Source organism: Streptomyces sp. NPDC001728, from assembly GCF_040297565.1.
Classification (GTDB): domain Bacteria; phylum Actinomycetota; class Actinomycetes; order Streptomycetales; family Streptomycetaceae; genus Streptomyces.
Genome location: NZ_JBEOZK010000022.1, coordinates 1 through 112,672 on the forward strand (window position 1 = coordinate 1; position 112,672 = coordinate 112,672).

Below are 112,672 nucleotides of genomic sequence, written 5' to 3' on the forward strand. Positions count from 1 at the left end.
AGACCACCCTCGACGCCTACGCCCACCAGGACCTCCCCTTCGAACGCCTCGTCGAAGACCTCACCCCCGACCGCGACCTCAGCCGCAACCCGCTGATCCAGTCGATGTTCGCCCTGCAGAACCTGCCGGTGCAGGACTGGAGCCTGCCGGGGACGACGGTCGAACTGCTCCAGACCTCGGGGCGGACCTCGAAGTTCGACGTCTCCGTCTTCCTGACGGAGGAGTCGGACGGAACCCTGTCCGGTGAGGCGACCTTCGCGACGGAGCTCTTCGACACGGAGACGATCGAGCGGCTGACCGGTCACTTCCTCACCGCCCTCGCCGACGTCTGCCGCGACCCCGAGCGCCGCGTCGGCGACGTCCAGCTGCTCACCCCGGCCGAACAGCACCAGATCCTCGACGACTTCAACGACACCACCGTCGACTACGCCGACGACACCACCGTCCACCGCCTCTTCGAGCAGCGGGCCGCGCTCACCCCGGACGCCCTCGCCGTCGTCCACCACGACGCGACCCTCACCTACCGGCAGCTCAACGAGCGGGCCAACCGGCTCGCCCACCACCTCATCGACCGGGGCGTCACCACCGACACCCTCGTCGCGCTCTGCCTGGACCGCGGGGTCGACATGATCACCGCGCTGCTCGCGGTGATCAAGGCCGGTGGCGCGTACGTCCCGCTGGACCCCGACACCCCGGCCTCCCGGCTGGCCTTCATGCTGGAGGAGAGCGAGACCCCGCTCGTCCTCACCCACTCGGGGCTCACCGGCCGCCTCGACCACACCCCCACGCCGCTGCTCGCCCTCGACCGGTTCGACTTCGACGCGTTCCCCGCACACGACCCGGTCACCCCGACCGGGCCCCGGGACCTCGCGTACGTCATCTACACCTCCGGCTCCACGGGCACCCCGAAGGGCGTGCAGATCGAGCACCGCTCCGTCTGCCGGCTGCTGATCAACAACTGGTTCAACACGATCGGCGCCGAGGACGTCGTCTCGCAGACGTGCAACTACTGCTTCGACGTGTTCACGTACGAGTGCTGGGGCGCCCTCATCACGGGCGCGGCGCTCGCCGTCGTGGACAAGGAGGAGCTGTCCGACTCCGACGCGCTCGCCGCGGCGTTCCGCCGGGACCGGGTGACGGTCGCCTGGCTGACGGCCCCGCTGTTCAACCAGCACGTGTCCGAGCGGCCGGACCTGGTGGCCGGGATGAAGACGGTGATGTACGGCGGTGAGGCCGTGGACCGCGCGGTCGCCGACGCCCTGGTGTCGGGGCCGTACGCCCCCGGCACCCTGATCAACGGATACGGGCCCACCGAGGCGACCGTCTTCGCGACCTGCTTCGTGGTGGACGAGAACCGGCCGGACATGACGACCATGCCGATCGGCCGGCCGATCTCCAACACCGGCAACCTTGTCGTGGACCGGCACGGCGGCCTGGCCCCCATCGGCGTCCCCGGCGAGCTGTGGATCACCGGCCCCGGCCTCGCCCGCGGCTACCTCAACCGCCCCGAGCTCACCACCGACCGCTTCACCACCACCCACCACACGGCCGAGCCCACCCGCGCCTACCGCACCGGCGACCTCGTCCGCTGGCTCCCCGACGGGACCATCGAGTACCTGGGGCGGATCGACAACCAGGTCAAGATCCGTGGCCTGCGCATCGAGCTCGGAGAGATCGAGGCCACCCTGACCAACCACCCCCACATCAACCTCACCACCGTCACCGTCCGAGAGGACACCCCCGGCGACAAGCGGCTCACCGCCTACTACACGACCCCCACCAACACCCCCCACACCTCCAGCGACCTCCGCGCCCACTGCCGCACCCACCTCCCCGACTACATGGTCCCCAACCACTTCGTCCACCTCGCCAAACTCCCCACCACCCCCAACGGCAAGGTCGACCGCCGCGCCCTCCCCGCCCCCACCCCCACCACCGGCAACACCACCAGCCACACCCCGCCCCGCACCCCCACCGAGACCACCATCACCACGATCTGGGCCGAAACCCTCAACACCCCCCTCGGCATCCACGACAACTTCTTCGACCTCGGCGGCCACTCCCTCCTCGCCACCAAGGCCGCGAAGCGCCTGCGGAACGCCGGCCTGGACGTGACCGTGCGGCAGATCATGCAGTGGCAGACCGCCGCCGAACTGGCCGCCGCCCTCGGGGCCGGGACCGACCTCACCGGGCTCCACAGCTCCGGGCAGGACGGCTCCGACCCCCTCGTCTACAAGCTGTCGGCCGGCCCGGCCGACCCCGCGCTCCCGACCGTGTTCTGCGTCCACGCCAGCGGCGGCACCCCGAACGCCTACGGGCAGCTCGCCCGTCTGCTGCGCGCCGACTGCACCACGTACGGCATCCAGGCCGTCGGCATGGACCGCTCCGAACTGCCGCTGCGGGACATCCGGGCCATCGCCGAGCGGTACTGGCAGGCCGTCAAGTCCGTACAGCCCGAAGGGCCCTACCACATCCTCGGCTGGTCGCTCGGCGGTGTCGTCGCCCATGAGATCGCCCGCCAGGGAGCGGCCGAGACCGCCACGGTCTTCCTGGTGGAACCGCCCGTCCACGGCCCGCGCCTGGAGCAGCGGCTGCGGCCCGGCGTCGAGCTGTACCGCCGGGCGGCGGAACTGTGGGCGCGCGGCCAGGACGCAGATCCGGAGAGCAGAGCTGCCCTGGAGGCCGAACTCCGCTCGCTCACCGGCCCCCTGGAGGTGCCGGCGGACTCGGTCGGACTCGACGAGTGGCTGCCGTACGAGACCCTCGGTCTGCTCCTCGACGCCCTGCTCGGCCACCGGCCCGAGGTGTCGGCCGCCCCCGCCGTGCTGTTCGTGAGCGACGAGGTCGCCTTCAGCCAGGAGGGTTCCGTCGCGAACGAGCGCGACCTCGCCGAGTACCTCGGCCACTGGCAGGCGCTCCACACCACCGCGCCCGTGGTGGAGCGGACGCCCGGCGACCACGGGGCGATGATGACGGAGCTGCCCGCCATCGAGAAGGTCGCGAAGGTGCTCCGTGCCTTCCTCACCCCGTCCCGGACCCCTGAGAACGAGAACGAGCAGGTGGGTTGAGCATGCTGAACGTCATCGCGGAAGCACTGGAGAGCGCCCACGGACGCAGCGCCGTCGGGTTGAACGCCCGCCTCGAATCGCTCCTCGACAACGAGTGGGTGCTGCTCGCCGAGCGCAGGACGGACGAGGAGGGCCGGATCGAAGAATGGGGCCACGCGGGCGGGCACCGGGGGGTCTACCGGATCGTCTTCGACGTCGACCGGTACTTCGCCGGCCTGGGTATGACCCCCGGGTATCCCGAGGTGACGGCCACCTTCCGCGCCTCGGAGGAGGGGGCGGGACACCGGGTGACGCTCACCTTCTCGCCCCACCGGTACGCGGCGGTCCTGAGCCCGTCGTGACCGCCACGACCGTCGCGCCGGCCCCCACGGGCCGGCCCGTCACCGGCTCAGCCCGCCGCGGCCACCGCGTCCCGGTCCGCCGTCTCCGTGAGGCGGGCGAGGACGCGGCCCGCCGCCTCGGGGGCCATCGTGGCCGTCAGCTCCCGTACGTCGGCCAGGGCCCGTCCCGCTGCCTCGGGGTCGCCGGCCACCACGTGGGCGGCGTGCAGCAGGACCAGCGCGCCGGCCTCCTGGGCGGGGGTCTCCATCTGCCGGAACATCGGCAGCACCCGCGTCAGATGGGCCACGGCCAGGCCCGGCTCCCCGGTGGCGAGCGCCAGTTCGCCGAGCGTCACCAGGGTCCGGCCCATGACGAGGCGTTCGTCGGAGGCCTCGGCGAGGACGAGGGCGCGGTGCAGCGCGTCGGCGGCCTCGGCGGTCTCGCCCCGGCGGAACCGGGCGGAGCCGATGCCGTGCAGGGCGTACGCCTCGCCGGTGTGGTCGCCGATGAGCCGGACCACCTCGTGGACCTGGGTGAAGGCCTCCAGGGCCTCGTCGTACTCGCCGCGCTCCAGGCGGGTCTGGCCCATCCGGTGCAGCACCTGCGCCTCGACGCGGCGGCCACGGCCCTCCCGGCTGAGCCGGAGGGCCTCGTCGAGGAGCGGCCCGGCGGCGTCCTCGTCGCCGCTGCCCAGCCTGAGCTGGGCGAGGTTGTGCAGGACGTAGGCGACGGCGACGGTGCCGTCACTCTCGCGGAAGACCTTGAGGGCCGCCTCGTAGTGGGCGGTCGCCTCCTCGGCACGGCCGTGCAGCCGGGCGAGGTAGCCCAGGCCGCGGGCGGCGAGGGCGGAGCCGAGCGCGTCACCGATGCCGTCGAAGATCTCGGCGGAGCGCCGGAAGTGGGTCTCGGCTGCGGCGAAGTTCTGCTTCGTCACGGCGAGCGAACCGAGGGACTGGAGCGTGGCGGCCTGGCCGAGCAGGTCACCGCCCTTGCGGGCGGCGGCGAGGGCGACCTCGTGGGTGTCGCGCCAGTCGTCGAGCCGTACATGGGTCTCCAGGAACGTCACCGCGGTGACGGCGAGACCCCAGCAGTGCGCGGTGAGCCCCATCATGGCGGCCTGCCGGACGCTCGGGAGCAGCATCTGGCGCTCCCGGGAGAACCACTGGAGGGGCTCGGCCAGGATGCGGTCCACGGTTCTGTCGGGCAGCGGATGAAGGGGCACGTCATGGCTGCGGATCAGCACGTCCTGCCCGTACTCGCGGTGCCGTGCCTCGGTCATCAGGAAGAGGAAGCAGCCGAGCACCCGGGTCAGGGCGGCCTCGCGCGCCTCCACGGTCTCCTCGTCGGCGAGCCGTTCGCGGGCGAAGACCCGGATGAGGTTGTGCAGTTGGTACTGGGAGTGGCGGCCGGTCGCGGTTCCCGCGGTGTCCACGAGCTGTGCGTCGGAGAGTTCGTCGATCAGGTCCCGTACCGGCGCCTCGGAGAGGTCGAGCAGCGCCATGCCGGTCCACGCGGAGAACGGGCCCTCCTCGACGACGGCCAGCCGGCGGAAGAGCCGCCGGGCGTCCTCGCTCACGCTGTCGTACGTGAGGGAGAGGCTGGCCCGGATGCCGACGTCCGCGTAGTTCAGCTCGTCGAGCCTGCGGGTCTCGTCCTCCAGGCGCTCGACCAGCTCCGCGACCTCCCAGTGGGGGCGGGCGGCGAGCCGGGCGCCCGCGATGCGCAGAGCGAGCGGGAGGTGGCCGCAGAGTTCGGCGAGGTCGGCGGTGGCCTCGGGTTCGGCCTCGACACGTTCGGCACCGGTGATGCGGCCGAGGAGTTCGGCGGACTGCGCGGGCCCGAAGGTGGTGACGTCGACGCGGACGGCTCCGGCGAGGCTCCCGATGTGGCGGCGGCTGGTGACGATGACCGCCGAGGTGGGCTTGCCCGGCAGGAGCGGTTTGATCTGGCTCTCGCCGGCGACGTTGTCGAGGACGATCAGCATGCGGCGCTCGGCGAGCAGCGCGCGGTACATCTCGGCCCGTTCCTCCAGGCCGTCGGGGATGGCGGTGCCGCTGACGCCGAGGGCGCGGAGGAAGCGTTCGAGGATCTGGGCGGGGCCGACCATGTCGGGGGCGCCGCCGTGCAGGTCGGCGAAGAGCTGCCCGCCGGGGAACTCGGCGGCGACCTCGTGGGCCACGTGGACGGCCATCGCGGTCTTGCCGACACCGGCCTTGCCGACGATGGAGACGATCGGCACGGCCAGCCGGGACTGGTCGTGGGAGCAGAGCAGCAGCCGTTCCCTGATGCCGGCGACCAGGTCGTCACGGCCGGTGAAGTCGGCGATGTCGGCGGGGAGCATCTCCGGTACGGGCGCGGCGGGAGCGGCTGCCGCGGTGGCGGTCTCCGGGGCCTCGGGGGCGGCGGCCTTGCGGGTGCCGGGGAGGTCGAGCCGGGGGTCCGTGGCGAGGATGGAGTGTTCGAGGCGTTTGAGGCGCGGGTCGGGTTCGACACCGAGTTCGTCGATCATCCACTGGCGGGTGTCCCGGTAGACCTGGAGGGCCTCGGCCTGTCGCCCGGAGCGGTAGAGCGCCAGCATGAGCTGTCCGCGCAGCCGCTCACGGAGCGGGAACTCGTCCACGAGGCCGAGGAGTTCGCCGACGAGCGCGCTGTGTTTGCCGAGTGCCAGCTCCAGCTGGATGCACTCCTCGGCGGCGGCGGTCCGCTGCTCGGTGAGCTTGCCCGCGCCGGAGCGGACGACCTCGCTGTACATCCCTTCGAGGGCGACCCCGCGCCAGAGCCCGAGCGCCTGGCGGTACGTGGCGGCGGCCTCCTCCCGCTGCCCGGCGTCGCGGAGCCTGCGCGCCCTGCCGACGAGTCCGCGGAAGTGGAGGGCGTCGAGGTTCTCGTCGGCGGCGCGGACCATGTAGCCCTGCGGGTGGGTGGTGATGACGTCGGAGACCCCGTGGTTGCCGAAGAGGCGACGGAGGGCGGAGACGCTGATCTGGAGCTGGGCGCGGGCGGTGGCCGGCGGGGCCTCCTCGTAGACGGCTCGGACGAGCCGGTCGACGCCGACGACGCGGTTGGCGTCGAGGAGGAGGGTGGCCAGCACGGTCTGCTGGCGGATGCCGCCGAGATTGAGCGGGGTGGAGTCGACGGTGGCTTCGAGTGGGCTGAGAACGCGGTACTCGACTCTTGGTCCTGGTCCGGATTGCACCACGGTTCTCGACTCCCCCCCAGGAATTCGCGCAGGCCACGGGGAACTCTAGAGATGTTCACGTCAATGGGTCAACAGATATCGGCCCAGATGGGCAGGTGTGGCCGGATACCGACGCACCCCGCTGTCCGGATGCCCCGAGAGCTGCCCCGCCCTATTGACAGACTTCTATCGAGAGAACACTCTCATTACATGCAGCAGCCGAACGAAACCCCCGAGCGATCACCTCGCCGCCTCACCGATCCGGCCTCCATGCGGGCGCTCTCCCACCCCGTACGGCTCGCCCTCATCGAGGTCCTCACGCTCCGGGGGGCACTGACGGCGACCCAGGCCGGCGAACTGATCGACGAGACCCCCACCACCTGCTCCTTCCACCTCCGCCAGCTCGCCAAGTACGGCTTCGTGGAGGAGGCGGGCCCCATGCCCGGCCGCTCGCGCCCCTGGCGCATCACCCGGCTCGGCTGGTCCCTGGAGAACGACGCGCCCGACGGCACCACCGAGGCCAGGGAGCACGCGGTGGCGGCCCGGCACCTCGGCGACATGACCCTGGAACGCCAGCTGGACCGGCACCGCGCGCACGACCACGGAGCCGAGCGGGCCCACACGGTCTGGTGGGTCACCCCGGACGAGGCGGCCGAACTCCGCGCGGACATCGACGCGCTGGTGATGCGCTACCGGGACCGCCTGCGGGACCCGGACACACGACCGCCGGAGGCGGAGGCGGTCGAAGTGGTCGTCCTCACCCACCCGTTCGCCTGAGCCTGAGGCTGAGCCGGACCGGGCGGACCGAACCCAGCCTGAGGCTGAGCCGGACCGGGCGGACCGAACCGAACCGGACCGGACCGCAGAACCACGACCACCGCACCCGCCCGACACCAGGCACCACACACCGACGCACCACACACCGACGCACGAGGGGGACCCATGACCGCGGAGGCGGCAACCGCAGCGGAGCCGACGGAGCTCGACGACACGAAGCCCCTGCGCAAGAACAGGGACTTCACGCTGCTCTGGGGCGGCCAGACCGTCTCCCAGCTCGGCACCGCCGTCTCCGTCCTCGCGTTCCCCCTGCTCGTCCTGGCCCTGAACGGCTCCGCCGTGCAGGCCGGTGCCCTCGGCACCCTCCAGGCGGTCATCCGGGTCACCTTCCAGCTCCCGGCCGGCGCGTTCGCCGACCGCTGGAACAGGAAGCGCGTCATGCAGGTCTGCGACGCGGGCCGGGCGGTCCTCTTCGCGGCCCTCGCCACGGCGATCCTGCTCGACAGCGCTCCCCTCTCGGTGATCTTCGCGGTCGCCGGGGCCGCCGCCGTCCTCGACGTCCTCTTCGGCGCGGCCGAGACGTCGATCGTCAGCCAGCTCGTCCCCCGCTCGCAGCTCCCCGAGGCCTTCGCGAGCAACGAGGCCCGCTCGTACGGAGCCTCCCTGGCCGGCCCGCCGCTGGGCGGCTTCCTGTACGCGTTCGGCCGCTCGGTCCCGTTCCTCTTCGACGCCCTCAGCTACCTGCTGTCGTTCCTGGCGGTCTCCTTCATCCGCAGGCCCGCCGACCCCAAGCGGGAGCAGGAGCAGGGGGAGGGCGCCGCGAAGAAGGCCTCGCTGCGGCACGACATGCTGGAAGGCCTCCGGCACGTCGTCGCGAGCCCCTTCCTGCGCGCGGTGATCCTGATGGCCGCGCCGGTCAACTTCGCCCTCACGGGCGCCCAGTTCGCCTCCGTCCTGACCCTCACCGAGAGCGGCCACAGCCCCCGGGCCCTCGGCATCGCGCAGGGCTGCATCGCGATCGGCGGCCTCCTCGGCGCCCTCTTCGCGGCCCGCATCCAGCGGCTCCTGCCCTTCCACCGCCTGCTGCTCACCGCCCTGACGGCCCTGGTGGTCCTGCTGGCGGCGAGCACCGTCCTCAACGGCAGCCTGGCGATGGTGGCCCCGCTGGCCACGGGCCTGTTCCTGGCCCCCGCGGTCAACTCGATCCTCTTCGGCCGGATCGCCGCGACCACCCCGGCCCACATCCAGGGCCGGGTCATCAGCGTCGTCGCCCTCTCCGCGACGGCGGCGGCCTCCATGGCCCCGATCGTCGTCGGCGCGGTGGTCGAGCACCGGGGCGGCACGGCGGCCATGACGGCGGTCCTGGCCGCCGCGATCCTCTCCCTCGTGGCAGCCACCCTGACCCGCAGGACCCTCCGGGAGTCCGCCCCCGCCCGGACCAGGCCCGCCTAGGCCCTAAGGCAGTTGACCGGCCAGGGCTCCGGCGAGGTCGCCGGCCTGCTTCGTACGGTCCGGGGAGCCGGCCCCCGCCTCCCCGAGGCCGACCAGGAGGGAGGCATCGCCGTCGCCGTCGAGCTTCAGCCGCACGGCGGCGACGTTGCCGCTGCCGGTGACGACCGCCTTCCCGGCCTCCGCCCCACCGGCCTGCTTCAGATAGGCGACCAGCTCGTCGACGGACGCCCCGGACAGCCGCTGGATCACGGGGGCGAGCGGGGCCAGCGCCTGCGGCTTGCCGGTGGCGACGGTGTGCACCTCCACGTCGTCCTTCCCGATGTGGAAGGTGCAGCTCACCAGGACACCCGGGTTCTCGGCCAGCGGCTCCCCGGGCTTCGCCCGCTTGCCGCCCTCGGCCGTGGCGACGGGATCGCCGTCCGCCTTCACCGGCCCCGGGCCGACGGCCCCCTCCAGGCCCGCCGCCTTCGCCGCCGCGGCCATGTCGTACGGCAGCGGGCAGGTGCTCGCGCCGCCGTCGGGCATCTTGTCGGCGGTGCCGGTCAGCCCGCCGAGGCTCAGCGGCGCCGCCGCACCGCTGCCGGTGTCGCTCTGGCAGCCGGTCACCAGGGCCGCCGTGGTCAGGGCGGCGGCGATCAGCAGGCCCTGGCGAAGGTGCCGTCGGGGCAGGCGGGGTCGTACGTACGTCACGTGTCGTGTCCTCAGGAGGTCGGGGCGGAACAGCCGAGCCGCTTGCCTGCGGATCGGACGAAGTCATCGAAGAGATCCTGCGTGCGGGGGGTGCCGGGCGAGCCGACGGCGTCCAGGTAGCTCCGGCCGAACCCCAGGGAGAAGTACGTCGGAACGCCCGCGCAGTCGGCGACCACGTGCCGGAGGTCGAAGCCCGAGACCGGGCGCCCCGCCACCTCGGGCTGTTCCTCGAACCCGGTCGAGGCGCGGATGCCCTCGACGATCCGGGGCTCCCGGGTCACGGCGTAGGTGGCGTACCCCTCCACCTCACAGGCCCAGGTGGGACGACCGCCCTCCCCCGGGACGCCGGTCACGGTCTCCTCCACCGCACCCTTCCCCTCCGGGGTCCGGCCGCCCGGTCCCGGGAACCCGAGCCCCTCGATCCCGCACACCGCCCCGTCCTCGACCGGCCGGGGTTCCGGGGACGCCGTCAGGGCGGCGGGAGCCACGAGGGGCCCGCCGGTCAGGCACCCGGCCCGTTCGGCCGCCCTGGTGGCCACGTCGGTCAGGAGCCGGGCGAGCTCGACGGGGTCGGAGCCCTCGGGGGCGTACCCCTCGACGACGGCCGGCCCGGCCTGCGTCGTACAGTCCGCGGGCAGCAGGACCCAGCCGTGGTCCGCGCCGACCCCGCCGACCGCGCCCGTGGCGCCGCCGGAGAAGAACGACACGGTGGCCGGGTTCGGCCAGCGGCCGTCGTCGGTGAAGGGGAAGTCGCCGCGCTCACGGCCGGCCGAGACGCGGATGTGCGCGGTGTCCGAGCCCGGCAGGAACGACGAGCTCTCGACGGTGCAGCTGAACGCGAGCCGGTCGCCCGGCCGTTCGTCCAGCCCGTCGCGGTCGGAGACCCGGCCGGACGACGGGAAGACGGCGTCGGCCGCGTCGGTGGACACCAGGCCCCCGCACACCTCGTCGCCCGAGAGGAGGTCGGTGTTCAGCCAGAGGTGCGCGCCCACCGCGCCCACCGCCAGGACGCCGAGCGCCACGACGGGTGCGAGGACCCTCCGTCCGGGCGCCGCCCGGCCGCTTCCTTCCGCCATCTCACTTCCTCGTCCGCAGGGCCGAGTAGGCGTCCTCGCGGCCGGTGATGAAGCTCTGCTCCGCCTCGCCCCTGGCGTGGGCGTGCGCCTCGGTGCCCTGGACGCCGCGGGTGCCGCCCCAGGCGTCGATGAGCGCGTTCGTGCCGCCGACTCCGGCGGAGGTCGCGGTGCTGTCCTTGGACCTGGCCACGTCCTCCGCCGCGGACGCGACGTCCTTGGAGTACTCGTAGGTGGCCGCGTCGATCATGCGCTGGATCGGGTCGCCCACCACCGGGATCTGGGTGAAGAGGCCACCGACACCGTGGTACGTGTAGCGCATGGCGTCGTTGAGGTTGCCGATCTTGGTGTCGCGGTCGTCGAGGATCATGTCCGACCCGATCGCGGTCATCGCCCCGTACACCTCGCCGACGTCCCGGGCCTTGTTGTCCCAGTCGCCGACGACGTTGTTCTGCTGGCCGTCCACGGCGGGCCGTGCGGTGGCCAGGTACTCGGCCGAGTAGCGCTTCTCGTTCTCGTACAGCAGGTCGTAGACGAGGACGGGCTCGCCGCCGGGAGTCGTCCCGTACGCGGCGTCGGACACCCCGCGCATCACCCGGAGCAGGCTGTGCTTGCTGTTGGTGATGCTGGAGTCCTCGCCGTTCGCGTTGATCCCGGAGCCGCCCTCGGGGCTGCTCTTCTCGGTGCCGCTGAGGATGGCGTGGGTGTCCATGGTGTAGTCGGCGAGGGCGCGGCCCAGCGGGACCTTGAGGTTCTGCTCGATCGCGTCGCCCTTGCCGCCCTTGTCGAGGACGGTGATGGTCTCCTGCATCACCCGGGCCTGGGACTCCGAGTGCTGGTCGAAGGCGGCGCCGGGCGCGCCGGGCTCCCGGCCGGTGGTCGCCGCTTCGAGGGCCGCGCCGAGGCCGATGCGGCTGGTGTAGTCGTCGTAGGTGGTGACGCCGTAGCCGGTGATGACGTTGTCGGGCCAGTCGCGGGAGCCGTCGCCGCTGCCGAGGAGGTACGTCAGGTGGTTGTTGCCGACGTGGTCGCCGGCCGGCCCGTTGCCCTGCGGGTCGAAGAACGCGGTCGCGGCGTCCGGGTTCTTGCTCATCACACCGAGGAGGCCGTCGATCGGGTCGCTCTCGATGCCCCTCTTCTCCCAGCCGCCGCCCCACTTGGTGAAGATGCCCTCGTGCTCCTTCTCGGCGGCGATCAGGTCGTCGCCGAGCTGGTAGAGGAACTGGTCGTCGAAGTCGGTGTCGGCGTGCTGCATCATGCTGACGAACGACTGGTAGCCGTGCAGCGGCTGGGTGTTGGAGCCGTAGTTCTTGACGCCGGTCTTGTCGAGGCTCTCGGTCCAGTCCTTGTAGAACTTCCCGTCGGGGCTGTTCAGCCACTCGTTGAACTTCTTCGACCCCGGGGGCATGTCGGAGACACTGCCCGGCACCTGGGTCGCGCCGGCCACCGTGTTGGCCAGGCCCCGCTCCAGGTCCTGGTGGTCCTTGTTGTTCAGCTTGTCGGAGAGCTTGATGGTCCCGTCGGTGCCGAGCCCGGCCAGGAAGGTCTGGCTGAACTCCTTGTTGCCGGCGTTGTCGCGGAAGGAACGGTTCAGCTCGGCGTAGTCGGCGGCGGACACCTTCTCGCCGCTGTTGATGCGGGTGGCGATGTCCTGGGCCTTCTGGGCCTCGTAGAGCTCGATGTCACCGACGGCGGTGGCGTTGAAGCCGTACTGCTGGTTGGCCAGGCCAGGGATGACGCCCTTGTTCCCGCCGGCCGCCTGGACCAGGGCCAGCTTGGCACCCTGGTCGGCGTCGTCGACGGCCTTCACGGCGGCGTCGATCCGCCGCGTCCAGTCCTCGGAGGCCTGGTTCCGCTTGCGCTGGAACTCCGGGTAGTCCGGATCGTTGCGGGAGGTCTTGTACTTGCTGGAGTCCCAGGCCGCCTTCCCCTGGCCGTCGACGATCATCTCGTCCGCCTGGGCCTGGACGACGACGTCCTTGACGGCCTTGACCAGCGTCACGAACTGGGTGTGCGCGTCCCGGAGCAGCGAGGCGATGGCCTTGGCCTCGACCTGCGCGGCGGCGTACTGCTGACGGGTCCCGGAGAACTGCCCGGAAGCGGAGTTCGCGCTGAACCCGAGCCAGACACCGTCCTCGGCGACGGACTGCACGGAATCCTTGTAGTCGGTCTCCAGCGTGTGGAGACTCGTCGCCATCTCGTCCCACTTGCCGGCGGCGGTGGTGAGCGGGGCGAGATCGATCGTGACGACGTCCTGGTAGGTCAGCATGGGGTCCCCCGGGGGTTACCTGTCTGTACGGGATCGGGCTTACGGGGCTGCTTCCGGACCGCGCGGGCTACGGGGCGAACGGGCCCTGCGGTCCGCCGGCGGCCGGTGGCTGGAGGAGCAGCCACTGCTGCTGCAGCCCGTTGTCGAACCCGGTGAATCCGCTGCGGGTGCCCTGCAGGGCGGACTTGTCGGCGTCCAGCCGGGCCTGGAGCGACTTGACCTGCATCGCCCACTGCTCGTGCGCGCTCTTGAGACCGGCGCTGGTCGCCCAGGAGGCGAAGGTGGTCCGGGCCGCACCAGTGGACTCGTCCGCCACGACGCCCGCCTTCTGGGTGTCGGGCTGGATGCGCGTCTCCAGGGCCTTCACCGCGGCGGCCTTGCCCGGATCGTTCGTCCGCAGATCCGGCTGCCCGGAACCGCCCCCGGGGGATGCCGCCGCGGAGTTCAGTCTCATCGCGGAGTCCTGCTGGACGGCCGAGCCCTCCCGGACCTGGGTCCATTCCTCGTCGAACGACATCATTCCCCCTTCGTCACTGTTGCCCCACCGGCCACCATACCCAAGGGGCTTCGAACGCCAAGGCGAGCGCACACACGCCTCGGCGCGACCGGCCCGGGTGCGCGGGCGGGGGGACCACGGCACGGGGGCGGGCGTCCTGCCCGGCGGCGGACAGTACGGCCCCGAGGCTCTTGAGCGGCTCCGGGCGCCAGGCTGCTGCCCCTCCTCTCCGACGAGGACCTGACCACGCCCGAACCCACATCCCGGTAACGGATGCGACCTCCCCAACCCCGATCCGCTAGGCTGTCCGCGGTCACGCCTTCGTAGCTCAGGGGATAGAGCACCGCTCTCCTAAAGCGGGTGTCGCAGGTTCGAATCCTGCCGGGGGCACATGGCCGAAGGGCACCTACCGATCTCGGTAGGTGCCCTTCGGCATCCACGGCCGACATCAACGGCAGTGGTCAGGGACGACCGGGCCGCTTCCTGAGCAGCCGGTCCATGTGACTGATGGCCTCACGCTGGGTGTCCTGGACGACGTGGGTATTCACATCCATGGTGATGCTGATCTGCCTGTGCCCGAGGATCTCCATCACGACGCGGGGCGCCACCCCGGCCGCGGTGAGCAGTGCCGCCGTACCGTGCCGGGCGTCGTGGAGCCGGATCACACGGAGGCTGGCTGAGGCTGCCACGCGGGTGAAGGGCCGGTACACGCTCCGCGCGGAAGACGAGACTAGTCAGCGACCCCGTCCCCTGTCAGGGCCGTGTAGGCGACTTCGGCCCGGCGGGCCTCCGGTACGTGTGCGGGGGCGTGTGCGAGGAAGGCGCCGGTGGTGCCGGAGAAGGTGATCGTGCCCCGGGTGAGGGCGGTGACGTGGTCCGCCTCCTCGGCCAGGTCGGCCACGTCGTGCGTCGAGAGAAGGACCCGCACCTCCCGGGAGGCGAGCCCGATGACGAGGTCGCGGAAGACACGGCGCTGGGTCGGGTCCATACCGGCCGTCGGCTCGTCGAGGAGCAGGACCTCGGCTCCGTGGACCAAGGCGGAGGCGACACCGACACGGCGCAGCTGACCGCCGGAGAGCCGCTTGGTCTTCATGTCGGCGTGCTCGGTCATCCGGACCTGTTCCAGCGCACCTGTGGAGGCGTCCCAGGCGGCCCGGCGGCTCATCCCCTTCAGCCATCCCGTGTACGCGACCTGCTCGCGGGCGGTGAGGCCGGTCATGGCGGTGACGGTCTGCGGCATCCAGGCCACCTTCGTGCGGTACGCCCTGGAGTCGGAGGACAGACGCCCGAGCCGTACCGACCCCCGGCTCGGCTGGTTCACCCCGGCGGCCAGCTTCAACGTGGTCGTCTTTCCGGCTCCGTTGGGGCCGAGAAGGATCGTGAAGCCGTCGGGGACCGTGTAGCTGAGCCCGGAGAGGATGCTGCGCGAGCGGCGCCCGTACGCGTAGGAGACGGCGTCGAGTTCGATGGACACGGGGCTGGCGGGCCTTTCAGGAGGTGGGTCGGCGGCGGGTGCGGTGGAGCGCGATCAGGCCGCAGAGGAAGACCGCCAGGCAGAAGAGGAACGTGGGTGCGTAGCCGGCGGGATGCAGGGTGACGGCCCAGGGCCAGGGGCGGTGGAAGTCGCGGTAGCCGACGAAGGCGGCGATGAAGACCCACGCGACGGGGGCGACGGTCGCGGCCTGCGGGTGTACGGCTCCCGCGAACAGCATGAGCCCGGTCAGGAACAGTGTGTTCCGGCCGGCTTCGTACGCCGTCGGGGAGTCCGCGAGCGCGCCGATGGTCCCGGCGGCCGACACCGCCGCGGCGACCGTGAAGAGGGCGAGGGTCACGTCGTACCGCCGGATGGGGCGCACGCTCAGGTCCTCGGCCTCGGGCAGTCGTTGGGCGAGGCTGTGCGCGAGGGTGCCTGTCACGATCAGCGGCGTCAGGTGCATGAGGAAGAGGAGGTTTCCGCCCGAACTGATCAGTCCGGGCAGGGCCACCGACTCTCCGTGGGCGACGACGGCGAGCAGCGTGAACGCGAGAAGGCCGGGCAGGACGACCGTGGTGAGGCGGCGTCCCTTGTACCACCAGATCACGAGTCCTCCCCCTGGGGGCCGGTCGCGGCAGGGACGCCGGCCGGCCGCTTCGGCATGCCACGGCACGCCTTCGCCTGCTCCTGCTCGAACCAGGCCGTGCGCTGTGCGGCGGTGGGCAGTGCTCGGCCCTTCGCGGCGCGTTCCTTCACCTTCGCCAGGACCTCGGCTCCGTTCGCGAACTGCGCGTACTCGCCGGAACGCCAGCGGAGGTAGGGGTCCTGGGCGTCGACGGTGTACGCGGCCCAGAGCATCGCGGCGTCGCGGTTGACGATCCAGGCGGTGGGCGTGCCGGGAGTGATCGTGGCGGGGAAGGAGCAGGGGAAGGTGACGGAGCTGAGCAGGACGGCGTAGCGGATGCCCGCGATGCGGCCGTCGGGCCCCGCCGTCTCCGCCTGGGTGGTCAGCGGCAGCCACCAGGTGGAGGTGGTCGAGCGGGGGCGGGTGCGGGAACGCTCGTACAGCAGACCGTCGGTGACAGTGGACGGCACGGTGACGTCGACACCCGCAGCTCGGAGCTTCTCCAGGGAGCCGGTGACCTCGGCCCGTACGTCGTCGAGCCGCTCGACCGCGCCGCCCGTCTCGGCCATGCAGACCCGGGGCGCGGTCCCGACGCAGCGGGCGGGCGCGTGCCCCGCGCTGACCGGACCGTCGACGACGCCCCAGCCGGAGGCCGTCCGCGCGCTCAGGACAAGGGTCGCGAGAGCCACGGCGGTCGCGAGGATCCGTAGCGGCAGACGACGGGGGCCGCGGCTCCACCAGGCGGCGACGGCGGCGGCCACGGCGGCGGCGACGAGGAAGGGGATCAGGACGGTGGGAGCGGAGAAGTACTCACCGAAGGCGACGCTCGTGCTGAGCTGCCCCGAGACATGCCGGGGCCAGATCGGATCGCTGTACGCGGACGTCTTGCTGATCATGTAGAACGTGGCGACGGCGCCGAAAGGTGCGGCGATCACGCGCGGGGCGAGGTGCCCGAGGACGAAGCCGACCACGGCGTACGCGCACACGATGCCCATCCCCATGAGGAGAGGGAGCACGGCGGTCGGCGTGGGCAGGAGCCGGGTCTCGATCAGGCGCATGGTGAAGGGCAGCAGCAGGATCGCCCAGCCGGCCCCGACGGCAGGTCCGAGTGCCTGTCCGGCCACGCGCCATCGGGCCCGGCTGGGAGCGAGGTCCCACACCCGATCCTGCTTGAGCCGCCCGCCCTCCCAGGTCGCGAGGCCGAGGGTGATGGCGTACGCGAAGGCGTAGAAGTACTCCAGGGCGATGGCCACCTGCTGGGCGACCCAGAGCGGCCCGGTGATGACCTCCTCGTACGAGTCATGGAGATGCAGAGCGTAGAAGAAGTAGAAGGCGACGATGCCTCCCCAGACCGGCGCGGTCCAGAGGGCGGAGGAGGAGCGCAGGAGGGCTCGGAACTTCACAGGGGTACCGATCTCGCATGGGGGACGGGCCGGGAGGCCGAACAGCCCTCCCGGCCCATGTGTGCGGTTCGGCCGGAGTCGTCGGTCGACACCGGCCGCTCGTCAGTCGGCCAGCGCCGTGTCGACGTAGACCCTCTTCACGGAGATCGTCGCTCTGGTGTACTCGGAACCGTTGAGCTGCGGGATCGTGAAGTACCGGTCGTCTCCGTTGGCGTAGTAGACGTTCCACCAGGCTCGCGTGCTGGCATCCGGACCGGTGAAGCAGTTGTAGTAGGTCTGCATCCCCATGTCCTTGTCGAAGCTGAGGGGAATTGACTGCCAGAGCTTCACGCCGGCGGACTTGCCGGTTGCCCCGAACATCGTGCACCCGATGAACTGGATCTCCGTGTAGTCGTTGTCGGCCCAGTGGCGGGACTCGAAGTTTCCCGGCCCCCAGCCGCCGATCGCTCCGTCCCAGTTCAGGGGCCCTATCTGCCCGGGCTCCGGAGTGGAGTACAGCTCGATGAGCCCCGGATCGTTCGGATTCGTGGCGTAGGCGTCTCTGCTCTTGGGTTGAGTGCCCTTGGCGTTGGCCGAGGTGATGGTGCCGACGAGTGTGGTCACTGCCAGCGCCGCGATCAGCACGGCACGTACCTGCGAGGTGCGCGTCATGAGTTCTGCCCCCCCTGGGCTTGGAGTGTTTGCCGGGGCCATTCGATGGGCATTCCTGGAAACCGTCTGTGACGGAAGCCATGCTTCCGGTGAAAGCGGGGAATCTTGACCGGAAGCAACTTCGTAATGGCGGGAAGGTGTCCCTCTCATGACGAGCCAGGTGGCGGAGTCGAAGTGTGACGTGCCCAACCGGCGACCGTCAGTCAGACCGGTGGCACCGCAGCTCGTTGGCGCTTGGCGGGTGGTCCGCAGCCGCCAGGGAACCAGTCGGCTGGTCGACGGATGGCTGTACTGGCGAAAGGCTTGCCGGCGAGGTGAGCTGAATGCGTGCGCGATGCGTGAGCGGACGGGTCAGCACGAGGCATCACATACAGGATCAGGTCCCGCGTCACGCGGCGCTGATCATGCAGAACAGCACCGCGCGGCACGGTCTGGAACCGTCCGGCACGGATTCGATCCCACTCCTAAAGCGGGTGTCGCAGGTTCGAATCCTGCCGGGGGCACGTGGCCGAAGGGCACCTACCGATCTCGGTAGGTGCCCTTCGGCATCCACGGCCGACATCAACGGCAGCGGTCAGGGACGACCGGGCCGCTTCCTGAGCGGCCGGGACGGGAGCGTGACCCGGTCATGGGGGCACAGAACCGCCGGGCTTGAGCGCGGGGGAATCATCCGGCCGACCACGCTCCGCCTGAGGCGAGGGAGCGGGGTGACACCCTTCAGCGCAGTTCCTCCGGGCACGCCGTGCCCCGCGAGAGCTTGTAAGGGGCCGCCAAGCGGTAGACGCCCGCCTTCGGGGCGATCAGTTCCGTCCATTCGTCGCCCTCCGCGTCCGCCTCCGTCTTGAACAGGCAGCCCTGTTCGTTCGCGAAGACCTTCGGGAGGTCCGTCTCCGACTCCTCGCGGGCCAGTTTCGAGGCCTCCGTCTCCTGCGGGGCCTCGATCTTGCCGCCGTTCTCGTCCACCAGCGCCAGCCACGGCGAGTACGGGACGCGGATGAGGACCCGGCCAGGCCTGTCGACCCGGATCACGACCTCGCTCTCCTCCGCGCTCTGCACCTCGGCCGGCGGGTCCGCGAGGGGCGTAGGGTTCTCGACCTCGTACAGCCGCCAGTTCTCGTCCGACCAGACCTGCTTCAGGTACGGCAGGCCCTCGTCGACGAGTTCCGCCTCCTGCTGGGCGCCCGAGTCCGGGGCCCCGGTCGGCAGGACCACGTAGTGGACGGCCCAGCGGTCGAGCCATTCCTCGTAGTTCACCGCGTTCAGGGTGTCGTCGTAGAAGAGCGGGTTCCGCTCCATGTCGGCCTGCCGGTTCCAGCCGCGCGCCAGGTTGATGTACGGGCTGAGAGCCGAGGACTCGCGGTGGCTGGAGGCCGGGACGACCTCGACCCTGGCCTTGCCCGCGCCCCGCACCTGGAGCTGGTTGATGAGCGGTGCGACCTCCCGCGCCCAGGAGGCGTCCGGGGCGGTGCGGATCACGTCGTCGACGCCCTTGAAGCCGATCCAGAAGTTCAGCCCCACGAAGGCCAGCAGCAGCGCGTACCAGCGGCGCGAGCGCGGCTTCGTGTACGGCAGCGCCGCGAGCAGCACGACGCCCGCGAAGAGCATCGGGAGCCGCGAGATGTTCGAGCCGATCTGCGAGTCGATCAGCCAGGTCAGCAGCGTGCCGACCGTGTACACCGCCGCGCCCGTGCGGACCGTCCGCCAGTCCCTCGGGACCAGCAGGAACACCAGCACCCCGAACAGCAGCGGCAGCGCCGTCGACCCGAAGGACATGGGCTGCGTGCCCGAGAAGGGGAACAGCCAGGAGGAGAGCGCGACGACCGCCACCGGGGCCAGCCCGAGCGCGTACGCCCCCGGGCGCCGGCCGTTCAGGAACAGCGCCGCCGCCGCGACCCCCAGGAAGAGGCCCGCGACCGGGCTGCACGCCGTCGCCAGTCCCGCCAGCGGCGCCGCGACCACCGCCTTCGCCCAGCGCTTGCGCCGCCAGCGGTGCGGCCAGCAGAAGACCGCCGCGACCGCGCCCAGCGCGAACATCATGCCGAGGCCGAACGTCACCCGCCCCGACAGGGCGTTGCAGAGGAAGGCGAAGACCGCCGCGACCGAGCAGGCCAGCGGATTGCGGACGGCCCGTACCCGTACCAGGATCAGCGCGGTCAGCGCCGCCGACAGGGTCCCCGCGACCATCATCGTGCTGCGCACGCCGAGCACCGACATCAGGTACGGCGACACGACGCTGTACGAGACCGGATGCATCCCGCCGTACCAGGCCAGGTTGTACGCCGAGTCCGGGTGCCGGCCGACGAACTCGGCCCACGCGTCCTGCGCCGCCAGATCCCCGCCGCTGTTCGCGAAGAAGAAGAACCACAGGATGTGGGTGACGGCGGCGAGGCCGGTGGCGGCCATGACCGTGTAGCGGCGTTTCCGGCGCGGAGCCGTCGGGGTCGCCGTAGGGGCCGTGACCGGGGTCGTGCTCGCCCGGGTTTCCGCCTTCGGGGCGGGTCGCTGTGCCGGGAGCACTATTCGCGGGAGCGAATCGGGAGACGCGTCGGCGTCGGAGACGGAGTCATCGGTGTCCGAGGTGGAGGCCGGGGCGGAGCCCGGGACGGAGGCCGGAGTGCCGGTCTGGGTGAGGGCCGCGGTACGTGCCTGGGTGGGGTCCGGGGTACGGGCCCCGGTCGGGGCCGGAGAAGACGTCGGGGTGGAGCCCGGGGTGGACCCCGCGGCGGGGTCCGGAACGAAGTCCGCGCGGTCGGCGCGTGTCGGCTCGGCGGTGGTCACTGCGGCCCTTTCCCGTGCTGCCCGTCTCGCTTCTCGCGCGTGTGTCACGCGTCTCCCGTTCCCCTGGAGACGCTAACAGCTGGGCGCCCCGGACTACCCGGGGCGCCCGGCCGAGCGGGTGGTGCCTCAGCCCACGCGGGTCAGCTTCTTGTCGAAGCCGGGCTCCACCAGGTCCGCCTGGAGGGCGACCGGGGAGCTGACCTTGCCCGTGCCCGTACCGATGGACACCTGGCCGACGATGTCGCCCGCCTTGCCCGCGTGCGGGAGGGCCTTGCCGCCGTCGGTGAGCTCCAGGTCCACCTTGAGGCCCGGCCAGCCGATCGCCTTGAGCTCCTTCGTCGCCACGACCGGGGTCCGGCCGCCGAGGCCGTCGTCGACGTAGCCGAGGACCTGGCCCTTGCGGACCACGGCCGCCGAGGTGACGTCCTTCTGGGCCTGCTGGATCAGCTTGAGGCTGTTGTCGATGGCGAGCTGCAGCTTGTCGTTCAGCAGCTTGGCGTCCTTCGCCCCCATCACGATGCCGAGGATCCGGCGGTTCTTGCCGTCGATGACCGTGTTCGCCGCCCACAGCAGGTTGCCGCCGGCCGGGGTGGAGGAGCCGGTCTTGATGCCGTTGACCCCGGGTTCGAGCAGGATGTTGTTGTTGTTCTCGATGCGGCCGGGGATGCCGTCCACCGTCAGGTTCGGCATGTTCACGATCTCGCGGAACACGTCGTACTGCATGACCGCCTTCGCCAGCTTCAGCTGGTCCTGCGGCGTCGACACCGTGCTGTCCAGCAGACCCGACGGGTCCGTGTACGTCGACCCGGTCATCCCCAGGTCCTTCGCGGCGGCGTTCATCTTCGCCACGAACGCGGCCTCGGAACCGGCGTCCCAGCGCGCGAGCAGCCGGGCCACGTTGTTCGCGGAGGGGATCATGAGGAGCTCCAGGAGCTCCTTCTGGGTGTACGTCTGGCCCTCCTGGACCGCCGCCGTCGACTCGTGCGTCGCCTTCGCCTGGTCCGCGGCCTTCTTGTCGACCGTGATCTCGGGGCCCTGCTGCTTCCCCTTGATCGGGTGGTCGCGCAGGATCACGTACGCCGTCATCGTCTTCGTGACGCTCGCGATCGGGGCGGGCTTCTGCGGTCCGTACGTACCCACCGAACCGACGCCCTCGACCTCGACGGCGCCCTGTCCCTCACCCGGCCACGGCATCTTCAGCTCGCCGCCCTCGAAGGTGAAGGTCGGCGCGGTGGTGAGCGTCAACGCGGGCGCGGGCAGCGGGCGGACCATCTGCGCGATCGCAAAGGCGATCAGCAGGAGGATGACGAGCGGGGTCCAGATCCGCACCCGGCGCAGCGTCGTCCGCATCGGGGTCGGCGCGGGGGGCGGCGTGTTCGTCAGCTCGGCGAGCAGGTCGAGCGGGGGCAGCGGGGGCAGGGGCTGCTGCCGCGTCCGCTCCGCCTCGACGAAGGCGGCCGGGGCCGGGGCCGGGGCCGGGGTCGTCTTCGGTACGGGGGTGGGGGCCGGGGCCTTCCCCGGCGCCTTCTCCGCCTCCCGGGCCCCCTGGGCCTTCTCGGCCTTCTGCTCGGCCGGGATGTCCGCGCGCAGCGGCAGGAAGGTGCTCGTGCGCTCGCTGTCGGGGTTCCCGGTCAGCGAGGGCGGGAGCTTCAACGCGGTCGTCGGCTGATCCACGGGCAGCTTGACGGCCTTGAACATGGTCGTCGGCTGGTCGACAGGGTTCTCATCGCCGGCATCGCCGGCATCGCCGTTCGTGGCACCGGAGGGGGCCGTAGCGGGGGCGGTGGGGGCCTTCGCCTCGGGCGCGGGCTTCGTGCCCGCCGCCGGCTTCCGCGCGGCGAACCAGGACTCCCCGGGCGCCTTCGCCTCGACGGGCTCCTCGGCAGGCTCCTCGTCGGAGTCGTCGGAGTCATCGGCGGAGTCATCGGCGTCGGCGCCCTCGTCGGGCTCCGGCTCGTCCTCGGACTCCGCCTCGGAGTCGTCGGACTCGGACTCGTCCTCCGACTCCGGCTCGTCGTCCGTCGCGGTCGCGTCCTCCGGCTCGCCCTCGGCCCCGTCGTCCGGCTCCCCGGGCTCCGGCTCGTCCGTCGCGACCCACGCCGCCACGGCCGCCTTCAGACGGTCGCCCTCCGGCTCGCCTGCCGACTCCGGCTCGGACGCGCTCTCAGGCTCCGGCTCGGACGCGCTCTCGGACGCGCTCTCAGGCTCCGTAACGCCCGCCTCCGCCGCCTCCGTCACCTCCGGCGTCTTCGTCGGCGCGTCGTCCTCCGGCGTCCGCGGCGCGAGCGTCTTGAAGACGGCCGTCGGCTGGTCCACCTGAACCTTCGACGCCGTCGACGCTGTCGACTCCGAGGACGCCGCCGCAACCGGAGCCGACGACGAGGCGTCTGACTCACGGAGCACGGAAAGCCGCGGATCCCGGCCGCCGCCGCCCGAGGCCGTCGTCTCCTGAGACGACCCCTGCTGCTCCGCCTTGTCGGGGGACTCGCCCGCCACCGTGCCTCCTCCTGCGTCATGCGTACGTTCGAACCGTGTACCGGTCCGTGTACCAGTGTCCTGTGTGAACCCCTTGGCTCCCGTGCTAGACGAGAACGACATACGTACTGGTTCCCGGATGAACCACCCAGGCACTCTCGACAGATGAATGTGAGAGGGGTCACCCTGTCATTCATCCACGCGGGGAGGCATGGATGGGCAGGAGCCGCAGAACCATTCCGGAGGAGCTTCTGCTGCTCGCTCTGGACCCGACCACGGGTACCACAGCGCAGCCGCAGTCGCTCGACCTCGGCCTGGCCGGCGCACAGCTAGTGGAGCTGGCGTTGGCAGGCCGGATAGCCCCTGACGGGGATCGTATCGCCGTGGTGATGCCACGGCCGACCGGAGATCCGACCTTGGACTCCGCACTGGAGCTGCTGCGCAGGCGTGGCAGTCCGGTTCGGGCCGTCCATTGGATCGGCGGGCCCCGACTGGGGCTCCGCCAGACGTATCTCTCGCATCTGGAGCGATGCGGCATGGTGCATGCCGTGGAGGGCCAGATGTGCGGGGTGTTGCCGACGACTCGCTACCAGGCGACGGACACGGCGATCAGTCGGGAGATCCGTTCCCGGCTGGACAGTGCGATCCGCACCGGCGTACCGCCGGACCCGCGGACCGCGGCGCTTGCCGCGCTGGCCCACGCGGTCGGACTCGGGAAGCACCTCTACCCCGGAAACGAAGGACGGTCGTCGCGGTCGAGGCTGCGCGATCTGATCCGGCACGACCCGATGGGCGGACTCGTGGCGCACGCCGTGATGGACGTCCAGAACGGCGCGGCGGCACAGCCGCGCCGGAGCGCCGCGGGTGTCCCGGCGCAGCCACACGGCAGCAGCATGGCCCGCGTGGCGGCGCACTAGGCACCGGCAGGCACTTCACGCTCCACCCCGAGGTACCAACCGGGAGCCGCACAGGTGTGCGGGGCGGCCAGGACGGCCGCCCCGCACATGTGCGTTCCCGGACGCACACGTTGTGGTCGTTTTCCAGCGCACACCCGGCCATTGGTGGCAGTCTGCCAAGCGGTAGATACTCACAGCTACGCAGCAGACAGCCGGAGGTGCAGTTTCCGTGGCGTCCAACGTCAACCCCACAGTCAGGCGACGCCGATTGGGCCAGGAGCTGCGACGGCTCCGGGAAGCGAAGAACATGACGGCGGAGCAGGTCGCCGAGCGTCTCCTCGTCTCCCAGTCCAAGATCAGCCGGCTGGAGAACGGCCGTCGCTCGATCAGTCAGCGCGATGTCCGCGACCTCTGCGGCGTGTACGAGGTCGAGGACGAGCGCATGGTCGACTCCCTCATGCAGATGGCCAAGGACTCCCGCCAGCAGGGCTGGTGGCACGCCTTCGGCGACATCCCGTACAGCGTCTACATCGGCCTGGAGACCGACGCCGCGTCGCTGCGCGTGTACGAATCACTGATCGTTCCCGGTCTGCTGCAGACCCGGGAGTACGCGCAGGCGGTGATCGAGGGCATGTGGCCGGAGGCCACGCCCAGCGAGATCGACAAGCGCATCCAGATCCGGCTGAAGCGTCAGGACCGTCTCTCCGATCCGGTCAACCCGCTGCGATTCTGGGCCGTCATCGACGAGGCCCTGCTGCGCCGCGTCGTCGGCAATCCGCGCATCATGGCCGATCAGCTCAGGCATCTCGCAGAGTTGAGCGAGAAGCCGCACGTGACGCTCCAGGTGCTGCCGTACGGCGTCGGCGCCCACCCCGGGATGTACGGGAAGTTCGCGATCCTGGAGTTCCAGGAGGCCACGGACGCGAGCGTCGTCTACCTGGAGGGCGTCACCAGCGATCTCTATCTGGAGAAGGCCATCGACGTCCAGAGCTACGCGGTGATGTACGAGCACCTCAGGGCGAAGGCGCTCAGCGCCGAGCAGTCCCGTGATTTCATCCTCGGCGTGGCAGACGAACTAGAGGCGGAGTAGCCGATTCCGGAAGGGGGAGCGGGCACCCTACACCTCCGGTACATCGGTGCACAGATATCGATGGAATATGCCATCCGGATGGGTGAACGCGGCCTGTCGGTCGCGATGTTGCGGCGTAGCGTCGAGCACGGAGCCGCTGCCGAAGCGGCTGCAACGCACGTCACCCACCCCACTGGCACAACCATCGGAGTCACGATGCTGTTTCGGCACGACGCACTGGCGGCATGGACCAAGTCCTCGTACTCGGCCGTCAATGGCGACTGCGTAGAGGTCAAGGCGCAGGAAGGCCTTCTGGTCCGCGTCCGGGACTCGAAGGACATCGACCGCTCGGGGCTCGGCTTCTCCGCCGAGACCTGGTCGGCGTTCGTCCTCGACGTCTGCGACCGCCCCGGCGCCTGACGCCCGCGCCACCCCCTCAGGAATGCCCTCTCGACTGGATCGCCGTCCCGGCCGAGGGGGCCTGCTTGCCTTCCGGGGCGCCCCGCCACCCTCCCCTTCTATCCGACCCCCGTCGGTCCGACGAGGCCGCGCGTGGTGACCGTGACCGGGTCGTCCGGCCCCAGCACCCGCTCGCACAGCGGCAGGTTCTCCTGGGCCAGCGCCCGCGCCTCGTCCGCCTCGCCCGCCGCCGCGAGGGCCTCGGCAAGGCCAGCACGGTTCGTGAGCAAATACGGGTGTTCCCGCCCGAGTGCCTGCTCCTGCCCCCGGACGACCCGGCGTCCGAGCGCGAGGGACTCCTCGACCTGTCCGAGCTTTCCGAGGATCCAGCTCAGCAGGACGGCCGCGGAGAGGGCGAGGGCGTGGTCGGGGCCGTGCACCAGCTCGCGTCCCCGCAGCGCCTGCCGGGCCTCCGCCTCCGCTTGGGCCGGCCGCTCGAAGCGGTAGAGGCCGAAGGCGTAGTTGTGCCGGGCCGTCACGGTGGTGAAGGAGTCGCCGCCCAGGTGCTCCTCGCATGCGGCGATGATCTCCGGCCCCACCCTGTCGAACTCGTCGACGGCGTCTGCGACGGCCAGGTACTCGATGAGCAGCGCCCTCGCGTGAAGCGTGTCCTGGTGCCGCTCCCCGAGGACGCGCGCGCGGATCTCCGCGGTCTCACGGAGCGTGGCCAGGCATTCCTCGATCCGCTGGAGCTGGCTGAGCGGTTCGTGAATGTCCTGGCGGCTCTCCAGCGTCTCCTTGTGCTCCAGCCCGAGCGTCCTGTCCCGGGCGTCGAGGACACGCCTGTGCAGCGCCTCCGATTCCTCGAAGCGCCCGAGCCGGAAGAGAGCCGTGGCCGCCCGGTGCTCCGCGCGCAGCGTCGCGGGGTCTTCCGGTCCCAGCCGTCGCGCGGCGGCCTCCGCCACGGTCCGCGCCAACGACAGCGCGGCCTGGAAGTCGCCACCGTCGAAGAGGCACCCGGCAAGGCGCGTACCGAGGGCCACCACGGGGCCGGCGCCGTCCGTCTCCTCCGCACGCCGGAGCAGGTTCGTCGCGTGGGGCACCAGGTGCCCCACGCGCTGGGTGCCCTGTGCGCGGGCACCGCTCTCCGGGACGGCGTCCTGGAGGAGCTTCGTGGCGGCCGTCACGAGCAGGGCCCGCTGGTCCGCGGGGACCGCGGCGGCGACGCTGTCCAGGACCACGCCGTGCGTCTTCACACAGCGCAAAGCCCTGCCGTCGACATCGAGGCTCACGAGCGAGACGAGGGAATGGTCCAGCAGACCGCGGAGGGCCGCCTCGACGCGCGCCCCGGTCAGCGGGGGATCGAGGGCGGTCAGCAGCGCCGCGTCCACAGCATCGGGGCGGATCAGGGACAACGGCACCGGGTCGGAGCCCCAGCACGACAACAGCCTCAGGAGCGAGAGGCATTCGGGAAGGCCGTCGCCCGCGAGGGTGGCCAACGAGATGCCCCATGTCCGGCCCACGAGCTGCCGGGCGTTCCTCTCGGCGTTGCCGGGGACCGCCCCCTGGTCGATCAACTCCGTCGGATTGTCGTCCAGGTGGCGTCGGTAGTCACTCATGGACCAGTTCTCCAGTAGTTGGCGTGACAGGAAGGACCCGGCCAGCGTGAGCGCGAGGGGAAGACAGTCGAGTCTTCGCGCCACCGTCTCGGCCTCCTCGACCGATCCCGCCTCGGGAGCGAGGTCACGCAGTACAAGCGCGGCGTCCTCGACCGGCAGCACTCCCAGGTGATGGAGGTGCGCCCCCTGCCACACCCGGGAACCGGCTTGCCGCGTGGTGACGATGACCGTTCCCCGCGGACTCTGCCGCAGCCACCCGCCTTCCCCCAGCGCCTCGGGATCATCCGCGTTGTCGAGGACGAGGAGCCACGGCTCCGACGAGGAGTGGAGGCTGTGCCAGACGAGGTCGGCGGAAGCGCGCTGCCCCTTGTGGGCGGCGACCAGCTCCCCGGCCCCGGCTCCCCGGTCCGCGGCGACGGCCAGCATTCCCGCCCGAAGTGTCGAGCGTTCGGAGGCGTTGACCCACAGGCCTGTGCGTCCCCCTCCGCGGGTCACCTCGTTGAAGACGGCCTGGGCCACGGCTGTCTTGCCGCAACCGCCGAGCCCGTGCAGGACGTGCACTCCCCCGGTCTCGTCCCGGGCTGCCGCGAGGAGGCCGGCCATGAGGTCCCGGCGGTCCCGCAGCACCATCGGGGTCCGCCCCACCAGCGGTGTGCGCACCGAGTCCGGTGCGGGCGGGGTCGGCCCGGTGGCGCTTCGCGGCATCGGGACGATCACCCGTTCCACACCCGGGCCGAAGAGGGACGAGGCGTCGCAGGACGGGTAGTGGTGGTGGTGCTCCGTCACGTACTGGTCGCGCTGAGCCTGATAGACCCGGCCCTGGCCGGACGCCGAGCCCCGCACCCCCGGCTCCGCGTTCCCCTCCGGCCCGTTCACCGCTCGGTGATGTGCTGGTCGCGGCCCGCCTGGTAGACGCGGCCGCTGCCGGAGGCCTCGGCCTGGAGGTGTACGGTCCCGGCGCCTGCCTCCTGGGGTTCGGGGACGGTTTCGGCGAGGATCCGGCGGAGCTCCGCGGCGACCTCGGGCTGATCGCGGAGGAGGCGTCGGAGGCGGCCCGCCCATTCCTCCCGCAGCTCCTGTTCGACCAGGTCGTCCCCGTTCTCCCTGGCCGCCAGCAGGTCTTCCCTGGTCGCCTCGAGTTCTCCCGCGACACCGTCGGCCCGGGAGGGACTGACCCGACGCCACAGCGCCACGACCCCGTCGCGCGTCCGCTCCCAGGCGTCCGTGGCCATGACCGTGATCACGGCGGCGCCTGCGGCCCGCGCGAGTTCCACCATCTGTGCTTCCATCAACGCCCCCATGCTCCGGTCGGCATAGCGTCGATCGCTCCGGCCGGACATCCACCATAGGGGCGGCACGTGGTGCTGTCAGGCGAAACCCTCCCGGCCAGCCCGGGCGCGGGCCCCGTCTCAGCGCAGTTCGTCCACGTACCGGTCCGTCCCCGGGATCGTCGGGATGAACGGGGCCACCAGTTCCACCCGGCCGGCCGGGCCCTCGTCGTCCGGGGTGGTCAGGGACTCCAGGTCCGTGAAGTGGTCCGGCCAGCAGTCCCTGGGGTCGCGTTCCAGGAACCACAGCAGGGTCAGTCGGGTGTCGACGCCCTCGACCTGTTTCACGTACGTCATGCGGTCGCCGGGCAGTGGGGTCGGGCGGAAGACGGTGACCATCGCCGCCGGTGAGCCGGCCAGTCCGCGGGGCAGTTCGCGGTGGCGCAGCCGGTCGAGCAGTGCGTCCCGTTCCGCGGGGCCCTCGGTGTCGATCACCTGGAGGATCAGGCCGGCGTAGGGGTGGTCGAGGGCGTGGAAGTCGCGCGGGCCCGCCGCCCCGTCCCGGTAGACGGTCGCCGCGTGGTCCTGGAACGCGGTGAAGACATGGGTCCGTTCCTGGTGGACGCGGGCGTCGCGGTTGAGCCGCTTGTTGATGCCGACGGTCCACTTCATGTGGTCGTCGTAGCGGCCCTCGGTGATCCAGTACGTGGAGAGGTAGCAGCCCGCGGTGACCGGCCGGGCGACCGCCGACTTCTCGGGGCCGCGTAGTTCCTGGAGCTCCCGGGTGGCGACCCAGCGGCGGCCTGCGTACATCCAGGGCATGGCCATGGCGCCGGCGTAGTAGTGGTCGTCCTCGTACCAGCGGTTGTACGCGTACTCGTGGCCCGGGTGCGGCTCGACCATGGTGATCAGCGCGTGGCCGGGCCGGACGCCGTACGGGCCGACGGAGGCCAGTTCCGCGTACGTCTCGCTGCGGGTCTCCTCGCTCACTCTCGTACCCCTCTCCCAAGTCTTCCCATGTCGGTGACAGGGACCTACTCTGACGGGCCGTCAGATGAATGACCAGGGTCCGGAAGGGGTCGGATGATGCTGCTCCAGGGGAAGACGGTCGTCGTCTCGGGGGTCGGGGCCGGGCTCGGCCACCGCATCGCGGAGACGGTCGTACGCGACGGGGGCAACGCCGTTCTCGGCGCGCGCACCGAGGCCAACCTCGCCAAGTCCGCGGCGGAGATCGACCCGGAGGGGCGCCGTACCGCCCACCGGGTCACCGACATCACCGACGAGGCGCAGTGCGAGGCCCTCGCCGGGCTCGCCGTCGAACGTTTCGGCGGGATCGACGCCGTCGTCCACGTCGCCGCCTGGGACTCCTACTTCGGGGGCCTGGAGGACGCCGACTTCGCGACCTGGCAGGGCGTGCTCGACGTCAATCTGCTCGGCACGCTGCGGATGACCCGGGCCTGCCTCCCGGCGCTGAAGGAGCGCGGCGGCTCGGTCGTCCTGATCGGCACGCAGTCGGCGGTGGCCGCGCCCACGCAGGTGCGGCAGGCGGCGTACGCGGCTTCCAAGGGGGCGCTGACCTCCGCGATGTACTCCCTGGCGCACGAGCTGGGGCCGCACCGCATCCGGGTCAACACCGTGCTGCCGGGCTGGATGTGGGGGCCGCCGGTGCAGGCCTTCGTCCAGTTCACCGCGCACACCGAGCAGGTTCCGGAGGCCGAGGTGCTCGGACGGCTCACCGAGCGGATGGCGCTGCCGGAGCTCGCGACGGACGGGGACGTGGCGGAGGCGGCGGTGTTCCTCGCCTCGGACCGGGCCCGGGCGATCACGGGTCAGTCGCTGCTGGTCAACGCCGGGGAGCTGATGCGCTGAGCCCTTCCCCGCCCCATCGGGACAGGTTCAAAGACGTGAACAAGGGTCAGTGAGTCGAACCATTCTACTGCCCCTTGGCCCTCCCCCACATTGTCACCACATGCTCCGATCGTCTCGCCGCTCGCGACCTCGCTCGTCCTGTACGTCCTCATCGGGTACGTGAAGCCCGAGGACACCCCCGAGCGGGACGCGCTCCTGGCCACGCTCGGCTCGGACGGGGAGGGGGCGGGTGTACCGCTCAGGCCGGAGCGCGCACCGACCAGCCCCTCGGCTGAGCCGGGCGGGCCGCCGGCCCCGGACGCCGACCGGACCGGCCGGCTCCCCCGAGCCGCGCCCCGGGCGCCCACCCGACCGGTCAGCCCCTCGGGTACCGCGCAAGCCACCCCGGTGACGACTCCGCCGGGCCGTGCAGCGCCGGCCCCTGGGTCATCTCCATCGAGAAGTCGTCCGCGAGCTCCAGGACCGTCGCGCGGCCCTCCAGTTCGGCCAGCCAGGCCGGCGGGAGGGCCGTCTCGCCGTGCAGGGCGCCGAGCAGGGCGCCCGTGAGCGCCCCCGTGACGGACGAGGGGCCGTCGTGGTTCACCGCGAGCCGCAGCCCGTGCCGTACGTCCTCGCCGACGAGCGCGCAGTAGACCGCCGCCGCCAACTGCCCCTCGGCCCGGTCCTCGTCCGCGCCGAGGGCGGCCACCCGCTCCGGGTCCGGCGACCCTTCCCGTACGGCTCCGAGGGCCCGGCCGAGCGCCTCGGTGACCGCCTCGTGGCCGGGGCGCGCCGCCAGCTGCTCGCGGGCCCCGTCGACGGCCGTCCCGACGGAGGCGCCGCGCGCGAGGCCGTGGACGGTGACGGCGAAGGCGCCCGCGGCGAGGGCGGCGGCGGGGGCGCCGTGGGTCTGCGCCGCGCACTCCACGGCGAGCTGGCAGACGAGCTGCGGTTCCCAGCCGACGAGCAGCCCGAAGGGGGCCGAGCGGACGAGCGCGCCGGAGTCGGCGGCCGTGGGGTTCTTGGGCTTGTCGAGGGTGCCGAGGACGTCGTCGCCGAAGCCGGTGAGGCAGGCGCGCGGCGGGTTGCGGCGGGCGTAGAGCCACTCCTCCGTGGCCAGCCAGCCGTTGTCCTTGCGGCGCTCGTCGGGGCCCCAGTCGCGCTGGGTGGCCGCCCAGCGCAGATGGGCCCGGTGGACGTCGGTGGGCGGGTGCCAGGCGCCGGTGTCGCGGCGGACCTGGGCGCGGATCAGGCCGTCGACGGTGAACAGACCCATCTGGGTGGCGGCGGTGACGGCGCCGCGCCGGCCGAAGGCGGCGGCGGGCTCGGTGAGTCCGTCGGGTCCGTGGGCCTCGTGGATCCCGGCGAGGGTGAGTCCGTCGGCGGGCGCGCCCAGCGCGTCGCCGAGGGCTCCGCCGAGCAGACAGCCCCGTACGCGGGCGCGGAAGTCCTGCTGTTCGGCGCGGCCCCACACGGCCGCGGCTGTCGTGGCCACGACGTGCCCTCCCCCCGTAGACCGGTCTGCGCAGCACTGTAATGGACCGGGTACGTCGGTTCGGGGGCCGGAACGTTATGTGATCCGACGCCCTTCAGGCCGCTTTTGACCGCAGTTCACCCGAGGTTCGATCGTGACTTGAACGATCCGCGCCATGAACCCCGTGACACGAGTCAAGTCCCTCTCCACCGCGGTCGTCGCCGCCACCCTGCTCACCGGGCTCACCGCCCCGGCCGCCTCCGCGCACGGCCACGCGCACCACGGCGGGCAGCGCATCCCCTTCACCGCCGCGACCGTCACCGAGAACGCCGGGGGCACCTTCACCGTCACGTGGTCCGCCCCCGGCGCCCACGGCGTCACGGTCCGCACCGGCGGCCGTACCGTCGCCCGCGGCGGCGCCACCGGCTCCGTCACCGTCACCGGCCTGGCCGCCGCCGACCGGCGCTGGTTCGACCTCGTCCCCGACCGGGGCACCCCGCTGCACCTCGCCGACCGGCTGATCCGCCTCCAGGGCACCGTCAACTTCCGTGACGCGGGCGGCTACCGCACCTCCGACGGCCACTGGGTGAGGATGGGCGAGGTCTACCGCTCCGACGCCCTCGACAGGCTCACCGACGCGGACCTCGCCAAGCTGAGGCGCCTCGGTGTCCGTACGGTCTTCGACCTGCGCATGGAGTCCGAGCGGAGCACGGCGCCCGACCGCGTCCCGGCCGGTGCCACCCATGTCGTCGCCGATGTCCTCGCGGGCAGCGGCACGTTCACCGGCATGCCGAAGACCCCCGCCGAGGCCGAGGCGATGATGGTCCGGGGCAACCGCTTCATGGTGAGCGGCGACACCGCCCGTACCGCGTACACCACCGTCTTCGACGGCATCGCCGACGACGACCGGCGCGGCGTCCTCTTCCACTGCACGGCCGGCAAGGACCGCACCGGCTGGTCGAACGCCGCCCTGCTGACCGCCCTCGGCGTGCCCGAGGAGACGGTCATGGCCGACTACCTGGCCAGCGACACCTACCGGGCCGCCGCCAACGACGCCGCCCTCTTCCACCTCCCGCCCGCGCGGGCCGCCGTCTGCAAGCCCCTCCTCGACGTCCGCCCCGCGTACCTCAACGCGAGCTTCGACGAGATCGAGGAGGAGTACGGCTCCTTCCGCTCGTACCTGCGCGAGGGCCTCGGCATCGACAACCGGGAGCTGAAGGAACTGAAGAGGGAACTGCTGGTCGGCTGAGACCGCCGCTCCCCCGGAGACGCGGAAGAGCCGGGGCACCCGCAAGCGGGTGCCCCGGCCTCTCAGCTTCGGACCGTCAGATCCGGACCGTCAGATCCGGACCGTCAGATCCGGACCGTCACCGCCGGACCGTCACCGCCGGACCTGGTAGGCCCGCGTCACGGTCTGCTCGACGGAGTTGCCGTCGGCGTCGGCGGCGGTGACCTTCAGCGAGACGAAGCCCGCGGTCGCCGGGTTGTCGACGGCGCCGTTCAGACCGCCGTCCAGGCGGACCTGCCGCCAGGTGGCGCCGTCGTCGTACGAGGCCCACAGCTTCACCCCGGTGATCGCCGGGCCGGCCATGCCCTTGGGGTGCCGCACGCCGAGGCCGACGGTCGTCCGGGACGCGGTCCTGGCGCTGTTGGCCAGGTCGGTGCCGAGGCGGTAGTCGACCGACAGGACGGGCAGCAGCGCCCGGCCCTCGCCCGGCGCGGAGTGGAAGCGCCAGTCGGTGCGCACCTTGGTGGAGGTGTTCCAGCCGGGCTCGTCCCGCTGGACGTCGGCGACCACGCGGTACTCGGCACGCTCGGGGACCATCGGGAAGGCGACGCTGACGGAGGGCGCGGTGCCGAGCAGCACACCGTCCCGGTAGACCGTGGTCAGCTCCTTGTCGGTGCCGTTGCGCAGGACGGCCCACTGTCCGGTGGCGCTGTCGAGCAGACCCGCCGCGGCGATCCCGCCCACGCCGCCGTCACGGGCGGCTGCGTTGTCCAGGGCGTCCGGCAGCGCGGTGCGGACCACGGCCTTGTTCCAGTCGCGGCGCACCTGCTGGCCGGCGGTGAACGTGGTGGGGGCCGTCAGCTGCCAGCTGCCGCCCGCCGACCACACGGGGCCGATCTTCATGGCCTCGAACGTCCGCACGCCCGGGGTGACGTACTCGGTCAGGGTGCGCGGGAGCGTGATCCGCCCGAAGGCGATGTTGGCCACCGGCTGCATCGGCGAGTGCGTCAGCCGGCTGTATCCGGCCTCGGCCCCGGCGGTCGCGCCGTGGAACCGGGAGTCGACGGTGGCCAGTTCACCGCTGCGGACGCGGTAGCGCTGGTCGGCGGGGACGGAGCCGGCGCGGTACTTGAGCAGCTCGTAGGAGTACGGGCTGACGGCCGTGCCGGAGAAGGTGACGCGGGCGCCGGACAGGGCGAGGAGCCGCTCGCCCTCGGTGCCGGAGACCGTCATCGCGGGGATACGGGTCTCCTTGGAGCTCCAGTTGCCCGCCAGCCAGCCGCCGGGGGTGTCGTTGTAGACGAGCACGGCCAGCGCTCCGGCGTCGGCCGCCGCGTCGACCTGTGCGTACGTGGTGGTGTCGGGGTCCCGCTTCACCAGCGCGAGCTTGCCCCTGACGTCCTCACCGGGTTTGGCGACCCGCAGGGTCCGGCTGCCGTCGAAGCGCGCGGAGCCCGTCCAGCCCTGGAAGTAGGAGACGTCCAGGTCACGGCTGCCGTGTCCGGAGAGCCGGGCCGAGAGCGCGGGGGCGCCGAGCGACCAGGCGACGCGGGACTCGAAGAGCGCCGGGTCGGTGGTGGCCGACGGCACGGAGTAGACCGCCGTCTCGCCGCCCAGCCACATCTCGCGGTCGTGGACCAGGGCCTGCGAGGAGGGACGGGAGGCGATGCCGACGCGGAGGCGGTTCGTCTCCGACGGGCGGGGCGTGGTCATGCTGACCCGGCCGGCCTTGGAACCGTCGAAGGTGAGGGTCCGGTCGGAGTCGATCAGCGCGCCCGGCTGCGCCGCGTACGTGTACTCGTGGAGCATGCTCCAGTCGGGGCTGTAGTGGAAGATCTCCGCGACGAAGGCGTGCTCGCCGCGCGGCACCCGCACCACGACCGTGCCGTCCTCGCCGACCGGGTACGTCTCCGGGATGACCGCCTTGTCCAGGTTGGTGTCGCTGATCGCGGCGATGCCGGTGGTCGGCTTGCCGTCGCGGTCGAGGACCTTCAGCGTGACGTCGAAGCGCTCCACGTCGCGGCCGAAGCCGATCGCGGTCACCGCCGTCGTCCCGTCGGTGGCCCGCGCGGTGACGTGCGCGCCGTGCGAGCCGGTGGTGACGCCGGCGCTGTCGAGGGTGACGGCGACCTCGGCGGTGCCGTGCGCGGGAACGGTCACCGAGTCGGCGCCCAGGGCGAGGGTGCCGGCCGGCAGCTTCTCGCCCGCCTCGTCCAGCGAGAGCGCCAGCGTGACCGGGGCGTCGCCGTCGTTGACGTACTGGACGCTCTTCTCGACGGTGGCCCTGTCGTCCCAGCCGCGCAGGCCGAAGTCGACGGTGCCGCTCCCGGTCACCGGCTGGCGGACCGCGCGGGCCACGTCGACCCGGCCGGCGCCCTGGGCGTACACGGAGGTGTCGGCGGTGGTCTTCGCGGTGCTGATGAGCCCGCTCTTCAGCCGGGCGGGCGACCAGTCGGGGTGGCGCTGGGCGAGGATCGCCGCCGCGCCCGCCACGTGCGGCGTCGCCATGGAGGTGCCGCTCGCGGTGGTGTAGAGCTCGCCGACCGGGGTGCCCATGGTCGTGCCCGCCGCGCGGGCCGCGACGATCCGGACGCCCGGCGCGGTGATCTCCGGCTTGAGGCCGCCGTCGCCGCGCGGGCCGCGGCTGGAGAAGCTCGCGACGGCGTCGGCGGAGTCCACGGCGCCGACCGTCAGGGCCGCGGCGGCGGCGCCGGGTGTGCCGACGGTCCGTGCGCCGGGGCCGCTGTTGCCGGCCGCGATGGTGAACAGGACGCCCGTCTTGGCGGTGAGTTCGTTGACCGCGAGCGCCATCGGGTCGGTGCCGTCGGCGCCATCCCCTCCGCCGAGGCTCATGGAGACGACCTTCGCGCCGGAGTGCGCGGCCCAGTCCATGCCGTCGATGATGCCGGACTCCGAGCCGGAGCCGCCGTCGTCGAGGACCTTGCCCACGAGCAGCTTGGCGCCGGGGGCGACGCCCCGGTACTTGCCGTCGGAGCCCGCGCCGCTGCCGAGGATCGTGGAGGCGACGTGGGTGCCGTGGCCGTGGCCGTCGCGCGCGGTCTCGCCGGGGACGAAGCTGCGGCTCTCGACGATGCGGTCGGCGAGGTCGGGGTGGGTGGCGTCGACGCCGGTGTCGAGCACGGCGACCTTGACGCCGGTGCCGTCGTATCCGGCGGCCCAGGCCTCCGGGGCGCCGATCTGCGGGACGCTCTTCTCCAGGAGCGCCTTCACCTTGCCGTCGAGCCAGAGGCGCTGGATGCCGCCCGACAGACGGGCCCCGGAGGTTCCGGCGCGGGCGCTGTCGTCGTCGACGGCCTCCCAGAAGGTGTCGCCCTTGGACTTGTCGGCGGTGACGGCGGCGCCGCGCACCCCGGGGAGCTTGCGGGTGAGCCGGGCCCCGCCGGGGGTGGCGGCGGTGGCGGAGTCGTAGCGCACGATCAGCGGGGTCGACGCACGGTGGGCGTCGTCGAAGCCCTGGGCGACGAGCTGGGTGACGTTGAACAGGCGCTTGTCGACCCGGCCGTTGCGGATCAGCGGCTCGGCCTCCCGGGGGATCACGTACACGTCGGTGCCGACGGTGTACGTACGGAGTCCGGCGCCGCTGCCCCGGTACGGGGTGACGTCGACGGCGACGGTCTTGCCCGCCCGGGTGGCCACCGTCACCTTGTCGCCGGTCACCAGGGTCACCGTCGCGGTGCGGACGGCGTCGCGGGGCGCGGCGGTCACCGCGTCCTCCCCGGTCGCCGGGAGGGGGGCGGCGCCGTACGCGAGGCCGCCGGCGGTCATGGTGGCTGTCAGGGCGAAGCCGAGCAGTGCGGTTCTCCGTCTGCTGCGCATGCTGAGGGCACTCCTTCCGCCGGCGGAGGGGGATCCGTGTCCGGCGGAAACAAGAGTCAACAGGAACGATCACCTTCGCTACGGGCTGCGACTGACGAAGAAGCGACATGTCCACTCGCCGCCACATTGCGCCGCGCACCGCCAGGAGTTGGGGCCCGCGTGGTAATGCTGACCCTCGTTTCCGACGGTCCTGATGTGGTTTGATCACGCCGGGTACGGGGGTGGTCACGGCAACCGGGGTGGGGGAAGGCGTCGTGGGAGAAGGCCACATGCTGGAGGCGGCGGGGGTCGGCGCCGTGGAGGAGCGGGTGTACCGCTTCCTCGTCGGGGTGCGGGAGGCCGACGCCGCCGGAATCGCCGCCCAGTTGGGGTTCGACGTGGCCCGGGTCCACTGGCTGCTGGCCTCGCTCCACGACAAGGGCCTGGTCGGACGGGTCGCCGAACCACCAGACGGCGGACCCGAGCGGTATGTGCCGATGGCGCCCGACGCGGCACTGCGCCCGCTGCTGCTGCGCGGGCACGAGGCGCTCGAATCGGCCCGGCGGGGTGTGGAGCAGCTCGCCGAGGAGTACCGGGCGGGCGGCCGGCGGCACGACGCCGGGCAGCTCGTCGAGGTGATCACCGGGGCCAGCGTGATCCGCCAGCGGCTGCGTCAGATGGCGTACGGGGCGGGCGAGATGCGCTGGCTCTGCAAGGCCCGCCCGGTGGCCCTTGCGGCGGCGGAGAACGACGAGGAGTGGGAGCTGCTCGCCCGGGGCGTGCGGTACAAGACGATCTACGAGCGCGAACTCCTCGAAGGCCCCGGGATGGTGGACAACGTCGCCCGGAGCATCCGCGCGGGCGAGCAGGCGCGGGCCGTCGGAACGCTGCCGGTGCGACTGGTGATCGCGGACCGCTCGATGGCGATCTGCCCTCTGGTGTACGAGAGCGGGGAGGGCGTCGATCCCGTCACGGGGGCGAGGGCGGGGGCGGCCGACCGGGTGGGCGAGCCGACGGCCGCCGTGGTCCACAGCAGCAGCCTGCTCGACGCGCTGATCGCCCTCTTCGAGAGCCAGTGGGCGGCGGCGACCCCGCTGCACGTGACCGACTCCGGCGAGCTGGCCGACGTCGACGGCGACGGCCCGCGCCCGGCGGTGCACCTGGCCGACGACGAGCGGTATCTGCTCTCCCTGATCGTCGCCGGGGTCGCCGACAAGGCCATCGCCTCCCAGCTGTGGGTCAGCCAGCGCACGGTGCAGCGCAGGATCCAGACCCTGATGCAGCGCGCGGGGGCGCTGACCAGGACGCAGCTGGTGTGGCAGGCGGCGCAGCGGGGGTGGCTGGCGTAGGGGTTCGCGGGAGGCCGGCGCGGGGGCCCGACGGCCGGGTGTCCGGCCGCCGGGCCCCCGCTCTCAGGCCCCGCCCTCCTGGGGAAGGACCGGCAGCAGTTCCGGGAGGTGGCCGTCCGAGGCGCGTGCCGCGCGCTGCCGCTCCTCCGGCACCTCGCCGTACAGGGTCGTGCGGGGCTTCGCCGGGCGGCCCGCCGCCTCCGCGATGGCCTCCAGGTCGCGGATCGAGCGGTACGAGCCGTAACTCGAACCCGCCATCCGGGAGATGGTCTCCTCCATCAGCGTGCCGCCGAGGTCGTTGGCGCCCGACCGGAGCATCTCGGCGGCGCCCTCCGTGCCCAGCTTCACCCAGCTGGTCTGGATGTTGGGGATGTAGGGGTGGAGGAGCAGCCGGGCCATCGCGATGACCGCGCGGTTGTCGCGGGTCGTGGGGCCGGGGCGGGCGATGCCCGCGAGGTAGACCGGGGCGTTGGTGTGGATGAAGGGGAGGGTCACGAACTCGGTGAAGCCCTCCCGCCCCGCTTCCAGTGCCGACCGCTGGATGCGGGAGAGGGTGCGGAAGTGGCCGAGCCAGTGCCGGGGCTGGTCCACGTGCCCGTACATCATGGTGGAGCTCGACCGGATGCCGAGTTCGTGGGCGGTGGTGACGACCTCGATCCAGGTGGCCGTGGGCAGCTTGCCCTTGGTGAGGACCCAGCGGACCTCGTCGTCGAGGATCTCGGCGGCGGTGCCGGGGATCGAGTCGAGTCCGGCCTCCTTCGCGGCCGTCAGCCACTCGCGGATCGAGAGCCCGGTGCGGGAGGCGCCGTTGACGACCTCCATCGGGGAGAAGGCGTGCACGTGCATGCCGGGGACGCGCTTCCTCACCGCGCGGGCGATGTCGAAGTAGGCGGTGCCGGGCAGGTCGGGGTGGATGCCGCCCTGCATGCAGACCTCGACGGCGCCGACCTCCCAGGCCTGTTCGGCGCGGTCCGCGACCTGGTCGAGGGAGAGGGTGTAGGCGTCGGCGTCGGTACGGCGCTGGGCGAAGGCGCAGAAGCGGCAGCCGGTGTAGCAGACGTTGGTGAAGTTGATGTTCCGCGTGACGATGTAGGTGACGTCCTCGCCGGACACCGACTTGCGGACGTCGTCCGCGATCCGGGTGAGCGCGTCGAGGGCGGGGCCGTCGGCGTGCAGCAGGGCGAGCGCCTGGGCGTCGGTGAGCTTCGTCGGGTCGTCGGCGGCCGTGCTCAGTGCCTCACGGACGTCGGCGTCGACCCGCTCGGGCACCATGCCGGGTGCGGCGGCCTCGCGCAGTGACTCCCAGTCGCCGTAGACCTCGTCGAAGTCGTCGCGCCGGTCGTGGGTGCGGCCGGTGGTGTCGATGGTGCGGTGCAGATCGGTGCGGCCGGCGGCGGTGAACGCCTCGTCGGGCTCCTGCCAGGGCAGCCCGCGCACGGGCGCGTCGGGGTTCGCGAGGCCGGTCTCGGGGTCGGCGAGGGCGCGGACGTGCGGGAGGAGCCGGGGGTCGAGCCAGGGTTCGCCCCGGGTGACGAACTCGGGGTAGACGCAGAGCCGTTCGCGGAGCTCGAAGCCGGCGGCACGGGACCGCTCGGCCAGCTCCTCGATCCGCGGCCAGGGCCGCTCGGGGTTGACGTGGTCGATGGTGAGCGGGGAGACGCCGCCCCAGTCGTCGATGCCGGCGGCGATCAGCCGCTCGTACTCGGCGTCGACGAGGTTCGGCGGGGCCTGGAGGCAGGCGGAGGGGCCCATGATGTGGCGGGCCACGGCGACGGTGGCGACGAGGTCGTCCAGTTCGGCGTCCGGCATCCCGCGCATGGCCGTGTCCGGCTTGGCGCGGAAGTTCTGGATGATCAGCTCCTGGACGGAGTGGTACGCCCTGGACACCCGCCGGAGCGCGAAGAGGGACTCGGCCCGTTCCTCCAGGGTCTCGCCGATGCCGAGCAGCAGCCCCGAGGTGAAGGGGACGGAGGACCGGCCGGCGTCCTCGAGGACCCTGAGGCGGACGGCCGGTTCCTTGTCGGGGGACCCGTGGTGGGGGCCGCCGGGCTCCGACCAGAGGCGGGTGGCGGTGGTCTCCAGCATCATGCCCATGGAGGGCGCGACGGGCTTGAGTCGCTGGAAGTCGGTCCAGGACAGCACGCCGGGGTTGAGGTGGGGCAGGAGGCCGGTCTCCTCCAGGATGCGGATCGCCATGGCCCGTACGTACGCGAGGGTGTCGTCGTAGCCGTGCGCGTCGAGCCACTCGCGGGCCTCGGGCCAGCGGTCCTCGGGCTTGTCGCCGAGGGTGATGAGCGCTTCCTTGCAGCCCAGCTCGGCGCCGCGCCGGGCGATGTCGAGCACCTCGTCGGGTGACATGAACATCCCGTGCCCGTCCCGGCGCAGCTTGCCGGGGACGGTCACGAAGGTGCAGTAGTGGCACTTGTCGCGGCAGAGCCGGGTGAGGGGTATGAAGACGCTCTTCGAGTACGTGATGACCCCGGGCCGCCCGGCCGCCGCGAGTCCGGCGTCGCGCACCCGCCCGGCGGACGCGACCAGATCGGCCAGGTCCTCCCCCCGCGCCCGCAACAGCACGGCGGCCTCGCCGACGTCGAGCGCGACCCCGTCCCGGGCCCGCCGGAGGGCACGGCGCATGGCGTTCGCGGTGGGGCGGGCTTCCTGGTGATCCGTCATGAAACGAGCATACGAGCGGGTAACCCGGGGAGGGACAGGTGCCGTACCCACCGGAACGTACGACGAGTCGTCGCTCAGAGGTGGCGCGCGTACGTGTCCAGCACCCCCAGCACCTCCGTCTCGTCCCCCGGCGGCAGCTGGAGGACGATCTCCTCGCAGCCCAGTTCCGCGTAGTGCGCCAGCTTGCCGGGGGTCGGCAGGACCGCGTACGGGACCAGTTGGAGGGTCTTCGGGTCGCGGCCCGCCGCCTCCCAGGTGTCGCGCAGGACCGGGAGCGACTCCGTCAGGCCCCGGCCGCCGATCGGCATCCAGCCGTCCGTCTGCGCCGCGATCTGCGCGAAGAGCTTCGGGCCCGCCGCGCCGCCCAGGAGGATCCGGGGCGCGCCGCCGGCCGGCTTCGGCCAGGCCTCCGAGGCGCGTACGGAGTCGCCGTGCGCCCCCTCGTACGCCGTCGGCTCCGGCGCCCACAGGGCCTTCATCAGATCGAGCCGGTCGCGGCCGAGCTCGCGGCGGGCCGGCCACTCGACGCCGTGGTCGGCGGCCTCCTCGCGGTTCCAGCCGAAGCCGACGCCGAGGGTGAAGCGGCCCCCGGAGAGGTGGTCGAGGGTGGCGATCCGCTTGGCGAGGGCGATCGGGTCGTGCTGGGCGAGCAGCGTGACGCCGGTGCCGAGCAGGAGGCGTTCGGTGACGGCGGCGGCCTGGCCGAGGGCCACAAAGGGGTCGAGGGTGCGGCCGTACTCGCGGGGCAGCTCACCGCCCGCCGGGTAGGGCGTCTCCCGGGAGACGGGGATGTGGGTGTGCTCGGGGAGGTAGAGCCCGCCGAATCCGCGCTGCTCCAGCTCGCGCGCGAGCCGCACGGGGGTGATGGTCTCGTCGGTCAGGAAGATCGTGGTCGAGATCCGCATGACGGCACGGTAGGGCGTACGGCCCGGATTTCCGAGGGGCGCGGCACGGGCGCGTACCGCCGTGTTCCCGGCCCGGACCGAAATCCCCGAGCGCCCGCCCGGCCCCTCCGCCTACCGTGGCCGCGTGCTGAAGCAGATCGAGACGTACTACGACACCGTCCCCCGTTCCTCCGCCCGCGCCGAGGCGTTCGGGCCGCTGACCCTCTTCGTGCAGGAGGGGCGGGGCTGGCCCTATTACGCCCGTCCGACGCTCGGGCACGAGGGCGAGGTGTCCGCAGGAGCCGTGGAGGACGTGCGTTCCCGGCAGCGGGAGCTGGGGGTTCCCGAGGCCTTCGAATGGGTGGCGGAGACGACACCGGGGCTGCGGGCCGCCGTGGAGGCGACCGGGCTCACCGTGCACGAGCACCCGCTGATGGTCCTTGCGGGCGAGCCGCTCGCCGTACCGGGGCCCGAGGGCTTCACCGTTCGGATGGTGCGCCCGGACGACCCCGCGCTGGAGAGCGCCGTCGCCGCCCCGTACGCCGCCTTCGGGGAGGAGCCGCAGCCCGGCACCGCCGCGCGGATCGCCGAGCGGATCACGGGCGGTCTGACCCGGCTCGCGGCGGCCCTCGACGGCTCGGGCAATGCCCTCGCTGCCGGACAGCACCAGCCCGTGGGAGCGGTCTCCGAGGTCGTCGGCGTCGGCACCGTCCCGGCGGCGCGCCGCCGGGGCCTCGGGCTCGCGGTCACCGCCGCCCTCGTCGCGGACGCCCGCGCCCACGGCACGGAGCTGGTGTTCCTGACGGCCTCGGACGCGGACGTGGCCCGGCTCTACGGCCGGCTCGGCTTCCGTACGGTCGCGACCGCCCTGATCGCGGAGGCCCCGGACGCTTGACCTTGACACGGTGACAAGCTCTTCAGTGGGCGCCGAGGAGGTGCTCCCGATGAGCATGCGAGCAGAGGACACGACCGGGGCGCGGGCGCTCCGGGGCCTGACGGACGAGAGCGCGTCGGTGCGGCTGCGGGCCGCGCTGGCGGTCGGGACGAGCCCCGACCCGGCGTTCGTCGGCGGGCTCGTCGAGCGGTGCGCGGTCGAGCCCGACTTCTCCGTGCGGGAGATGCTGACCTGGGCACTCACCCGGCACCCGGCGGCGGCGACGGTCCCGTTGCTCGTCGACGAGGTCCGCTCGGAGCGGGCGCAGGCGCGAAGCCAGGCCCTGCACACCCTGTCCAAGATCGGGGACCGCGGGGCGTGGCCGGTGATCACGCCGGAGCTGCTGTCCGACGCCGACGACGAGGTGGCCCGGTGCGCCTGGCGGGCGGCGGTGGTCCTCGTACCCGAGGGTGAGGAGTACGCGCTTGCGCTGGCCCTCGCGTCCCAGCTCGGGCGCGGCCCCCGCGCCACCCGGCTGAGCCTCAGCCGGGCGCTGATCGCGCTCGGCGAGGCGATGCTGCCGGTGCTGGCCGCCGCGACGGACGCCCCCGGCCCCGGCGTGCGCGCGCACGCGCTCGCCACGGACCGGCTGTGGCACGATCCGGACGCCGGGTTCGAGAGCGCGGTCGAGGAGGCGAAGCGGATCATGGCCCTCGGCGGGGACGGCGGGGAAGGACGGTAGGCGGTGCTGATCGGTGAGGTCGCACGGCGGTCCGGGGTGAGCGCCCGCATGCTCCGGCACTACGAGCGGCTCGGCCTGGTGCGGCCGACGGGTCGTACCGGATCCGGCTACCGGGAGTACTCCGAGGAGAACATCCGGCGCGTCTTCCACATCGAGAGCCTGCGGTCGCTGGGGCTCTCGCTGCACGAGGTGGGGCGCGCGCTCGACGACCCCGGGTTCGCGCCCGCGCGGCTCGTCGACGACCTCGTCCGCCGCACGCGGGAGCGCATCGCGGCGGAGACGGAGCTGCTGACCCGGCTGCGCCGGATCGACGCCTCGGAGCCCGCCGGCTGGGAGGACGTGCTCCGGACGGTCGCGCTCCTGCGGGGGCTGGGGTCGGCGAGCCCGGGGGCGCGGCAGCGGGCCGCCCTGTCCACGGCCGGGGACGTGCCCGTACCGGCGGAGGCGCTGGTCGAAGCGGTGCTCGCCGAGCCGGACCCGATCGTCGCGGGGGCCGTGCGCTGGGCGCTGGCACGGGCGGGCGGGGACGTACCGGCGCTGCTCGCGGAGGGTCTCGGCTCGCCGGTGGCCGCGGTGCGCGAGCGGGCCGTGCTGTCCCTCGTCGAGATCCCCGGCGAGGGGGCGACCGCGCTGCTGCGGGAGGCCCTCGACCACCCCGACGCGGTGGTCCGCGGGCACGCGGCCCCGGCGCTCGGGGCGCGAGGGGTGGCCGAGGCGGTCCCGGCGCTCCTCGACCTGGTCGTCGCGGAGCGGAACGACTCCGACGCGGCGGACGCGCTGGGCGTGCTGGCGGCCGATCCGGGGCTCGCGGAGGAGATCGCCGCCGGGCTGGCCGGCCGGCTCGCCCGCGCGGTCACGGAGCCGTCCGTACGCCGCAGGCTGGCCCAGGCGCTCGCGGAGATCCCGGGGCCGACGGCGTCACGGGCCCTGGCGGACCTGGCCGGGGACGAGGACCGCGCGGTCGCGCTGACCGCGGCGTACGTCCTCACCCTGCGGCACCCGCCGTCCTCGGTGGCCGGACCGGCCACCGAGCCCGACTGCCCCGGTCCGGGCGTCCGAAAGAACTTCCCTGGATCTGTCACACCTTCCTCGCGCGGTCCGTCAGTGCGGTGAAAGCGACGCACGAACGACACCGAGGAGCGATCACCATGGCGCACGAGCCCAAGGCCCGGATGACCAACCCCGCCTATGTCCTTCCCGAGGCCGGCCCCGCGATCCAGAGCCTGGTCAAGGCCACCCGCCAGGGCGGGGTGCCGGAATCGACCCTGGAGCTGGTGCACCTGCGGGCCAGCCAGATCAACAGCTGCGGCTTCTGCGTGGACTACGGCGCGAAGAGCGCCCGCAAGAGCGGTGTGAGCGACGAGAAGCTGTTCGCCGTCGCCGCCTGGCGGGAGGCCCCGTACTTCTCCGACGAGGAGCGCGCGGCCCTCGCGCTGGCCGAGGCGGCGACCCGGCTCGCCGACACCTCGGACGCGGTGCCGGACGACATCTGGGACGCGGCGGCCGACCACTACGACGAGAGGCAGCTCGCCGCGATCGTGCTGATGGTCGCCGTGACCAACCTGTTCAACCGGCTCAACGTCACCGTGCGCCAGCCGGCCGGCGTGGCCCTGTGACCGCGGGGCCCGTGACCGCACGGGCCCCGCACCATTCGTACGCATGCGGGGGCGCGGTCCGCCGGTCGTAACCGGATCCGCTCCGTCCGCGTTGGTGCGGGCATGAAGAAGATGCTCACCGCAGTCGCCCTGACCTGTTTCGCCGCGACCGGCGGTCTCTCCGCCGCCGGGACGGCCGCCGCCGACACCGGTGGCGTGAACCTGCCCTCGGTGGTGCCGCTCAGCGGCGTCCTGACTCCCAAGGCCAAGCCCGCGGCCGGTACGCCCCAGCTGCCGCCCGCCAACGCGGCGGTGGAGCGCCTGCTCCCCGGGCGCTGAGCCGTACGCGGGGAATGACGAAGGCGGCGGACCCCCCACGGGCCGCCGCCTTCGCGTTTCTGTGACTCAGGAACTCACTCGTCCGGGTCGCCTCAGTCGGCGACGACCAGCGACGGAGTCTCCTTCGTCAGGACCTCGCCGCGGAAGAACGCGGGGCTCCTGCGCTGCATGACCAGCATGATCACCACGCCGAGCAGCAGCAGTCCGACGCCGATCACGAAGACCGAGCCGACGCCGAAGACGGCGGAGCCGGAGCCGTACGCCGGGTCCCACATGTCGTAGAGCGTCTTGCCGAAGACAGCGGTGAGCATGACCCCGCCGAGCGCCGGGAGGAGGCCCTTGAAGGCGAAGTCGCGGACGGTGCGGAACAGCTCGCCGCGGAAGTACCAGACGCAGGCGAAGGCCGTGAGCGCGTAGTAGAAGCAGATCATCAGGCCGAGCGCGTAGATCGTGTCGACCAGGACGTGCTCGCTGACCAGGGTCATCACCGTGTAGAACACGCCGGTGGCGACACCGGCGACGACGGTGGCCTTGCCGGGGGTCTTGAAGACCGGGTGGACCTTGGTGAAGGACTTCGGCAGGGCCTCGTACGTGGACATCGCGAGCACCGTACGGGCGACCGGGATGAACGTGGTCTGGAGGCTGGCGGCGGCCGAGGCGAGGACCGCGACGAACAGCAGGATGCCGAGCGTCGGGCCCATGACCGGTCCCGCCAGGGCGGCGAAGACGTTGTCGGAGGTCTCCGGGTTGGCGAGGCCGAGGCCCTTCTCGCCGGAGCCGACGACCATCTGGGCGGCGACGCCGGTGGCCAGGTAGGAGCCGACCAGGACGACCATCGCGATGAGCGCGGCGCGGCCGGGGGTCCTGGCGCTGCCGGTGGTCTCCTCGTTGGTCGCCATGCAGGCGTCCCAGCCCCAGTACATGAAGATCGAGAGGGAGAGACCGGCGGTGAAGGCGGCGAAGGACTGGACCGCGAAGGGGTTCATCCAGGACCAGGAGAAGTCGACCGAGGTCTCGAAGTCGCCGGCCTTCGACAGGGCCATGCCGACGAAGACGGCGAGGACGACGAGCTGGAGGCCGACGAGGGTGTACTGCACGCCCTTGGTGGCGGTCATGCCCCGGTAGCTGATCGCGGTGGCCGCGGCGATGAGCGCCAGGCAGGTGACGATGTGGACGGCCTTGTTGTCGTCCAGGGCGCCGATGGAGTCGCTGCCGCTGATCTCGCCCACGAGGAGCCAGAAGTAGGAGGTCGCGACGCCGGCCAGGTTGGACAGCACGATGATCGTCGCGATGACGAGGCCCCAGCCGCACATCCAGCCGATCTTCGGCCCGAAGGCCTTGACGGTCCAGGTGAACGAGGTGCCGCAGTCGGGCATGACCTTGTTGAGCTCCCGGTACGCGAAGGCGACGAGGAGCATGGGGAGGAAGCCCGCGAGGAAGACGGCGGGCATCTGCAGTCCGACCTCGCCGGCGGTGGAGCCGAGCGTCGAGGTCAGGCAGTAGACGGGGGCGACGGTCGAGATGCCGATGACGGCGCTGCCGAGGAGGCCGACGGAGTTCCCGCCGAGGCCCTTGGTGCGCACGCCGTTGGCGTCGCCCGGGGCCTGGACGCCCCTTACCGCGTCTCCGGCCTGGGGCCGGGCTTCCACCTGAGTCATGAACAGGACGTTAAATGCTGCGGTTTCCACATCCGGAGGATCAGAGTCCGCTCACTTGATCGATCATCGCCTTGCATTATGAGGCGAAATCCAGCCATCGACCGATGATTGAAAGATCGACCACCACGACGACCGACCAACTGGTAGGCCGGTCACCGAGTGTCCGATATGCGGGAACCGCAGCTCTGCCCCATATGTCCGTTTCCAAATTTTCCCGAGGAATTTTCCGAAGGCTCTCCCGGACGCCTCCGCACCGGGCTCAGCCCGGCCACACCACCGCCTGCAGCTCGCTGTAGGCGTGCAGCGCGTACGAGCCCACGTCCCGCCCGACACCGCTCTTCTTGAATCCGCCGAACGGCGCCTCCATGTTCCGGCCGATCGTGTTCACGCCCACCCCGCCGGCCCGCAGCCGGGCCGCGACGCGGAAGGCGCGGGCCACGTCGCCCGACCACACGTAGTCGATCAGGCCGTAGTCGCTGTCGTTGGCGAGCGCGATCCCCTCCTCCTCCTCGTCGAAGGGGACGACCACCACGACCGGGCCGAAGATCTCCTCCCGGACCACCCGCATCTCGTTCGTGCAGTCGGCGAGCAGCGTCGGGGCCACGTAGAAGCCCCGGTCGAAGTCGGGGCGCTCGCCGCCCACCACGACCCGCGCCCCCTCCTTGCGGCCGAGTTCGACGTACGACTCCACCCGGTCGCGGTGGGCCGCCGAGATCACCGGGCCGACCACCGTGCCCTTCTGCGCCGGGTCGCCCACCTTCATGAAGGCCAGATAGCCGGTGAGCCTCTCGATCAGTCGCTCATAGATCCCGCGCTGCGCGAGCACCCGGGTCGGGGCGGTGCAGATCTGCCCGCTGTAGAAGGCGAAGGTCGTCCCGATCCCCATCACCGCCGAGTCGAGGTCGGCGTCGTCGAAGACGAGCGCGGCCCCCTTGCCGCCCAGCTCCATCAGCTGCCGCTTGAGCGAGCGCCCGCAGACCTCGCCGATCGCCTGGCCGACCGCCGTGGAGCCGGTGAACGACACCATGTCGACGTCCGGGGAGTCCACGGCCGCCTGCCCGGACTCCACCGAGGACCCGGTGACCACGTTGACCACGCCCGCCGGGACCCCGGCCTCGGCGAGCGCCCGGGTCATCGCGTACACCGAGAGCGGGTCCTGCGGGGCCGGCTTCACCAGCACCGTGTTGCCCATGGCGAGCGCCGGGGCGATCTTGCCCGCCGGGTTCGCCCAGGGGTTGTTGTACGAGGTGATGCAGGTGACCACGCCGACCGGGCGCCGCACCGCCACCGCGCCGAACACCCCGGCCTTCCCCATCGGCCCCGCCTCGTTGATCTGCGGGGGCAGCGCCTGCTCGACCGGCTCCATGGCCCCCCGCGCGTACCGCCGGAAGCGGGAGGAGCCGACGGCGACCTGCATCCCGCGCGCGGTCCCCGTCGTCGCGCCCGTCTCGGCGCGCGCCAGCAGGGTGTTCGCCTCGGCGTCCCTGGCCATCAGGTCGGCGGCCCGGTCGAGGATCGCCGCCCGCTCCTCGGGCTTCGTGCGGGACCAGGAGGCGAAGGCCTCCCGGGCGGCGGCGGCGGCCTCGTACACCTGGGCCCGGGAGGCCTCCGGCGCGAGGCCCACGACCTCCTCCGTGGAGGGGTCGATCACCTCGTAGTGCCCGCCCTCGGGCTCGACCCACTCCCCGCCGATGAAGAGCTTCTCGGTCCTCACGTCGCCGGTCATCGCGTCGCCACCGTCCTCGTGTCGCGGCCGGAGCGCAGCACCTTCCCCGGGACCGCTCCGGTCACCTCGTCGTCCCGTACCGTCTCCACGCCGTTGACCCGCACGGACACGATCCCGATCGCCCGCGAGTCGAGCCGCGGGCTGTCCCCCGGCAGGTCGTGCACGAGGGTCGCCGGGCCCGCGTCGATCCGCTCCGGGTCGAAGAGGACCAGGTCGGCGTGGAAGCCCTCGGTGATCCGGCCGCGCTCGCGGAGCCCGAAGAGCCGGGCCGGGTCGTCGGTCAGCATCCGTACCGCCCGCTCCAGCGGCACCAGCTTCCGGCCGCGCAGACAGTCGCCGATGAAGCGGGTCGTGTACGGCGCCCCGCACATCCGGTCCAGGTGCGCACCGGCGTCGGAGCCGCCGAGCATCACGTCCTCGTGGTCCCAGGTCTCACGGCGCAGCGCCCAGGAGGCGGGGTCGTTGTCGCTGGGCATCGGCCACAGGATCGTCCTGAGCTCGTCGTTGGCGCAGATCTCGACCAGGCACTGAAAGGCGTCCTGGCCGCGTTCGGCCGCGATGTCCTTCACGACCCGGCCGGTCAGGCCCTCGTTCTCGGGGCTGTACGTGTCCCCGATGACGTACCGGCCGAAGTGGGCGAGGCGCCGGAAGACGCCGGCCTCCTTGGAGTCGGCGCGCCGCAGCATCTCGGCCCGCACCTCGGGGTCGCGGAGCTTCGCGATCCGCTCGGGGACGGGGAGGGCGAGGATCTCGCCCCAGCCGGGGATGAGGTTGAGCGCGCAGAACGTGCCGAGGGACATGTTCATGGGGGTGAGGATCGGCATGGTGAGCGCGACGATCCGGCCGCCGGACTTGCGGGCCCGCTCGGAGGCGGTGAGCTGGCGCGGGACGCGTTCGGGGACGGCGGCGTCGATGGTGAGGACGTTCCAGTTGAGCGGCCTGCCGGCCGCCGCCGTCATCTCGACGAAGAGGTCGATCTCGTCGTCGGAGAACTGGTCGAGGCAGCCCGCGAGGATCGCCTCCAGCTGGGTGCCCTCGTGCTCGCCGACCGCCCGGGAGAGGGCGATCAGCTCCTCGGGGCCCGCGTGCCGGGAGGCGACGGGGGCGCCGTCGCCGTCGGAGTGGGTGGAGGACTGGGTGGTGGACAGGCCCCAGGCGCCGGCCTCCATGGCCGCCTTGAGCAGGGCGACCATGGCGTCCAGCTGCTCGGGCGTCGGCTGCCCGCCGACGGCGTCGGCGCCCATCACGTACCGGCGCAGGGCGCAGTGGCCGACCATGAAGCCGGCGTTGACGGCGATCCGCCCGTCGAGGGCGTCCAGGTACTCGGCGAAGGACGACCAGCCCCAGTCGACGCCCTCCTCCAGGGCCTTGAGGGCCATGCCCTCCACCTTGGACATCATCCGGCGGGTGTAGTCGGCGTCCTCGGGCCGGTCCGGGTGGAGCGGGGCGAGGGTGAAACCGCAGTTCCCGCCGGCGACGGTGGTGACGCCGTGGTTCATGGAGGGGGTGGCGTACGGGTCCCAGAACAGCTGGGCGTCGTAGTGGGTGTGCGGGTCGACGAAGCCGGGGGTGAGGACCAGGCCGGTGGCGTCCTCGGTGGTCCGGGCGCGCTCCTTCGTCGTGCCGGGTTCGGCGACGAGGGCGATGCGCCCGTCACGGATGCCGACGTCGGCGGTGAAGGCGGGGGCGCCGGTGCCGTCCACGACGGTGGCGCCCGTGATGAGGTGGTCGAGCATGACGGTCCCTTTCACTTCTGCGCTGGACGCGGGGGTGCGTTTCCGCGCGGGGTGCGGGCCTGCCCGCGCCCTGACGTGCCCGGACGCGGGCGTGCCCCGGCCGCGGGCCGCCGCGGTCGGGGCATCTGCGGGCGGCGGTCCGGGAAGACGCCGCCCACGTGGGGGTACCCCCCTGGTCGAAGAGCTTGGGGGAGGATTCGCTACTCCCCCGCCGCCTGCCGGAAGCGGGTGGTGCGGTGGACGGGGTCCGTGTCGATCTCGGGGATCACGTGCTCACCGATCAGCTTGATCGAGTTCATCGTGTCCTCGTACGAGATCCCGATCGGGATGCCGAAGGAGAGCTGGTCGGCGCCGGCCGCCTCCCAGCGCTTGCACTGGGCGAGCACCTCCGAGGGGTCGCCGCAGATCATCAGCTCCTCCTGGATGAGGAGTTCGATGATCTCGGCCGAGTACTCCGGGAGCAGCTCGGGCCACTCGGGGATGCCCTCGGGCCGGGGGAAGGTGTCGTGGTAGCGGAAGAGCAGCGACTGGAGGTAGTTGAGTCCGCCGGAGACGGCGATCTCGACGGCCTTGTCGTGGGTCTCCGCGCAGATCGCGGTCGAGGTGACCATGACGTTGTCGTTGACGAAGTCGCCGACCGCCTTGGCCTCCTTGATCGCGGTCTTGTAGGAGTCGACGACCCACTCCATGTCGGAGACCTTCTGCACGCTGAAGCCGAGGACGCCGAGGCCCTTCTTCGCGGCCATCGCGTACGAGGAGGGGGAGCCGGCCGCGTACCACATGGCCGGGTGCGACTTCCCGTACGGCTTGGGAAGGATCTTGCGGGGCGGCAGCGACCAGTGCTTGCCCTGGAAGCCGACGTACTCCTCCTGGAGCCACATCTTGGGGAACTCGGCGATCGTCTCCTCCCAGATCTCCTTCGTGTGGTTCATGTCGGTGATGCCCGGCATGAACCCGAGGATCTCGTGGGAGCCCGCGCCGCGGCCGGAGCCGAACTCGAAGCGTCCGCCGGAGAGGTGGTCGAGCATGGCGACCTTCTCGGCCACCTTCACCGGGTGGTTGACCGGGGCGAGGGGGTTGAAGATGCCGGAGCCGAGGTGGATGCGCTCGGTGGCGTGGGCGAGGTAGCCCAGGTAGACGTCGTTGGCGGAGATGTGCGAGTACTCGTCCAGGAAGTGGTGCTCGGACGCCCAGGCGTACTTGAACCCGGACTTGTCCGCCTGGATGACGTACTCGGTCTCCTCCATGAGCGCCTTGTGCTCGGCTTCGGGATCGGTCTCGGCTCGCTTGCCGACGTATCCCTGTACGAAGATCCCGAATTCCAAGGGGGTTCACCGTCCTCGTGAGTGTCTGACGGAGTTTCTGACGCGCCGTCAGATTTGCGATGTGCCCGACTGTCGCACCGCGCGGCAGGTGCGGTCAATACCTGATGAGTCGTCAGCTACGGGCCGGCGCGCCTCTCAGAAGAGGCTGACCCCGGCCAGCCAGCCGCCGTCGATCACGAACGGCTGGCCCGTGATGTACGCCGACTCCTCCCCGGTCAGGAAGAGGGTGAGGGCCGCCACCTCGTCCGGACGCCCGATCCGCCCCAGCGGCACGAGCTTCCGGTACAGCTCGGCCGTGGCCGCCGGGTCCACGCCCTCCGGGTTGCTCATGGCGGTGTCGATCGCCCCCGGGCAGACCGCGTTCACCCGGATCCCCTTCGAGGCGAGCTCCAGGGCCGCGACCCTGGTCAGCCCGAGGACGGCGTGCTTGGAGGCCGCGTAGGCGCCGACCCCGGCCATCCCCGTGAGCCCCGTGTACGAGGAGGTGTTGACGATCGTGCCGCCGCCGGCCGCCGCGATCTCGGGCGCGACCGTCCGGATGCCCAGGAAGCAGCCGGTCTGGTTGACGGAGACGATCGCCTGGAACTCCTCCAGCGGGGTGGAGAGCAGTTCGTTGAAGCGGAGGATGCCGGCGTTGTTGACCAGCCCGTCGATCTTCCCGAACCGCTCCTTGGCGAAGGCCACGGCGGCGGCCCAGTCGGCCTCCTCCGTCACGTCCAGGTGGACGTACCCGGCCCGCTCCTCCCCCAGCTCCTTGGCCAGCGCCTCACCGGCCTCGTCGAGGACGTCCGCGAGGACGACCCGGGCCCCTTCGGCGGCGAACAGCCGCGCCTCCTGCTCGCCCTGCCCGCGCGCCGCTCCGGTGACGAGGACGACCCGCCCGTCGAGTTTGCCCATGTCCGTACTCCCTACAAGTGAGGGGCGACCTCCGTGCCGAAGGCCGCCATCTGGTCGATGAGTTCGGTACGGCTCCGGGAGCGGAACCGGACCTGGATCTGGTGCACGCCCATCTCCCCGTACGCGCGCAGGGAGGCGGCGATCTCCTCCGGCGCGCCGGTCAGGGTGCGCCGGCCGACCCGCCAGGCGGGCGCGCCGACGTAGAGCGGCTCGGCGATGGCGCCGACGGTGATCGGCTCGGCGATCCCGGCCTCGGCGCGGAGCCGCAGCAGCTTCCGGATCTGCTCGGCGAGCTGCTCGCGCGGGTCGCCCTGCGGGAGCCAGCCGTCGCCCTTGAGCGCGGCGCGGCGCACGGCGGCCGGGGAGGAGCCGCCCACCCAGAGCGGGACCCGCGGCTGCGCGGGCCGGGGCCGCTGGCCCAGGTCCTTGAAGGCGAACCGCTCCCCCAGGTGCTCCGGGTACTCCTCGGGGCCGAGTGCGGCCCGCAGCGCGTCGACGGTCTCGTCGAGCACGGCGCCCCGGCGCGCGAAGTCCACGCCGAGCGCCTCGAACTCCTCCTGGACGTGCCCGGCGCCGACCCCGAGGACCAGCCGGCCGCCGGAGAGGTGGTCGAGCGTCGCGTACGCCTTGGCGGTGACGAGCGGATGGCGCAGCCCGACGACGGCGACGTGCGAGAGGAGCCGGACCCGCCGGGTGGCGGCGGCGAGGAAGGAGAGCGTGGCGACCGGGTCGTACCAGACGGTGCTCATGGCCTCGGCGAGCCGGCGCGGGATGGCGACGTGGTCGCAGCTCGCGAGGTAGTCGAAGCCGTACTCCTCGGCGGCCCGCGCGACGGCCAGCAGATCACCGGGCCCGGCGTCCGCCTCCCAGGGCTCGGCATAGAGCACGGACTGCGACTGAACGGGCAACTGCATCCCGTAGACCACCATGGGACCTCCTCGACACCGGCGCCTGACGGACCGTCACTTCACTGGGCGGGGCCCATGGTCGTATCTGACGGTCCATCAGGCAAGGGGTGGGGGCGACCCGGCCGGGCGACCCTCGGTCAGGGGGCCCAGAGGCCGTCCTTCGTGAGACCCAGGAGGTCGATCGCGTTGCCTCGGACGATGCGGTCGACGACCTCCGGGGCCAGATGACCCATCTGCGCCTCGCCGACCTCCCGCGACTTGGGCCAGGTCGAGTCCGAGTGCGGGTAGTCCGTCTCGTACAGGACGTTTCCCGCCCCGATCGCGTCGAGGTTCCGCAGCCCGAAGGCGTCGTCGAAGAAGCAGCCGAAGACATGCCCGGCGAACAGCTCCGACGGCGGGCGCAGCACCTTGTCCGCGACCCCGCCCCAGCCCCGGTTCTCCTCCCAGACGACGTCAGCGCGCTCCAGGATGTACGGGATCCAGCCGATCTGCCCCTCCGCGTACATGATCTTCAGGTTGGGGAAGCGCTCGAACTTGCCACTCATCAGCCAGTCGACCATCGAGAAGCAGCAGTTGGCGAAGGTGATCGTGGAGCCGACAGCCGGCGGGGCGTCGGCCGAGGTGGACGGCATCCGGCTGGACGAGCCGATGTGCATGGCGATGACCGTGCCGGTCTCGTCGCAGGCCCGGAAGAAGGGGTCCCAGTGGTCGGTGTGGACCGAGGGGAGCCCGAGGTGCGGCGGGATCTCCGAGAACGCCACGGCCCTGACCCCGCGCGCGGCGTTGCGGCGCACCTCGGCGGCGGCCAGCTCCGGGTCCCAGAGCGGGATGAGCGTGAGCGGGATCAGCCGCCCGTGGGCCTCGGGCCCGCACCACTCCTCCACCATCCAGTCGTTGTAGGCGCGGACGCAGAGCAGCCCCAGCTCGCGGTCGCTCGCCTCGGTGAAGGTCTGCCCGCAGAAGCGGGGGAAGGTGGGGAAGCAGAGCGCGGACTGGACGTGGTTGACGTCCATGTCGGCCAGCCGGTCGGGCACCGAGTGCGAACCCGGCCGCATCTGCTCGTACGTGATGACTTCGAGGCGTATCTCGTCCCGGTCGTAGCCGACGGCGGTGTCGAGCCGGGTGAGGGGCCGGTGCAGGTCCTCGTAGACCCACCAGTCACCGACCGGGCCCTCGTCACCCTTGGCCCCCATGACCGGGGCGAACTTCCCGCCGAGGAAGGTCATCTCCTTCAGCGGGGCGCGAACGATCCGGGGGCCGGTGTCGTGGTACCGGGACGGAAGCCGGTCCCGCCAGACGTGCGGGGGCTCCACGGTGTGGTCGTCCACCGAGATGATCCTCGGGAACGTCTCGGTGTTCTCCGTGCTCTCCATGCTCTCCATGGCTTTCACGGTAGCGCTGATCTGACGGTCCGTCAGCTGTCGTGCCGTACAACGGTCGCGCAACGGCCTCGTACCGGCCCTGCCCCGGGGCCCACCCGATGCTGACGGACTCGCTCCGGACAAGGCAGACTGTCCTGGGCGAAACCAGCGGTACGGGCAGGGGGAGCTATGGAGCGTGAAGACGGGCCGCGCGTTCCGGTGCAGCGGGCTCCGCGGAAGGACGCGGGGTCGGGCTCCGAGGTGAGTACGGACGCGGGCACGGGTCCCGGCACGGGTACGGACGCGCGTCCCGGCACGGGTACGGACGCGGGTCCCGGCGTGGCCGATGGCTCCGGCGCCGAGCTGCGTTTCGGCGTGCTCGGCCCCGTCCGTGCCTGGCGCGACGGCGCCCCCGTCCCCACCGGCTCCCCGCAGCAGCGCGCGCTGCTCGCCGCCCTGCTCCTGCGCGGGGGGCGGACCGCCACCGCGCACGAGCTGATCGACGCGCTCTGGGGCGAGGAACCCCCCTCGCAGGCGCTCGCGGCGGTCCGTACGTACGCCTCCCGGCTCCGCAAGGCCCTCGACCCGAAGGTCCTGGTCAGCGAGTCCGGCGGCTACGCCCTGCGGACCTCCGCCGCCGCGCTCGACCTGACCGCCGCCCAGGAACTGGCCGCGGAGGCCGAGAAGCTGCGGGCCGCCGGGGACCGGACGGCCGCCCGCGCGCGGCTCGCGGAGGCGCTCGACCTGTGGGACGGCGAGGTGCTGGCCTCCGTACCGGGACCGTACGCCGAGACGCAGCGGACCCGCCTGGAGGAATGGCGGCTCACGCTCCTCGAAACGCGCCTGGACATCGACCTGGAGATCGGCGCACACGCGGAGGCCGTGTCCGAGCTGACCGCGCTCACCGCCGCGCACCCGCTGCGGGAGCGCCTGCGCGAACTCCTCATGCTGGCGCTCTACCGCAGCGGACGGCAGGCGGAGGCGCTCGCCGTGTACGCCGACACGCGCCGGCTCCTCGCCGACGAGCTGGGCGTCGACCCCACCCCCGAACTCTCCCGGCTCCAGCAGCGCATCCTCCAGGCCGACGCCGAACTGGCCCGCCCGGTCGAGGAGGCCGCCCCGGCGGCGGCGACGGTCGCGCGCCCGGCCCAGCTCCCGGCGACGGTCCCGGACTTCACGGGCCGAGCGTCGTGCGTGCGGGAGCTCGGCGCCCGACTGGCCACCGCCGAGGGCCATGTCATGGCGGTCTCGGCGCTCGCGGGCATCGGCGGCGTCGGCAAGACGACGCTCGCGGTGCACGTGGCGCACGAGGCCCGGCCGCACTTCCCGGACGGGCAGCTGTACGTGGACCTCCAGGGCGCGGGCTCACGGGCCGCCGCGCCGGAGACGGTCCTCGGCTCCTTCCTCCGGGCGCTCGGCACCCCGGATTCGGCCATCCCGGACTCGCTCGACGACCGGGCGGCGCTGTACCGCTCGACGCTCGACGGCCGCCGGGTCCTGATCCTCCTGGACAACGCCCGTGACGCCGCCCAGATCCGGCCACTGCTGCCCGGCACGGCGGGCTGCGCGGCGCTCGTCACCAGCCGCATCCGGATGGTCGACCTGGCGGGCGCGCACCTGGTGGACCTGGACGTGATGTCCCCGGACGAGGCACTCCAGCTGTTCACCCGGATCGTGGGCGAGGAGCGGGTGCGGTCGGAGCGCGAGGCGGCCCTCGACGTGGTCGCTGCCTGCGGTTTCCTCCCGCTCGCGATCCGCATCGCGGCGTCCCGGCTGGCGGCCCGCCGCACCTGGACGGTCTCGGTGCTCGCGGCGAAGCTGGCGGACGAGCGCCGGCGGCTCGACGAGCTCCAGGCGGGCGACCTGGCGGTCAAGGCGACCTTCGAACTCGGCTACGGGCAGCTGGAACCGGCCCAGGCGCGCGCGTTCCGGCTGCTCGGCCTGGCCGACGGCCCGGACATCTCGCTCGCGGCGGCGTCGGCGGTCCTGGACCTGCCGCAGTGGGACACGGAAGACCTCCTGGAAGCCCTGGTGGACACGTCCCTCCTGGAGTCGGCGGCGCCGGGCCGGTACCGGTACCACGACCTGGTCCGCCTCTACGCGCGCGCGTGCGCCGACCGCGACGAGCAGCCCCCGTCGGAGAAGGAGGCGGCGCTCTCCCGGCTCCTGGACTTCTACCTCTCGACGGCGGCGCGGGTGTACGCGATCGAGCGCCCCGGCGACCGGCTGGTCGACCACCTGGAACCCACGGCGTACGAGGGCCTCACCTTCACCGACCGCCACGAGGCCCAGGACTGGCTGTACGCCGAGGCGAACTGCCTCCTGGCCACGGTCCGCCGGTCGGCCTCGTCCCCGGGCACCCTCCGCCGCGCGGTGGACCTGCTGTGGGCGTCGCTGGACCTGGCGGAGTCGGGCGCGAACTCCAAGGAGTACGAGGCGGTGGCGACGGTGCTGCGGGGGGCGGCGGGCAGGAGCGGCGACGTCCGTGCGGAGTGCCGGGCGGCTTTGACCCTGGCGTACGTCCACCACCACCAGGGCCGCTTCGACCAGGCCGAGCGGGAGGCCGAGGACGTCGTCCGGATGGCCCGGTCCGTCGACGACCCGCTCCCCACCTGCTGGGCTTCGAACGCCAGGGGCGCCATCGCGCTCTACCAGACCCGGTACGAGGACGGGGACAAGCACCTCACCCTCGCCATCGCCGAGTTCCGCAAGGCCGGGGACCGGGCCGGCGAGGCCGCGGCCCTCTGCAACCTCTCCCGCATCCGGCTCGCGACGGGCCGGAAGGAGGACGCCGTCCGCATGGCCCAGCAGGGCGTGGACATGTACGACGAGATGGGCCATGCGCTGAGGGGCGCGAACGGGCGCTACGCCCTGGGACTCGCGCTCACCGAGAGCGGGCAGCTCGCGGGGGCGGGCGAACGGCTCCGCGAGGCGCTCGCGGTCTTCGTGGACTGCCGCCAGCGGCTCTGGGAGGGCATGAGCCTCTTCCGTATCGCGGAGGTCGACATCGCCGCCCGACGGTACGGGGCGGCTGCCGCGTGCGCGGAGAAGGCGCTGACCGTGCTCCGGGGCATCGGCGGCGACTGGCGGAGGGGCCAGGTCCTCACGGTGCTCGGCCGGGCCCTCACGGGCATCGGGCAGTCGGGCCGCGCCCAGGTGTGCTGGCAGGAAGCGCTCGACATCTACGAGAAGTTGTCGGTGCCCGAGGCATCCGAGGTGAGGTCGTTGCTGGCTTCCCGGGCAGCCGCCTGACGGCCCTTACGGCGGGCGTTCATCATTCGTTTATCGCCCCCCGGCAGACTTCATCTCATCGATCCGTCGTGTCGGGGGGCAGACGGGTCGCCGGTGAGGTCACCACCCGGACGCACTAGGGTGATCGGCCCGAAGGAGCCCGTCCGACCGTCCACGGGGGAACAGCCGGACGGGCTCCACCCACCAGCACGCGAAGCCATCACCAGGAGGGGATCGCCATGGGCGACACCGACGCCAAGGACCCGATCATCACGCCGCAGGACCTGCACGCCACGGGCACCGGCAGCGAGCAGATCGCCGTCAAGGACCTGCACGCCACTTCCGAGCCCGCGAACGCGATCGCGGACAAGATCCTCCACCCGGAGCAGGCGCCCGCCGCCACGGCCGACGACCTGCACGCCACCACCGAGCCGGCCAACTAAGCCACACCCGACGGGGAACGGTCACGGCGGCGACTTCGGGGGAGCTGCCGGGGCCGACCGCGGAGGACCGGTCGACGGGGGAGCACACGGGCCCGGGGGACGCCGGGAGGGATCCGGGGGGAATCCACCCGGCAGGGCCCGTGCGCAACGCGATCGGACCACCGCACACAGAAGGGGCCGGGCACACGCCCGGCCCCTTCGGCGTGCGCCGTCCCCGCCTCACGCCCCCGTCCTCAGCTCCCCCTTCACCACCTTCCCGCTCGCGTTCCTCGGGAGTTCCGTGACGAACTCGACCTCTCTCGGGACCTTGTAGTTGGCCATCTCGCGGCGGGACCAGGCGATCAGGTCGTCCGCTGTGATCCGGGAGCCAGGGCGGCGGACCGCGAAGGCCTTGCCCACCTCGCCCAGGCGGGGGTCCGGGATGCCGATGACCGCGACGTCCGCGATATCGGGGTGAAGACCGAGGAGTTGTTCGATCTCCGCCGGGTAGGCGTTGAAGCCGCCGACGATGAACATGTCCTTGAGGCGGTCGGTGATGCGGAGGCTGCCGGTCTCGTCGAGGACGCCGATGTCTCCCGTGCGCAGCCAGCCGTCCTCGTCGATCGCCGCCGCCGTCGCCGCCTCGTCCTCGAAGTAGCCCCTCATCACGTGGTGGCCGCGGACCAGGACCTCGCCGGTGTCGGAGACGCGGAGTTCGGTGCCGGGGATCGGACGGCCGGAGGTCGAGGCGATCGTCCCGTCCGGGTCGTCGCGGCGGCACATGGTGGCGATGCCGCTCGACTCGGAGAGCCCGTACGCGGTGAGGACGGTGCCGACGCCCAGCTCGGAGCGGAGGCGTTCGACGAGGCGGAGCGGGACCACGGCCGCGCCCGTCACGACCAGGCGGAGGGTGGAGAGGTCCTGGGCGGCGCGGGCCGGGTGGTCCAGGAGGGACTGGTGGAGGGTGGGCGGGCCGGGCAGGACGGTGATGCGTTCGGCGGTGATGTTGGCGAGGACGGTGTCGACGGTGAAGACGGACTGCGGGACGATCACCGCGCCCCGCATCAGGCAGGCGAGGATGCCGGCCTTGTAGCCGAAGGTGTGGAAGAAGGGGTTGACCACGAGGTAGCGGTCGCCCTCCCGGAGCCCGGCCAGTTCGGACCAGATGGCGTAGCAGCGCAGGCTCTGGGCGTGGCTGATGACGGCGCCCTTGGGGCGGCCGGTGGTGCCGGAGGTGTAGATGATGTCGGAGGGGGCCTCGGGGTCGATGCCGTCGGCGCGGGCGCGGACACGCTCGGCCGGGACGGCGTCGCCCTCCGCGAGGAAGGCCTTCAGGGTCGTCCAGCCCTCCTCGTCGGGGGCGGTGTCGCCGAGGACCACCACGCGTTCCAGGTCGGGGAGTTCGATGCCCGAGCGGCGCAGGGAGGCCACGTAGGAGGTGCCGAGGAAGGTGCCGGTGACGAAGAGCAGCCTGGCCCGGGAGCGCTGGAGGATCTGGGCGGCCTCGGTGCCCTTGAAGCGGGTGTTGAGGGGGACGAGGACCGCGCCGGCGCTGACCGCGCCGAGGGCGGAGACGATCCAGTCGAGGGTGTTGGGGGCCCAGACCGCGACCCGGTCCCCGGGCCGTACGCCGGTGGCGATGCAGCCGGCGGCGGCCCGCTCGACGCGTTCGCCGAGTTCGGCGTAGCTGACGCGGACGCGGCCGTCGACGACGGCCTCCCGCTGCCCGTGGCGTTCGGCCGCCGCCCGGACGAGCCCGGGGATCGTGCCCCACTCCAGGTCGCCGCGCGGATCCCCAGCCGGGTCCATGTCCATGCCCCACCTCCGGTAGCTGACTATCCGTCAGATTAGTTGTAACCTGACGCGCTGTCAGCAGTGCTGCCCCATGAGGAGGTTCGGTGCTCAAGGACGCCACGGCCATCGTCGGGATCGGACAGACCGCCTTCGCGAAACAGCTTCCCGAGACCGAGAAGGCGCTCGCCTGCCGGGCGATCCTCGCCGCTCTCGACGACGCCGGGATCGACCCTTCCGAGGTCGACGGTTTCGCTTCTTACACGATGGAGGAGACCGACGAGGTCGAGGTCGCCAAGGCCATCGGCGCCGGCGACGTCACCTTCTTCTCCAAGGTCGGCTACGGCGGCGGCGGCTCCTGCGCCACCGTCGGCCACCTCGCCGCCGCCGTCGCCACCGGCCAGGCGAGCGTCGGCGTCGCCTGGCGGTCCAGGAAACGGGGCTCGGGCCCCCGGCCCTGGAAGAACACCGCCGTCCAGCTGCCCACCCCAGGCCAGTGGACCCGCCCCTACGGGCTGCTCCGCCCCGCCGACGAGATCGGCATGCTCGCCCGCCGCTACATGCACGAGTACGGCGCCACCCGCGACCACCTGTTCAACGTCGCCCTCGCCTGCCGCAACCGCGCCAACCAGAACCCCGCCGCGATCATGTACGAACGCCCGCTCACCCGCGAGATGTACATGACCTCCCGCTGGATCAGCGAACCCCTCTGCCTCTTCGACAACTGCCTGGAGACCGACGGCGCCCTGGCGTGCGTGATCGTCTCCGCCGAGCGGGCCCGCGACTGCCGCCAGAAGCCCGTCTATGTGCACTCCGCCGCCCAGGGCCTGCCCTCCCAGCACCACGGCATGGTCAACTACTGGAACGACGACCCGCTCTCCGGCCCCGCCTGGACCGCCGCCCGACACCTGTGGAAACAGGCCGACTTCGGCCCCCAGGACGTCGACGTCGCGCAGATCTACGACGCCTTCACCCCGCTCGTCCCGCTCTCCCTGGAGGGCTACGGCTTCTGCGGCCGGGGCGAGGGCGCCGCGTTCACCGAGGGCGGCGCCCTGGAGATCGGCGGCCGGCTGCCCCTCAACACCGGCGGCGGCGGACTGAGCGAGGCGTACGTCCACGGCTTCAACCTCATCAACGAGGGTGTGAAGCAGCTGCGCGGCACCTCCACCGCCCAGGTCCCCGACGCCGCCACCTGCCTGGTCACGGCGGGCGAGGGCGTCCCCACATCGGCCATCCTGCTCAGGAGCTGAATCCAGATGCTCACACCGGTCATTGACGAGGACGGCGCCCCCTTCTGGGAGTACACCGCACGGGGCGAACTGCGCGTCCAGAGCTGCGCCGACTGCGGCGAGCTGCGCTTCCCGCCCCGGCCCTGCTGCCCGCACTGCCGCTCCTTCGCGAGCGAGTGGCGCCTGATGTCCGGACGCGGCCGGATCTGGTCGTACGTCCTGCCCCACCCGCCCCTCCTGCCCGAGTACGCGGCCCAGGCCCCGTACAACGCGGTGCTCGTCGAACTCGCCGACGCCCCGCACATCCGGCTCGTCGGCAATGTCGTCGCCTCCCCGCACGCCCCCCTGAACTCGGTCGACCCGGCCCGGCTCCGGATCGGCGCCGGCGTGAAGGTCGCCTTCACCGAGACCGGCGGCCTCGCCGTCCCCCGCTGGATCCTGGAGCGCGGATGAGCATCCGGGTCGAGCGCGACAAGGAGACCGGGGTCGCCGTCGTCACCCTCGACCGGCCGGAGAAGCACAACTCCGTCACCCTGGAGATGGCACGCGAACTCAGCGCCGTCTGGCGGGGGTTCCGGTACGAGGACGAGGTCCGCGCGATCATCGTCACCGGGGCCGGCGGGCGGGCCTTCTGCACCGGGATCGACCGGGACGCCGCCGGGAACGTGCCGCAGCCCTCGTCCCCGTACACGATCGACGACCCCCTCCTCGCGATCGGCCCCAAGGCGAACGACCTGTGGAAACCGGTGATCGCCGCGGTCGAGGGGATGGCCTGCGGCGGCGCCTTCTATCTGCTCGGGGAGGCCGAGTTCCTGGTCGCCGCCGAGGACGCCGCCTTCTTCGACCCGCACACCACCTACGGGATGGTCAGCGCCTTCGAGACCGTCCACATGGCGCTGCGGATGCCCCGCGGAGAGATCGCCCGGATGGCACTGATGGGCAACGCGGAGCGGATCTCCGCCCGGCGGGCGTACGAGACGGGGCTCGTCTCCGAGCTGACCGAGCCCGGCGCGGCGCTGGAGGCCGCCCGCACGGCCGCCGCCGTCATCGCCTCCTACCCGACGGAGGCCGTCCAGGGCACGGTCCGGGCGCTGTGGTCGGTGCAGGAGGCGGCCAGGGCGCAGGCGCTGGCGCACGCGCCGCACCTGGTCACCCTCGGGAACCTGCCGGCGGACCGGCAGTCGGAGCTGTTCACCCGGCGGGGGGCGGGGTTCAGGACGCGGTAGCGGACCCGGGCGCGCGCTCCTGCTCGCGCACGTCGTACACCCAGCAGTTCTTCACCTGGCCGACGGTCTTCGGGGTCTTCATCGCGACCTCGAAGGTCTTCGAGGTGTAGCTCCCGACGGTCACGACCGCCTCGGCCGAGTCCACCGCCGAGCCCGTGGCGCCCTTGAACTCCAGGGTGACCCGGTAGGTCCCCTCGGTCGCCTCGTCCGAGGTGATCCTCAGGGTCGCCGTGGTGTCCGCCTTACGGGCCGGCTTCCCCTTGCGCCTGTTCTGCGCGGGCTTCACACAGTCCACGACCACGACCTCGACCCGGGGCGACGTGGGTGACGGGCTCGCGGTGACCGTCGCGTCCGAGCCGCCCGAGCCGCCCGAGCCGTCGTAGTCGTCGTTGCTCTTCTCGTCGCTGGAGCAGCCGCCGCCCGAGTCGTCGTCCGAGTGGCCGTGGCTCCTGCTCTTGCCGCTCTTGCTCTTCCCGCCGCCACCGCTGCTGCTGCTGCTGCCGTGGCTGCCGGTGTGGAATCCGGTCAGCGCCAGCACCACCACCGTGAGCGTCGCCGCGAGCTTCACGCGTGTGCGTATCATCACCGCTCCCCCGTCCCGTCTGTCGTGTCCGCGCCACCCTAGGGCCTGTCGTCACACTCCCGCGCCGCCTGGCGGGCCCCCCGCACCGGGCGTAGCGTCGGGAACGAGAGCCGGAGCGTCAAGGAGGCCGCATCGATGATCCGCAACGTGGCCGGTGCGGTACTGGCTCTCGCCGGAGCGACGGCCGCCGTCTGGAGCCCCTTCCGTGCCTGGTACGACGGCCGTCACGGACGCGACTACGCGATCGACGAGCTGTTCACCGGCATCACCGACGCCAAGGCCGAGGTGATCGGCTCGATCCTGGCGCCCTTCCTCTTCGCCGCCCTCCTGACCGTGCTCGGGGTGGTGCTGCGCTCCCGCCTGCTCGTCGCCCTCGCCGGGGTCGTCGTCCTCGGCTTCACCATCCTCTGGATGGTGCGGGTCGGGCAGGCCCAGGGACAGCTCACGGTGGGCGGCGACGGTACGGGCCTCGGCGACGGGGTCGCGAACGCCCTCGGCGGCGGGGTCCTGCTGCTGCTCGGCGCGCTCGTCATGTCGGGCAGGTCCCATGCCTCGCACCGGGTGGACCAGGCACCCCGGCCCACCCACCCGACACTGGACGGCCCGCCGCCGGAGAGCACGCCGGACGCGCCCCCGACGCAGACGTACGACCATCACGACCCTTACGGGCAACCCGACCCCTACGGGCAGCCGGAGCCGCACCGGCCGCCCGAGCAGCCGGACCAGCCGCCCGAGCAGCGCCCGTAGGACCCGTACGGCTCAGCGCCCCGCCGAACCCCGCCCCGTGGCCGTGCCCTTCACCGCGTCCAGCGCGTACACGCAGCGGTCCTTGCTGCACGCGTACACGACCCCGCCCCTGGCCACCGGCGAACCGGTGATCTCGCCGCCGGTCGCGAGCTTCCAGCGGAGCTGACCGCCCGTCGCGTCCAGGGTGTAGAGGACGTGGTCGGCCGAGCCGAAGTGCACCCGGCCGTCGGCGACGACCGGGGAGCCGACCAGCTCGCCGCCCGCCGCGAACCGCCAGCGGGGCGTGCCGGTGACCGCGTCGAGCGTGTACAGCGCGCTGCCGCTGCCGACGTGCACATTGCCGTCGGCGACGAGCACCGGCTCGGTCGACTGGCGCGGCTCGGTCGCGATCCGCCAGCGGTCCTGGCCGGTGGTGGCGTCCAGCGCGTACACCGTGCCGAGGTGGTCCGAGAGGTACACCCCGCCGCCGGTGACCGCCGGGCCCGGCGCGAACGCGGGCGGCGAGACGAAGACGGCCGGTGCCTCGAAGTGCCAGCGGACGTGACCCCCGGCGATGTCGATCGACAGGACCCGCGTCCCGGCGGACACGTACACACAGCCGTCCTCGGCCGGGGCCACCCGGATCGGCACGCCCGCGCAGGAGGCGGCGTCGCCGATCGGGTACGACCAGCGCTCCACGCCCGTCCGGGCGTCGAGGGCCTGGAGGCGGGCCTCCCGCCACACGTACACGGTGTCGCCGTGCACGGCGGGCCCCGCCTCCGGGGTCTCGAAGTCGGTCTGCGCGCCGGTGATCTCCCACAGCTTGGCGCCGTTGGAGGCCTCCCAGCCCTGCACACCGCCACCGCGCGTGCCGGTGACGACCGTGCCCCGGTCGACCTGGAGCGAGTACACCCAGGCGTCGGTGCGCAGCCGCCACCGCTCGCCGCCGTCGGTGGCGTCGAGGGCGTACAGCGTGGGTCCGTCGGAGGCGTGGATGCGGCCCGAGGCGACGGCCATCGACCAGGCCACGTCCCGGGTCTTGAACTGGCGCCGGCCGCTGCCGGTGTCCAGGGCGTGTACCTCGAAAGAGGTCACGTACAGCAGGTCCCCCTCCACCACCGGGGTACCCCACACGTCGTTCGACATGCGGAAGCGCCAGGGCCGCCAGGGGCCGGGCTCCGGGGAGGCGGTGTGGTCGGCGCCCTGTGCGGGGACCCCGACCGGGCGGGAGCCGGGCGGCGGGCCGGGCTCCCCGGCGTACGAGCCGTGATCCGCGCCGTGCGGGCCGCCGCCGGGCGGCCGGATCCAGCCGGTGGCCGGGCCCGCGTCGGCGCCCCGGCCGACGGCGAGCGCGGCGCGGGTGTCGGCGACCCGGGGGCCGGGGCCGATCGGGACGGTCGCGCCGCCCAGGCGTACGGGTCCCCCGGCGCTCTCGGCGGGTCCGGCGTGCCGGCCGCCGCCCGGTGCGCCACCGCCGACGGGCGCGGGCTCGGGGAAGCGGGGGTCCCCGGGCGGCGGGGGCGTGCGCCGCGACACCGGTACGCCGACGGGGGCCGGGCGGCGCCCACCCCTACGGGTCTCGATCATGGCCGTGGCGCTCGCCGGCAGCCAGGCCGAGGCCGTCCCGCTGTCGTCGCTGCCGGGGCCGAAGAGATGCGGGGCCAGCTGCGCCTGGAGGTCGGCCGGGCTGGGCCGGCGGCTGACGTCCATCTGCATGCAGGACTCGATGAGGGGCCGCAGCTCCTCGGGCAGGCCCTCCAGGTCGGGGCCCTCGCGGAGCAGCATGAAGACGGTCTCGACGGGGTTCGCGCCGTGGAAGGGCGCGTGGCCGGTGGCGGCGAAGACCAGCATCGAGCCGAGCGAGAAGACATCGCTGGCGCCGGTGACGCTGCGGGAGTCGCGGGCCTGCTCGGGGGACATGTAGGCCGGGGTGCCGACGGCGACGTTGGTCATGGTCAGGCGCGTGTTGGAGACGCCCGACGCGATGCCGAAGTCGATCACCCGGGGGCCGTCCTCGACGACGAGGACGTTGGAGGGCTTGAGGTCTCGGTGGACCAGGCCCGCGCCGTGGATGGACTGCAGGGCCTCGGCGACGCCGGCGGCCAGCCACCGCACGGCCTGGGCCGGGAGCGGTCCGCACTCGTTCACTATCTCTTCGAGCGAGGGCGCGGGGACGTAGGCGGTCGCCAGCCAGGGCACGGCGGCGCGCGGATCGGCGTCGACGACGGCGGCCGTGTAGAAGCCGGAGACCGCCCGCGCGGCCTCCACCTCCCGGGTGAAGCGGACCCGGAACAGCTGGTCCTCAGCGAGCTCCGTGCGCACGGTCTTGATCGCCACACGCCGGCCCGAGGCCGAGCGCGCGAGATAGACCAGACCCATTCCGCCCGCGCCGAGCCGGCCCAGCACCTCGAAGGGCCCGATACGTCTCGGGTCGTGCTGCGTCAGCTGTTCCACTTGCCTGCCACCTCCCCGTACGGGCCATGAGGGTACGGCCCTGGCCCTGATTCTTCCTGTCCGAGGGCGCGGTTGCGAACCCGGGGGCGGATCGGGGTGTCGCAGGTCATATCAGACGGGGGATACGAACGGCGCGGTCAGGCGGTGGGGGCGGGCTCCGTCAGCCGGCGTCGGCGGGTTCCGCGAGGACCGCGAAGCGGGCGCCCTGGTTGTCGTGGAGGACGGCGACGCGGCCGTGGGGGGTGTCGTAGGGCGGGGTGGCGACCCGGCCGCCGAGGCGGATGGTGGTCGCGCAGGCCTCGTCGCAGTCGGCGACGGCGAAGTGGACGAGGACATGGCCGGGCATCTCGGCGGGGAAGTCGTCGGTGATCACGGCCCGCCCGCCGAAGGCGCTGTCGTCGCCGGGCCGTGAGCCGGGGGGCGACCAGACGCGGTAGTCGAAGCCGGCGTCCCCGCCCCCCTCGTCGGGGTCGACCTGGCGGCCGAGGTAGCCGAAGACGGTGGCGTAGAAGGTGTCGACGGCCTCGGGGCGGCGCGTGTACACCTCCATCCAGCAGAAGGCGCCCGGTTCGTTCGTGATCCCGAAGCCGTTCTCGTCGCCCTGCTGCCGGAGCCCGAAGACGGCGCCGCCGGGGTCGGCGGCGAGCGCCAGGACACCGAAGGGGCCGACGGGGTAGGGATCCATGACCATCTGGCCGCCGGCGGCCCTGATCCGGCTGGCGAGGGTGCCCGCGTTCCCGGTGGCCAGGTAGACCGTCCAGGTGGTGGGCATGCGGCCGTCGCGCTTGGGGAGGAGGCCGGCGACCCGGCGGCCCCGGAGCAGGGCCTCGTCGCGGGCGGGGTCGAAGGTCCAGCCGAAGAGCTCGCCGTAGAAGCGCTTGCCCGCCTCAAGGTCGGGGAGCTGTGCGTCCACCCAGCAGGGGGTGCCCTCAATGCGTACGGCCATGGAATCACGCTAGGTCCGCCGAGGCCGGCCCGCACGCCCCGACATGCGAACACATAGGCGATTTATCAGGGCACAACCCTTGGGGCGCTTGAGTTGTCCACCGAAGTTGTCCACAGGCTGTTCATAAGCCTATTCGGGTACGTGACTCCCGAGGCCGCCTCCATCGCCCGCCCGGACTGGCGCGATCCCGCCCCTCCCCGCCGTCACCCCGCCCATCGAGACACGCGTGCCGACCTCGTAGAACACGGGCGGCAGAGGGGTGCACCCCATTTGCAGTCGGCCGAATCGCGCGCCGACACCCCCTCGGTAAGCTGACGGCATGACAGGACAAGTACGCACCGTCGACGGCCGCGTGGCCGGACGACGCGGCCAGGCGACGCGGCAGAAGCTGCTCGACTGCCTCGGTGAGATGCTCAGCTCCTCGCCCTACCGGGACGTCAAGGTCATCGATGTGGCCCGGAAGGCGGGTACTTCACCCGCGACGTTCTATCAGTACTTCCCGGACGTCGAGGGCGCGGTTCTCGAGATCGCGGAGGAAATGGCCAAGGAGGGCGCCGGGTTGACCGAGCTGGTCGCCGGCCGCTCCTGGGTCGGCAAGGCCGGCTGGCAGACCTCCGAGGAACTCGTCGAAGGCTTCCTGGACTTCTGGCGCAAGCACGACGCGATCCTCCGGGTCGTGGACCTCGGCGCCGCCGAGGGCGACAAACGGTTCTACAAGATCCGCATGAAGATCCTGAACTCGGTCACCAACTCCCTCACGGACGCGGTCAAGGAGCTCCAGGCCAAGGGCAAGGTCGACAAGGAGGTCAGTCCGGCCGCCATGGCGGGCTCCCTGGTGGCGATGCTGGCCTCGGTCGCCGGTCACCAGAAGGGCTTCACGACCTGGGGCGTGAAGCAGGCCGAACTCAAGCCGAACCTGGCCCTGTTGGTCCACCTCGGCATCACCGGCAAGAAGCCGACCAGATAGCCCCGCCCCACTCCTTCACCCGTCCTGTCGTCGACGCCGACGGCGGCCCGCCCCCACGGACCGCCGTCGGCGTCGCCGTGTCCGGGGACGTACGCGGACGGGGACGTACGCGCGCGGCGGCGTACGCGCGCTCGGGGTCGTACGCGCGCTCGGGGTCGTACGGATGAAGAGTCGGGCGACGGCCCCCGAACGCCGAAGGGGCGGCGTTCCCCGACCCTCGTCGGAGTACGCCGCCCTCGGGCGGTACACGTCGCGGGAGGTCCCGCACCCATGCCGGTTACTGCGGGTCGCGCTTGAAGGAGGCCGTCGACCAGCGGTAGCCGAGCGCGGCCAGGGCGATCGACCAGCCGACCGCGAGCCAGCCGTTGTGGCCGATCCCGGTGCCGAGCAGCAGACCGCGCAGGGTCTCGATGACCGGGGTGAACGGCTGGTACCCGGCGATCGGCTGGAACCAGCCCGGCATCGCGTCGATCGGGGTGAACGCGCTGGAGATGAGCGGCAGCAGGATCAGCGGCATCGCGCTGTTGCTGGCCGCCTCGGCGTTCGGGCTCGCCATGCCCATCCCGACCGCGATCCAGGTGAGCGCCAGGGAGAAGAGCGCCAGCAGACCGAACGCGGCCAGCCACTCCAGGAGCGTGGCGTCCGTGGACCGGAAGCCGATGGCGACGGCGACGGCGCCGACCAGGACCACGCTGGCGATCGACTGCAGGACGCTGCCGACGACATGGCCGATGAGGACCGAACCGCGGTGGATCGCCATCGTGCGGAAGCGGGCGATGACGCCCTCGGACATGTCGGTGGAGACGGAGACCGCCGCGCCGATGACGGTGCTGCCGATGGTCATCAGCAGGATGCCGGGGACCACGTAGGCGATGTAGTCGGAGCGGTCGGCGTCGCCGCCCGCGATGCCCGCGCTCATCACGTCGCCGAAGACGTAGACGAAGAGCAGCAGCAGCATGACCGGGGTCAGCAGCAGGTTCAGGGTCAGCGAGGGGTAGCGCCGGGCGTGCAGGAGGTTGCGGCGCAGCATCGTGGACGAGTCGCGGACGGCGAGGGCGAGGGAGCTCATCGGACGTTCTCCTTGGTCGGGGTGCGCCGGCCGGGCACGTCGGCGCCGGTCAGGGCGAAGAACACGTCGTCCAGGTCGGGGGTGTGCACGGTCAGCTCGTCCGCCTCGATGCCGGCCGAGTCCAGCCGGTCGAGGACGGAGCGCAGTTCGCGCTGGCTGCCGCCGCTGGGGACCTGGAGGGACAGCGCCTCGTCGTCCCCGGCGCCCTCGCCCAGCGCGAGGAGCGCGGAGCGGTAGGCGGCCGGGTCGGTGAAGCGGAGCCGGACGTGGCCGCCGGGGACGATCCGCTTCAGTTCCTCGGCGGTGCCCTCCGCGGCGATCACGCCGTCGTGGAGCACCGCGATGCGGTCGGCGAGCTGGTCGGCCTCCTCCAGGTACTGGGTGGTGAGGAAGACGGTGACGCCGCCGGTGACGAGCTCGCGGATGATCCCCCACATGGTGTGGCGGCTGCGCGGGTCGAGGCCGGTGGTCGGCTCGTCGAGGAAGATGATCCGCGGGTCGCCGACCAGCGTCATCGCGATGTCGAGGCGGCGCTTCATGCCGCCGGAGTAGCCGGCGGCGGGCCTCTTCGCGGCCTCCACCAGGTCGAAGCGCTCCAGGAGTTCGGCGGCGACCCGCCGTCCCTCGCGCCTGGAGAGGTGGTGCAGGTCCGCCATCAGGAGCATGTTCTCCTCGCCGGTGATCAGACCGTCGACGGCGGAGAACTGCCCGGTGACACCGATCGAGGCGCGGACCGCCTGCGGGTCGGCGGCGAGGTCGTGGCCGCCGACGCGCAGCTCGCCGCCGTCGGCGGAGACGAGGGTGGAGAGGATCTTGACCGCGGTGGTCTTGCCGGCGCCGTTCGGGCCGAGCAGGGAGAAGACCGTGCCTTCCGGTACGGCCAGGTCGATGCCGTCGAGCACCACCTTGTCGCCGTAGGACTTGCGCAGCCCGTTCGCCGCGATGGCCAGGTTGCTCATGAGAGGTGCTCCTTCTGACGGGGCGGGGCCGGGTCGGGTCACAGGCTGCGGGCGGTGATGTCGCCGTAGGCGGTGGTGGCGTGGATGGTCAGGACGGCGCCGGCGCCCTCGCTGTTCTGGAGCGAGTTGTGGATCCGGCCGTAGCTGGTGCCGGCGTCCAGCGAGGCGGAGACCCCGCGGGCGGCGCCGACCGAGATGTCGCCGTGGGCGGTGCGCAGGCTGACCTCGCCCCGCACGGCCTCGGTGATGCGGATGTCGCCCTTCTGGGTGGCGATCTCCGCCGGGCCGTTGAGGCGTCCGGCCTCGATGTCACCGTCCTGGACGGTGAGACGGGCGCTCGCGGCCTCGTCGATCTTGATCGTGGCCTGCGCGCTCTCGAAGTCGATGTCGCCGAGGCGTCCGACGACCCGCAGTTCGACGCTGGCCGTCTTCGCCTCGACGCGGGAGCCGGCGGGCAGCTGGACCGTCACCTCGACGGAACCGGGGGTACCGAGGATGCGGTTCCTGGGGGCCGGGGCCTCGATCCGCAGGACGCCGTCGCCGTAGCCGACCTGGAGCTGCTCGGCCGCCCTCACGTCGCGGCTCTTGCCGGCATCGGCGGGCAGGACCTCGACGGTGGTGTCGGCCCGGTCGGCGGCGATGAGGCGGATGCGGCCGGCGGGGATGTCGAGGACGGCGGTGACGGGGGCGGCGGTGGCGAACTTCTGCATGGTGGCTCTCCTTGGATCCGTTGTTTCCGATGAGGGAAAAGCTACGTTGCGTTTCCACATCGAGCAACATCCTTGATGCGCACGAAGCCCGTAATTGCAGGTGACATGGCCTAATTCATTGCAACGGTTCTGAACCTAACGCAACGGCAGATCGGCCATTCGTTGCAATGAACTGAAGGTGAACGCTATGCTGGGCCGCCACGGACCACGAAGGAGGCACGATGCCGGGCGGCAGACTCACCCAGCAGGAACGCCGGCAGATCGCGCTGGGGCTGACCGACGGCCTCGCCTACGCGGAGATCGCCCGGAGGCTCGACCGTCCCACCTCGACGGTCACCCGCGAGGTCATGCGCAACGGCGGCCCCACCGGCTACCGCGCCGACCAGGCCCACCGCGCCACCGAGAACCGCGCCCACCGGAGCAAGCAGGCCGCACCGAAGGCGGCGGCGCCCGCGCCGGAGCAGCCCCACGGGCGGGACGCCGGGTCCGTGCGCGCGTACGAGGAACTCTTCACGAACGTCATGCTGCAGTCGGGCATGCCCCCGATGGCGGCCCGGGTGATGGCCTCCCTCTGCCTGACCGACTCGGGCAGCCTCACCGCGGCCGACCTCGTCCGGAACCTCCAGGTCAGCCCGGCGTCGGTCTCCAAGTCGATCGCGTTCCTGGAGACCCAGAGCATGGTCCGCCGGGAGCGCGACGAGCGCCGGCGCGAGCGCTACACCGTCGACAACGACATCTGGTACCAGTCGATGCTGGCCAGCGCCCGGTCCACCGCGCAGATCGTCGAGACCGCGCGGGAGGGCGTCGTCGTCCTCGGCGCCGCGACCCCGGCGGGCGCCCGTATGGAGAACATCGCCCGCTTCCTCGACTTCGTCACCGAGAGCACGATCCGGGCGGCGGAACAGGCCCGCGCGATCCTGACGGCGGAACCGGCGGCGGCGGAACCGGTGCCGGTGGGACCGGCCACGGCGGGATCGGACACGGAACCCGGCACCGATCCGGACGCGGATCCGGACACGGATCCGGACACGGATCCGGACACGGATCCGGACACGACGGAGGGGGCCGACCCGACGGCGTAGGCCCTGGGTCGCCCCCCCCTGAATCCCCGGGTCGCCCCCTCAGACCCCGCCCGCCGCCGCCCCGCCCTCGCGCCGTGTCAGCCGGAAGAGTCTGATCTCGCGCTCCACGCGCGCCTGGTAGGTGGCGTACGGCGGCCAGAACTCCAGCGCCGCCCGCCAGGCCTCCGCCCGCGCCTCCCCCGTCAGCAGCTCCGCCCGTACGGGCACGTCGGCGCCGCGCCAGTTCACCTCGACGTCCGGGTGGGCGAGCAGATTCGCCGTCCACGCCGGGTGGCCGGGGCGGCCGAAGTTGGAGCCGACGAGCAGCCAGCCGCCGTCGGGCTCGGGCATGCAGGCCAGCGGGGTCACCCGCGGCTGCCCGCTCTTCGCGCCCCGCGCGGTGAGCACGACCGCGGGCAGCATCCGCGCGCTGAGCAGCACCTTCCCCCGGGTCATCCGGTGGACGGCCTTGTCCATGGCGGGCACGACGTGCGGGCCGATCCGGGCGAAGGTCCGGGTCGAGGACATCTTCTGGATGAGCTTTCGTCCTACGGGCATCTGGGGCCTTTCGTCGGGATCTGGCGGGATCAGGGAGCGGGGCCTGGTGCCGTGGATCGCAAGGCGGAGGAGGGAGTCACGGCGGAGCCATGCCGGCCGACGACAACGCGGCGAGGCGCGGCACCGGGCCCCGCGAGCCCGGCCGGATCCGACGCGAATCGTCAGACAGGCCCTAGGCCGCCACCTCTCCGAAGAGTCCGGTCCGTTCCGCCGCCCGGGCACGGAGCCGCCGTACGGGGCCGAAGAGCAGTTCGTCGGAGGCGGCCCGTTTGAAGTAGAGGTGGGCTTCGTGCTCCCAGGTGAAGCCGATGCCGCCGTGCAGCTGGATGGACTCCCCGGCGGTGGCGCGCAGTGCTTCCAGGGCGTGGGCGAGGGCGAGGGGCCCGCTCTCGGGCCCGGGGCCGGGCTCGCGCGCCGCGCAGTAGGTGAGCGAGCGAGCGGCCTCGACCTGGACGTACAGGTCGGCGAGGCGGTGCTTGACCGCCTGGAAGGAGCCGACGGGCCGCCCGAACTGTTCGCGGGAGCCGACGTGGGCGACGGTCCGGTCGAGGGCCTCGCGGGCGGCGCCGACGGCCTCGGCGGCGATCATCACGGCGGCGGCCCGGCCGGTGGTGGCGAGGGCGCCGAGCACGTCGGCCGGTTCCTCGCCGAGGAGTTCGGCCCCGGCGTCCCGGAACTGGACGGTGGCCTGGGTCCTGGTGAGGTCCAGGGTGGGCTGCCGGGTGCGGACGAGCCCGGGGGTCGCCTCCGCCTCCGCCCGTACGAGGAAGAGCAGGGTGCGGCTGCGGGCGAAGCCACCGGTGTGGGCGGCGACGAGCAGCAGTCCGGCGCTGTGTCCGTCGACGACCTGGGCGGCCTCGCCGTAGAGCCGCCAGCCGCCGTCGGCGGCGCGGGCCTGGACGCCGCCCGCCCGGCCGCCGCCGGACCAGTCGTCGGCGGTGTTGTCGCCGGTCAGACCGAGGGCGAGGGCGAGGGCGTTGCCGGGGACGGCGAGGGCGCAGGTGAGGCCCCCGTCGGCGAGGCGCGGGAGGAGTTCGGCGCGCTGGGCGGGGGTGCCGAGGGCGGTGAGCAGCGGGGCGGCGAGGACGCTGGTGGCGAGGAGCGGGGAGGGGGCGAGGGCCCGGCCGGTCTCCTCGCAGGCGAGGGCGAGTTCGGCGGGTCCGCAGCCGACGCCGCCGTACTCCTCTGGGAGGGCGAGCCCGGCGAGGCCGAGGGTCCCGGACATCCGGGCCCACAGCTCGGGGTCGTACCCCTGGGGGGTGGCGGTGGCCGCGCGGTTCTCGTGCGGCCCGGCCCGTTCGGCGAGCAGGTCCCGCAGGGTGCGGCGGATCTCCTCCTGCTCGTCGGTGAGCGGGGCGGCGAGCGAGGCGGTTCCGGCGGCGAGCGCTGCGCTGTCGGCGGCGTCCATGTGGCTCCCTCCGTATCTGACGGTGCGTCATGCTAGGGGGGAGCGGGGCTGGTTGCCAGAGATGCGCCGGTTCCGATCGAAGGAATCTGATGTACCGTCAGATTTATGCCCACCACCATACGCAGCTCCCGCCGCGTCGCCGTCGTCGGCGTCTCCCTCTCCGACGGCGGCCGGGTCGACGAGGCCACCCCCTACGCCCTGCACGCCCAGGCCGCCCGGCGCGCCCTCGCGGACAGCGGCCTCGACCGCTCGCTGATCGACGGCCTGGCCTCGGCCGGCCTCGGCACCCTGGCGCCCGTCGAGGTCGCCGAGTACCTGGGACTCCGGCCCCGCTGGGTCGACTCGACCGCCGTCGGCGGCGCCACCTGGGAGGTCATGGCCGCGCACGCCGCCGACGCGATCGCCGCGGGCCACGCGAACGCGGTGCTCCTGGTGTACGGCTCCACCGCGCGCGCCGACATCCGCGCCCGGCGCCGCACCTCGAACCTCTCCTTCGGCTCGCGCGGACCGCTCCAGTTCGAGGTCCCGTACGGGCACACCCTGATCTCCAAGTACGCGATGGCCGCCCGCCGCCATATGCACCAGTACGGGACCACCCTGGAGCAGCTCGCCGAGGTCGCCGTCCAGGCGCGGGCGAACGCGGCGCTCAACCCCGAGGCGATGTTCCGGGACCCGATCACCGTCGACGAGGTCCTCGACGGCCCGATGATCGCGGACCCCTTCACCAAACTGCACTGCTGCATCCGCAGCGACGGCGGCTGCGCGGTGCTGCTCGTCGCCGAGGAGTACGTCCAGGACTGCCGTACCGCCCCGGTCTGGGTGCTCGGCACGGGCGAGCACGCCTCGCACACCACGATGTCGGAGTGGGAGGACTTCACGGTCTCGCCGGCGGCGGTCAGCGGCCGGCTGGCCTTCGAGCGGGCGGGCGTGCGGCCCGCCGACATCGACCTCGCCGAGATCTACGACGCCTTCACCTATATGACCCTGGTGACCCTGGAGGACCTGGGCTTCTGCGCGAAGGGCGAGGGCGGGCCGTTCGTCGAGAAGGGGCGCCTGACGGTGGGCGGCGGCGGGCTGCCGGTGAACACGGACGGCGGCGGTCTGTCGGCCTGCCATCCGGGGATGCGGGGCCTGTTCCTCCTGGTGGAGGCGGTACGGCAGTTGCGCGGCGAGGCGGAGGGGCGGCAGGTGCGGCGGGCGGACGGCTCACTGCCGGAGCTGGCGGTGGCCTCGGGGACGGGCGGCTGGTTCTGCTCCTCGGGGACGGTGGTGCTCGGCCGCTCCTGACCACGCATCTATACAAGCGTCATAGACAGTCGTGTAGGACATCCGTATAGTCATGTCTGTGGGCAGGGGAACCGGCCCGCAGACACCCGACAAGGAGTCCTGCCATGAACGCCGTGAACACCGCGAACGCCGCGAACCGCACCGCCAAGACCGTCCTGATCTCCGGCGCCTCCATCGCCGGCCCCGCCCTCGCCCTCTGGCTGCACCGCTACGGCTTCGCCCCCACCGTCGTCGAGCGCGCCCCCGCACTCCGTACCGGCGGCTACAAGGTGGACATCCGCGGCACCGCGATCGAGGTCTGCCGCCGGATGGGCGTCCTGGACGAGATCCGCGCCAACTCCACGGACATGCGGGGTGGTTCGTACGTCGACGGCGTCGGCCGCACCGTCGGCGAGCTGCCCGCCGAGATCTTCGGCGGGCGCGTCGAGGAGGACGACGAGATCATGCGCGGCGAACTCGCCCGCATCCTCCACGACCGGACCCGCGAGGACGTCGAGTACCTCTTCGACGACTCGATCGCCGCGATCGACGACGACCCCGCGGACGCCCACGGTGTCACCGTCACGTTCGAGAGCGGTACCGTCCGCCGCTTCGACCTGGTCGTCGGCGCCGACGGACTCCACTCGCACACCCGGAAGCTCGTCTTCGGCCCGGAGGAGCGGTTCAAGCGCCACCTCGGCGCGTACATCTCCATCTTCACCGCCCCCAACCACCTCGGCCTGGACCGCTGGGAGACCTACCACGCGCTGCCCGGCAAGCTGGTCTGCGTCTACAGCTCGGCCGGCGAGAGCGACGCCAAGAACCTCTTCGTCTTCTCCTCGCCCGAGGAACTCGCCCACCACCACCGGGACATCACCGCCCAGAAGCGCGCGCTCACCGACCGGTTCAGCGGCGACGGCTGGGAGATCCCCCGCCTCCTCGGGCACGCGGCCGAGGCCGAGGACTTCTACCTCGACTCGATGTCCCTGGTCGAGATGGAAAGCTGGTCGAAGGGGCGGGTGGTCCTGCTCGGCGACGCCGCCCACTGCTCCTCTCCCGCCTCCGGCCAGGGCACCGGCCTCGCCCTCATCGGCGCCTACGTCCTCGCCGGGGAACTGGCGCGGGCGGGCGGCGACCACACCGTGGCCTTCGACCGCTACGAGCGGCGCATGCGGCCCGGCGTGGAGCAGAACCAGAAGCTGGCGGAGGGCTTCGTCAAGGAGATGACCGTCGGCTCCCGGTGGAAGATCGCGCTGCGCATGTTCATGGTGCGGACGCTGCCGAAGACCCCGTGGAAGAACCTCATCGCGAAGAAGATCCGCGACGGCATCCAGTCGGCGGCGAACGCGGTCCCGATCGAGGACTACGCCGTCCCGGCCCGCCCCACCACCGTCAAGGCCCCCGGTGCCGAGCGCCCCACCGCCACCGCCGGCGCCCCGGCACGCCCTACCGTGACCGCATGACCGACTTCCACCACGCCCTGCACTCCCTGAAGGTCTGGGACACCGAGCTGCCGTCCTTCGACCCGGCGGGCGCCCCGCCCGAGCCGCTGCCGCTCTTCCACGACTGGTTCACGGCGGCGGTCGCGGCCGGCCAGAGCGAACCGCACACCCTCTCGCTGGCCACCGCCGACGCGACCGGCCGCCCGGACGTCCGTACGGTGATGCTGCACGACGCGGACGCCCGCGGCTGGCACTTCGCCTCGCACGCCACCAGCGCCAAGGGCCGCCAGCTCGCGGCCCGCCCCGAGGCCGCGCTCGGCTTCTACTGGCCGGTCCAGGGCCGCCAGGTCCGGGTCAGGGGTCATGTCACCACCGGCACTCCGGCGGAGGCGTACGCCGACCTCCACGCCCGCACCACCGGCGCCCTCGCCTCGGCCCTGGTGGGCCGGCAGAGCGAGGTACTCGACTCCCCCGAGACCCTCGCGGAGGCGAGCGAGGCCGCCTGGCACCGGGCCGAAGCGGAACCGGACGCTCCCTCCGCCACCTGGACGCTGTATGTGGTCGAACCGGCCGAGGTCGAGTTCTTCCAGGGTGACGCCCGCCGCCGCCACCTGCGCCTCCGCTACCGCCGCGACCCCTCGGCCCCCACCGGCTGGCTGCGCGAGCTGCTCTGGCCCTGAGGGCGCACCATGGAAGTGGAGGTGTGAGCCATGGGTACGTACATGGACGTCCACCGGGGCATGAAGGGGATCACGGCCGAGCAGCTGGACGAGGCCCACGCGGCCGACCTCGCCGTCGAGAAGGACGAGGGAGTCCACTTCGAGCGGGCCTGGGCGGACCCGGAGTCGGGCACCGTCTACTGCCTGTCGCACGGCCCGTCCGCCGAGGCCGTCCAGCGGGTGCACGCCCGCACGGGCCACGCGGCGGACGAGATCCACGAGGTACCCCTCACGGTGTGAGACGCACGAGGCGGGTGGGGCACGTGGGCCGAGACGTACGGCCTACGGTTCCTCCCCCGTCCCGTACATCTCCTCGATCTCCCGCGCGAAGTCCCGCAGCACCGCCCGCCGTCGGAGTTTGAGGGACGGCGTCAGGTGCCCGGACGCCTCCGAGAGTTCGACGGTCAGGAGCCGGAAGGCCCGTATCGACTCGGCCCGCGAGACCAGCCGGTTGGCGTCGTCCACCGCCCGCTGGACCGCGTCGAGCAGTTCCTCGTCCCGGGTCAGCTCCCAGAGCGCCAGATGGTCCTTGTGCCGCATCCGGCGCCAGTGCGTCAGGCCCTCGTGGTCGAGGGTGATCAGGGCCGTGACGTACGGGCGGTCGTCGCCGACGACCACGCACTGGGCGACCAGCGGGTGGGCGCGCAGCCAGTCCTCCAGGGGCCCCGGGGCGACGTTCTTGCCGGCCGAGGTGATGAGGATGTCCTTCTTGCGGCCGGTGATCCGCAGATAGCCGTCGGCGTCCAGGTCGCCCAGATCGCCGGTGGGGAACCAGCCGTCGTCGGTGTACGGCACGGCGGCGCCGCGCGCGGCGTCCCAGTAACCGGCGAAGACATGGCCGCCCTTGAGCCAGACCTCGCCGTCGGCGGCGATCCGGACGGCCGTGCCCGGCAGCGGCCAGCCGACGGTCCCGGTGCGCGGCCGGCGCGGCGGGGTGACCGTCGAGGCGGCCGTGGTCTCCGTCAGTCCGTACCCCTCGAAGACCTCGACGCCCGCGCCCGCGAAGAACTCGGCCAGCCGGGCGCCGAGCGGGGAGCCGCCGCAGATCACGTATCTGACCCGGCCGCCGAGCGCGGCCCGGATGCGCCGGTAGACCAGCGGGTCGTACAGCGCCCGCGCGGCCCGCAGCGGGAGCGAGGGCGCGGCCGTCCGCCCGTACCGGCGGGCGACCCGGGCGGCGCGGTCGAAGGCGGCGCCCTTGCCGCCGCTCTCGGCGGTGGCGCGGGCCTTGTTGAAGACCTTCTCCAGGACGTAGGGGATGGCGAGGAGGAAGGTGGGGCGGAAGGCGGCGAGGTCGGCGAGGAGTCCCTCGCCCTCGACCGAGGGGGCGTGCCCGACGCGGACCCTGGCCCGGACGCAGCCGACCGCCACCATCCGGCCGAAGACGTGGGAGAGCGGCAGGAACAGCAGGGTGGCGGCGGGTTCCTTGCTCTCCGAGACGAAGACGGGGTGCAGCAGCCGGACGGCGTTGTCGACCTCGGCGAAGAAGTTGGCGTGGGTGAGGGCGCAGCCCTTGGGGCGGCCGGTGGTGCCGGAGGTGTAGACGAGGGTGGCGAGGGTCTCCGGGGTGAGGAGGCCGCGGCGGGCGGTGACGGCCTCGTCGGCGACCCGGGCGCCGGCCCTGCGGAGCTGGTCGACGGCGCCGGTGTCGAGGACCCAGAGGTGGGTGAGGCCGGGCAGCCGCAGGCGTTCGGCGGAGATCATCCGGGCCTGGGCGGCGTCCTCGACGACACAGGCGGCGGCGCCGGAGTCCTGGAGGATCCAGCGGGTCTGGAAGGCGGAGGACGTGGGGTAGACGGGGACGGTGACGAGTCCGGCGGCCCAGGCGGCGAAGTCGATCAGGGTCCACTCGTAGGCGGTGCGGGCCATGAGGGCGAGCCGGTCGCCGGGCCGGAGGCCATGGGCGATCAGGCCCTTGGCGACGGAGTGCACCTCGGCGGCGAAGCGGGCGGCCGTGACGTCGTACCACTCCCCCTGCGGGCCCTTGCGGGAGAAGAGGACCGCCTCCGGGTCCTGGCGGGCGTTGTCGTACGGCAGGTCGGCGAGGGAGCCGCGGCGGATCAGGGGGACGAGCGGGGGCAGGGACACCTCGCGCACCACGCCGTCGACCAGGATCTTGTGCGGTGCGACCGGTTCGCTCCCGGATGCGGCGGTGACGACGGACACGGGCGGCTCCTCGGTCTTCGCGATGAACTGAGGTCGTGCGTCGGTGCGTTGTGCCCAAAGAGCGGCTGACTAGCCGGTAACCTTACTGTGAAGTAACGCTCAACGGGGAGCCCAGCGCTCGTCTTTCATGAGGCTCCCGACCCCGGCGATCTCGTCCATCGAAGCCGCCTGGTAGCCGTGGCGGGCGAAGCTCCGCACGGCCGCGTCCAGCATCCGCCGCTCCCGCACGGCCCGCGGCAGCCGCCGCGCCCTCGCACCACCGGCCATGGCCGCCCACCCCTGCTTCCAAGATCCACCGGGTGCCCCGCAGAAGCCCATGCGCCCCCTGCCCGGACGGGGCAGGGGGCACATAGGGGGAACGGCGGGGCCGTACGTACGGGGCCGGGGTCAGGCCGCGACCGCCACCGAGGCCTTCGTCTCGGCCTCGCGGTCGCCGGCCAGTTCGTCGATCGGGGACGCCGAGGCGTTCTCGTACGTGTCGTGGTCGAGGATCTTCTCGCGGGCGGAGACGATCACCGGGACGAGCGCTTGGCCGGCCACGTTCGTGGCCGTCCTGACCATGTCGAGGATCGGGTCGATCGCCATGAGCAGGCCGACGCCCTCCAGCGGGAGGCCCAGGGTGGAGAGGGTCAGGGTCAGCATGACCGTCGCGCCGGTCAGACCGGCGGTGGCCGCCGAGCCGATCACGGAGACGAAGGCGATGAGCAGGTAGTCACCGATGCCGAGCTGCACGTCGAAGATCTGCGCGATGAAGATCGCGGCGAGCGCCGGGTAGATCGCGGCGCAGCCGTCCATCTTGGTGGTGGCGCCGAACGGGACGGCGAAGGAGGCGTACTCCTTCGGGACGCCGAGGCGCTCGGTGACCTTCTGGGTGACCGGCATGGTGCCGACCGAGGAGCGGGAGACGAAGGCCAGCTGGATGGCCGGCCAGGCGCCCTTGTAGAACTGGATCGGGTTGACCTTGGCGACCGTCGCGAGGAGCAGCGGGTAGACGCCGAAGAGGACCAGGGCGCAGCCGACGTAGACATCAGCGGTGAAGGTCGCGTACTTGCCGATCAGGTCCCAGCCGTAGTCCGCGATGGCGAAGCCGATGAGGCCGACGGTGCCGAGCGGGGCGAGGCGGATGACCCACCACAGCGCCTTCTGGAGCAGCTCCAGGATCGACTCGGAGAGGGTGAGGATCGGCTTGGCGCGGTCGCCGAGCTTGAGGGCGGCGATACCGGCGACGGCGGCCATGAAGACGATCTGCAGGACGTTCAGCTCGGTGAAGGGCGTGATGACGTCCGTCGGGATGATGCCCGTCAGGAAGTCGATCCAGGAGCCCTCGTGCTTGGGGAGCTTGCCGTCCTTCGGCGTGAGGCCGGTACCGGCGCCCGGGTTGGTGATCAGGCCGATCGCGAGGCCGATGGCGACCGCGATGAGCGAGGTGATCATGAACCAGAGCAGGGTGCGGCTGGCGAGCCTGGCGGCGTTGTTCACCTTCCGCAGGTTGGTGATCGAGACCAGGATCGCGAAGAAGACGAGCGGGGCGACGGCCAGCTTGAGCAGCTGGACGAAGATGTCGCCGACCTGGCCGAGGGTCTCCTTCAGCCAGGAGACGTCCTGGCTGCGGGCGATCCAGCCGAGCAGGGCGCCGAGGACCAGACCGGCGATGATCTGGGCCCAGAAGGGGACCTTCGGTATGCGGGACGAGGGCTTGGCCTCGTTCTCGGGCGTGGTCGCGGACGCGGACACAGACACACTCCACAGGTGCGTATCGGGAAATACGGGGACGGGGGTGCGGCACACACGCGCTTTACGCGGGCCGCTGCATGATGCCGGGTCAGAGCGCGCGGCAACAGACCGCGGACATACAGCGGCAGAGATCGACATGCAGGCGCGCCACGAGCGGGGTGCTCGCGGCATCGGAGGGGCGCACAACTGTCGTCATGCCGAACACGTTAACACTTGAACTTTGAGATACTCAAAGTCGTTCTTTGGGTGGGACGCACCCGCCCCCGACCTCCGAAACACAGAACGCCCCTGGCGGGAGCCTTGGAAGCTCCCGCCAGGGGCGGATGATCTGTGATGAAGCTTACTTACGCGACCCTTACAGGCGGGCGCTCCTAGAGCGCGTCCTCCTGGGACTGGTTGGCGGCGAGCCGGCCCTTGGCGCGGTCGACCCTCGCGACGACCTCGGCGCTCGCGTCGTCCCGCACCTTGCGCAGGAGCACGAAGCTCAGCGGGGCGGAGATGACGATGGAGAGCACCAGGGCCCAGAGCAGGTTCGAGTCGCCGAGACCGCGCGGCAGCACGCCGACGTAGACGAGACCCCACAGGGCGAGGAAGCATCCGGCGAAGATGCCGAGACGCATCAGCGTGTAGCGGAGCATGTCAGTCCACTCTTCCGTTCCGACGTTCCGAAAAGTACCCAAGATCCCATACGGGACGAGCGCCCCTCCAGTGAAGCACGGGGAGGGGCGCTCGCCGGGAGCGGGGGTTGGGGCGGGGGTCGGGGTCCGGGGACCCGTCGGCCGCCCCGCAGGTCCGGGGCGGCCCCGTCGGTTCAGATCAGCCAGGGGTGGTCGCGGACCACCGGGAGCCGGGCCCATCGGCCGCCGAGTCCGTAGGAGCTCCCGGCTCCGGTCGCCGCGGCGATCAGCAGCACGAGGGCGATCATCCAGTGGTCGTCCATGAAGGGGTTGGCGCCCGGCCAGAGGGTGACGAGCCACATGAAGGCCATCATCAGGGTGCCCGCGCCGGCCGCGATCCGCATGCCGATGCCGAGGATCATCGCGAGGCCGACGCCGAGGAGGCCGAGCATGAAGAGGGTGTCGAGCCACCAGGCCCCGGCGACCGAGTCGAACATGTGGGCGAATGGTCCGCTCGTACCGTGGAGCAGGAAGCCCTCGGTGGGATGCCCGCCGTTGACCCAGGCACCGGCCGACGGGGTGGCCTTGCCGAGGCCGAAGGCCTTGTCGAGGAACGGCCAGAGGAAGTAGAAGCCGACCAGGACGCGGGCGACGGCGAGGAGCCGGCGGGTCGCGGCCGAGCGGACCAGGACGTCGTCCCGGCCGCCGGGGAGGGTGGCGCGGCGGGTGGTGCGCTGCGGTGCGTGGACGGCCATGACAGGACCTTCTTCCCCATCGCTTCGACGTGCGGGCGATGCACTTCGCGGGTCACTCGCGAGTCGCTCCGAGTCACTTCCGAAGCCACTTCGTGAGAGTTTGTGAATGCATTCACAAACTACGCCCGCCCCCGCCCCCGCTCCACCGCCGAAGGTCCCGAACCGGACGGCCCAAGGTCGCGAGCGCCCGGACGTTCCCCGGAACACCCCTTGAGCATTCCCCTTCGTAATAGTTAAGCTCCACTCATGACCCTTACGTTCGAGGTGGACCCGCCGGTCGACCCCGCCCTGCGCGACGGCGTGCTCTCCCTCTGGGCCGACGTCTCCAACGCCGGTGGTGCGGTCGGCTTCGTCCCGCCCGTCACTCCCGAAGCGATCCGCCCCTCCCTGCTCAAGCACCTCGTCGCGATGACCGAGGGCGACACCCGGCTGCTCGTCGGCCGCGACGAGGACGGCCAGGTCGCCGCCACCGCCTTCTTCACCTTCAACACCCACCCGCTGATGAGCCACTGGGTGTGGCTCTACACGGTGATGGTCCACCCGAGGCACCAGGGCAGGGGGTACGGCCGCGACCTCATGGCGGCCGTCGAACACACCGCCCGCACCGCCCAGGGCTTCGAGTCCGTCGAGGCGATCCGGCTGACCTGCCGGGGCGGCACCGGCGTCGACGGCTTCTACGCCAAGTCCGGCTACAAGGAGGTCGGCCGCGTCCCCGACGCGATCCGGGTCGCCCCCGGCGACGACCGCGACGACATCATCATGCTGCTGCCCCTGACCTGACCGGAACCGGAACCGGCCGACGCGACCCGACCGCACCGGGCACGGATGGTCGGGTCCGCGCGGCCCCTCCCTTCCTACGGTGAAGGCACGGAAAAGGAAGGACCGACCACGTGCTGGAGCGGCTCAACCACGCACTCGACCACATCGAGGAGCGCCTCGACGGCGACCTCGACCCGGCCGAACTGGCCCGGATCGCCCTGACCTCGGAGTACCACTTCCGACGGCTCTTCTCGGCACTCGCCGGGATGCCTCTCTCGGAGTACGTACGGCGCCGCCGGCTCACCCTCGCGGGCGCCGAGGTGCTCGCCGGGGAGCGGATGCTCCTGGAGATCGCGGTCCGGTACGGCTACGGCTCCGGGGAGGCCTTCGCCCGTGCGTTCCGCGCGGTGCACGGCACCGGCCCCGGCGAGGCCCGCCGCACGGGGGCCGCGCTGCACGCCCAGCCGCGGATGTCCTTCCGTCTCGTCGTCGAAGGGAAGAGCAGCATGCGGTACAGGGTCGTGGAGAAGGAAGCCTTCCGGATCATCGGGCGCGGGGCCCGCGTCCCCCTGGTCCACGAGGGGGAGAACCCGGCGATCGCCGCGCACATCAGGTCCATCGGCCAGGAGGCCCTGGCCCGGCTCGCGGGCCTCTCGGACGGGGAGCCCGCGGGCGTCGTCTCGGCGGTCACGCACCTCTCGGAGAGCCGCGAGGAGGGCACCGAGCTGGACTACTGGCACGGGGTCGTCAGCGGCGCCGAGGTGCCGGAGGAGTTCGGGGCGCTCGACGTGCCCGCCGGCACCTGGGCGGTCTTCGACAACGAGGGCCCGTACCCGCAGGCGCTCCAGTACCTGTGGCGGGACGTCTTCACCCAGTGGTTCCCGTCGAACCCGTACGCGAGCCGGCCCGGCCCCGAGATGCTGGCCGTCCGGCCGTCGGAGGACTGGACGACGGCGCGGGCCGAGCCGTGGATCCCGGTGGAGCGCACGGCGGTGTGACGGCCGTACGGCCGCGGGGTCGCAGGACCGCGGGGGCGTACGGCCGCGGGGGCGTAGGACCGCGGGGGCGTACGGCCGCGGGGGCGTAGGACCGCGGGGGCGTACGGCCGCGGGGGCGTAGGACCGCGGGGGCGTACGGCCACGGGGGCGTAGGACACACACGGCCGCGGGGCCGTACGCGGAAGGGCCGGTGGGAACTCCCACCGGCCCTTCTCCCTGTCCGAGGCGTCAGACCCGCATCGGCTGCGGCGACTCGCGCCGGTTCTCGTCCGGGCCCGGGTACTCGCGGATGATCTCGTACCGGGTGTTCCGCTCGACCGGCCGGAAGCCCGCGTCGCGGATGAGGTCGAGCAGGTCCTCGCGGCCCAGCTTGTTCGGGGTGCCGTAGTTGTCGGCGTCGTGCGTGATCTTGTACTCGACGACCGAGCCGTCCATGTCGTCGGCGCCGTGCTGGAGCGCGAGCTGCGCCGTCTGCACACCGTGCATGACCCAGAAGACCTTGACGTGCGGCACGTTGTCGAAGAGCAGCCGGGAGACCGCGAAGGTCTTCAGCGCCTCGGCACCGGTCGCCATCGTGGTGCGCGCCTGGAGCTTGTTGCGAACCTTGCCGTCCTGCATGTCGACGAAGTCGTGCTGGTAGCGCAGCGGGATGAAGACCTGGAAGCCGCCGGTCTCGTCCTGGAGCTCACGCAGCCGCAGCACGTGGTCCACGCGGTGGCGCGGCTCCTCGATGTGCCCGTACAGCATGGTCGCCGGGGTCTTGAGACCCTTCTCGTGGGCGAGCCGGTGGATCCGGGACCAGTCCTCCCAGTGGGTGTTGTGGTCCACGATGTGCTGCCGGATCTCCCAGTCGAAGATCTCGGCGCCGCCGCCGGTCAGCGACTCCAGACCGGCCTCGATCAGCTCGTCGAGGATGTCGGAGGCGGACAGCCCGGAGATCGTCTCGAAGTGGTGGATCTCGGTGGCGGTGAACGCCTTGAGGGAGACGTTCGGCAGGGCCTTCTTGAGCTCGGAGAGGGAGCGCGGGTAGTACCGCCAGGGCAGGTTGGGGTGCAGCCCGTTGACGATGTGCAGCTCGGTGAGGTTCTCGTTCTCCATCGCCTTCGCGAGGCGCACGGCCTCCTCGATGCGCATGGTGTACGCGTCCTTCTCACCCGGCTTGCGCTGGAAGGAGCAGTAGGCGCAGGAGGCGGTGCACACGTTCGTCATGTTCAGATGACGGTTCACGTTGAAGTGCACCACGTCGCCGTTCTTGCGCGTCCGGACCTCGTGGGCCAGACCGCCGAGCCAGGCGAGGTCGTCGGACTCGTACAGGGCGATGCCGTCCTCACGGCTCAGCCGCTCACCGCCCCGGACCTTCTGCTCCAGCTCCCGCTTGAGCCCAGCGTCCATCTCCGGCCGCCTCCCTCTATCTCCGAAATAAACCCTGCCAACCGTACTCCCCCACCCTTCGGGCGGGAGGTGCCCCCATTGGCGCTTCGCGTCAGCTCTCTTCGGGCAGCTCCCCGACCCGGTTCTCCCACTTCGTGGAGAGCACGATCGTCGTACGGGTACGGGAGACGCCCTTGGTGCCGCTGAGCCGGCGGATCGTCTTCTCCAGGCCGTCGACGTCGCCGACGCGCACCTTGAGCATGAACGAGTCGTCGCCGGCGATGAACCAGCAGTCCTCGATCTCGGCCAGGTCCTTGAGGCGGCGGGCCACGTCCTCGTGGTCGGCCGCGTCTGAGAGCGAGATACCGATGAGGGCGGTCACACCGAGGCCGAGCGAGGCGGCGTCGACGGTGGCGCGGTAGCCGGTGATGACCCCGGCGGCCTCAAGACGGTTGATGCGGTCGGTGACGGAGGGGCCGGAGAGCCCGACGAGCCGGCCGAGCTCGGCGTACGAGGCGCGTCCGTTCTCACGCAGAGCCTGGATGAGCTGCCTGTCCACGGCGTCCATAGGTAGATGCCTTCCATTGTCCAGCGATACCGCGAGTTTAGGTATAGAATCTAAGGTACACAGGGAAGACGCCCTGTGAATCTTTCAGCTGATCAAAGACGATCTTTCAGGAGTGGTGTTCACCGTGTACACGATCGAGATGGCCTACGCCCGTATGCGCGAGCTGCAGGAAATGGCCAACCGCTCGCGTGCCCACCAGCAGTCCGCCGCCTCGAAGCGTGCCGCCAAGAAGCACGCGAAGAAGCGCTAATCAGACCGGAGGGTCGCTCCGCCGAGCTCTCCCTCCCAACGGCGGTACAGCCGATGCGGCACCCCTGCCGCGTCCAGCACCCGCCCGGCGACGAAGTCCACCAGGTCCTGGATGTGCGTCGCCCCCGCGTAGAACGCCGGAGAGGCGGGCAGCACCACTGCGCCCGCCTCGTCCAGCGCCACCATGTGCTTGAGCGTCTGTCCGTTCAGCGGGGTCTCCCGCACGGCGACCACCAGCGGACGCCGTTCCTTCAGCGTCACGCTCGCGACCCGCTGCAGCAGGTCCTTCGAGAGCCCCAGTGCCACTCCCGCCACCGCCGCGGTCGAGGCCGGCACCACCAGCATCCCCTTCGCCGGGTACGAACCCGAGGACGGCCCCGCGGCCAGGTCCCCGGCCGCCCAGTACCGCACGTCCTCAAGACGCCCCGACATGTCGAAGGTCTCCGGCTTCCCGTCGGCGCCCCGCGCCAGCCAGGCCGCCAGGTCCTCGCGCCAGTGCGCGTCCCTGAACGAGATCCCCGTCTCGTCGAGCAGCGTCAGCCGCGAGGCACGCGACACGACGAGGTCGACGCTCTCCCCCGCGGCGAGCAGACCCCGCAGCACGGACGCCGCGTACGGCGTACCCGACGCCCCGGAGACCCCCACGATCCAGGGGGTGCGCTTGCCGTCGTTCATGCCGTCGAGCCTATCCGTCATCGGGCCGGGGACTACGGGGTGAGCCCGCGGACCAGCAGGTCGAGCAGGGCGCACACGAACAGCGCCATCCCGATGAAACCGTTCACCGTGAAGAACGCCCGGTTCAGCCGCGACAGGTCGTGCGGCTTCACGATCGAGTGCTCGTAACAGAAGGCGGCCACCACGATCACCAGGCCGACCCAGAAGAAGACACCCGCGTCGGTCGCCAGGGCGTACCAGACGAGCAGGCCGGTGGTGAGGACCGCCGAGGCGCGGGCGCCCCACAGCGCGGCCGGGATGCCGAAGCGGGCCGGGACCGACATCACGCCGTGCGCCCGGTCCGCCCGCACGTCCTGACAGGCGAAGATCAGGTCGAAGCCGCCGATCCAGACGCCCACCGCCAGACCGAGGATCACCGCGTCCCAGGACCACTCACCGGTCACCGCGAGCCATGCGCCGATCGGCCCTATGGCCTGGGCGAGGCCCAGGATGGCGTGCGGGAAGTTGGTGAACCGCTTGCCGTACGGATAGACCACCATCGGGATGACGGCGAGCGGCGCGAGCGCCAGACAGAGCGGGTTGAGCAGGGCCGCGGCGCCGAGGAAGACGACGACGGCGATCCCGGCCCCGGTCCACGCCGAGCGCACGGACACCGCGCCGGTCACCAGCTCGCGGCTCGCGGTACGCGGATTACGCGCGTCGATCTCGCGGTCGATGATCCGGTTGCAGGCCATCGCGAAGGTCCGCAGCCCCACCATGCAGACGGTGACCAGGAACAGCGTCCACCAGTGGATGTTCTTGTCCACCTGGTACATCGCGGTGAGCGCGGCGGTGTACGCGAAGGGCAGCGCGAAGACCGAGTGCTCGATCATCACCAGGCGCAGGAACGCCTTCGTACGTCCCGGCCTGGCGCCGGGTACGGCGGCCGTGGTCACAGGCCGTACTCCTTCCAGCGGCGGTCCACGAGGGCCGCCGTCGCCGGGTCCGACTCCACCATGTCCGGCCAGCCGCCGTCCCGGGTGTAGCCCTCCTCGGGCAGCTTCTTCGTCGCGTCGATACCGGCCTTGCCGCCCCAGAACTGCTGGTAGGAGGCGTGGTCGAGGTGATCGACGGGGCCCTCGACGACCGTGAGGTCGCGGGCGTAGTCGGTGTTGCCCAGGGCCCGCCAGGACACCTCGTGCAGGTCGTGCACGTCGCAGTCCTTGTCGACCACGATGATCAGCTTGGTCAGCGACATCATGTGCGCGCCCCAGATGGCGTGCATGACCTTCTGCGCGTGCTTCGGGTACTTCTTGTCGATCGAGACGATCGCGCAGTTGTGGAAGCCGCCCGACTCCGGCAGGTGGTAGTCGACGATGTCCGGCACGATGATCTTGAGGAGCGGCAGGAAGAAACGCTCCGTCGCGCGGCCCAGCGGCCCGTCCTCGGTCGGCGGCCGGCCGACGACGATGGACTGGAGCAGCGGACGCTTCCGCATCGTCACACAGTCGATCTTCAGCGCCGGGAAGGGCTCCTGCGGCGTGTAGAAGCCGGTGTGGTCGCCGAAGGGACCCTCCGGCAGCATCTCGCCGGGCTCCAGCCAGCCCTCGATGACGACCTCGGCCTGCGCCGGGACCTGGAGCGGGACGGTCTTGCAGTCGACCATCTCGATCCGCTTGCCCTGCACGAAGCCGGCGAAGAGGTACTCGTCGATGTCACCGGGCAGCGGGGCCGTCGAGGCGTACGTGACGGCCGGCGGGCAGCCGAAGGCGATGGCGACCGGCAGCCGCTCCCCCTTCGCCGCCGCGACGGCGTAGTGGTTCCGGCTGTCCTTGTGGATCTGCCAGTGCATGCCGATGGTGCGCTTGTCGTGCCGCTGGAGGCGGTAGAGCCCGAGGTTCCGGACACCGGTCTCGGGGTGCTTGGTGTGGGTGAGCCCCAGGTTGAAGAAGGAGCCGCCGTCCTTGGGCCAGGTGAACAGCGCGGGGAGCTTGTCGAGATCGACGTCGTCGCCGGTGAGGACGACCTCCTGCACGGGCGCGTCCCCGGCCTTCACCTTCTTCGGCGGCACGTGGACCATCGAGCCCAGCTTGCCGAAGGCCTCGCGGACGCCGACGAAACCGTGCGGCAGCTCGGGCTTGAGCAGCCCGCCGATCTTCTCGCTGATCTCGCCGTACGACTTCAGGCCGAGGGCCTTGAGCAGCCGGCGGTCCGTGCCGAAGACGTTCATCGCGAGCGGCATCGAGGAGCCCTTGACGTTCTCGAAGAGAAGCGCGGGACCCCCTGCCTTGTTCACCCGGTCGACGATCTCCCCGACCTCCAGGTACGGGTCGACTTCGGCCTTGATGCGCTTGAGGTCGCCTTCGCGCTCGAGGGCCCTGAGCAGCGAGCGGAGATCGTCGTAAGCCATGGGGGCAAGTATCCGCCACCCGATAGGCTTGGCCTGTCACCGGGGCCTGCGAAACGAGCCCCGCCACCGCTTCCAGGGGGCTGTCCCACATGCTCAGGGCGCTGCTGTTCATCCTGCCGCTGGCGCTGATGATCTACGCCTTCATCGACTGCCTGAACACCCCGGAGGAAGAGGTCAAGCACCTTCCGAAGCCGGTCTGGGCCATCGTCGTCCTGCTGTTCTCGGTGGTCGGCGCGATCGGCTGGATCGTCGCGGGCAAGGAGCGGCGGCCGAGGACCGGGCGCGGCGCGGGCGGCTGGGTGGCCCCCGACGACAACCCGGAGTTCCTGAAGTCCCTCAGGGACGACAAGAAGGACGAGCGGGTGGCGGACGGACCGCGCGGCGAGGACGACTCGGCCCTGAGGGACTGGGAGGCGGACCTCCGCCGCCGCGAGGAAGAGCTGAAGAAGCGCGAGCGCGACGAGGACACCGAGAGCTGATGGAGCTGCGGCTCCTCGCCACCTTCGAGAAGGTGGCCGAGGTCCTCTCCTTCACCCGGGCCGCCGCCGATCTCGGTTACGCCCAGTCCAGCGTCACCGGCCAGATCCGGTCGCTGGAGTCCTCGCTCGGCGTGGAGCTGTTCGAGCGGCTCGGCAGCCGCATCCGGCTCACCGAGGCCGGTGAACGCCTCCTGCCGTACGCCCGCCGGATGGCCGAGCTCGCGGAGGAGGCCCGTACGGCCGTCGCGGTCACCGGGGACCCCTCCGGGACGATCGCCGTCGGCACCATGGAGTCCCTGACCTCCTACCGGCTGCCGCCGCTCCTGGAGTACTTCCACCACCGCTACCCGGGTGTCCGGCTCACCCTGCGGCCCACGCTCGGCGACGCGACCCGGCAGGCGCTGCGGCAGGGCACGTACGACGTGGGCTTCCTGATGGAACCCGGCACGGAGCACGAGGGCCTGGAGTCGGAGGTCCTGGCCCCCGAGCCCCTGGTCCTGGTGGCGGGACCGGACCACCCCCTCGCCGGCCGTACGGCCCTGACCGCCGAGGACCTGGCCGGAGCGCAGCTGGTGGGCACCGAGCCGGGCTGCCCGTACCGCGACCTCTTCGAGCGGGCGCTGCGGGAGTGGGCGCCGCCGTTCATGGAGTTCGGCACGATCGAGGCGACGAAGCGGGGCGTGGCCGGGGGCCTGGGGGTGGCGCTGCTGCCCCGGGTGACGGTGGCGGAGGAACTGGCGTCGGGAACGCTGGTGGAGCTGGCGTGGGAGGCCCCGTTCACCCTGTTCACCCAGCTGGCGTGGCGACGGGGGAAGCGGCTTCCGGCGCATGTCCGGCTGTTCGTGGAGCAGGCGCGGAGGCTGGTGCGGGAGCAGAGTCCGACGGACTGAGGTCGGGGTTGTCCCGTACGGGTCCGGAGGCTGGGGTCCGTGCCCCCGACAGGGTGACCCCGAGGCTGGCGAGCACGATCAGCGGGACGCCGAGCGCCTGGACGAGCCCGATGTGATGCCCGTACACGGCCCAGTCGACGCCCATGGCGACGGCGGGGTAGGTGAAGGCCAGCACGGCGATCTTGGCGGTGGGCAGCTTGGCGTAGGCGGCGTACATGAGCACGTACATCAGCCCGGTGTGGATGACCCCGAGCCCGACGAGCCAGGCCCAGCCGGCACCGATGCCGCCCAGCTCGCCGAAGCCGGCGAAGGGCAGCAGCAGGGGCAGCCCGACGAGCACCTGGACGAGGGCGACGAGATGCGGCCGGACGCCGGTGATCCGCCTGGTGACGAAGGTGGCGAGGGCGTAGAGCACGGCGGCGGCGAGGGCGAGGCCGAGCCCCTTGAGGGAGGCGGTGTCCCCCGGCCGGACGCCGGAGACGAGGACGAGCCCGCCGAAGGCGAGCGCGAGCCACCCGAGCCTGCCGCCGGAGATCCGCTCCCGGGTGAGGACGGCCCCGAGCAGCACCAGGAAGAAGGGCTGGGTGTGGTAGACGACGGTGGCGAGGGAGATGGAGGTGGCTTCGTACGCCTCGAACAGGAACACCCAGTTGAAGACGATGAACACGCCACCGAGGGCGGCGAGCCCGAACGTCCGGGGGGTGAACCCGTGCCCGGTGAAGAACCCCCGGACGAGGCTGTAGAGCCCGAGCGCGAGCGCCCCGAAGAGGCACCGGAAGAACACCACGGTGAAGGGGGACGCCCCGGACTCGACGACGAAGACGCCGAGGGTGCCGGAGAGCACCATGGCGAGGGTGAGTTCGACGGTTCCCCTGGTCTCGTTTCTCATGGGAACGACGCTACGAACGGGGCGGGTGCCGGTCCACGAGCCAGTGGGGGGCGCTGCCGATGGGGCCGATAGCGGGAGGCGATGGACCGAGGAATACCCCTGGGGAAAGGGGAGTTGGCACCGGAACACCCCTGACACCGGAGCACCGACATGACTCTAGAGACGGCAAGTGGATCACCCCGAGCACTCGACGGGGACGACACGAGCAAGTCCGCCCGCTCGTTCCTCTTCGTCCTCGGCAGCTCGCGCTCCGACGGCAACACCGAGATCCTGGCCCGCGAGGCCGCGGCGCAGCTGCCGCCCGAGGTGCCGCAGCGCTGGGTGGACCTGAACCGGCTGCCGCTGCCCGACTTCCAGGACGGCCGGCACGAGACCACCGGATGGCCGGCGGACGAGAACGAGGAGCTGCTGCGCCGGGCGACGCTGGAGGCGACGGACATCGTCATCGCCTCGCCCCTGTACTGGTACACCCTGTCGGCCCAGACGAAGCGCTACCTCGACTACTGGTCGGGCTGGCTGAACGTCCCGGACTCGGACTTCAAGGAGCGCATGACGGGCCGCACGCTGTGGGGCGTGACGGCGATGGCCCACGAGGAACACGAGGTGGCGGAAGGCCTGAAGACGGCCCTGCACCACTCGGCGGCCTACCTGGGCATGAACTTCGGCGGCGTACTGATGGGCACGGCCTCCCGACCGGGCCGCATCCACGCCGACGAACAGTCCCTCCTCCGAGCCAAGACCTTCTTCGCCGGCGCCACTCCGCTCGCGCGCTTCCCCTTTGAGGAGGAGGCCGCCGCGTAGGAACCCTGCCGGTCGCGGTTCCTCCAGACCACGTTCCTCTCCGCGTAGGAGACTCCGGGGTGCCACTCCCGGGCGTGGCCGTACTTCTGGAGCGTCGCCTTCGACGTGGACGTGTCGACGAGACTCAGCTCCCAAGGTCCGGTGTTGACGTCGAAGTCCTTGCCGAAGCCGACCCACTTGCCCGCCATGCGCCGGCCGGTCGGTTCCACGAGCATCTGGATCGCACCGTGGTAAAGGGCGCCCTGGTAGTAGCCGTCGGCTGCGGTCTGTTCGCCCCACGAGCCGGTGACGACACTGCGATCGACGGTGAGGTCGAGGCTGAGCGGACTGCCCGGGTTGCTGGACGCTCCGGGCAGGCTCTGGCCGGTCAGCCGAGTGCCGTGCTGAAGCAGCACGACGTAGTGCTTGGCCTCGCATGTCTCGCCGCGCGAGGAACTGAAGAACTCGTACCGTGACAGCCAGACGCCCGAGTAGTTCATGCCGTCCGCTCCAGCGGCGATCGGAAGCCGTCGAGCGGCGCCGTCCGCTCCTGGGCGTAGGGGGACCGCCGGGCGGGGGCGCGGCACCCGGGGCCGGGGCGCCGGTCGGGGGTGGGTGACCGGGCGGGGCGTGACCGACCGCAGCCAGATCCCCGAGTTCGCCCCGCAGGGCCCCCAGCTGGTCTACGTCGCGGTGGCCGACCACATCGCCGCCCGCATCTCGGCCGGAGAGCTGACCCCGGGCGCCCGTCTGCCCGCCGAGCGGGACCTGGCGGAGGAGTACGGCGTCGCCTACCTGACGGTCCGACGCGCGGCCCGGGTCCTGCGTGAACGAGGGCTGATCCTCACCGTTCACGGCAAGGGCACCTTCGTCGTCGAGTCCCTCCCGACGGACGAAACCCACCCCCACGCGTGACCTTCCCGCTCCGCCGGGGAAGAGTCACGTCCATGGACCAGGATCAAGCCCGGCGGCGGCTCGCCACCGCTCTTTCCGAAGCCCGTGCCGGGCTCGCCGAGGGTGGGATTCCGATCGGCGCCGCCCTCTACGGCCCCGACGGCGCCCTGCTCGGGCGCGGGCGCAACCGGCGGGTGCAGGACGGGGACCCGTCCGCGCATGCCGAGACCGAGGCCTTTCGGGCCGCCGGACGGCAGCGCTCGTACCGGGGTACGACGATGGTGACCACCCTCTCGCCCTGCTGGTACTGCTCCGGGCTCGTGCGGCAGTTCGGCATCTCCCGGGTGGTCGTCGGGGAGGCCGAGACCTTCCGCGGTGGGCAGGACTGGCTGGCCGGGCACGGGGTCGAGGTGATCGTGCTCGACGATCCCGAATGCGTGTCCCTGATGCGGGAGTTCATCGCCGCCCACCCGTCCCTGTGGAACGAGGACATCGGCGATGAGTGAAGCTGGCCTGCCGATGAATGATCTCGCCCGCGACCCCGCCCCGCAGCTGCCGGCCGCCGACAAGCGGCGGCACGCCGTCGCCACCGGCCGGCAACACATCCACAACAGACTCGAAAAGCCGCCCGCTTTCCCAACACACCGTCGATATCCTGAAGTTGACTGTGACGGGGGTGACGGGGAGTGGACAGGGAGCTGTACGGCCGCGAGGCGGTCCTGGACGAGGCCGGGCTGGTCGCGCGGCTCAGCGGGCTCACCCGGCACGGCGCCGCCCGGGTGCCGTTCGAGCACGGGGACGACCCGCCGGTCACCGTCTTCACCGGCGGGCGCGGTACGGGCAAGACCGCCCTGCTCAAGGAGGTCCGCAACCGCTACAAGGGGTACACCCCGCTCGCCTACCTCGACTGCGCCCACATCGAGCCGCCCGCCGACCACGGCCCCGGCTGGACCCCGGTCACCGGAGCCCTCTCCGAGCTGGGCGTGCAGTTGTCGCCGAAGGTGCTCGGCGCCAGGCCCGTGCGGTTCCCCCGACTCTCGCTCGGCCTGGTCGCCGTCGCCTCGCTCGCCTGGTCCCGCGAGGACGACGACCGCGCCCGGCGCGACCTGCTGCGGCTCGGGCCGCTGCTCGCGACCGTCGACGCGACCCGGGGCGCCGCCGCCAACTGGGTCGGCAAGGTCCTCGCCAAGCTCGCCGCCACCTTCGCCGAGGCCACCGCCCCGCTCGCCGGACTCCTCGCCGAGGCCACCGTCGAGACCGTCCTGGAGGAGGTGTTCGGCCGACTCCAGCGCACTTCCGAGAGCTGGTACGGGAGTTACCGCAACGCCGGCGGGCGCGGCAAGGCCGGACTCCAGCAGCTCGCGATCGACTTCGAGCAGGGCGGCCGGCGCCGCCGCGAGGCCGAGGACTTCCTCGTCGGCGCGCTCACCGAGGACCTGCTGCACGCCTACACCGGGCTCCGGCGCGGCAGCCGCATCGGCCGCCCGCTGCTCCTCCTCGACAACGCCCACGAGCCCCTCGGCCGGCAGCTCGTCGAACCGATCCTGCGCGCGCGGGCCGCAGAAGGACGCCGCGACCGGACCGTCGTCCTCGCCGGCTCCCGGGTCCGGGACCACGAGGGCCTGCGGCACGCCACCCGCGTCCGGCTGCCGGAGACCGCGCACCGGGCGCCCTGCCCGCGACGCGCGACGAGCGTCGGCTCCGGCATCCTCGCCGTCGAACTGACCCCGCTCTCCCCCGCCCAGACCCGCTCCGCCTTCGACCACCACGACCCGGCCGGCCGCAATCCCCCCGAACTCGCCCGCGCCGTTCACGGGTTGACCGGCGGCCGGCCGCTCGGCGTCGCCCTGCTCGGCCGCGCAGCCGGGGAGGCACCCGCGCACCTGCGGGCCGGACTGACCCCCGGCGGACTCCTCGATCTGACGGTGGAACTCCGTGAGGACGCCCCGCCGGTGCCCGTCGCCGCCACCCTCCTCACCGAACTCCTCCCGGTACGGCGGCCCGGCCCGTACGCCGTGCTCGCCGCCGCCCACGACGAGGAGTCCGCCCGGATGCTCGCCCACGCCCGGCTCCAGGGCGAGTCCCTGGACGGGGACGTGGCGCTGCGCGTCCGCGACCGGCTGCGCTCCGAGGACTGGCCGGAGGCGCCCGGCCACTTCGTCGCCGACCCGCTGCTGCGCGCCCTGCTCCTGCACCGGCTCCGCTTCGAGGACGGCGACCATCCCCGGTACGCCGCGTGGCGCGCCGTCCACGAGACCCTGCACCGGCACTACGGGCCCGAGCCCGGCCCGTACCGGCTCCATCACGACCTGGCGCTCGGCCGCACCGAGGAGGCCGTCGTCCATCTGCGGGACACCTTCGCCGGTCCCGACGTCCTCGGCTGGCTGGGGCGGCTGCGGTTCATCGCCTCCGCCCCGTACCCCCGCGAACGGAACCTGACCGGCCCCGACCCGCGCCGGGCGATCGCCCTCGGGCAGGGCCCGGCCGGGGGCCTGGCTCCGGGGGACCCTACGCCGGGACGGGACCTCCCGGCCGCCGGCGGCCCGGGTCCCGACGCCCCTGGTCCCGACGCCGGCAGCACCGAACTCCATCTCGCCGTACGGCGCCTGCTGCACGCCGTATGGCTGCTCACCGATCCGCTGGCGCTGCCCGACGAGGAGGTGGCCGACCGTCTCGCTCACGAGCTGCGCCGACTGTCCGGCCGGCATCTGACGGGCAGCGGTTCGCTCTGGGACGCGGCCACCCACTGGCCGCGCGACATCCGAGCCCGGCGGGACCTGTCCCTGCCGCCGGGCCGCGAGGACGGAGTCTGACGCCATGCCCGACCGACCGTTCGACCCCCTGCGCCGCCGCGTCCGCACCCCCCGCCAGAAGCTCGTCGCCTCCGTCGTCACCGCCGCCGTCGTCCTGGGCGTCGGCGGCTACGGCATCGCCCGGCTCACCACCCCGGAGGACCGTTCCTGCGCCCCCGGCGTCGCCCGCCCGGCCGGCAGCGAGGAGTGCGTCGGCGTCAACGGCTCCGGCCACGACTTCGGCATCGGGGACCTCAAGGACGTCGCCGAGGCCATCCGCGCCGAGAACGCCACGCTCAAGGACGGCGAGTACGTCACCGTCGCCGTCCTGCTGCCCCTGACCGCCCCCGACAGCGGCATGCGGATCAAGGTGCTCCACGAGATCCAGGGCGCGTACGCCTACCAGTACCGGGCCAACCACGAGTCCAACAGCGAGACTCCGAAGATCCGCCTGGCCCTCGCCAACACCGGCAAGGGCAACGCCCACTGGCGCGAGACCGTGGACCGGCTCATCGCCATGACGGGCGCCCCCGACCGGCTGCGGGCCGTCTCCGGCGTCGCGACCTCCTCCACCGAGGTACGGGAGTCGGTGGCCGCCCTCACCGCCGCCGGGATCGCCGTCGTCGGCACCACGATCACCGCCGACGACATCGCCAACGGCCCCGGGGCCGGACACAACCGCTACCCGGGGCTCGCCCGCGTCTCCCCCACCAACACCGACGAGGCCAAGGCCCTCTCGCACTTCGGCCGGGTGGACGCCACCAAGGCCTTCCTCGTCCAGGACACCCGGACCGGCGACCACTACACCGACACCCTCAAGGCCGCCTTCACCGCCAACCTCAAGGGCGCCCCGCACGAACCGGGGCTCTTCACCTCGCCCGCCGACCCCACCGAGGACGGCACCACCGCCAACACCTTCCGTCAGATCACCCATCTGATCTGCGACACCCGCGCCGAGACCGTCTTCTTCGCGGGCCGCCACACCCAGCTCCGGCAGTTCATCAACGCCCTCGGCTCGCGCGGCTGCACCGACCGCGCCTTCACCGTCCTCACCGGCGACGAGGGCTCCTACCTGGGCGCGGACAAGCAGCTCGACCGCAAGGCGCTGAAGGCGAAGCTGACCGTGCGATACGCCTCGCTCGCCCATCCGGACGCATGGAAGCCCGCACCGGGGCGGCGGATCCCGGCGACGGGCGGTTCGGTGGTGGCGTACTCGACGTTCCTGACGGACATCGCCCGCGCCGCGAAGGAGCCGGTGGCGCTCGCGGACGGCCAGGCGATCATCGCGTACGACGCGATGGCGACGGCGGTCCACGCCATCCGCCAGGCCACCCCGGACGGCTCGGCGTACCCGACGAAGGAGGACGTGGGGACGCAGTGGCCGCAGGTCAAGGGCTCGCTGCGGGTGCGGGGCGCGAGTGGCTGGATCTGCCTGGACAACTACGGGAACCCCTACGACAAGGCGGTCCCGATCGTGGAACTGGCGCAGGACGGCACCCAGCGCTTCGTCCAGATCGCCTGGCCGGAGGGCAGACCGCCGACGGAGTCCTGCCTGCCGCCGAAGCGGGGGTGAACCGGGGGCCGCCGGGACCCTTACGGGATCCCTCCCCCTATGGGCCCGCAGCTCCCCTGGGGCCCCTAGGGAACCCCAGGCCCCTACGGCTCCCACTTCGGCCAGGGCGCCTCGTCCCTCTCGTACAGCTCCCGCAGGTGCCGCCACCGCTCGGGCGTCCACGTCCTCCAGTCCGAGGGGTGGCCGTCCAGGGCCGCCGCGAGCCGTTCGAAGTGCTCGTGCCACCCGGCGAGGCGGTCGAGCCGGTACTCACGGGTGCCGCGGAACTCGTTGCTGAAACGCAGCACGGTCGACCCGTCGCCCCCGGACCCCGGTTCCAGATGGAACCGGATCCGGCCGTGCGTCGGATCGACCGTGTACTCGGCCACGACATCGGGGTCCCAGGCGGTCACCCGCCCCGAGACCTCCGTGTCGCTGTTCAGCCAGCGGAGGGTGACCCGGCCGCCGAGCCGGGGTTCCAGCGGGTCCGCCTCGCAGAGCCAGCCGGGCAGCCCCTCCGGGGAGGCGACGGCCGCCCAGACCAGGGGCAGCGGATGCGGCAGCTCCATGACGTACCGCAGCAGGTGCGTGTCCCCGTCGTGGGTCTCGCTCCTGCCCCGGGGTATCTCGCTCATACCTCAAGCGTGGCCCCGGGGCCCGTCACCCGCTAGCGCAGGGCTCAGACGCCCGCGTAGGAGTGCTTGCTGCTGACGAAGATGTTGACGCCGTAGTAGTTGAACAGGAAGCAGGCGAAGGCGATGAGCGCGATGTACGCGGCCTTCCGCCCCTTCCAGCCGGCCGTCGCGCGCGCGTGCAGGTACGCGGCGTAACCGACCCACGTGATGAAGGACCAGACCTCCTTGGCGTCCCAGCCCCAGTAGCGGCCCCACGCGTCGCCGGCCCAGATGGCGCCCGCGATGATCGTGAAGGTCCAGAGCGGGAAGACGGCGGCGTTGACCCGGTACGAGAACTTGTCGAGCGAGGCCGCGGAGGGCAGCCGCTCCATGACGGAGCGGGCGAAGGCGCCCGGGTTGCCGCCGGTCGCGAGCTTGTTCTCGTACGAGTCGCGGAAGAGGTACAGCAGGGTTCCGACCGCGCCGATGTAGAAGACGGCGCCGCAGAAGATCGCGGTGGAGACGTGGATCCACAGCCAGTACGAGTCGAGCGCGGGGACCAGCTGGTCGCTGGGGGTCTTCAGCCAGGTGGTGGCCATGCCCAGGTCGAGCAGGACCGTGGTGACCAGCGGCAGACCGATCCAGCGGATGTTCTTCTTGGCGACGAGGAAGCCGAGGTACGCGCCGACCGCCACCGTCGAGAAGGTCGTGGAGAACTCGTACATGTTGCCCCAGGGGGCCCGCTGCACGGAGAGCGCCCGGGCGATCACGCCCGCCGCCTCGACCGCGAAGGCGAGGACGGTGAGCGAGATGGCGATACGGCCGTACAGGTCGCCCTTGACCGTGCCGCCGGCGGCGCCGGGGCCGTCAGGGACGTCCCGGGTGCCGGCCGCGGAGCGCGTGACGACCTTCGGCCTCTCCAGGACGGCGGTTCCTCCGGCCTGCTTGACCCGGACGGTCACGGCGGCGGGGGCGGCGGTGCCCGAGGCGCGGTCGGTCAGCGCGGCGGCGGTACGGCCGACCTTGCTGCGGCTGCCGAGCACCCATTCGGCGATGTGGGCGAAGAAGGCGAGGGTGTAGACGGCCATCGAGGAGTAGATGAGCAGGTCGCTCATCCGCGCCAGGCTCTCGTTGGTCGTGGCGGCGAGGATCACTTGTCGGCCTCTCCAGAAAGGGCAGGGTCTTCCGCGGGTTCTTCGAGTTCTTCGGGTTCTTCGAGTTCTTCCACGGGTTCCGGTACGGCCTCCGGATCGGCTTCGGTCACGTCACCCCGTACGGGGTCGGTCCCGTCTTCCCGTACGGGATCCGCATCGGCTTCCGGCGCCGGCGGCGCGTCGGCCGTGAGGGCGACCGCCAGGTCACCCAGTTCCTCGGGGAGCTTCGCGGACTCGCTCCGGCCGAGGCCCGCCATCTCGACGACGGTCACCCCGTCCGCACCGCGCACGGCCCGGACCCAGACCCGGCGCCGCTGGATGAAGAGCGAGCCGGTCAGTCCGGCGATCGCGGCGATCGCGCCCGTGAGCGCGAGGCCGTTGCCGGGCTGCTGCGAGATCTGGAAGCTGGCCCACTCCTTGACGTCCTTCTCGAAGGTGATCGAGCCGGCGCCGCCGGGCAGCGTCATGGTCTCGCCGGGCAGCATCCGCTGGGCGAGCTTGTTGCCGGACGCGTCCATGAACTGCTTCATCTTGGACTTGTCGAGCTGGTACACGTTCTGCGGCAGTCCGGAGTTGACCCGCAGGTCGCCGTGGAAGCCCGTGAGCGCCATGACGGGGAAGTCGAGCCCGGGGAACTGCGAGAACATCGTGCCCTTGCCGGCGCCCGCGAAGGTCGGCACGAAGAAGGCCTGGAAGCCCAGCTGCTCCTTCTTGCCGTTCTTGTCGCGGTAGCCGTCCATGACCTTGATGGCACCGGTGGACGTGATGTTGTTGTCGATGGGCAGCAGCGGTACGGCGCCGTGGAAGACGGTCTTGCCGCGGCCGTCCTTGACGGTGACCACGGGCGCGTAGCCGTGGGCGATCAGATAGACCTTGGAGTCGCCCACCTTGAGCGGCTCGTTGACCCGGATGACCGCCTTCTCGTCGGCGCCGCCCCGGGAGTAGGTGACGGCCGCCTCGAAGGTGCGGGGGGTGCCGCGCTGGGGGCCGTTCTTCTCGTACGTGCCGTTGAACGAGTCGAGCGTGAAGCTGAACGGCTCCAGCTCGTCGACGCCGAACTGCGAGCCGGACTTGAAGTCGTCGTACTGGGTGAGCGTGTTGGAGAAGCCGTCGCCCTCGACGATCAGCTTGCCGCCCTCGGACTTGAAGAGCTGGCCCCAGGCGAAGGCGACGAGCATCACGATCAGGGCGACGTGGAAGGCCAGGTTCCCGGCCTCGCGGAGGTAGCCCTTCTCGGCGGCGACCGCGTTCCCCGCCGTGTGGGCGCGGAAGCGGCGTCCCTTGAGGAGGGTGAGCGCGGCCTCGCGGACCCGCTCGGGCTCGGCCTCGGTACGCCAGGTGGTGTACGCGGGGAGCCGGTCGAGGCGCTTGGGGGCGCCCGGCGGGCGGCTGCGGAGCTGGCCGACGAACTGCCAGCTGCGCGGCACGATGCAGCCGATGAGGGAGACGAACAGCAGGATGTAGATCGCGGAGAACCACACCGAGCTGTAGACGTCGAAGAACTGGAGCTTCTCGTAGAGCGGGGTGAGGGTCTCGTGGGCGTCCTTGAAGGCCTGCACCTTCAGCTCGTCCGCGCTGGTCTGCGGGATGAGGGAGCCGGGGACGGCGCCGAGGGAGAGCATGAAGAGCAGGATCAGCGCGACCCGCATGGACGTCAGCTGCCGCCAGAACCAGCGGACCCAGCCGACGACCCCGAGGGCGGGTCCGCCGATCGCGGTGTCCTCCCGGGGGGCGGTCGACAGCTGCGCCCGGGCCGCCTCCTCCGGGGCCGCGGTGTTCTCCGTCGTATCGGTCTTGCTCATGGAACTCAGATCCCCACCGTGAAACCGCTGGACCAGCCCTGCATCGTGGCGACCATGCTGTCCCACGCGCCCGTGAGGAGAAGGACACCGGTGACGAGCATCATGCCGCCGCCGATCCGCATCACCCACACATAGTGCTTCTTGACCCATCCGAACGCCCCCAGCGCCTTGCGGAAGGCGATGGCGGCGAGCACGAACGGTACGCCGAGCCCGAGGCAGTACGCGAAGGCGAGCAGCGCTCCGCGTCCGGCGCTGGCCTGTTCGAGGGCGAGGGCGTTCACCGAGGCGAGCGTGGGGCCGATGCACGGGGTCCAGCCGATGCCGAAGAGCGCGCCGAGCAGCGGCGCGCCGACGAGGCCGGCGACGGGCTTCTTGTGGAAGCGGAACTCCCGCTGGGTGAACCAGGGCATCAGGCCGAGGAAGAACACGCCCATGAGGATCATGAGCACGCCGAGGATCGTGGTGAGCGTCTCGCGGTACTCCTGGAGGGTCGACCCGAAGTAGCCGAAGAGCGCGCCGCCGGACACGAACACGGCGGTGAAGCCGAGGACGAAGAGGACGGCACCCGCGGTCATCCGGCCGCGGCGGCTCTCGGCGAGGTCCGTGCCGGTGACCCCGGTGACGTACGAGAGGTACCCGGGGACGAGCGGCAGGACGCACGGCGAGAAGAAGGAGACCAGGCCGCCGAGGACCGCGAGGGGCAGGGCGAGCAGCAGGGCTCCGCTGGTGACCGTCTCGTTCACCGGCTCACTTCTCCTTGAGGACGGGCTCGATCATCGACCGGAGCTTCGTCTCGTCGAGCGCCATGAGCGAGCGGGCGGCGATCTTCCCCTCCTTGTCGAGGACGACGGTGGAGGGGATGCCCTGGAGGCTGAGGGTGCCCTTGGGGAAGCCGTTGAGGATCAGCTTGCCCTGCGGGTCGTAGAGGCTCGGATAGGGGACTGCGTAGTCCTCTTCGAAGGCGAGGGCCGGTTGCTTGTTGAAATCACGCGTATTGATTCCGACGAACGCCACGCCCTGGTCCTTGAGGGCATTGGCGACCTTGACGAAATGCGGGGCCTCGGCGCGACACGGGGGGCACCACGAACCCCAGACGTTGAGGACGACGACCTTGCCCTTGAGGTCGGCGACGTCGAGCTGCTTGCCGTCGAGGGTCTCGCCGGCGAGCTTCCCGGTGGCCGCGCGCTCGCCCTTGGCGGCGGTGGAGATACCGCCCGTGTTGGTCACGAAGTTGGTGTTTCCACCGCCGCCGGACTTGCCGTTGCTGTCGCCGCCGCAGGCCGAGAGCGTGAGGGCGGCGGTCAGCACTCCGACGGCGAGCAGGGTGCGTCGAGGGGCACGGCTAAGGCTCATGTGAAAAGTTTCGCATGGGCGTTTGGGGGATCTTGGGCACCCCCCTACGTGCCCGGAAAGCCCCTTGTCAAGATCGCCTAAGCGATCGGGTGCGCAAGGGGCCCGGAGGGCCCCTACGCGGTCGGGGTGGGCGAGGTGGCGGGCCTGAGGAAGGTGTTCCAGCCGCCCTCCGGCTTCTGTCCCACCTCCAGCGTACGCAGCTTCGCCAGGATCTTCGGGTCCTGGACGTCGAGCCAGTCCACGAACTGCCTGAAGGAGACGAGCCGTACGTCCTTCTTTCCGGCCATCCCCTTGAGCGCCTCCTCGACGGCGTCCATGTAGATGCCGCCGTTCCACTGCTCGAAGTGGTTGCCGATGAAGAAGGGCGCGCGGTTCGACCCGTACGCGCGCGTGAAGCCGCCCAACAGCGCGTCGGCGGCCTGCTTGCGCCAGCCCGGGTAGCGCGAGGGCATGCCCTTGGTCGTGTTCTTCGACTGGTTGGCGAGCATGTTGTAGTCCATGGAGAGGACCTCGAAGGAGTGCCCGGGGAAGGGCACGGCCTGGAGGGGCAGGTCCCAGATGCCCTGGCGCTTGTCGGGCCAGGTCTGCCGGCCGCCGGGCGAGCTGGCGTCGTAGCGCCAGTTCAGCCGCTTGGCGGTGGGCAGCAGGTTGTCCTGGCCGAGGAGGCAGGGGGTGCGGCCGCCGACGAGCTCCTTGGAGTAGTCGAAGGGCAGCGGTTCGACGTCGGTCCAGCCGCTGTTCGTCTTCCACTCGGTGACGAACTTCATGGCCTGGTCGATCTCGCTCTGCCACTGGGCCGGGGTCCAGTTGCCGACGGAGCCGGAGCCGCCGCAGAAGTGCCCGTTGAAGTGGGTGCCGATCTCGTGGCCTTCGAGCCAGGCCTGCCGGACGTACTTCAGGGTGTCCTTGATGTGGGCGTCGGTGAGGTAGCCGATGTCGGAGGCGCCGACGCGGTTGTTCGGCGGGCGGTAGAGGTCCTTCTTCGATTCGGGGAGGAGGTAGATCCCGGAGAGGAAGAAGGTCATCGCCGCGTCGTGGTTCTTGGCGAGTTCGAGGAAGCGCGGGAAGAGGCCGTTGCCGACCTCACCGGCGCCGTCCCAGGAGAAGATCACGAACTGGGGCGGGGCCTGGCCGGGTTCGAGCGGGACGGGGGCGTCGGGCTGGTGCGGCTGCTTTCCGGTGTCCGCGGTGGAACCGTCACCGATGAGCTTGGCGTCGTCCTTGGTCGGGGTGGGCGCCCCCGGACCGGCCGAGACGTCTCCCCCCTTGCCGGGTCCGGAACGTCCCGGCTTGTCCTGATTATTGGTGCTGCATGCGGCGACCCCCATCGCCGCCGCCACACCAACGCCCGCCCCGAGCAGCCCCCTTCGACTGATTCCGCTGATCCCGCGCATGACATCCCCATTCGCGCTGACGTATTAACTAAACGTCATCCAAACCGACAATGAGTGAGATGCCTGGAGGAACACGGAGGTTCCGGAAAATCGCACAAAAATTTCAGGGCGATCGGATGACATGAACATCATCATCCAATCGCCCTGAACTCTGTACCTCGGGTACCCCGCTGTCCAGCGGGGGCGGAAACCTCCGCCGGACAGGCCTGCGCGGTCCGGCTCGCGGGGCTACGCGGTCCGGCTCGCGGGGCTATGGTCCGGCTCGCGGGCCTGCGCGGTCCGGCTCGCGGGGCTACGCCCCGAAGGCCTTCGACTTCCCCTTGACCGGCTTCGCGCCCGCCAGCAGGTGCGCCGGTACGAGGTCCCTGGCCGGCTCGCTGTAGCCGACCGAGACGATCTTGTCGCCCCGGTACGTGAACGAGGTCAGCGAGGCCAGCGTGCACTGCCGCCGCCGCGGGTCGTGCCAGAGCCGGCGCTTCTCCACGAAGCTGCGGACGATCCAGATCGGCAGCTGGTGGCTGACGCAGACCGCCTCGTGCCCCCGGGCCGCGTCCTTCGCCGCGTCGAGCGCGCCCATCATGCGGACGACCTGCTCGACGTACGGCTCGCCCCAGGACGGCTGGAACGGATTGGTCAGGTGCTTCCAGTTCCCCGGCTTGCGCAGGGCCCCGTCACCGACACCGAAGGTCTTGCCCTCGAAGACGTTCGCCGCCTCGATCAGCCGCTCGTCGCTCGCCAGATCCAGACCGTGCGACTTGGCGACCGGCGTCGCCGTCTCCTGCGCCCGCTCCAGCGGGGAGGCCACCACGTAGGTGATGTCCCGGTCGGCCAGGTGCTCGGCGACCCGGTCCGCCATCTGCCGGCCCAGCTCGGACAGGTGGTAGCCGGCGCGGCGCCCGTACAGGACCCCGTCGGGGTTGTGCACCTCGCCGTGCCGCATCAGGTGGACGACGGTGATGTCCTGGTCGCTCTTCGCGGAACTCTCCGGAAGGCTCGTCGCGTCGCTCATGCCGTCGCCTCCGCGGCGGCGCGGGCGGCGGCCGGCAGGGCGGCGGCGATGCGCTCGATCGCCCGCCCGTCGTGCGCGGCCGACACGAACCAGGACTCGAACGCGGACGGCGGCAGGTACACGCCGTCGGCCAGCATCGAGTGGAAGAAGGCGTTGAAGCGGAAGGCCTCCTGCTGCTTCGCCTCGTCGTAGTTCCGCACCTCGTCGGCGGTGAAGAAGACCGAGAACATGCTGGACGCGGTCTGCAGCCGGTGCGCCACGCCCTCCTTGGCGAGCGCGCCCGTGACCAGGCCCTGGATCTCCTCCGAGACCGCGTTCACCTTCGCGTACGCCGCGTCGTCGAGCAGCCGCAGCTGCGCGAGCCCGGCGGCCGTCGCGATCGGGTTACCGGAGAGGGTGCCCGCCTGGTAGACCGGCCCGGCCGGGGCCAGGTGGCCCATGACGTCGGCGCGGCCACCGAACGCGGCGGCCGGGAAGCCGCCGCCCATGACCTTGCCGAAGGTCAGCAGGTCGGCCTTGACGCCGTCGACGCCGTACCAACCGGCCTTCGAGGTACGGAAACCGGTCATCACCTCGTCGGAGATGTACAGCGCGCCGTTCTCCCGGCACAGGTCCGCGAGCCCCTGGTTGAAACCGGCCACCGGCGGCACGACGCCCATGTTGCCGGGCGAGGCCTCCGTGATGACACAGGCGATCTCGCCCGGGTGCGCGGCGAACGCGGCCCGCACGGCCTCCAGGTCGTTGTAGGGCAGCACGATCGTGTCGCCGGCCTGGGCGCCGGTCACGCCGGGCGTGTCGGGCAGACCGAGGGTGGCGAGACCGGAACCGGCCGCGGCGAGCAGCGCGTCCACGTGGCCGTGGTAGCAGCCCGCGAACTTGACGACCTTGGCGCGCCCGGTGAACCCGCGGGCCAGCCGGATCGCGGACATCGTGGCCTCCGTACCGGAGGAGACCAGACGCACCTGCTCGACCGGCTCCACGCGCGCGACGATCTCCTCGGCGAGCGCGACCTCGCCCTCGCCGGGCGTACCGAAGGAGGTGCCCCGCGCCACGGCGTCCTGCACGGCGGCGGTGACCTCGGGGTGCGCGTGGCCGAGAATCATCGGTCCCCACGAGCAGACGAGGTCGACGTACTCACGACCGTCCGCGTCGGTGAGGTAGGGACCGGAACCGGACACCATGAACCGGGGCGTTCCGCCCACGGCCCGGAAGGCACGCACCGGTGAGTTCACGCCGCCGGGCGTCACGAGGGAAGCGCGGTCGAAAAGCGTCTGTGAGACTGGGGCTTCGTATGAATACGGCACTGTGATCCTGACCTGCGAGAACGACTTCGGGCACGACATCGGGAACGGAGGGACGGCGTGAACATCCCCTGTATTACGCCGGGGCGTTCGCCCTCCGCGTCTGCGAAACTGGGGCGTCATAGGGATGGCTCACGGAATCCATGGTGTCAGAGGCCACGGCGTTCTTGCGGACAGGTGTTTCACCGTACGAACGCGGGGGAGGTCACTGACACGATGATCGGGTCGCGCGGCGGGGTCGTGTTGCCGAGAAAAAGCAGTCGGGTGGAGATATGCATCGCGGTGGCGGACCGGGCGAGGGGACGGACGACCTGGGTCCGGAGTCTGCCCGCCGGGGCAGGCACCGGCGCCGGCGGACCGAAGACCCGGCGTCGGGCACTCCGGTCGGTCCCGGCGCGCCGGGACCTCCTGGCTCCCCGGGCGAACCGGCCCCCGGAAGCGGGAGTGGCCGGTTGGGGGTGACGTACAAGTACTTCGGCGCGCCCGACGGCGCCACGGCGGCCCGCGTCCCGATCTCGATGCGCCCGGAGGAGCTCGGCGGGGACGAGCTGGGCATGGGCGGCATGTTCACCAAGATCAAGCCCGAGACCATAGCGGCGATGGTCCTGACGGGCATCCAGGGCATGCCCCTGCACAAGGTGCCCCCGCTGGAACTGGTGGTGCTGCACCCGGACTACGCGGTGGTGAAGCTGCCGATGACCGTCGTCGACCCGCTGCGCGGGATAGGTGAGGAGTCGGTCGGCGCCGCGGCCTTCATCTGGTCCACGGTCCCGGACCGCGGCGGCCCGCGCGACGCCTTCGACGTATACCAGCTGCTCCACGAGTGGCAGGACTTCTCGGTCCGCCTTCACGAGGCGGGACACCAGCCGTACTGCCTGGTCTGGCCGTAGGGCCCACCCTCCCGTACGGGGTTCTCCGGTACGGGGTTCTCCGGTACGGGGTTCTCCGCTACGAGGCCTGGCGCGAGGGCGTCTCCGCGCGCTCGGCGGCCAGCTCGCGGGCGGAGGCGAGCCGGTACGGCACGTCGATGATGACGACGTTCTTCATGAACAGCAGCCGGGTCTTGAGACGCAGCGCGCTCTGGTTGTGCAGCGGCTGCTCCCACCAGTGCCCCACCACGTACTCGGGGATGATCACCGAGATCACCGATTCCGCCGTCCGCTCGGGCGCGTCCCTGACGTGCCGCATGACGGGCTGCACGATCGAGCGGTAGGGGGAGCTGAGCACCCGCAGCGGTACGTCGATGCCGTGCGCCTCCCAGGTCGCCCGGAGCACCTCTGCCTCGGCCGGGTCCTCGGCGACGGTGACGGCCGTGAGCGAGGCGGGCCGCAGGGTCCTGGCGTAGGAGAGCGCCCGGAGGCTGGGCGCGTTGACGGAGGCGACCAGGACGAGGACGTGGTTCTCGGCGAGGGTGTGGGGCCGCTCCCCCGGTACGACGGCGACCTCGGCGGCGACGGCGTCGTAGTGCCGGCGCACCCCCTTCATCCCGGCGAAGAGCACCGGCATCGCGATGACGACGATCCAGGCGCCGTGGGTGAACTTGGTGATGAGGACGATGACGAGGACGACCGCCGTCAGACAGGCGCCGAAGGCGTTGATGGTGAGGCGGCGGCGGATGTTGTGACGGTCGGCGGCTCCGGCGGGGGTGGCGAGTTCTCGCCGCCAGTGCTTGACCATGCCGGTCTGGGAAAGGGTGAAGGAGACGAAGACGCCGAGGATGTACAGCTGGATGAGGCGGGTCAGCTGCGCGTCGAAGGCGACGATGAGGACGATCGCGGCGAGCGCGAGGAGGACGATGCCGTTGGAGTAGACGAGCCGGTCGCCGCGGTGGACGAGCTGGCGGGGCGCGTAGCGGTCGCGGCCGAGGACGGAGGCGAGCATCGGGAATCCGTTGAAGGCGGTGTTGGCCGCCAGGATCAGGACGCTCGCGGTGACGGCCTGGAGCGCGTAGAACAGGATGTGCCAGTCGCCGAAGGTGGCCCGGCCGATCTGGGCGAGCGCGGTGGACATCGGGGTGCCGGGGGCGAGCCCGAGTGCCGTGGGGTCCTCGGCGACATGGACCTCGTAGACCATCGCGAGCACGGTGATCCCGAAGAACATGGTCACGGAGAACCCGCCCATGATCGCGAGCGTCATGGCCGCGTTCCGGCTCTTCGGCTTCTCGAACGCCGGTACGCCGTTGCTGACCGCCTCGACACCGGTGAGCGCGGTGCAGCCGGAGGCGAAGGCGCGCAGCGCGAGCAGCACGAGCGCGATCCCCGAGTAGGTGGAGACCGCCTCCACGGGCAGGTCGGCGGACTCCGCGCGGATCGTCGCACCGGTCGCCATCCGTACGCCGGCCACCGCGAACATCAGGTAGATCACCGTGATGAACGCGTAGGTGGGGACGGCGAACCAGCGGCCCGACTCCCGTACCCCGCGCAGGTTCATCCAGGCCAGCACGACGACGAAGAACACCGAGAGGGCGACCGCGTGCCCGGTGAGCGAGGGCACGGCCGAGGTGATCGCGGCGACCCCGGAGACGACCGAGACGGCGACGGTCATCACGTAGTCGATGAGCAGCGCGGAGGCCGCGGTGAGCGCGGCGGACTGCCCGAGGTTCTCGGCGGAGACGACATAGGCCCCGCCGCCGCCGGGATAGGCGTAGCAGGTCTGCCGGTAGGAGGCGACGACGACCAGGAGCAGGATGACGATGCCGATGGCCGCGTACCAGGCCAGATGGAGCACGGCGAGGCCGCCGAGCGCGAGGATCAGCAGGATCTCCTCGGTGGCGTAGGCGACCGAGGAGAGCGGGTCGCTGCAGAAGATCGGCAGGGCGACCCGTTTCGGCAGCAGGGTCTCCCCGAGCCGGCCGCTGTCCAACGGACGACCTACCAGCAGGCGTTTCGCCGCACTTCCAGCTCTCATAAGTGATGAAGTTAGGACGAATGGGATGTAATGCGCGGAAGCCGCGCCCTGTGGGAGCCCCCGTACGCCCTGTGGGGGCCCCGTACGAGGAAGGACCTGACGCGTGAGCGGAACACAAGGAGCACGGGACGTACGAGTCGGGCGCGACGCGCGGAGGGACACGCGGAGGGACGCGCGGACGGCGGGCGGCGAGCCCATGCAGATCGGCGAGGTCGCCGCACGGACCGAACTGTCCTTCCGCACCATCCGCCAGTACGAGGACAGCGGCCTGGTCGTCCCGTCAGCGGCCTCACCGGGCGGCTTCCCCCTCTACACGGACGCCGACGTGTCCCGGCTGATGGTCGTCCGCCGGATGAAGCCGCTCGGCTTCACCCTCGACGAGACCCGCGAGCTCCTCACGGCCGTCGACCGGCTGGCCGCCGACCGCGCGGGCACGGACGCGGAGCTCGACCCGGACGAGCGGGCCGGGCTCGTCGCCCGCGTCCGGGGGTACGAGCAGGCGGCCGCGGAGCGGGTCGCCGAGCTGCGGGCCCAGCTGACGCGCGCGGAGGAGTTCGCGGACTCGCTCCGGCGCACCCGCCTGACGGCGGCGCCGGCCTGACCTTTCCGCCGTGGTCCCGGTCCTGGTCTCCCGCCGACCGGGCGTGGCGGCTCAGGCGGTGAGGGTCCCGGCGAGAGCGCGGAACAAGCGCGCGTACGCGGCCGGGCTGGGCGGCGTCTCGGGGTTCCACGCGGCGAGCCGGACGCCGGGCAGGGCCGCGTCGGGGGCCGTGGCGTGGGCCCGGCTGTCGAAGAGGACCAGGCCGGGACGGAGTTCGGCGGCCCGCCCCCAGTCGACGGTGAGCCAGTTGGCCCCGGGCCCGGGGTCCGGTTCGAGCAGCCGCACGCCCAGCTCGGCGAGGCGCGCCAGCTCGGGCCAGGCCTGGGGGCGGGCCAGATGCACCTGCTCGGGCCCGGCCCCGGAGAGCGCGAGCACGGAGAGACCACCTCGGGCGGCGGCTTCCCGGACGGCGGCTTCGGCGGCCGGCAGGGACCCGGAGTCCGCCCCCGCGTCCGCATGGACCCCTGCCGCCTCCGCCTGGAGGGCCGCCGTCGCCCCGAGGCTCGCCGCCAGCGTCCCGAAGCGTTCGAGGATCGCCCCGAGGGTGAGTTCGCTGCCCACGGAGAGCGCGACGAGCGGCACCCCGAGCCGGTCGGCGACGGCCTCGTCGAGCGCGTACGGGCTCTTCCCGTCGTAGGTCACGTCGACGATCACGTCCGGCCGCAGCTCCCGCAGCAGCCCCTCGTCCAGGGACCGGCCCGGTCCGAGGTACGACACGGCGGCCGACCGGAGGCCGCCCTCCTTCGCGGGGTCGAGGACCTCGCCGTCGTGCCCGGAGCCGTACACCGCGACCGGCGTCACCCCCAGATCGCACAGGGCCGCCCCGGCCCGCACGTACGCGATCACCCGCCGCGGCACGCGGGCCGCCCCCAGCTCCGCACCTCTGTCGTCCGTGAATCCCCACGCCTGCGCCCCGGACATACGGCAGCTCCCTCCCCGGCCGGAATGTGCCTCTTCCGCCACCTTGGAACGGTTCCCCGGCCCGCACAAGAGGGCCTTCCGCCCCGGGACGCGAAGGCGGGAGGCGGGACCAAGGTCCCGGACCCCCCTGCCGAAAGTCCCCCGAGGTGGTGTTAACTGAACAGGTCGGGAGGAAGCAGTAGGAATCGCCAGTGCCGTCGTGCACGCGCACCTGTCGGGGCGCGCCGCGTACGGGCGGCCCTCACGCCCTGGAGTGAGCCATGTCCTTGCCCGGCCAGTTGTCCGACCCCCGTGTGATCACCCTCTTCGGGCTGCTCGCCGTCTCGACGGTGGCGTTGCTGTCGCTGAGCCTGCGCGCCCGTGCCCGCGTCCGCCGCGAGCGGGCGCACACCCCGCTGGCGCGGGTCTGGCACCCACAGGAGACGACGGTGCTGACACCCGCGGAGGAGCACGCCTTCCGCCAGGTCGTGTCCCGGCTGTCCCTGGGCGCGGCCGGCCGCCTGCGCTGAGCGGGCAGGCGGGCGGGCGGCTCGGATCAGGGCTCCGGCTCAGGCCTTCCACCCGCGCGGATCGCGGCCCGTGGTCGCGAGCAGCCGCTCGAACGCGGTGGCGTCGGCGGGCTGCTCGGCGGCCTCCCCGAAGACGCCGGCCTGACGGGCCATGGGCGCCATCCGCTCCACCTCCTCGGCGAGCCCGGCGACCACCGCCGGGTCGGGCTCGAAGGTCCGTCCGGTGGCACGGGCCAGGTCCCAGGCGTGGACGGTCAGATCGAGCAGCACCATGGAGCCGACGGTCCGCGCGGGCAGGCCGAGGGACCCCGAGGTGCCCTCCTCGGCGCCGGGCGCGGACCAGGCCTCGGCGAGCTTCCCGGTCTCCTCCTCGAAGCGCCCGCGCCAGTCGGCCTCGGCGAGCCGGTCCGGGGTGTCGGAGAAGTCGGCGGACCGCTTCGCGGCGAGGTCCTGGAAGCTCACGACCACGGCGAAGAGGTGGTTCAGCAGGGCGCGTACGTCGTACTCGGCGCAGGGCGTGGGCGCTCCGAACGACGTGTCGGGGGTGTCCCTGACCAGGGGCGCGGCATCTGCGGCGGCACTGCGGAGCAGATCACCGATGGGAAGCCGGGACCCGTCCGCCGGGGGTGTCTTGGGCGTCATGGGGCGACGTTAGGGGAGCATGCCCACCCCCGTCTTGAAGAAACACGCCAAGGCGGGAACCCGCCCCCTAGCATCGGAGGATGTCCGACTCCGCACCGCGCAGGGACACCCGGGGCATCGTCGACCCCGCCGAGCTGCTCTCCCGCGTCCGCTTCCGCCGCCACGCCCCGGCGCCGGAGCTGCGGGCCTTCCTTGAGCACTACTGGCTGATGGACTGGGACCTGGAGGAGCCGTACGCGAGCCACCTCGTCCCGCACCCTTCGGTGAACATCGTCTTCCAGCGGTACGGGCCGCTCGGCGCCCCGGCCGGGTCCACGCGCGCGTCCGCCGAGGTCTCCGGGATCGGGCTCGGTCTCTTCACCCAGAAGCTGGAGGAGTCGGGCCGGGTCTGCGGGGTGCAGTTCCGCCCCGGCGGCTTCCGCCCGTTCGCGCCCGCGTGGCCGGTGTCGACCTGGACGGGCCGCAGGGTCCCCCTGACCGAGGTGTTCCCGGACGCGGGCGCGGACGCGGGTGCCGATGTCCTCTCCCCCGACGACGACCACGCGCGCGTGGCGGCGCTCGACGCGTTCCTCCTGGCCCGCGGCCCCGCCCCCGACCCGGCGGCCGACCAGGCCATGGAGCTCGTCGACCTGGTCCGCGCGGACCGCACGGTCCGCAGGGTGTCCCAACTGGCCGCCGCGACCAGCCTCTCGGCACGTTCGCTGCAACGCCTGTTCTCGTCCCACGT

General features: G+C 72.0%; 96 protein-coding genes, 1 tRNA gene and 3 pseudogenes (1 of these 100 cut by a window edge). 42 read left to right on the plus strand and 58 right to left on the minus strand.

The genetic code is table 11. From position 1 onward, the window contains the following. Together ABT154_RS27315 and ABT154_RS27320 are read left to right on the plus strand one after the other, a co-directional pair. A partial coding sequence (locus tag ABT154_RS27315; RefSeq protein WP_351860037.1) for a non-ribosomal peptide synthetase occupies positions 1–3,068 on the plus strand: 3,068 nt, incomplete at its 5' end. Positions 3,069–3,070: 2 nt separating this feature from the next. After that, the gene (locus tag ABT154_RS27320) at positions 3,071–3,409 is read left to right on the plus strand and encodes a hydroxyisourate hydrolase (RefSeq protein ID WP_351860039.1); all 339 of its coding nucleotides are present in this window, start codon (positions 3,071–3,073) and stop codon (positions 3,407–3,409) included. A 47-nt stretch (positions 3,410–3,456) separates the two neighbouring features. Here the strand turns inward: ABT154_RS27320 and ABT154_RS27325 are convergent, their stop codons facing one another. Next, on the minus strand, positions 3,457–6,588 hold the full coding sequence (locus tag ABT154_RS27325; protein WP_351860041.1) for an AfsR/SARP family transcriptional regulator: 3,132 nt from the start codon (positions 6,586–6,588) through the stop codon (positions 3,457–3,459). A 189-nt stretch (positions 6,589–6,777) separates the two neighbouring features. On the opposite strand from ABT154_RS27325, the gene ABT154_RS27330 reads away from it, so the two are divergent. Both ABT154_RS27330 and ABT154_RS27335 read left to right on the plus strand, forming a co-directional pair. After that, positions 6,778–7,344: a helix-turn-helix domain-containing protein gene (locus ABT154_RS27330; RefSeq protein ID WP_351860043.1), complete on the plus strand. Its 567-nt coding sequence runs from the start codon at positions 6,778–6,780 to the stop codon at positions 7,342–7,344. A 165-nt stretch (positions 7,345–7,509) separates the two neighbouring features. After that, positions 7,510–8,796 carry an MFS transporter gene (locus ABT154_RS27335; RefSeq protein ID WP_351860045.1) on the plus strand — a complete coding sequence of 429 codons (1,287 nt, stop codon included), beginning with the start codon at positions 7,510–7,512 and terminating at the stop codon, positions 8,794–8,796. Between the two features lie 3 nt (positions 8,797–8,799). Here the strand turns inward: ABT154_RS27335 and ABT154_RS27340 are convergent, their stop codons facing one another. The 4 genes from ABT154_RS27340 to ABT154_RS27355 all read right to left on the minus strand — a co-directional run bounded on the left by ABT154_RS27340 (position 8,800) and on the right by ABT154_RS27355 (position 13,345). After that, complete coding sequence (locus ABT154_RS27340) at positions 8,800–9,486, minus strand: hypothetical protein (RefSeq protein ID WP_351860047.1); 687 nt, start codon at positions 9,484–9,486, stop codon at positions 8,800–8,802. An 11-nt stretch (positions 9,487–9,497) separates the two neighbouring features. Next, positions 9,498–10,562 (minus strand): hypothetical protein, encoded by a 1,065-nt coding sequence (locus ABT154_RS27345; protein WP_351860048.1) that lies wholly within the window; start codon positions 10,560–10,562, stop codon positions 9,498–9,500. Position 10,563: 1 nt separating this feature from the next. Beyond that, positions 10,564–12,828: a DUF6571 family protein gene (locus ABT154_RS27350; protein WP_351860050.1), complete on the minus strand. Its 2,265-nt coding sequence runs from the start codon at positions 12,826–12,828 to the stop codon at positions 10,564–10,566. A 67-nt stretch (positions 12,829–12,895) separates the two neighbouring features. Next, positions 12,896–13,345, minus strand: a complete 450-nt coding sequence (locus ABT154_RS27355) for a hypothetical protein (protein ID WP_351860052.1) — start codon at positions 13,343–13,345, stop codon at positions 12,896–12,898. A 296-nt stretch (positions 13,346–13,641) separates the two neighbouring features. Between ABT154_RS27355 and ABT154_RS27360 the strand changes: the two genes are divergently transcribed. Next, positions 13,642–13,714: transfer RNA gene (locus ABT154_RS27360), tRNA-Arg, on the plus strand. A 71-nt stretch (positions 13,715–13,785) separates the two neighbouring features. Here the strand turns inward: ABT154_RS27360 and ABT154_RS27365 are convergent. The 7 genes and pseudogenes from ABT154_RS27365 to ABT154_RS27395 form a co-directional block, all read right to left on the minus strand. Then, a pseudogene (locus ABT154_RS27365) lies at positions 13,786–14,040 on the minus strand (tyrosine-type recombinase/integrase); the annotation flags it as partial. Positions 14,041–14,054: 14 nt separating this feature from the next. Further along, positions 14,055–14,798 carry an ABC transporter ATP-binding protein gene (locus ABT154_RS27370; RefSeq protein ID WP_351860054.1) on the minus strand — a complete coding sequence of 248 codons (744 nt, stop codon included), beginning with the start codon at positions 14,796–14,798 and terminating at the stop codon, positions 14,055–14,057. A gap of 16 nt (positions 14,799–14,814) precedes the next feature. Next, positions 14,815–15,405: a hypothetical protein gene (locus ABT154_RS27375; protein ID WP_351860056.1), complete on the minus strand. Its 591-nt coding sequence runs from the start codon at positions 15,403–15,405 to the stop codon at positions 14,815–14,817. Then, positions 15,402–16,826 carry a hypothetical protein gene (locus tag ABT154_RS27380; RefSeq protein ID WP_351860058.1) on the minus strand — a complete coding sequence of 475 codons (1,425 nt, stop codon included), beginning with the start codon at positions 16,824–16,826 and terminating at the stop codon, positions 15,402–15,404. Before ABT154_RS27380 ends, ABT154_RS27375 begins: the two co-directional genes overlap by 4 nt. 102 nt (positions 16,827–16,928) lie before the next feature. After that, complete coding sequence (locus ABT154_RS27385; RefSeq protein WP_351860060.1) at positions 16,929–17,477, minus strand: hypothetical protein; 549 nt, start codon at positions 17,475–17,477, stop codon at positions 16,929–16,931. A 717-nt stretch (positions 17,478–18,194) separates the two neighbouring features. Next, positions 18,195–19,880 carry a DUF8823 domain-containing protein gene (locus ABT154_RS27390; RefSeq protein ID WP_351860061.1) on the minus strand — a complete coding sequence of 562 codons (1,686 nt, stop codon included), beginning with the start codon at positions 19,878–19,880 and terminating at the stop codon, positions 18,195–18,197. Positions 19,881–20,381: 501 nt separating this feature from the next. Continuing rightward, the gene (locus tag ABT154_RS27395) at positions 20,382–22,751 is read right to left on the minus strand and encodes a serine hydrolase (protein ID WP_351860063.1); all 2,370 of its coding nucleotides are present in this window, start codon (positions 22,749–22,751) and stop codon (positions 20,382–20,384) included. 194 nt (positions 22,752–22,945) lie between these two features. On the opposite strand from ABT154_RS27395, the gene ABT154_RS27400 reads away from it, so the two are divergent. The 3 genes from ABT154_RS27400 to ABT154_RS27410 all read left to right on the plus strand — a co-directional run bounded on the left by ABT154_RS27400 (position 22,946) and on the right by ABT154_RS27410 (position 25,115). Beyond that, positions 22,946–23,647, plus strand: a complete 702-nt coding sequence (locus ABT154_RS27400) for a GOLPH3/VPS74 family protein (RefSeq protein ID WP_351860065.1) — start codon at positions 22,946–22,948, stop codon at positions 23,645–23,647. A 208-nt stretch (positions 23,648–23,855) separates the two neighbouring features. After that, positions 23,856–24,716, plus strand: a complete 861-nt coding sequence (locus ABT154_RS27405; RefSeq protein WP_351860067.1) for a helix-turn-helix domain-containing protein — start codon at positions 23,856–23,858, stop codon at positions 24,714–24,716. Between the two features lie 195 nt (positions 24,717–24,911). Beyond that, positions 24,912–25,115, plus strand: coding sequence for a DUF397 domain-containing protein (locus ABT154_RS27410; RefSeq protein WP_351860069.1), 204 nt, complete (start codon positions 24,912–24,914; stop codon positions 25,113–25,115). Positions 25,116–25,213: 98 nt separating this feature from the next. Here the strand turns inward: ABT154_RS27410 and ABT154_RS27415 are convergent, their stop codons facing one another. The 3 genes from ABT154_RS27415 to ABT154_RS27425 all read right to left on the minus strand — a co-directional run bounded on the left by ABT154_RS27415 (position 25,214) and on the right by ABT154_RS27425 (position 28,971). Next, positions 25,214–27,589 carry a tetratricopeptide repeat protein gene (locus ABT154_RS27415; protein ID WP_351860071.1) on the minus strand — a complete coding sequence of 792 codons (2,376 nt, stop codon included), beginning with the start codon at positions 27,587–27,589 and terminating at the stop codon, positions 25,214–25,216. Then, on the minus strand, positions 27,586–28,002 hold the full coding sequence (locus ABT154_RS27420) for a hypothetical protein (protein ID WP_351860073.1): 417 nt from the start codon (positions 28,000–28,002) through the stop codon (positions 27,586–27,588). Before ABT154_RS27420 ends, ABT154_RS27415 begins: the two co-directional genes overlap by 4 nt. A gap of 120 nt (positions 28,003–28,122) precedes the next feature. Further along, positions 28,123–28,971: a hypothetical protein gene (locus tag ABT154_RS27425; RefSeq protein WP_351860075.1), complete on the minus strand. Its 849-nt coding sequence runs from the start codon at positions 28,969–28,971 to the stop codon at positions 28,123–28,125. Positions 28,972–29,064: 93 nt separating this feature from the next. On the opposite strand from ABT154_RS27425, the gene ABT154_RS27430 reads away from it, so the two are divergent. Next, complete coding sequence (locus ABT154_RS27430; RefSeq protein WP_351860076.1) at positions 29,065–29,850, plus strand: SDR family oxidoreductase; 786 nt, start codon at positions 29,065–29,067, stop codon at positions 29,848–29,850. 355 nt (positions 29,851–30,205) lie between these two features. On the opposite strand, the gene ABT154_RS27435 is transcribed toward ABT154_RS27430, so the two are convergent. Continuing rightward, on the minus strand, positions 30,206–31,324 hold the full coding sequence (locus tag ABT154_RS27435; protein ID WP_351860078.1) for an ADP-ribosylglycohydrolase family protein: 1,119 nt from the start codon (positions 31,322–31,324) through the stop codon (positions 30,206–30,208). Positions 31,325–31,478: 154 nt separating this feature from the next. Here ABT154_RS27435 and ABT154_RS27440 point away from each other — a divergent pair, with 154 nt between their 5' ends. Beyond that, positions 31,479–32,552: a tyrosine-protein phosphatase gene (locus ABT154_RS27440; RefSeq protein ID WP_351860080.1), complete on the plus strand. Its 1,074-nt coding sequence runs from the start codon at positions 31,479–31,481 to the stop codon at positions 32,550–32,552. Between the two features lie 132 nt (positions 32,553–32,684). On the opposite strand, the gene ABT154_RS27445 is transcribed toward ABT154_RS27440, so the two are convergent. Beyond that, positions 32,685–36,368 carry a S8 family peptidase gene (locus ABT154_RS27445; protein WP_351860082.1) on the minus strand — a complete coding sequence of 1,228 codons (3,684 nt, stop codon included), beginning with the start codon at positions 36,366–36,368 and terminating at the stop codon, positions 32,685–32,687. Between the two features lie 269 nt (positions 36,369–36,637). Between ABT154_RS27445 and ABT154_RS27450 the strand changes: the two genes are divergently transcribed. After that, a complete protein-coding gene (locus ABT154_RS27450) occupies positions 36,638–37,696 on the plus strand; it encodes a helix-turn-helix domain-containing protein (RefSeq protein WP_351860267.1) in 1,059 nt (352 codons plus the stop codon). Between the two features lie 63 nt (positions 37,697–37,759). Here ABT154_RS27450 and ABT154_RS27455 read toward each other — a convergent pair whose 3' ends face one another. Next, on the minus strand, positions 37,760–40,369 hold the full coding sequence (locus tag ABT154_RS27455) for a bifunctional FO biosynthesis protein CofGH (protein WP_351860084.1): 2,610 nt from the start codon (positions 40,367–40,369) through the stop codon (positions 37,760–37,762). Between the two features lie 74 nt (positions 40,370–40,443). After that, positions 40,444–41,274, minus strand: a complete 831-nt coding sequence (locus tag ABT154_RS27460) for a TIGR03619 family F420-dependent LLM class oxidoreductase (RefSeq protein WP_351860086.1) — start codon at positions 41,272–41,274, stop codon at positions 40,444–40,446. A 124-nt stretch (positions 41,275–41,398) separates the two neighbouring features. On the opposite strand from ABT154_RS27460, the gene ABT154_RS27465 reads away from it, so the two are divergent. From ABT154_RS27465 to ABT154_RS27485, 5 genes are all read left to right on the plus strand, one after another. Next, on the plus strand, positions 41,399–42,148 hold the full coding sequence (locus tag ABT154_RS27465) for a GNAT family N-acetyltransferase (RefSeq protein ID WP_351860088.1): 750 nt from the start codon (positions 41,399–41,401) through the stop codon (positions 42,146–42,148). 49 nt (positions 42,149–42,197) lie between these two features. Next, positions 42,198–42,869: a HEAT repeat domain-containing protein gene (locus ABT154_RS27470; RefSeq protein ID WP_351860090.1), complete on the plus strand. Its 672-nt coding sequence runs from the start codon at positions 42,198–42,200 to the stop codon at positions 42,867–42,869. Positions 42,870–42,872: 3 nt separating this feature from the next. Beyond that, entirely contained in the window at positions 42,873–43,982 is a 1,110-nt protein-coding gene (locus tag ABT154_RS27475; RefSeq protein WP_351860092.1) for a HEAT repeat domain-containing protein, read from the plus strand. 35 nt (positions 43,983–44,017) lie between these two features. Further along, positions 44,018–44,485, plus strand: coding sequence for a carboxymuconolactone decarboxylase family protein (locus ABT154_RS27480; RefSeq protein WP_351860094.1), 468 nt, complete (start codon positions 44,018–44,020; stop codon positions 44,483–44,485). A gap of 102 nt (positions 44,486–44,587) precedes the next feature. After that, positions 44,588–44,803 carry a hypothetical protein gene (locus tag ABT154_RS27485; protein ID WP_351860095.1) on the plus strand — a complete coding sequence of 72 codons (216 nt, stop codon included), beginning with the start codon at positions 44,588–44,590 and terminating at the stop codon, positions 44,801–44,803. Positions 44,804–44,895: 92 nt separating this feature from the next. On the opposite strand, the gene ABT154_RS27490 is transcribed toward ABT154_RS27485, so the two are convergent. The 7 genes from ABT154_RS27490 to ABT154_RS27520 form a co-directional block, all read right to left on the minus strand. Further along, the gene (locus ABT154_RS27490) at positions 44,896–46,461 is read right to left on the minus strand and encodes an APC family permease (protein WP_351860097.1); all 1,566 of its coding nucleotides are present in this window, start codon (positions 46,459–46,461) and stop codon (positions 44,896–44,898) included. Positions 46,462–46,720: 259 nt separating this feature from the next. Continuing rightward, positions 46,721–48,187, minus strand: coding sequence for an aldehyde dehydrogenase family protein (locus tag ABT154_RS27495; protein WP_351860099.1), 1,467 nt, complete (start codon positions 48,185–48,187; stop codon positions 46,721–46,723). Continuing rightward, a complete protein-coding gene (locus tag ABT154_RS27500; protein ID WP_351860101.1) occupies positions 48,184–49,923 on the minus strand; it encodes an N-acyl-D-amino-acid deacylase family protein in 1,740 nt (579 codons plus the stop codon). The genes ABT154_RS27495 and ABT154_RS27500 overlap by 4 nt, the downstream gene beginning before the upstream one ends. A gap of 200 nt (positions 49,924–50,123) precedes the next feature. Beyond that, positions 50,124–51,248, minus strand: coding sequence for an LLM class flavin-dependent oxidoreductase (locus ABT154_RS27505; protein ID WP_317874536.1), 1,125 nt, complete (start codon positions 51,246–51,248; stop codon positions 50,124–50,126). Positions 51,249–51,383: 135 nt separating this feature from the next. Next, positions 51,384–52,145 (minus strand): SDR family NAD(P)-dependent oxidoreductase, encoded by a 762-nt coding sequence (locus ABT154_RS27510; protein ID WP_351860103.1) that lies wholly within the window; start codon positions 52,143–52,145, stop codon positions 51,384–51,386. Positions 52,146–52,156: 11 nt separating this feature from the next. Further along, positions 52,157–53,074 (minus strand): LLM class F420-dependent oxidoreductase, encoded by a 918-nt coding sequence (locus tag ABT154_RS27515; RefSeq protein ID WP_351860105.1) that lies wholly within the window; start codon positions 53,072–53,074, stop codon positions 52,157–52,159. A 116-nt stretch (positions 53,075–53,190) separates the two neighbouring features. After that, complete coding sequence (locus tag ABT154_RS27520) at positions 53,191–54,435, minus strand: amidohydrolase family protein (protein ID WP_351860107.1); 1,245 nt, start codon at positions 54,433–54,435, stop codon at positions 53,191–53,193. A 168-nt stretch (positions 54,436–54,603) separates the two neighbouring features. On the opposite strand from ABT154_RS27520, the gene afsR reads away from it, so the two are divergent. Both afsR and ABT154_RS27530 read left to right on the plus strand, forming a co-directional pair. After that, the gene (gene afsR, locus ABT154_RS27525; protein ID WP_351860108.1) at positions 54,604–57,666 is read left to right on the plus strand and encodes an SARP-family global regulator AfsR; all 3,063 of its coding nucleotides are present in this window, start codon (positions 54,604–54,606) and stop codon (positions 57,664–57,666) included. Between the two features lie 218 nt (positions 57,667–57,884). Beyond that, a complete protein-coding gene (locus ABT154_RS27530; protein ID WP_351860110.1) occupies positions 57,885–58,088 on the plus strand; it encodes a hypothetical protein in 204 nt (67 codons plus the stop codon). Between the two features lie 219 nt (positions 58,089–58,307). Here the strand turns inward: ABT154_RS27530 and ABT154_RS27535 are convergent, their stop codons facing one another. Next, positions 58,308–59,876, minus strand: coding sequence for a FadD3 family acyl-CoA ligase (locus ABT154_RS27535; RefSeq protein WP_351860112.1), 1,569 nt, complete (start codon positions 59,874–59,876; stop codon positions 58,308–58,310). Positions 59,877–59,965: 89 nt separating this feature from the next. On the opposite strand from ABT154_RS27535, the gene ABT154_RS27540 reads away from it, so the two are divergent. The 3 genes from ABT154_RS27540 to ABT154_RS27550 are packed head-to-tail and all read left to right on the plus strand — an operon-like array spanning position 59,966 to position 62,313. Further along, on the plus strand, positions 59,966–61,108 hold the full coding sequence (locus ABT154_RS27540) for a lipid-transfer protein (protein WP_351860114.1): 1,143 nt from the start codon (positions 59,966–59,968) through the stop codon (positions 61,106–61,108). A 6-nt stretch (positions 61,109–61,114) separates the two neighbouring features. After that, the gene (locus tag ABT154_RS27545) at positions 61,115–61,540 is read left to right on the plus strand and encodes a Zn-ribbon domain-containing OB-fold protein (RefSeq protein WP_351860115.1); all 426 of its coding nucleotides are present in this window, start codon (positions 61,115–61,117) and stop codon (positions 61,538–61,540) included. Continuing rightward, positions 61,537–62,313, plus strand: a complete 777-nt coding sequence (locus tag ABT154_RS27550; RefSeq protein ID WP_351860117.1) for an enoyl-CoA hydratase/isomerase family protein — start codon at positions 61,537–61,539, stop codon at positions 62,311–62,313. The genes ABT154_RS27545 and ABT154_RS27550 overlap by 4 nt, the downstream gene beginning before the upstream one ends. Here ABT154_RS27550 and ABT154_RS27555 read toward each other — a convergent pair. Continuing rightward, positions 62,300–62,896, minus strand: a complete 597-nt coding sequence (locus ABT154_RS27555; protein ID WP_351860119.1) for a hypothetical protein — start codon at positions 62,894–62,896, stop codon at positions 62,300–62,302. The genes ABT154_RS27550 and ABT154_RS27555 overlap by 14 nt on opposite strands. Positions 62,897–63,031: 135 nt before the next feature. On the opposite strand from ABT154_RS27555, the gene ABT154_RS27560 reads away from it, so the two are divergent. Next, positions 63,032–63,643, plus strand: coding sequence for a hypothetical protein (locus tag ABT154_RS27560; RefSeq protein WP_351860121.1), 612 nt, complete (start codon positions 63,032–63,034; stop codon positions 63,641–63,643). A 12-nt stretch (positions 63,644–63,655) separates the two neighbouring features. On the opposite strand, the gene afsK is transcribed toward ABT154_RS27560, so the two are convergent. Beyond that, entirely contained in the window at positions 63,656–66,076 is a 2,421-nt protein-coding gene (gene afsK / locus ABT154_RS27565; RefSeq protein ID WP_351860123.1) for a protein serine/threonine kinase AfsK, read from the minus strand. A 160-nt stretch (positions 66,077–66,236) separates the two neighbouring features. After that, the gene (locus ABT154_RS27570; RefSeq protein WP_351860124.1) at positions 66,237–67,022 is read right to left on the minus strand and encodes a VOC family protein; all 786 of its coding nucleotides are present in this window, start codon (positions 67,020–67,022) and stop codon (positions 66,237–66,239) included. A 319-nt stretch (positions 67,023–67,341) separates the two neighbouring features. On the opposite strand from ABT154_RS27570, the gene ABT154_RS27575 reads away from it, so the two are divergent. Continuing rightward, positions 67,342–67,989 carry a TetR family transcriptional regulator gene (locus ABT154_RS27575; RefSeq protein WP_317877477.1) on the plus strand — a complete coding sequence of 216 codons (648 nt, stop codon included), beginning with the start codon at positions 67,342–67,344 and terminating at the stop codon, positions 67,987–67,989. 277 nt (positions 67,990–68,266) lie between these two features. Here ABT154_RS27575 and ABT154_RS27580 read toward each other — a convergent pair whose 3' ends face one another. The 3 genes from ABT154_RS27580 to ABT154_RS27590 are packed head-to-tail and all read right to left on the minus strand — an operon-like array spanning position 68,267 to position 70,727. Next, positions 68,267–69,058 carry an ABC transporter permease gene (locus ABT154_RS27580; RefSeq protein WP_351860126.1) on the minus strand — a complete coding sequence of 264 codons (792 nt, stop codon included), beginning with the start codon at positions 69,056–69,058 and terminating at the stop codon, positions 68,267–68,269. After that, positions 69,055–70,017, minus strand: coding sequence for an ATP-binding cassette domain-containing protein (locus tag ABT154_RS27585; protein ID WP_351860128.1), 963 nt, complete (start codon positions 70,015–70,017; stop codon positions 69,055–69,057). Before ABT154_RS27585 ends, ABT154_RS27580 begins: the two co-directional genes overlap by 4 nt. A gap of 38 nt (positions 70,018–70,055) precedes the next feature. Further along, positions 70,056–70,727 carry a DUF4097 family beta strand repeat-containing protein gene (locus tag ABT154_RS27590; protein WP_351860130.1) on the minus strand — a complete coding sequence of 224 codons (672 nt, stop codon included), beginning with the start codon at positions 70,725–70,727 and terminating at the stop codon, positions 70,056–70,058. A gap of 221 nt (positions 70,728–70,948) precedes the next feature. Here ABT154_RS27590 and ABT154_RS27595 point away from each other — a divergent pair, with 221 nt between their 5' ends. Continuing rightward, a complete protein-coding gene (locus ABT154_RS27595) occupies positions 70,949–71,809 on the plus strand; it encodes a helix-turn-helix domain-containing protein (protein ID WP_351860132.1) in 861 nt (286 codons plus the stop codon). 39 nt (positions 71,810–71,848) lie between these two features. Here the strand turns inward: ABT154_RS27595 and ABT154_RS27600 are convergent, their stop codons facing one another. Beyond that, a complete protein-coding gene (locus ABT154_RS27600; protein WP_351860134.1) occupies positions 71,849–72,346 on the minus strand; it encodes a nitroreductase family deazaflavin-dependent oxidoreductase in 498 nt (165 codons plus the stop codon). A gap of 172 nt (positions 72,347–72,518) precedes the next feature. Further along, positions 72,519–73,754: an acyl-CoA dehydrogenase family protein gene (locus ABT154_RS27605; protein WP_351860136.1), complete on the minus strand. Its 1,236-nt coding sequence runs from the start codon at positions 73,752–73,754 to the stop codon at positions 72,519–72,521. 105 nt (positions 73,755–73,859) lie between these two features. Between ABT154_RS27605 and ABT154_RS27610 the strand changes: the two genes are divergently transcribed. The 4 genes from ABT154_RS27610 to ABT154_RS27625 all read left to right on the plus strand — a co-directional run bounded on the left by ABT154_RS27610 (position 73,860) and on the right by ABT154_RS27625 (position 77,421). Then, positions 73,860–75,041, plus strand: coding sequence for a thiolase C-terminal domain-containing protein (locus tag ABT154_RS27610; protein WP_317878275.1), 1,182 nt, complete (start codon positions 73,860–73,862; stop codon positions 75,039–75,041). Between the two features lie 104 nt (positions 75,042–75,145). Continuing rightward, positions 75,146–76,483 carry an FAD-dependent monooxygenase gene (locus ABT154_RS27615; protein WP_351860138.1) on the plus strand — a complete coding sequence of 446 codons (1,338 nt, stop codon included), beginning with the start codon at positions 75,146–75,148 and terminating at the stop codon, positions 76,481–76,483. Next, entirely contained in the window at positions 76,480–77,142 is a 663-nt protein-coding gene (locus tag ABT154_RS27620; RefSeq protein ID WP_351860140.1) for a pyridoxine/pyridoxamine 5'-phosphate oxidase, read from the plus strand. Before ABT154_RS27615 ends, ABT154_RS27620 begins: the two co-directional genes overlap by 4 nt. Before the next feature lie 30 nt (positions 77,143–77,172). Further along, on the plus strand, positions 77,173–77,421 hold the full coding sequence (locus ABT154_RS27625; protein WP_351860142.1) for an SCO4226 family nickel-binding protein: 249 nt from the start codon (positions 77,173–77,175) through the stop codon (positions 77,419–77,421). Between the two features lie 42 nt (positions 77,422–77,463). Here ABT154_RS27625 and ABT154_RS27630 read toward each other — a convergent pair whose 3' ends face one another. The 5 genes and pseudogenes from ABT154_RS27630 to ABT154_RS27650 all read right to left on the minus strand — a co-directional run bounded on the left by ABT154_RS27630 (position 77,464) and on the right by ABT154_RS27650 (position 82,453). Next, on the minus strand, positions 77,464–79,347 hold the full coding sequence (locus ABT154_RS27630; RefSeq protein WP_351860144.1) for an AMP-dependent synthetase/ligase: 1,884 nt from the start codon (positions 79,345–79,347) through the stop codon (positions 77,464–77,466). 123 nt (positions 79,348–79,470) lie between these two features. Next, positions 79,471–79,614, minus strand: a pseudogene (locus tag ABT154_RS27635) (TetR family transcriptional regulator); the annotation flags it as partial. Between the two features lie 120 nt (positions 79,615–79,734). Continuing rightward, positions 79,735–81,081: a dicarboxylate/amino acid:cation symporter gene (locus ABT154_RS27640; protein WP_351860146.1), complete on the minus strand. Its 1,347-nt coding sequence runs from the start codon at positions 81,079–81,081 to the stop codon at positions 79,735–79,737. 371 nt (positions 81,082–81,452) lie between these two features. Beyond that, the gene (locus ABT154_RS27645; RefSeq protein ID WP_351860148.1) at positions 81,453–81,719 is read right to left on the minus strand and encodes a DUF4229 domain-containing protein; all 267 of its coding nucleotides are present in this window, start codon (positions 81,717–81,719) and stop codon (positions 81,453–81,455) included. Positions 81,720–81,892: 173 nt separating this feature from the next. Then, positions 81,893–82,453 carry a DoxX family protein gene (locus ABT154_RS27650; protein WP_351860150.1) on the minus strand — a complete coding sequence of 187 codons (561 nt, stop codon included), beginning with the start codon at positions 82,451–82,453 and terminating at the stop codon, positions 81,893–81,895. Positions 82,454–82,699: 246 nt separating this feature from the next. Between ABT154_RS27650 and ABT154_RS27655 the strand changes: the two genes are divergently transcribed. Both ABT154_RS27655 and ABT154_RS27660 read left to right on the plus strand, forming a co-directional pair. Then, the gene (locus tag ABT154_RS27655) at positions 82,700–83,233 is read left to right on the plus strand and encodes a GNAT family N-acetyltransferase (protein ID WP_351860151.1); all 534 of its coding nucleotides are present in this window, start codon (positions 82,700–82,702) and stop codon (positions 83,231–83,233) included. 110 nt (positions 83,234–83,343) lie between these two features. Continuing rightward, complete coding sequence (locus ABT154_RS27660; protein ID WP_351860153.1) at positions 83,344–84,210, plus strand: AraC family transcriptional regulator; 867 nt, start codon at positions 83,344–83,346, stop codon at positions 84,208–84,210. A 228-nt stretch (positions 84,211–84,438) separates the two neighbouring features. Here ABT154_RS27660 and mqnE read toward each other — a convergent pair whose 3' ends face one another. Together mqnE and ABT154_RS27670 are read right to left on the minus strand one after the other, a co-directional pair. Next, positions 84,439–85,602 carry an aminofutalosine synthase MqnE gene (mqnE, locus tag ABT154_RS27665; protein WP_351860156.1) on the minus strand — a complete coding sequence of 388 codons (1,164 nt, stop codon included), beginning with the start codon at positions 85,600–85,602 and terminating at the stop codon, positions 84,439–84,441. A 91-nt stretch (positions 85,603–85,693) separates the two neighbouring features. Beyond that, positions 85,694–86,149 carry an Lrp/AsnC family transcriptional regulator gene (locus ABT154_RS27670; RefSeq protein WP_351860158.1) on the minus strand — a complete coding sequence of 152 codons (456 nt, stop codon included), beginning with the start codon at positions 86,147–86,149 and terminating at the stop codon, positions 85,694–85,696. 112 nt (positions 86,150–86,261) lie between these two features. On the opposite strand from ABT154_RS27670, the gene ABT154_RS27675 reads away from it, so the two are divergent. Further along, positions 86,262–86,399: a hypothetical protein gene (locus ABT154_RS27675; RefSeq protein ID WP_199863461.1), complete on the plus strand. Its 138-nt coding sequence runs from the start codon at positions 86,262–86,264 to the stop codon at positions 86,397–86,399. On the opposite strand, the gene ABT154_RS27680 is transcribed toward ABT154_RS27675, so the two are convergent. The 3 genes from ABT154_RS27680 to ABT154_RS27690 are packed head-to-tail and all read right to left on the minus strand — an operon-like array spanning position 86,396 to position 89,462. Next, positions 86,396–87,073 (minus strand): UbiX family flavin prenyltransferase, encoded by a 678-nt coding sequence (locus ABT154_RS27680; protein WP_351860161.1) that lies wholly within the window; start codon positions 87,071–87,073, stop codon positions 86,396–86,398. The genes ABT154_RS27675 and ABT154_RS27680 overlap by 4 nt on opposite strands. A 32-nt stretch (positions 87,074–87,105) precedes the next feature. Next, positions 87,106–88,008: a menaquinone biosynthesis prenyltransferase MqnP gene (mqnP, locus tag ABT154_RS27685; RefSeq protein WP_351860163.1), complete on the minus strand. Its 903-nt coding sequence runs from the start codon at positions 88,006–88,008 to the stop codon at positions 87,106–87,108. Beyond that, positions 88,005–89,462, minus strand: a complete 1,458-nt coding sequence (locus tag ABT154_RS27690; protein WP_351860165.1) for a menaquinone biosynthesis decarboxylase — start codon at positions 89,460–89,462, stop codon at positions 88,005–88,007. The genes mqnP and ABT154_RS27690 overlap by 4 nt, the downstream gene beginning before the upstream one ends. Before the next feature lie 89 nt (positions 89,463–89,551). On the opposite strand from ABT154_RS27690, the gene ABT154_RS27695 reads away from it, so the two are divergent. Further along, entirely contained in the window at positions 89,552–89,941 is a 390-nt protein-coding gene (locus ABT154_RS27695; protein WP_351860167.1) for a PLD nuclease N-terminal domain-containing protein, read from the plus strand. Continuing rightward, the gene (locus ABT154_RS27700) at positions 89,941–90,831 is read left to right on the plus strand and encodes a LysR family transcriptional regulator (RefSeq protein WP_351860169.1); all 891 of its coding nucleotides are present in this window, start codon (positions 89,941–89,943) and stop codon (positions 90,829–90,831) included. The genes ABT154_RS27695 and ABT154_RS27700 overlap by 1 nt, the downstream gene beginning before the upstream one ends. Here ABT154_RS27700 and ABT154_RS27705 read toward each other — a convergent pair. Beyond that, positions 90,728–91,720: a DMT family transporter gene (locus ABT154_RS27705; RefSeq protein WP_351860171.1), complete on the minus strand. Its 993-nt coding sequence runs from the start codon at positions 91,718–91,720 to the stop codon at positions 90,728–90,730. The genes ABT154_RS27700 and ABT154_RS27705 overlap by 104 nt on opposite strands. Before the next feature lie 150 nt (positions 91,721–91,870). Between ABT154_RS27705 and ABT154_RS27710 the strand changes: the two genes are divergently transcribed. After that, positions 91,871–92,521 carry a flavodoxin family protein gene (locus ABT154_RS27710; RefSeq protein WP_351860173.1) on the plus strand — a complete coding sequence of 217 codons (651 nt, stop codon included), beginning with the start codon at positions 91,871–91,873 and terminating at the stop codon, positions 92,519–92,521. Between the two features lie 65 nt (positions 92,522–92,586). Here ABT154_RS27710 and ABT154_RS27715 read toward each other — a convergent pair. Continuing rightward, positions 92,587–92,994, minus strand: a pseudogene (locus ABT154_RS27715) (XRE family transcriptional regulator); the annotation flags it as partial. A 136-nt stretch (positions 92,995–93,130) separates the two neighbouring features. Between ABT154_RS27715 and ABT154_RS27720 the strand changes: the two are divergent. The 4 genes from ABT154_RS27720 to ABT154_RS27735 all read left to right on the plus strand — a co-directional run bounded on the left by ABT154_RS27720 (position 93,131) and on the right by ABT154_RS27735 (position 97,759). Next, complete coding sequence (locus ABT154_RS27720) at positions 93,131–93,415, plus strand: winged helix-turn-helix domain-containing protein (RefSeq protein WP_351860175.1); 285 nt, start codon at positions 93,131–93,133, stop codon at positions 93,413–93,415. A gap of 32 nt (positions 93,416–93,447) precedes the next feature. Continuing rightward, positions 93,448–93,900 (plus strand): nucleoside deaminase, encoded by a 453-nt coding sequence (locus tag ABT154_RS27725; RefSeq protein WP_351860177.1) that lies wholly within the window; start codon positions 93,448–93,450, stop codon positions 93,898–93,900. A 180-nt stretch (positions 93,901–94,080) separates the two neighbouring features. Continuing rightward, positions 94,081–96,207: a hypothetical protein gene (locus ABT154_RS27730; protein WP_351860179.1), complete on the plus strand. Its 2,127-nt coding sequence runs from the start codon at positions 94,081–94,083 to the stop codon at positions 96,205–96,207. Between the two features lie 4 nt (positions 96,208–96,211). After that, positions 96,212–97,759: a type 1 periplasmic-binding domain-containing protein gene (locus tag ABT154_RS27735; protein WP_351860181.1), complete on the plus strand. Its 1,548-nt coding sequence runs from the start codon at positions 96,212–96,214 to the stop codon at positions 97,757–97,759. An 83-nt stretch (positions 97,760–97,842) separates the two neighbouring features. On the opposite strand, the gene ABT154_RS27740 is transcribed toward ABT154_RS27735, so the two are convergent. From ABT154_RS27740 to hemL, 8 genes are all read right to left on the minus strand, one after another. Beyond that, positions 97,843–98,373: an SRPBCC domain-containing protein gene (locus tag ABT154_RS27740; RefSeq protein ID WP_351860183.1), complete on the minus strand. Its 531-nt coding sequence runs from the start codon at positions 98,371–98,373 to the stop codon at positions 97,843–97,845. Between the two features lie 44 nt (positions 98,374–98,417). Beyond that, positions 98,418–99,506, minus strand: coding sequence for a c-type cytochrome biogenesis protein CcsB (gene ccsB, locus ABT154_RS27745; protein ID WP_351860185.1), 1,089 nt, complete (start codon positions 99,504–99,506; stop codon positions 98,418–98,420). Further along, positions 99,503–101,308, minus strand: a complete 1,806-nt coding sequence (gene resB, locus ABT154_RS27750; protein WP_351860187.1) for a cytochrome c biogenesis protein ResB — start codon at positions 101,306–101,308, stop codon at positions 99,503–99,505. Before resB ends, ccsB begins: the two co-directional genes overlap by 4 nt. Positions 101,309–101,313: 5 nt before the next feature. Further along, positions 101,314–102,051: a cytochrome c biogenesis CcdA family protein gene (locus ABT154_RS27755; RefSeq protein WP_317875780.1), complete on the minus strand. Its 738-nt coding sequence runs from the start codon at positions 102,049–102,051 to the stop codon at positions 101,314–101,316. 4 nt (positions 102,052–102,055) lie between these two features. Then, on the minus strand, positions 102,056–102,661 hold the full coding sequence (locus ABT154_RS27760) for a TlpA family protein disulfide reductase (RefSeq protein ID WP_332435156.1): 606 nt from the start codon (positions 102,659–102,661) through the stop codon (positions 102,056–102,058). 113 nt (positions 102,662–102,774) lie between these two features. Continuing rightward, the gene (locus ABT154_RS27765) at positions 102,775–104,046 is read right to left on the minus strand and encodes a polysaccharide deacetylase family protein (RefSeq protein ID WP_351860269.1); all 1,272 of its coding nucleotides are present in this window, start codon (positions 104,044–104,046) and stop codon (positions 102,775–102,777) included. A 301-nt stretch (positions 104,047–104,347) separates the two neighbouring features. Then, positions 104,348–105,064, minus strand: a complete 717-nt coding sequence (locus tag ABT154_RS27770; protein ID WP_351860190.1) for a histidine phosphatase family protein — start codon at positions 105,062–105,064, stop codon at positions 104,348–104,350. Next, positions 105,061–106,407 carry a glutamate-1-semialdehyde 2,1-aminomutase gene (gene hemL, locus ABT154_RS27775; protein WP_351860192.1) on the minus strand — a complete coding sequence of 449 codons (1,347 nt, stop codon included), beginning with the start codon at positions 106,405–106,407 and terminating at the stop codon, positions 105,061–105,063. Before hemL ends, ABT154_RS27770 begins: the two co-directional genes overlap by 4 nt. A gap of 230 nt (positions 106,408–106,637) precedes the next feature. Here hemL and ABT154_RS27780 point away from each other — a divergent pair, with 230 nt between their 5' ends. Further along, positions 106,638–107,255 (plus strand): hypothetical protein, encoded by a 618-nt coding sequence (locus ABT154_RS27780; protein WP_351860194.1) that lies wholly within the window; start codon positions 106,638–106,640, stop codon positions 107,253–107,255. Positions 107,256–107,313: 58 nt separating this feature from the next. On the opposite strand, the gene ABT154_RS27785 is transcribed toward ABT154_RS27780, so the two are convergent. After that, positions 107,314–109,272 carry an APC family permease gene (locus ABT154_RS27785; RefSeq protein WP_351860196.1) on the minus strand — a complete coding sequence of 653 codons (1,959 nt, stop codon included), beginning with the start codon at positions 109,270–109,272 and terminating at the stop codon, positions 107,314–107,316. Between the two features lie 196 nt (positions 109,273–109,468). Between ABT154_RS27785 and ABT154_RS27790 the strand changes: the two genes are divergently transcribed. Next, positions 109,469–109,873 carry a MerR family transcriptional regulator gene (locus tag ABT154_RS27790; RefSeq protein WP_351860271.1) on the plus strand — a complete coding sequence of 135 codons (405 nt, stop codon included), beginning with the start codon at positions 109,469–109,471 and terminating at the stop codon, positions 109,871–109,873. A 51-nt stretch (positions 109,874–109,924) separates the two neighbouring features. Here the strand turns inward: ABT154_RS27790 and ABT154_RS27795 are convergent, their stop codons facing one another. Next, a complete protein-coding gene (locus ABT154_RS27795; RefSeq protein ID WP_351860198.1) occupies positions 109,925–110,794 on the minus strand; it encodes a TroA family protein in 870 nt (289 codons plus the stop codon). Between the two features lie 260 nt (positions 110,795–111,054). On the opposite strand from ABT154_RS27795, the gene ABT154_RS27800 reads away from it, so the two are divergent. Then, positions 111,055–111,303: a hypothetical protein gene (locus ABT154_RS27800; protein WP_351860200.1), complete on the plus strand. Its 249-nt coding sequence runs from the start codon at positions 111,055–111,057 to the stop codon at positions 111,301–111,303. Between the two features lie 39 nt (positions 111,304–111,342). Here ABT154_RS27800 and ABT154_RS27805 read toward each other — a convergent pair whose 3' ends face one another. Further along, entirely contained in the window at positions 111,343–111,945 is a 603-nt protein-coding gene (locus tag ABT154_RS27805; RefSeq protein ID WP_351860203.1) for a TIGR03086 family metal-binding protein, read from the minus strand. A gap of 80 nt (positions 111,946–112,025) precedes the next feature. Between ABT154_RS27805 and ABT154_RS27810 the strand changes: the two genes are divergently transcribed. Continuing rightward, on the plus strand, positions 112,026–112,672 hold the 5' portion of the coding sequence (locus ABT154_RS27810) for a DUF6597 domain-containing transcriptional factor (protein WP_351860205.1). Its footprint extends 211 nt past the window's final position; the window shows 647 of its 858 coding nt (coding positions 1–647); the start codon lies at positions 112,026–112,028; the stop codon falls past the right edge of the window.

What these genes read in the sequence shown, in the direction of transcription:
- ABT154_RS27320 (WP_351860039.1), top strand. Translation starts at nt 3,071, where the DNA reads ATGCTGAACGTCATCGCGGAAGCACTGGAGAGCGCCCACGGACGCAGC.
- ABT154_RS27330 (WP_351860043.1), top strand. Translation starts at nt 6,778, where the DNA reads ATGCAGCAGCCGAACGAAACCCCCGAGCGATCACCTCGCCGCCTCACC.
- ABT154_RS27335 (WP_351860045.1), top strand. Translation starts at nt 7,510, where the DNA reads ATGACCGCGGAGGCGGCAACCGCAGCGGAGCCGACGGAGCTCGACGAC.
- ABT154_RS27345 (WP_351860048.1), bottom strand. Translation starts at nt 10,562, where the DNA reads ATGGCGGAAGGAAGCGGCCGGGCGGCGCCCGGACGGAGGGTCCTCGCA.
- ABT154_RS27350 (WP_351860050.1), bottom strand. Translation starts at nt 12,828, where the DNA reads ATGCTGACCTACCAGGACGTCGTCACGATCGATCTCGCCCCGCTCACC.
- ABT154_RS27355 (WP_351860052.1), bottom strand. Translation starts at nt 13,345, where the DNA reads ATGTCGTTCGACGAGGAATGGACCCAGGTCCGGGAGGGCTCGGCCGTC.
- ABT154_RS27385 (WP_351860060.1), bottom strand. Translation starts at nt 17,477, where the DNA reads ATGACGCGCACCTCGCAGGTACGTGCCGTGCTGATCGCGGCGCTGGCA.
- ABT154_RS27390 (WP_351860061.1), bottom strand. Translation starts at nt 19,880, where the DNA reads ATGGCCGCCACCGGCCTCGCCGCCGTCACCCACATCCTGTGGTTCTTC.
- ABT154_RS27400 (WP_351860065.1), top strand. Translation starts at nt 22,946, where the DNA reads ATGGGCAGGAGCCGCAGAACCATTCCGGAGGAGCTTCTGCTGCTCGCT.
- ABT154_RS27410 (WP_351860069.1), top strand. Translation starts at nt 24,912, where the DNA reads ATGCTGTTTCGGCACGACGCACTGGCGGCATGGACCAAGTCCTCGTAC.
- ABT154_RS27420 (WP_351860073.1), bottom strand. Translation starts at nt 28,002, where the DNA reads ATGGAAGCACAGATGGTGGAACTCGCGCGGGCCGCAGGCGCCGCCGTG.
- ABT154_RS27430 (WP_351860076.1), top strand. Translation starts at nt 29,065, where the DNA reads ATGATGCTGCTCCAGGGGAAGACGGTCGTCGTCTCGGGGGTCGGGGCC.
- ABT154_RS27440 (WP_351860080.1), top strand. Translation starts at nt 31,479, where the DNA reads ATGAACCCCGTGACACGAGTCAAGTCCCTCTCCACCGCGGTCGTCGCC.
- ABT154_RS27445 (WP_351860082.1), bottom strand. Translation starts at nt 36,368, where the DNA reads ATGCGCAGCAGACGGAGAACCGCACTGCTCGGCTTCGCCCTGACAGCC.
- ABT154_RS27450 (WP_351860267.1), top strand. Translation starts at nt 36,638, where the DNA reads ATGCTGGAGGCGGCGGGGGTCGGCGCCGTGGAGGAGCGGGTGTACCGC.
- ABT154_RS27455 (WP_351860084.1), bottom strand. Translation starts at nt 40,369, where the DNA reads ATGACGGATCACCAGGAAGCCCGCCCCACCGCGAACGCCATGCGCCGT.
- ABT154_RS27460 (WP_351860086.1), bottom strand. Translation starts at nt 41,274, where the DNA reads ATGCGGATCTCGACCACGATCTTCCTGACCGACGAGACCATCACCCCC.
- ABT154_RS27470 (WP_351860090.1), top strand. Translation starts at nt 42,198, where the DNA reads ATGAGCATGCGAGCAGAGGACACGACCGGGGCGCGGGCGCTCCGGGGC.
- ABT154_RS27480 (WP_351860094.1), top strand. Translation starts at nt 44,018, where the DNA reads ATGGCGCACGAGCCCAAGGCCCGGATGACCAACCCCGCCTATGTCCTT.
- ABT154_RS27485 (WP_351860095.1), top strand. Translation starts at nt 44,588, where the DNA reads ATGAAGAAGATGCTCACCGCAGTCGCCCTGACCTGTTTCGCCGCGACC.
- ABT154_RS27490 (WP_351860097.1), bottom strand. Translation starts at nt 46,461, where the DNA reads ATGACTCAGGTGGAAGCCCGGCCCCAGGCCGGAGACGCGGTAAGGGGC.
- ABT154_RS27495 (WP_351860099.1), bottom strand. Translation starts at nt 48,187, where the DNA reads ATGACCGGCGACGTGAGGACCGAGAAGCTCTTCATCGGCGGGGAGTGG.
- ABT154_RS27500 (WP_351860101.1), bottom strand. Translation starts at nt 49,923, where the DNA reads ATGCTCGACCACCTCATCACGGGCGCCACCGTCGTGGACGGCACCGGC.
- ABT154_RS27510 (WP_351860103.1), bottom strand. Translation starts at nt 52,145, where the DNA reads ATGGGCAAACTCGACGGGCGGGTCGTCCTCGTCACCGGAGCGGCGCGC.
- ABT154_RS27515 (WP_351860105.1), bottom strand. Translation starts at nt 53,074, where the DNA reads ATGGTGGTCTACGGGATGCAGTTGCCCGTTCAGTCGCAGTCCGTGCTC.
- ABT154_RS27520 (WP_351860107.1), bottom strand. Translation starts at nt 54,435, where the DNA reads ATGGAGAGCATGGAGAGCACGGAGAACACCGAGACGTTCCCGAGGATC.
- afsR (WP_351860108.1), top strand. Translation starts at nt 54,604, where the DNA reads ATGGAGCGTGAAGACGGGCCGCGCGTTCCGGTGCAGCGGGCTCCGCGG.
- ABT154_RS27530 (WP_351860110.1), top strand. Translation starts at nt 57,885, where the DNA reads ATGGGCGACACCGACGCCAAGGACCCGATCATCACGCCGCAGGACCTG.
- ABT154_RS27535 (WP_351860112.1), bottom strand. Translation starts at nt 59,876, where the DNA reads ATGGACCCGGCTGGGGATCCGCGCGGCGACCTGGAGTGGGGCACGATC.
- ABT154_RS27545 (WP_351860115.1), top strand. Translation starts at nt 61,115, where the DNA reads ATGCTCACACCGGTCATTGACGAGGACGGCGCCCCCTTCTGGGAGTAC.
- ABT154_RS27550 (WP_351860117.1), top strand. Translation starts at nt 61,537, where the DNA reads ATGAGCATCCGGGTCGAGCGCGACAAGGAGACCGGGGTCGCCGTCGTC.
- ABT154_RS27555 (WP_351860119.1), bottom strand. Translation starts at nt 62,896, where the DNA reads ATGATACGCACACGCGTGAAGCTCGCGGCGACGCTCACGGTGGTGGTG.
- ABT154_RS27560 (WP_351860121.1), top strand. Translation starts at nt 63,032, where the DNA reads ATGATCCGCAACGTGGCCGGTGCGGTACTGGCTCTCGCCGGAGCGACG.
- ABT154_RS27570 (WP_351860124.1), bottom strand. Translation starts at nt 67,022, where the DNA reads ATGGCCGTACGCATTGAGGGCACCCCCTGCTGGGTGGACGCACAGCTC.
- ABT154_RS27575 (WP_317877477.1), top strand. Translation starts at nt 67,342, where the DNA reads ATGACAGGACAAGTACGCACCGTCGACGGCCGCGTGGCCGGACGACGC.
- ABT154_RS27580 (WP_351860126.1), bottom strand. Translation starts at nt 69,058, where the DNA reads ATGAGCTCCCTCGCCCTCGCCGTCCGCGACTCGTCCACGATGCTGCGC.
- ABT154_RS27585 (WP_351860128.1), bottom strand. Translation starts at nt 70,017, where the DNA reads ATGAGCAACCTGGCCATCGCGGCGAACGGGCTGCGCAAGTCCTACGGC.
- ABT154_RS27590 (WP_351860130.1), bottom strand. Translation starts at nt 70,727, where the DNA reads ATGCAGAAGTTCGCCACCGCCGCCCCCGTCACCGCCGTCCTCGACATC.
- ABT154_RS27595 (WP_351860132.1), top strand. Translation starts at nt 70,949, where the DNA reads ATGCCGGGCGGCAGACTCACCCAGCAGGAACGCCGGCAGATCGCGCTG.
- ABT154_RS27600 (WP_351860134.1), bottom strand. Translation starts at nt 72,346, where the DNA reads ATGCCCGTAGGACGAAAGCTCATCCAGAAGATGTCCTCGACCCGGACC.
- ABT154_RS27605 (WP_351860136.1), bottom strand. Translation starts at nt 73,754, where the DNA reads ATGGACGCCGCCGACAGCGCAGCGCTCGCCGCCGGAACCGCCTCGCTC.
- ABT154_RS27610 (WP_317878275.1), top strand. Translation starts at nt 73,860, where the DNA reads ATGCCCACCACCATACGCAGCTCCCGCCGCGTCGCCGTCGTCGGCGTC.
- ABT154_RS27615 (WP_351860138.1), top strand. Translation starts at nt 75,146, where the DNA reads ATGAACGCCGTGAACACCGCGAACGCCGCGAACCGCACCGCCAAGACC.
- ABT154_RS27620 (WP_351860140.1), top strand. Translation starts at nt 76,480, where the DNA reads ATGACCGACTTCCACCACGCCCTGCACTCCCTGAAGGTCTGGGACACC.
- ABT154_RS27625 (WP_351860142.1), top strand. Translation starts at nt 77,173, where the DNA reads ATGGGTACGTACATGGACGTCCACCGGGGCATGAAGGGGATCACGGCC.
- ABT154_RS27645 (WP_351860148.1), bottom strand. Translation starts at nt 81,719, where the DNA reads ATGCTCCGCTACACGCTGATGCGTCTCGGCATCTTCGCCGGATGCTTC.
- ABT154_RS27650 (WP_351860150.1), bottom strand. Translation starts at nt 82,453, where the DNA reads ATGGCCGTCCACGCACCGCAGCGCACCACCCGCCGCGCCACCCTCCCC.
- ABT154_RS27655 (WP_351860151.1), top strand. Translation starts at nt 82,700, where the DNA reads ATGACCCTTACGTTCGAGGTGGACCCGCCGGTCGACCCCGCCCTGCGC.
- mqnE (WP_351860156.1), bottom strand. Translation starts at nt 85,602, where the DNA reads ATGGACGCTGGGCTCAAGCGGGAGCTGGAGCAGAAGGTCCGGGGCGGT.
- ABT154_RS27670 (WP_351860158.1), bottom strand. Translation starts at nt 86,149, where the DNA reads ATGGACGCCGTGGACAGGCAGCTCATCCAGGCTCTGCGTGAGAACGGA.
- ABT154_RS27680 (WP_351860161.1), bottom strand. Translation starts at nt 87,073, where the DNA reads ATGAACGACGGCAAGCGCACCCCCTGGATCGTGGGGGTCTCCGGGGCG.
- ABT154_RS27690 (WP_351860165.1), bottom strand. Translation starts at nt 89,462, where the DNA reads ATGGCTTACGACGATCTCCGCTCGCTGCTCAGGGCCCTCGAGCGCGAA.
- ABT154_RS27695 (WP_351860167.1), top strand. Translation starts at nt 89,552, where the DNA reads ATGCTCAGGGCGCTGCTGTTCATCCTGCCGCTGGCGCTGATGATCTAC.
- ABT154_RS27700 (WP_351860169.1), top strand. Translation starts at nt 89,941, where the DNA reads ATGGAGCTGCGGCTCCTCGCCACCTTCGAGAAGGTGGCCGAGGTCCTC.
- ABT154_RS27705 (WP_351860171.1), bottom strand. Translation starts at nt 91,720, where the DNA reads ATGAGAAACGAGACCAGGGGAACCGTCGAACTCACCCTCGCCATGGTG.
- ABT154_RS27710 (WP_351860173.1), top strand. Translation starts at nt 91,871, where the DNA reads ATGACTCTAGAGACGGCAAGTGGATCACCCCGAGCACTCGACGGGGAC.
- ABT154_RS27725 (WP_351860177.1), top strand. Translation starts at nt 93,448, where the DNA reads ATGGACCAGGATCAAGCCCGGCGGCGGCTCGCCACCGCTCTTTCCGAA.
- ABT154_RS27735 (WP_351860181.1), top strand. Translation starts at nt 96,212, where the DNA reads ATGCCCGACCGACCGTTCGACCCCCTGCGCCGCCGCGTCCGCACCCCC.
- ABT154_RS27740 (WP_351860183.1), bottom strand. Translation starts at nt 98,373, where the DNA reads ATGAGCGAGATACCCCGGGGCAGGAGCGAGACCCACGACGGGGACACG.
- resB (WP_351860187.1), bottom strand. Translation starts at nt 101,308, where the DNA reads ATGAGCAAGACCGATACGACGGAGAACACCGCGGCCCCGGAGGAGGCG.
- ABT154_RS27760 (WP_332435156.1), bottom strand. Translation starts at nt 102,661, where the DNA reads ATGAGCCTTAGCCGTGCCCCTCGACGCACCCTGCTCGCCGTCGGAGTG.
- ABT154_RS27770 (WP_351860190.1), bottom strand. Translation starts at nt 105,064, where the DNA reads ATGAGCGACGCGACGAGCCTTCCGGAGAGTTCCGCGAAGAGCGACCAG.
- hemL (WP_351860192.1), bottom strand. Translation starts at nt 106,407, where the DNA reads ATGTCGTGCCCGAAGTCGTTCTCGCAGGTCAGGATCACAGTGCCGTAT.
- ABT154_RS27780 (WP_351860194.1), top strand. Translation starts at nt 106,638, where the DNA reads ATGCATCGCGGTGGCGGACCGGGCGAGGGGACGGACGACCTGGGTCCG.
- ABT154_RS27785 (WP_351860196.1), bottom strand. Translation starts at nt 109,272, where the DNA reads ATGAGAGCTGGAAGTGCGGCGAAACGCCTGCTGGTAGGTCGTCCGTTG.
- ABT154_RS27790 (WP_351860271.1), top strand. Translation starts at nt 109,469, where the DNA reads ATGCAGATCGGCGAGGTCGCCGCACGGACCGAACTGTCCTTCCGCACC.
- ABT154_RS27795 (WP_351860198.1), bottom strand. Translation starts at nt 110,794, where the DNA reads ATGTCCGGGGCGCAGGCGTGGGGATTCACGGACGACAGAGGTGCGGAG.
- ABT154_RS27800 (WP_351860200.1), top strand. Translation starts at nt 111,055, where the DNA reads ATGTCCTTGCCCGGCCAGTTGTCCGACCCCCGTGTGATCACCCTCTTC.
- ABT154_RS27805 (WP_351860203.1), bottom strand. Translation starts at nt 111,945, where the DNA reads ATGACGCCCAAGACACCCCCGGCGGACGGGTCCCGGCTTCCCATCGGT.